Here is a 98,931-nt window from a genome sequence, read left to right on the forward strand (position 1 = left end):
AGATCCTTCACCACGCGGTTGTAGGCGAGGATGCGCATCTGGTCGTGAGGGAAGACCACCGCCAGGAAGCGGCTGTGTCCGCCGCTCTCACCGCGCTGGCTGCGCAACGAATGGACCCGCGAGGCCGCCGCCGAACGGTGATGTCCATCCGCGATGTAGAGCATGGGCACTTCGTGGAACGCCGCCGTGAGCCGCGTGTTGAGGCTCCCGTTCACCCTCCAGAAGGTGTGGCCAATGCCATCCTCGGTGGTGAAGTCATACTGGGGACTGGAGCGCATCCCCTCCTCCATCAGCGCGCCAATGGACGGCACCGCCCGATACGTGAGGAAGACGGGTTCGTCATTGCCCCCGAGCGTGTCGATGTGCCGGGTGCGATCGTCCTCCTTGTCCGGGCGCGTGAGCTCATGCTTCCGGATGAGGCCCTGGTCGTACTCGTCGACCCTGGCCAGGGCGACGACGCCCGTCTGCACGTGCGCGCCCATGCGCTGCCGGTACAGGTAGAAGCACGCCTCGTCGTCCTGTCGCAGCCAGCCCTCGGCGAAGAAGCGCTCCAGGTTGCGGCGGCCCTGCGCATACACGGGCTCGGAGTGCTCGTCCGTGCCCGGCGGTAGACCAATCTCCGGCCGCGAGACATGGAAGAAGCTGCGCGGGTTGCCGTCGGCGTAGGCGCGCGCTTCCGCGGTGCTCACCACGTCGTAGGGGGGCGTGCACAGCGTCTGTCCCAGCGCCTCGGCGGGACGGACCCCACGGAACGGCTGAAGGTCGGCCACGGATGTCGCTCCTGGTTGTAGGCCTGCTTTGTAAGCTGGCAAAGAATACCAGGCAACCCATGGATAACGGTGACATGGGCGTAGCGTTCCGCGCGCGGTGCGTGACGTGTCCCCAGCACCCTCCCACCGCCCGTCCGCTTGCCTCCCCAGCACTCAAATCGCCAGGAAAGACGGGAAGTTGAGGGGCCAGCCGAGCGCGTGGTACGAACTCCCGTTCAGTCTCCCCCTCTCATTTCCAAAGTGCCTGGAGCCGGCTTCCATGAGCGAGAGCAATGACGTCACGCGGCCTTCGTCCTCCGCATCGGTGCCTCCCCCCGGGGCCCCCGAGGCTGGCGCGGCCCAGACACTCGCCCAGAACGTGAGCACCCTCCCCGCTCCCGTTCCCCAGGCCAGCGCCGAGGACGATGCCCGCGAGCGCATCGCGTCCATGGAACGCGAGGCCAAGGCGCTCGCCACCACCGAGCCTCAGACGGCCGCGCTCCTCTTCCATGAGGTCGGCCTGCTCTGGGAAGAGCCGCTCAAGAACCCTCGCAACGCCGCCGTCGCGTTCCAGAACGCGTACAAGCTGGCGCCCCGGTTCCTCGCCAACATCCGCGCCGCTCGCCGCCTCTTCGCCGACGTCGGCAACTGGCAGATGGTCGTGCAGCTCATCGACGCGGAGCTCATCGCCGCCGAGGACCCTCGTCAGCAGGCGGCCCTCCTCTTCGAGAAGGGGCAGATCCTCGAGGAGCGCCTGTCCCGCGACAACGACGCCGCGGATGCCCTGCGCCAGGCCCTGGACCGCAAGCCCACCGACGTCACCCTCCTCACCCAGCTGGAGTCCGTCTACGCCTCGCGCAACGACGCGGGCGCGCTGGTGGAGATCTACCGGCTGCTCGCCACCGCCGTCGTCCCGCCGTCCCTGCGCGCCCACTACCTCACCTCCGCGGGCATGCTCCTGGAGGAGCGCCTCAAGCAGAAGGACGCCGCAGCCGCTGCGTTCCGCGAGGCCTTCGCGCTCGACCGCTCCGACCCGCTGCTCCAGGCCGCCGTGAAGCGCGTCGCCGAGCGCGAGGGCCGCACCGACGAGCTCCTCTCCGCCCTCCTCTCCGAGGCCGAGGGACAGGGCTCCCAGGGCGCTCCCGCGTACCTCCACATCGCCAAGGTGCATGACCGCCTGGGCCGCAAGGACGACGCGCTGTCCGCGCTGCTCGCCGCGCGCCGCGTGAGCCCTCATGAGCCGCTCGTGTTGAACGCGCTCGCCGGCATCTACGAGACCCAAGGCCGCTTCGAGGAGCTGGCCGACGTGCTGCTCGCGTGGGTGGGCTCCATCAACGACGAGAGCGAGCTCGTCGCCATCAACCTGCGCCTCGCCGCGCTGTACGAGGACGACCTCAAGCGCGACCAGGAGGCCGCCGCCCGCTACCAGGCCATCCTCGCCCGCATCCCCAGCCACGCCGCCGCGCTCGCGGGCCTGGGCAAGCTGTCGTACCGGATGAAGAACTGGGAAGGCCTCGTCGCCGTCTTCGACGCGGAGGTCACCGCCGCCGAGGACGCCAAGGGCAAGGCCGCGCGCATGTACAAGGCGGCCGAGATCCTGGAGGAGCGCCTGAGCCGCCAGGAGGACGCCATCGCGCGCTACAACGCGTGCCTCCAGCTCCAGCCGGGCTACCTCCCCGCGCAGAAGGCCCTCACCCGCCTCTACGAGCGCCAGGGCCGCTTCGCGGAGCTGGTCCAGATGTTCGAGCAGGACCTGCTCCAGACGTCCGACCGCGATCAGGTCATCACCACGCTCAACAAGATGGCGGTCATCTACGAGGACCGCCTCGGGGACCTGGACCACGCCATCGAGTGCATGAAGCGCATCCTCGACCTGGCGTCGGATCACCTGCCCACGCTGCGCAACCTGGCCCGTCTCTACGAGCGCGCCGGACGCTTCCGTGAGCTGCTGGAGACCAACGACCTGGAGGCGTCGTTCGCCGGCGACACCAAGCAGGTCCTGTCGCTGCTCCACCGCAACGCGGAGATCCTCGACGAGCACCTGAAGGACCGCGTGGGCGCCATCACCGCGTATGAGCGCGTGCTCGCGCTGTCGCCCTCGTACCTGCCCGCGCTCAAGGCCCTGGGCCGGCTGTACGCGCAGGACACCCGGTGGGAGAAGCTCATCGACATGTACCGCGCGGAGTCGGAGATCTCTCCGTCCACCGACGCGGCCGCCGCGCTCATCTACAAGATCGGCGAGCTGTACGAGCACCGCCTCAAGCAGGAGAACGAGGCGCTGGCGTCGTACCAGGAGGCGCTGATGCTGGCGCCCAGCTACTTCCCGGCGCTGCGCGCGCTCGCCCGCATCCACCGCGCCCACGAGGCGTGGGAGAGCCTGGTGGAGGTGCTGCGAGCGGACGCCGCCAACCGCACGGATCCGCTGGAGCGCGCCAACGCGCTCTATCAGGCCGCCGCCATCTGGGAGGACCAGCTGGGCCGCCCGGAGCTGGCCATCGAGGGCTACCAGGAAGTCCTTCGCCTCACGCCGGGCCACGCCGCCACGCTGCGCGCGCTGGAGCGCCTGTACGTCGCGCAGGACAACGTGAAGGAGCTGGTGTCCATCCTCGACCGCGAGACGCAGGTGGGCCAGACGCCCTCGGCCAAGGTGACGGCGTACCTCAAGCTCGCGCGGCTGTACCTGGACCGCTTCCAGGAGCCGTCCCGCGCCGCGCAGTGCTGCGAGTCCGTGCTGGGCCTGGAGGCCGGCAACCTCACCGCCCTCATGCTGCTGGAGCGCATCCGCGTGTCGGACCGCGTCCGCCGCGCGGAGCTGCGCGCCCGCATCGCCGAGCGCGTCACCGACACGCGCCTGTCCAGCGCCCTGCGCATCCTGGCCGCCGCGGATCAAGAGAAGGGCCCGCCCTCCGAGCGCACCCTGGAGGTCTACCAGCGCGCCTTCGACGCCGACCCCACCGACGCGCGCCTCGCCTTCGGCCTGGAGCGCGTGCTGCGCCAGAGCGGTGACACCGCCGGCCTGTCGCGCATGTACGGCATGCGGCTGGCCGTCACCACCGACGCCACGGAGGCGCTGGAGCTGCTCCTGCGCGCCGCCGAGCTGGCGGAGAAGAACCCCGACCAGGAGCAGGCCGCCGCGCTGTACCTGCAGGCGCTGGAGCTCCAGGCGCAGTGCCTCCCCGCGCTCCAGGGCGCCCGCCGCGTGGCCCTGCGCCGGGGCGACTTCGCCACCGCGCGCACCATGATGGAGACCGAGGCCCGCGCGAGCCGCGACACCAAGAGCGCCATCGAGGGCTTCGTCGCCGCCGCGAAGCTCGCGGCCCAGAAGCTCAATGACCCGGACGGCGCCTCGGCCCTCTACCGCCTGGCGCTGGAGCGCGACCCGCTGCACCCGGGCGCGGCCACCGGCCTGGAGGAGCTGCTCGCGCAGCGCGGCGGTTCCTCCGACCTCGCGGCCCTGCACGAGCGGCGCGCGGAGGCCCGGCTCGCGCAGCGCGACGTGGAGGCCGCCGCGGCGGCGTACGTCACCGCGGCCCGGCTGCACAACGTGGCCCTGGGTGACCGGGCCCGTGCGCTCGAGGTGCTGGAGAAGGCCCTGGCGGCCAAGCCCGGCTTCCCCGACGCACTGGAGACCCGCGGCCTGCTCCTGCTGGAGGCGCAGCAGTACGCGGAGGCCGCGCAGATGCTCGGCCAGCGCGTGCAGCAGGGCGGTGACCCTCGCGTGCTCGCGCAGCACCACCTGACGCTGGGCGCGCTCTACCAGCAGCACCTCAACGACCCGGGCCGCGCGGCGGCGCACCTCCAGACGGCGCTGGCCACCCTGCCCCGCCACCCGGAGGCGCTGGAGCGGCTGGCCACGGTATACGCGCAGGGCCGCAACTTCGGCGGCGCGGTGGACTGCCTGCGGCGGCTGTTGGATCAGGACCTGCCCAACGACGCCCGCGCGCGCTTCACCGTGGAGCTGGCGCGCATCCACGAAGAGGGCCTGGGCGACGTCGCCTCCGCCACCGCGCTCTACAAGAAGGCGCTGGAGCTGACGCCGGGCGAGCCCGCGCTGGTGGACCGGCTGGTGGCCCTCTACGAGCGCCAGCGCAACCTGCCGGAGCTGGCGCAGATGCTGGAGGCCCAGGCCGCCGCCACCGTGTCCACGGACGTCAAGCGCGCGGCGTCCCTGCGCATGCGCGTGGCGAGCTTCTACGCGGGCCCCCTGACCGAGCCGGCTCGCGCCACCGTCATCTACCGGCAGCTCGTGGAGCAGGATCCGCAGAACCTCCAGGCGCGCGCCGCGCTGGCGGATCTGTATGGCCGCGACATGGCCAGCTTCCCGCTCGCCATCGAAGAGCACCGTCAGATCCTGCGGCAGGACCCCGCTCGCGTGGACAGCCTGCATGCGCTGTTCAAGCTGTGGGATGCCCAGAAGCAGCAGGACAAGACGTTCGCCGTCGCCGCGGTGCTGACCTTCATGCGCGCCACCAACGAGGTGGAGCAGGCCTTCTACTCGGAGGCCCGCGCCCGGCAGCCGCAGGAACCGCGTGAAGCGCTGCCCGCCGCGGACGTGGACACCGTCCTCATGCACCCGGCCGCGCGCGGCCCGCTGACGGACCTGCTGCGCGCCATGGGTGAGCACCTGGGCAAGGTGTACCCGCCGCAGTTCGAGATGCTCGGCGTCAACCCGAAGCAGGACAAGCTCAAGCCGGACTCGGCCGTGTTCAAGGCCGTGCGGGCGGTGGCGCAGACCTTCGGCGTGGAGGAGTTCGAGGTCTACCTCGCCCGGCGCGGCATGCTGCAGCCGGAGACGACGGAGCCCCTGTCCCTGTGCGTGGGCCAGGACGTCGTGCGCCGCTTCAACGCCCGTGAGCAGAAGTTCCTCATCGGCAAGGCAGTGCTGGGCCTGCTCAACAAGACGGCCGTCCTCTCCAAGCTGTCCCAGGGCGAGACGGTGGACCTGTTCGGCAACGCCATCCGCGTCCACGCGCAGCAGTTCAACGGCCTGGGCCGGCGCAACGACGAGATGACGAAGCAGCTCAAGAAGGCCTTCAACCGCAAGGCGATGAAGGCGTCGGAAGGCCCCGCGCAGACGCTGTCCGAGCAGTCGAAGATCGACGTCGCGACGGTGGTGGACGCGCTCGGCTTCTCGGCGGACCGCGCGGGCCTGCTCGTCTGCGGCGACCCGTCCGTGGGCCTCACCATGGTGCTGCGCGAGGATCCGAACGTGGTGGCCAACCGCCAGGACGGCACCACCGACGACATCCTCAAGGCGGTGCGCGAGCGCGCGGACCTGAAGGCCCTGCTGTCGTGGCTGCTGACGGACGACTTCTTCCGCCTGCGTCAGCGCATCGGCCTGTCGCTGTAATCGCCGCGCTACTCCCGGCGGACCAGCGAGTCCGCCGGGAACCCCGCGAGCAGCCGGCCCACGGCGTCGTCCACGTGGGCCCGCTCCGGGGCCTCCACCGTCACCTTCACGCGGTAGTCCATGGCCGCGTCGAAGACGGGATAGGAGCCGATGGCCACGTGGGGCATGTCCAGCGCCACGCGGTCCAGCACGGCGGCCAGGGCGCTCTCGCCCAGGTTGAAATACAGGTTGACCAGGTGCACCGGCGTGCCGCTGAGCCGTGAGAGCACCGTCTCCAGCTGCAGCCGGAAGAGCTGTGGCACCCCGGGCAGCAGGAACATGTCCCCCACTGTCAGCACCGGGAACCACATGCCCGGCTGGGCCAGGAGCACCGCGCCCTCGGGAGCATCCGCCAGGCGCAGCGACTCCGGCGTCACGGGCGACGTGCCCGCGCGGGCCTGGATGGCCGACACCATCTCCGGCAGGCGCACCACGGGCCGGCCCAGCGCGAGCGCCACCGCGCGCACGGTGACGTCGTCATGGGTGGGGCCAATGCCGCCGCTGGTGAAGACGTAGCGGGCCTTGCGCCGGGCGCGGGACACCGCGTCCACGATGGCGTCCACGTCGTCCAGGATGGTCTCCACCGAGACGAGCGGGATGCCCAACTCCCGCAGCCGCTGGATGAGGTGGGGGCCATTTTCGTCCTTCACCTTCGCGGTGAGGACCTCGTTGCCAATGATGATCGCCGCCGCGCCGGTCCGCTCCATGGAACCGGGGAGTCTACTCCAACGGACCCCGGGGGTGGACTCACGCGGTGCGCTGTCCCGGACCCGTGCTGTCCTGGAGTCAGCAAGGGGGGACGGACATCCTGCGCGCATGGACTCCACCGAGACCCGGGACGCGATCCGCGCGTCCGTGCGTGCCCTGTGCAACCGCTTCCCTCCGAAGTACTGGCGCACCCTCGACGCGGAGCGTGAATACCCTCACGACTTCGTCAAGGCCCTCACGGAGGCCGGGCTGCTGGCCGCTCTCATCCCCGCGGAGTACGGCGGCGCGGGGCTGGGCCTGCGCGAAGCGGCGGTCGTGCTGGGGGAGATCAACCACTTCGGTGGGAATGCGTCCGCGTGTCATGCGCAGATGTACGTGATGAACGTGCTCTTGCGGCACGGCTCCGCGGAGCAGAAGCAGCGATACCTCCCGGAGCTCGCCGCGGGCCGGCTGCGGCTCCAGGCGTTCGCTGTGACGGAGCCGAACTCGGGCTCGGACACCACCGCCATCGAGACGACGGCGGTCCGGCGCGGCGACCACTACGTCGTGAACGGGCAGAAGATCTTCATCTCGCGCGTGCTCCAGTCCGACCTGATGTTGCTGCTCGCGCGGACGACGCCCCGCGCGGAGGTGCGCAAGAAGACGGACGGGATGAGCGTGTTCCTGCTCGACCTGCGGAAGACGCAGGGGATGGAGGTCCGGCCCATCCGGACCATGCTCAACCATGCGACGAACGCGCTGTTCTTCGAGAACGTCGAAGTGCCCGTCGAGGGATTGATCGGCGAAGAGGGCAAGGGCTTCTCGTACATCCTGGATGGCATGAACGCGGAGCGTGTGCTCGTCGCGTCGGAGGCCATCGGGGATGGCCGCTGGTTCATCGAGAAGGCCGTCACCTATGCGCAGGAGCGCTCCGTGTTCGGCAAGCCCATCGGAGCCAATCAGGGCGTGCAGTTCCCCATCGCGAAGGCGCACACGGCGCTCACGGCCGCGAACCTGCTGACGGAGCAGGCCGCGACGCTCTTCGACGGGCACCAGCCCTGCGGGGCCGAAGCGAACATGGCGAAGTACCTGGCCGCCGAAGCCGCCTGGGAGGCCGCCAACGCCTGCATGGACACCTACGGAGGCTACGGCTTCGCCGAGGAGTACGACGTGGAGCGCAAGTTCCGCGAGGTGCGCCTGTTCATCAACGCCCCCGTGAGCCGGAACATGGCCCTGTCATACATCAGCCAGCACGTCCTCGGGCTGCCCCGCTCGTTCACATAGCGCCGGGCGGCGTGTCCCGTCCCTCGCGGATATGGACCACGACCTTGCCGATGGCGCGTCGCTCCGCGAGGGTGCGCAAGCCGTCGGCGGTCCGATCCAGGGGCAACCGGAGGGTGATGCGCGGGAGGATGCGGCCCTGCGCGTACCAGGCGAAGAGCTGCTCCATGGTTTCGCGGAGCGCCGCCGGGTCGTGGTAGCGGAAGTAGCGCAGCGACGACCCCAGCACCGCGCGGTGCTTCACGAGCAACCGGTGCGCGGGGATGCTCGGGGCCTGTCCCGCGGCGAAGCCCACGAGGACGTAGCGGCCTCCCCACCCCAGCGTCGAGAGCGCCGGGTCGAAGAGCGGGCCACCGACCGGATCGAAGCAGACGCTCACACCGGAGGCCCCCGCGGCGGAGAGGACCTGCTCCTTCCAATCTCCGTCAGCGTGACTGATGACGTGGTCCGCGCCTGCCTCACGCGCGATGGCGAGCTTGTCCGGAGTGCTCGCGACCGCGATGACGGTGGCCCCCAGCGCCTTGCCCAGCTGCACGGCCGCGAGCCCCACGCCCCCACTGGCACCCAGCACGAGGAGCACCTCCGACGGCTTCAGGTGGGCGACGCGGATCAGCGCCAGGGCGGTGCTCACGTAGGCGCTGGTCAGCGCGGCGGCGACGTCGAAGGAGACGCCCGCCGGCAGCAGGAAGGTCTCCTTCACGGAGGCCACTGCCTGCTCGGAATAGCCCCCGTGCCACAGGATGGCCACGACGCGGTCTCCGGGTTGGAAGCCCGAGCCTTCGGGGGCGCTGGCGATGGTGCCCGCAGCCTCCAGGCCTGGGACGAAGGGCAGCGCGGGCCGGGTCTGATAGGTCCCTCCAATCATGAGGAGGTCGGCGAAGTTCACGCTGCAGGCGTGCACGTCGATCATCACTTCGTCGGGCTTCGGAACAGGCGCGGGGACCTCCGCGAGGGTGAGCTGCTCGGGCCCGCCCCACGTCCCGCAGACGATCGCGCGCATGTCATCACTCCTGGATGGAAGGGGCCGAGAGGCTTCGCCAGAGGTCGTCGTTCGCGGGCAGGTCCGACGCTTCGGTCACCAGTTGCTCGAGCTGCTTCGGGCTGCGCGCGCCGACGAGGATCGACGTCACGAAGGGACAGTGCACCAGCCACCAGGTGGCCAGGCCCGACGGTGACAGCGCGTGGGCCGCGGCCTTCGCCTTGAGCTGTTCGACGCGGGCCGCGTTCTCCGGAGTCCAGGCCTTCGAGTAGAGGTCCCTGCGCTGACCGATACGAGTGCCTTCCGGAATGTCACCCGCGATGGCGTACCTACCGCTCAGAAGGCCGCCCGCCAGCGGCGAAAAGGGCGTGTACTGGAGCCCCAGCTTCGCGCAGGACTCCAGTACGCCGTTCTGTGCGTCATCCTGTTCAAGCAGGTTGAAGCGGTTCTGGACCCAGCCGAATCCCACCGGGCCGCCCGAGCGAGGAGCAGCACAGCGCCAGAGGTCACTGGCGGACACGTTAGACAAGCCGAAGCGTCGGACCTTGCCCGACCTCACCAGGGACTGGAAGGTGTCCAGGACGTCGTCCCACGGCGTGGCCGGATCCGGAACATGCGCCAGATAGAAGTCGAGCGTGTCGACGCGGAGCCGCGCGAGCGACCGGTCCACCTCCGCGAACACGTGCTTCCGCCCGAGCCCACCGCGAAGGCCCACCTTGGACGAGATGAGCACCCGGTCCCGCATCGAGGCGCCGCGCGACGCCAGCCACGCGCCGATGATGGCCTCACTGGCTCCGTCCGCATAGGTGCCCGCCGTGTCGATGAGGTTGATCCCCAGCGCCACCGCGCGATCCAGGAGCGTATGTGCTTCGGCTTCGGTCTCCCCCTGGCCCAGCAGCTTCCGGGAGCTCCCGATGCCACCGAAGTTGGCCGCCCCCAGCGCGAAGACCGATACGTCGATGCCGCCCAGCTTGCGGTAGATCACGTCCGCCAAGCCTCCGGAAAGGGCAACGCCAGGTCCCCCTCCCCCGCACCGGAGGAAGCAGGCTGGCCCAGCAACGTGAAGTGCGCCGTGTAGGTCGCTGCGGGTTCGCCCTCGTCGATGAAGACCTGCGACGTCGCCGTGAGCCGCACCTTGCCGCCTTGACGAAGCGTGTCGGCCTCCAGCGTCGGCAACGTGTCACAGCGGGCCCGGTAGTCGCCGGTGATGGGCCGGTGGATGGCGAACTCACAGCGGCGAAGGAGGATCTGCACGGCGAGCCGCTCCGCCCACGCGGCTCGAACGAGCAACAACCAGGGCGCAAGCCCCGCGGAGGTGAACACCCCTGGACCGAAGGCCGTGCCCCGGTGGTTGAGCGAAGGCCCCAGCGGCGCAGCGAGCACGATGCGCCCGGGCTCGAACGCCTCGAAGTGGATCCCGAGGAACTTCGTCATCGGGATCCGTGCATGGAGTTCCATGGCCAGCCGCACCAGGACATCCTCCCGAGCCTCAAGGGGCGGCCTGTTCACGGCCAGTTCCTCCTGAACAGTGTCGTGCCCTGCGCGGGAAGCACTGTCTCCAGATGGAACCACGCCGCCTCCCAGGACTTGATGCATGAGGCGCTTTGCTCCTCGTTCGCGTGGAGGCTCATGTTCCCGGCGCCTGAAGGTCGGGCCCGGCTTCGAGCACGACGTGGTAGTGGGTGCCTCCGCTTCCCGCCGCGTTGACGCCCGCGAAGCGCGCCTCCTTCAACTCTCGCGGCTCCGTGAGGACGCGGAGGTTGTCGGCCGCGCCAACGATCGGGGTCGTCACTCCCAGGGTCGCCGGCATCCGCTTCGCGCCCAACGTGAACAGCGCCTTCATCAAGCTCGCGGCTCCGGCGGCCGCACCGGTGTGACCGATGTTCGGCGTGACTGCGCCCAGGGGCAGCGGTCTGGCTCGCGCGGTACCGAGCGTCCGTCCCAGGGCCGCAAGCTCCGCGCGGTCGCTGGCGGGATGCCCACTGCCGAAGCACTCCACGAACGCGAGCGCGTCCGCCGACACGTCACACCGTGACCAGGCGCGCCGGATGGCCAGGCTCATCGCGGGCTCGGAGACGAGCCCGTGTTCCTCGGGCGTTCCGAACGCACTCCCGACCGCACGGATGATCCCGAGCACCGGCTCCCCCCGCGCCCGCGCGTCCGACAAGCGCCGCAGCAGGCACACCGTGGCGCCTTCTCCAGGCAGATACCCATCGGAGGCCGCATCGAACACGGTCGGTGTGTCCCGTTGGGACAGGAGTCCCATCGCGCCTTCGTCGGCCATGCGCGTGACTCCGAGCCGCATGTCCGCGGTCGCCCAGAACACCGCGTCCGCATCACGCGACGACAACCGGCCGCATGCGACCTCCAGGCCACCCATGGACGCCGCCGCGCCTCCGGCTTCGATGGCGCAGGTCGGTCCGGTCAGGTCGAACGCTCGGGCAATCCTCGCCGCCATGAAGCTGGGAGACAGGTTGAACAGGCTGCCGGCCCACAGTTCCGGCAGGTCGATCGACAGGCGCTTCATCGCCGCGCGCACGGTCCGGGCCACGCCCTTGGGGTCCTTCCCCGTCTCGCGCAACACGCGCTGGAGGTGCTCCTCCAACTCCGGCAGACGTGCAGCGGCGACCTGGAGCAGACCGTACTCGCTGCAGTGCTCCGCGGAGACGACCACCGGGATGTTGCTTCCCCGTTCGATGGAGACCTTCGCAGCCGCGCTTCGCGCCAGGTCCACCAGCAGGTAGTGGAGCGGATCATGCCGGAGGATGTCGGCCGGCCGTTCGTCGTACTGGCTGGCGTTGCCCGTGAAGCGCGACGCGTCCAGGTCCAGCGGCGCCCCGAGCCCGAACGGCAGCCTCCGGAAGGCCCGGCGTCCATGGAGCAGGTTCGTCCACAGCGTGGCGAGGTCGGGAGCATCCGCGAACGCACCAGCCATCCCGACGATGGCGATGGGCTCGTCGCTCCTCGCGAGGCGCCTCCGCGTACCTCGCAGCAACGCCTGGGCTCGCGCAGGGGAAGGCCGGTCCTCCACCACCGCGTGGTAGTTCTGGCCTCCGCTCGCGATGGCGCTGACGCCTCCGATGCGCGGCTGCTCGCCCGCTGGCCACGACCGGGCGGTCTTCTCGACCTCGATGAGCCCTCCCGCTTCGAGCAGGCTCCGGGGCTTGTCCCCATGCACCGGGCCCGGAATGGCGCCGGACTCGAACAGGGCGAGCAGCGCGATCAGGTTCGCCAGCCCTGAAGCCTCCTTCGCATGTCCCAGGTTCCCCTTGATCGACATCACGGGCACCGGAGACGCGGGTTGAGCCGCCTCCCCGTGCGCCTTCAGTGCACGATCAAAGACCTTCGCCTCCACGGCGTCACCGGCCCGCGTCCCCGTGCCGTGCGCGAGGATCACCCCCAACTCCCGAGGCTCCACGCCTGACTGGTCGAGCGCACGCTCCACCGCCAGCCCATGGCCGCGCGGATTCGGCACCAGCATGTACGCCTCGGCAGCGCCGTCGTTCGCCCCACCGACGCCGCGGATCACACCGTGGATGGGGAGCCGTTCCTGCGTCGCCCGTTCCAGGCTCGTGAGCACCAGCAGCACCACGCCGTCGGAGATGACCGTGCCGTTCCCCTTCTGGGCGAACGGGAAGCAGCCCTCGGACGACAGGAGGCGTGAGTTCGAATAGAGGACCTGGTTCACGGTGTCGACGTAGGACAGCGCGCCCGCGATGGCCCACGGCGCCCCCTTCGCGAGCTCCCGCGCCGCCAGTTCAATCGCGGCCAGACCGCCGGTGCAGTTCCCATCCACGAGCAGCACCTTCTCCGTGGTGCCCAGCGCCTCCGCGATGGCGCTCGCGAGCCGATGCGTGGCGCGCTCCCTCGGGTCCTCCACGAAGGCTGGCCCGAACGAGTCCCGGAGCGACTGGCGCACCTTCCGGGTGAGGTCCATCAGCTCCTGATGGGAGAACTCGTTTGGATGCGCGCCGTGCACGAGATACGGCTGGAGCTGACCCGCGACGGCCAGCACCGCGGCGTCGTAGAGCCCGTGGCCGCCACCGCGTGAATGCGCGAGGAACACCGGCACGGGCTGCCCACCCAGCGAGCCAGGCTCCAGCCCCGCCGAGGCCAGGGCCCGGTGCGCCGTCTCCACGACCCACCGCCGCGGAGAGGCGTCCTCTACGACTCCGCCCAGCAGCGTGGAGGTTCTTGCCGCGCCCACGGACGCTGACGGGTCCAGATACAGGGACCGGGGAATGCGCTCCTCCGGCCACTGGCCATACGTCGTCTTCCCCCCGTGAAGCACCTCCGCCAGCTCATCGAGTGTGCGAGCGCCAGGCAACGCAAACGCAAAACCAGAGATCGCCACCGGCGCGATCCCATCCAGTTTTCCTTTCCGCATTGCCAATCAATGTAAGGCCATGATCCGGACGCGTCCACGACCAGCTGAATCACACACATCCCTTCCGACCCAGCGAAACCCTACCCAACGCATGCAAGAGGTTGCGCCAGAGAGACGCTATCGGCCTCCCATGAGCGTCGTTCCGGGCTTCGACAACGGCTGATACACTCTCAAGCTGCGCGCCCCATTTAAAACACCGTCAACGGCAAATTCCAGGACGGGTTGACGCCGGGATTTCGCATCAGTATATCAAGACAGACATCGCGGCCCATTGATCAGCCATTGGCTGCCGCCCCATTCCCCTCATCCCCTGGACAGCCCATGAAAAGACTCGATCCGAGCCGTCTCAAGGATTCGTTCATCAATGTCTCCACCTTCCCGGCGGACCTGGGTGAAGGCCGCTCGGCGGCTCCGGCCGGCGCGCTGCTCGACGCCGTGGTGGAGGCCGTGGAGAAGAAGAACGGGTTCGCGGTGGTGTTCGGCGTGAACAAGCTGCTCGCGGATCGCGGGCTGGACATCCACACCGAGTCCGGCGCCGCGCTGGCCCGCGACTACCTGGAGGGCGTCTTCCGGGCGATCGCGCCGCGCTTCGATCTGACCCGCTACAGCCCCACGCCCATCTCCTACGACCGCGTGGCGAAGATGGACGTGGACGGGTTCAACAAGAACCGGAACTTCACGCCCAACAGCGACCACACGGAGAGCCGCGAGTTCGTCACCACGAAGTGCGTCCACTTCGACTCGGCGACGCCGTTCATCGCGAACCTCTACGGCCCCAACCAGAACATCAGCGGCGGCATGCCGATGATCTGCGACACGCGCCGGTTCTGCCAGGACAAGGGCCTGGATCCGCGCTCGCTCATCGAGAACATCCCCAACAACTACAACGTCGCCGTGAAGGCGGAGTTCTCCGACGAGATCCTGCGCGACTACTCGTTCGCGCTGAAGCTCGACCTGGAGAACGACATCGTGATGATCGTCCTCCACAACGAGGTGGTGGGCGGGCTCGCCCACGCGGCCACCCAGCCGTCCCTCACCGACGCGAGCAAGGCCGCGAAGCGCCCCATCCGCCACGTCGAGTACCAGGTCGCGGGCACCGACGACCTCAGGCGCTGGTACGACTACTACGGCCTGTCGCTGGAGAAGGCGACGAACCACAAGGACGACGCCAACATCACCCGCTTCGTCAGCGGCGAACTCAACCCGTACCCGAACGTCATCGAGGTGCGGGCATGACCTCGCGACAGCACGCGGAGCGCAACGCGGCGGAGATGAAGGACCTGCTCGCGTACCTGGACGCCCGGCCCTGGCCGGACGGCTATGAAGCGGCACGGGTCCACTACGATTCGCTCGGGCTGCCCGTCGCCACGGACATCGGAGTGGAGCCCGTCAGCGTGAACGGCATCCGTGCCCAGTGGCTCACGCCACCAGAGTGCGATCAGGACCGCGCCCTGCTCTTCCTGCACGGCGGCGGCTTCGTCTTCGGCTCGCTCGTGAGCCATGGGCACATGGCCGCGGAGATGGCGCGGCAGGCTCGCTGCCGGGTGCTCCAGCTCGACTACCGCCGGGCACCGGAGCACCCCTACCCGGCCGCGCTGGATGACGCGACCAGCGCGTACCGCTGGCTGCTGGAGCGTGGGTTCAAGCCGGGCCACACCTCCATCGCGGGGGACTCCGCGGGTGGCGGCCTGGTGGTCTCCATGCAGGTCAACGCACGGGCCAAGGGCCTTCCGCTCGCGGGCGCCCTGGTGTGCATCTCCTCCTGGTTCGACCTGGGCATCCACGGCGACAGCTACACGTCGCGCGAGAAGGCGGACGCGCTCGTCCAGCGCAAGGTGGTGGAGGAGGTCGCCCGGCACTACCTCAACGGCCAGGACGCGCGGCAGCCCACGATTTCGCCCATCCACGCGGACCTCACCGGCTTCCCGCCCCTGCTCATCCAGGTGGGCGAGCGGGAGCTGCTCTTCAGCGACTCACAGGCGATGGCGAAGAAGGCCCAGGCCCAGGGCGTGGACGTCACGTTCGAGGAGTGGCCCGACATGGTCCACGTCTGGCACCTGCACTTCCACCGCCTCAGCAGCGGCCGCGAGGCGCTCCAGCGCATCGGCCAGTTCGTGACTGACAAGACAGGAGCGCGGAAGTGACGACGCCCAACGACGCGGTGATGGGTCCGCACCTGCACCGCAACAACCAGAAGATGATCCCCGCGAGCGAGAGCGCCTGGGCCGTGGCCCGGGAGTCGAACATGCTCAACATCCGCGTGGAGGCGGTGGACGGCCAGAACCGCCTGCGCGAGGTGGACACCGGGCACGAGTTCGCCAACCTGTGCTCCTGCTCCTACCTGGGGCTCAACAGCCACCCGGACGTCATCCAGGGCGGCATCGACGCGCTGAAGCGCGAGGGCATCACCGGCCTGTCGATGGCGGAGTTCCGCATCCGGCTGGGCCTGATGGAGAAGCTGGAGGAGCAGCTCGCGGAACTCTTCGGTGGGCCGGTGCTGCCCGCCGTCACCTCCAGCGCGCTCACTGCGGCCATCCTGCCGGTGCTCGGGTCGGGGCACCTGACGGACAGCGAGCCGCTGGTGATGGTGTTCGACAAGTTCGCGCACTTCTCCATGGCGTTCGTGAAGCCCATCGTCGCGGACGAGACGCGGGTGCTGAACTGCCCGCACAACGACATGAACTACCTGGAGGACGTCTGCCGGAAGTATCCGCGCGTGGCGTACGTCTGCGACGGCGTCTACTCCACGGGCGGCGCGACGGACCTCCAGGCGCTGCTCACGCTCCAGGAGAAGTACGGCCTCTTCCTCTACCTCGACGACTCGCACTCGCTCTCCACGCAGGGGAAGAACGGCGAGGGCTACATCCGCTCGCGGCTGCGAGAGATGAACGACCGCACGCTGATCATCGCCTCCATCGCCAAGGCGTTCGGCAGCACGGGCGGCATCGCGATGCTCGGCTCCCGCAAGCACTACGACTTCCTCTACCGGACGGGCCCCATGGGTTGGTCCCAGAGCCTGCGGACGGCGGCCATCGGCACCTCCATGGGAAGCATCCAGGTGCACCGCAGCCCGGAGCTGGCGAAGCGGCAGGAGCAGCTCCGCCGGAACATCGCCCTGTTCGACGAACACATCCAGACCGAGCAGCGCGGCGACGGCCTGCACATCAAGGTCGTGGAGGTGGGCGAGCAGGACAAGGCCGTGAAGCTCTCGCGCGAGCTCTACAAGCGAGGCTTCTACTGCTCCGCGGTCTTCTTCCCCATCGTGCCCGTGGGGAAGGCGGGCATCCGGCTCATGCTGCGCGGCGACCTGCCCACGGAGAAGGTCCAGGCGTTCATCGGCCACCTGAAGGAAGTCCTCGCGACGCTGTAGGCGGGGAGCGCGCGATGGCTGCCTTCCTATCCCACGATGTCGTCACCGCGCACGGGAACCTGCCCCGGCTCGTGCGCGAGCTGGAGGCGGCGCTCACGGAGGGCCTGCATGAGCGCATGCAGGTCCCGCTGCGCGTCGCGGTCCCCTCCTCTTCCCGGCACGCCGCGTTCGTGTCGATGCCGGCCGTGTCGGAGCACCTGGGCCTCTACATCAACAAGGTGGCGACCCTCTTCGAGCGGTCCGCCACGGATCCGCTGCCCACCATGAACGGCGTGGTGGCGGCGTTCTCCGCGCGCACGGGAGAACTGCTCGCGCTGCTCGATGGCGCGGCGGTGACGGAACTCAAGTGCGCCGCCGTGTCCGCGCTCGTCACGGACTTCTGCGCGCGTACGGATGCCCGGACGCTGGCGGTGGCGGGCACCGGGGCGCAGGCCCGGCAACAGGTGCTGGCGGTCCGCGCGGTCCGTCCCATCCAGGAGGTGCGGCTCTGGGCGAGGAACCCGGCCCGGAGTGACGCGTTCGCCGCGGAGTTGCGCGCGTCCCTGGGTGAAGTGGTGCACGTCGCCGCCTGCGCGTCCCTCGACGAGGCCCTCCGGGGTGCGGACGTGATTGGCACCGCGACGTCGTCGAAGACGCCGCTGGGGAGCTTCGAAGGCCTCTCCCCCAGCGTGCACATCAACTGCATGGGCGGTCACACCGTGGAGGCCCGGGAGGTGCCGCTCGAACTGCTGTGCACGTCGACGGTGATCGTCGAGGACCTGGCCACCGCGCTCGCGGAAGCCGGGCCGGTGCACGCCAACGCCATCACCCTGGGGCAGCTCGTGCGGAGGGACAGTGGTCCCCTGCGCTCGAGCCGCACCGTCTTCAGCTCGACGGGACACGCCTTCCTGGACGTCCTCACGGTCGCGCACGTGCTGCGTGAACACGAGCTGAGCCATTGAACCTGGAGGAGCACATGATGAAGGAGTTGCCGCGAATCGATTTGACGTCCGCGACGCCAGGGTCCGAAGCCGAGCGCCGTGCGGCGTTCGAGATCGACCAGGCCTGCAAGCAGGTGGGCTTCTTCACCCTGAGCGGTCACGGCATCGCGCCATCGGTCTTCGAGGATGCCTATGGCCTCTCGCGGGCGTTCTTCCGCCTGCCGCTCGAGGCGAAGAACCAGTGCCGGTTGAAGTCCGGCTTCACCATGGCCGCGGACGACTACACGCCCTACGGCTACAGCGGCATGTTGGAGGAGAACGCCTACGCGTACATGGGCCGCAAGGGGCTCCCCAGCGACTACGTGGAGAAGTTCAGCGTGGGCCGGCTCATCGAGGACGACAGCGCGAACCTGCCGTTCAGCGAGGACGCGGAGGGCCAGAGGTTGCGCGCGGCGCTCAAGGCGTACTTCCGGGAGTGCGAGGCGCTGACGGCCCGGCTCACGGAGCTGTTCAGCATCGCGTTGGACCTGCCCCGGGACTTCTTCGCGAAGAAGACCTCCGCGTCCACCGACTCGCTGCGCTCCCTGCTCTACCCAACGCTCAGCCCGGAGCTGATCAACGACCAGGGCATGGGCGAGCACACGGACGGGACGCTGTTGACGGTCCTGGCGCAGACGGGCCCTGGCATCCAGGTGAAGGAGCGCGGGGGCGCATGGATCACGCCCACGCTGGAGCGGCGGGATCACCTCATCGTCAACATCGGTGACCTGATGGCCCGCTGGTCCAATGACGAATACGTGTCCACGCCACACCGGGTCGTCCTGTCCGGAGGCGAGCGTCAGTCCCTGGCGTTCTTCAAGCTCGCCAACGACGACGCGCTCATCGAGTGCTTCCCGAAGTTCTGCAAGGACACGCCCGCGAAGTACGAGCCCGTCGTCTACAAGGCCTTCTCCCTCCAGAAGATGAACGCGCTGTTCGGTGTCGACGACGCCGGACGCTCCTGAGGCCCACCCATGATCGGTGCATTCAACGAAGCGTTCCTCGACGCCCTGGAGGAAGGATGGTCGCCCGAGCGTGATGCCAGGGCCCACGCGAGCACGATCGCCGCCATCCACGACCTGGACTCGCCCATGTACGAGAAGAGCCAGTTCGCGCACCCGCTCCTCTTCAGCGAAGCGGAGTTCCAGGAGCTGAGCCGTGCGTGCCGTCACCTGCTCTCCGCGCAGCTGAAGCTCATTGGCCACCTCATCGACACGCGCTCGCGGGAAGGCCTGCTGGACCTGCTGCGGATGCCCCGGCGGCTCGTGGACTTCATCCACTGGGACAACCTGCGCCACGGCGACGCGACGATTGGCCGGATGGACGTCGTGCCGACGCGGCAGGGCTACTTCTTCTGCGAGTTCAACATCTTCCCCGGCGTGGGAGGAGGCGAAGCCTACGAAGGCTCCCGCGCGACCACGGAAGCGCTGGGCTTTCCCAAGGCCGGGTTGATGAACAGCCCATTGAGGGACCTTGCCGTGCTGTACGCGGAGGAGTGCCGCAAGCGGGACCTGCGCCGGGTGGTGATCCTCGACTCCACCGGCCACGCGCAGCTGGGGTATCCGCGTCAGGATTACCTGAAGCGGTACTTGGAGGAGCTGAACCCGGGCATACCGGTCCACATCCTCGACGAGGTCCGCTACCCAGAGGCCTGGCTGACGCGTGAGGAGGGCGAGCGCACGCTCATCCACCGCATGTTCACCTACGAAGAGGTGACCGACGGCTTCGCGTTCCTGGAGAAGCTCTGGGCGAGCGGCGCGGTGCTCACCAACGGCTTCGAACCGGAGCTGCGGATGAGCAAGCGGTTCCTCGCACTGCTGTGCGAGCCGGGACACCACCCGCTCTTCAGCGACGAGGAGGTGGCCGCCATCCGGAGGTACCTGCCCCACGCCTTCTCCCTGTCAGAGGAGAACCTGGCGGACGCGCTGCGCGACAAGACGGGGCTGGTGTTCAAGATCGACGACAGCAGCTCCTACGGCGGCAGCGGCGTGCTGATGGGGGTGGACTGGCCCGCGGACGTGCTGGAGCAGAAGCTGCGCGAACCGGGCATCGAGCGGTGGATCTGCCAGCACGTCGTGGAAGCTGAGACCGTCCGGCTGCGCGCGGCCGGTGACTCAGCCCCGGCGGAGTATCGGCTGGTGCTGGGCTTCTACTCCTACGGCGGAAAGCCCAATGGCTTCCTGGTGCGAGGCAGCCGCACTTCGAAGGTGGTGAACATCACCAGTGGAGGCAAGCTGGGGTGGGCGTTCGTCGTCTCCGAGGAAGGACGCCAGGCCTTCATCCGTCACGCGCGAGGTCGCGCGGAGGACGTCACTGCAAGGAGTGCATGAACCATGGCGGCGAACCTCATTCTTCTGGGCGCGAGGCAGTTCATCACGGAGCGGGCGTGGCAGCTGGGCCTGCGGCCGTTGGTCATCCAGCAGCCGGGGCTGTCCGATGATCACGTGAACCGGCAGTCCGACCGGGTCCTCCTCATGAGCTACGACGACCCGGCGCTCATCCCCATGCTGAAGGCCGCGCACGAAGTGACTCCGTTCGTGAGCGCCATCACCGTCGCGGAGGAGGCGCTCATCACCTGCGCGCGCATCAACGAAGCGCTGGGGCTGCCCGGGACGCCGCTGGAGCTGGTGGAGAAGACTCGCGACAAGCCGACCATGCGGAGGGTGCTCGACTCCGGCGGGTTCTCGCCCATGCAGTGGGCCCCGGTGAAGACGCGGGAAGAGGCCGTCGCGTTCGGCGAGCGCCAGGGCTATCCGTTCATCCTGAAGCCCGTGGACGGAGTGGGCAGCATCGATGTGCGGCTCGTGCGCTCCGCCGCGGACCTGGAGGGCGTGCTGAACGGCCGAGCGTCATGGATCGCCGAAGAGTACCTGGACGGCCCCGAGTACTCCGTGGAGTGTTTCTCCTTCGCGGGCCGCCACGTCATCCTGGGCATCAACGAAGAGACGAAGAGCACGGACCCCAACGGCAGCGCGTTCCTGGAGGTCGCGCACCAGGTCCCCGCGCCGATGAGCCCGGAGCGGGACCGCGAGGTGCGCGACTTCATCCGCAGCTTCCTGGACGTGCTCGGACTGAAGGATGGACCCTCGCACACGGAGCTGAAGTACACGGCGCGCGGCCCGCGCATCGTGGAGACGCACACGCGGCTGGGAGGCGACCGCCTGTGGGACCTGGTCCGGCTGACCACGGGGCATGACCTGCTGGACATGACGCTCCAGTGGGCCATGGGGACGCTGAAGCCCCTGGAAGCGGATCCGGTGCCCCGAGGCGGCGCGGCCATCCAGTACTTCACCCCGTCCCCCGGCAAGCTCAAGCGCATCAACGGCGCGCTGGCGCTGAAGCGGCTGCCGGGAGTGGTGGACATCTCGCTCGCGGTGGAGCTGGGAGGCACCATCCGTCAGGCCCTGAAGTCAGAGGACCGCGCGGGCTATGTGCTCGCCTACGCGGACACCGTGCAGCAGGCGCAAGCCGTGTGCAGCGAGGTCACCCAGCGGCTCGTGTTGGAGACCGCGTAGACAAGGTTTTCTCTGGCGCGGCACGGAGTGCCTCAGAGTCGATATCCCGCCGCGTCCGCTCTGTGCCAGCCCATCCCGCCGTGCTTCACGGAACTGCTCTCGCGCACAGTGTCAGGGCGTCCGGAAGGCGCTTTCGCCATCGGGGCGGTAGAGGTTCAAGGCCCCTCCCCCTCCTCCTCCCTGCAGAGCAGCCTGCGGCCTGCTCTGCTCATCCCGGAAGATGAGTTCGGAGAGACGGGCGTCATCGTGTTCTGTGTACCTGAGTTGTATCCGCGGTACGTCGCTCCCCCTGATGACCAGGCCTTGGGAGTCTGTATCAAGATACAAGGCAAGGCCTGGATGCCCCTCGGATTCGTAGAGGACCAGGCCATTGTCGCGGCCGGAGGCCCCCAGGAAGATCCGAGCCTTGCCTGATTCATCGAGGAGAGAAAGTGAAGCACTCTGGTGCGCAGGTGGCGCGCCGGGTGGGGTCGCCATGGCGAGTGAGGCCCAGCGTTGTCCTTGCGGATGATAGAGCGTCAAGGAGGGCTCTTGCGCACCTGGCATGAGCCCCAACTCCCCCCGTACCCGCCCTTGCTCATCCTGGATGATGAGGCGCGACACCCGCAGTTCACTTGGCCTCTCGCCAGGTGCGCCCAACGAACTCTTCCACCGGAGCCACTCACCCACCAGAAACAGAGCGAGCGAACCGACCAGCAAAATGCTCAGCCAGCGAACCTGCAGGCGGAGCCGTTGTTGCTCGGCCTCCATGCGCCTTAGCGCGGTATTGGTGTCGCCCGTGTCCATCCCATCATCCTATTTGAGCTTGAGCGTCGACGCACGCTGCTCGGCGGCCTGGAACTCTTCTTCGGCGGCCTTCAGCCTTTTCAGTGCCTGGCGCGCGACTGTCTTGCCAAGATCCACATAAGAGTTCAGGTGTTCACCCGGGCAGACCTTTGGCTTGCCATCCCGCTTGACCTCAGAATGCTTCAAGATGGAATCAGGGGAAAGGCTATACTTCCATACAAGATGACTGAGGAGCCGTTGCAGGCTGGTGAGTTGTGCCTGCGTGGGTTTATCTGGCGACCACCCATTCTCCATCCTGCTCTCGAAGTCGCCAGTCAGAACAATGCCAATAGCCCCATAGTCAGGATCCTTGGTGATGTCTTTGTTATTCTTGAACTCCCCTGCATGGGCGCCCACGATATTGATCCTGCGTCCCTCGTAGATCTCACCATTCCTGGCGATGACGAAGTGATAGGGCATATCAGCATAGCCCGCTTTTCGCTCCTTGCTCTCCAGGTCCTTGACGGTCTGCCCCAGCGGGTCGGCGGTATGATGGACGACAATGCGGGTGAGCGGCAGGTGTGTGTTTGAAGGATATTCGTCCCATCCTTTGCTTTTGTCCGGCGGAAGGGCCCCCCAGGCTTCACGAGCAATCACTTTCACCTGGAACTTTGCCTGCTCTGATTCGAGGGCGCTCTGCGCGAGCCACAACTGCGTTCCCGCAATCGAGGCGGCAAAGCTCAAGCGTGCGATGGCTTCGGAGACACGTTGATACGGGCCCGGCTTGGAGGAAAGCACGCCCAGGGTCAGGTGCGCGAGTTCACTTGCGCTGCATAACTTCAATAAATCATCAATCTCGGTTCTTTGAAGTTTGCTGAGGTGCTGCGCTGCCGCTGGCCAATCCTTGGCGGCCAGCGATTCCTCGAATCCAGGAGCACTGGGCGAAAGATGCTCGACCAATTCCTGCGAGACATATCCGTCGTAGGCTTTACCACCCTGCATTGCCTGGACATGCAAGTTCGCTCCTTCCTTGCCAATCACCGTCACGCGGGTACCCATCGGGAGGTCGACGACGACATCGTGAATTTGACCTTGGGGATTCCTGTGCGGCTTCTTGTGAATCCGCGCGCTAGAGGGGCGGATCCTGCCAATCCAACGAAGCTGGCGCTGAGGAGGGGCTCGAGTCGACAAAGACTTGCTTGGGTTCTGAAGCATGGGTCTCCCCTGGCGCAATGGTCACCCCGCAGGAAGTTGTGACAGTCCAAGAGCAGCAAAAGCAGGAATAGCACGAAGGCCACTGCGTGAGCGCCAGGGGCGGCAGGATTCGAACCCACCGTGTCGCACTTACGAACACCGCCCCCTTCTTCGCGAAGGTGATGTCAGACCCATGTGCCATCATCCGTGACTATCTGCTATTCCTCGTTTGAGGGCTTGTTCATGGATGCAGCGGAGAACGCCGAAGACCTCTTCCACTCGACCATCCACCTGGCGGACCTGCTCTATCCACATGCGGAGCGACTGGGAGAGGGCACATCCGAGGAGTGGAGCTTCTCGCACCTGGACACCCGGGCACGGGCACTGGGTACGTGGCTGCGGACGCTGAACGCGGCCGGTGAACGGGTGCTGCTGCTGTATCCTCCGGGCCACGAGTACATCGTGGGGTTCATGGGCTGTCTGTACGTGGACGCCATCGCGGTGCCGTGCTCCCCGCCGGATCCTTCCCTGTTGGACCGCGACCTGTCCCAGCTGCTTGCCATCGCTCGGGATTGCGGCGCGCGCTTCGTGCTGACGACGAGCAGCATCCTGGAGATGTCCCCGCGCCTCACGTCGGAGACGCCGGAGCTGGGTGAACTCCATTGGGTGGCCACGGACATGGTGCCGCCGTCCCTCGCGGAGGACTGGACGCCGCCAGCCCGGGCGCAGAAAGCCTTGCCCCCCGTTCCCATGGACGTGCCGCTGCTCGACACGGACGAACGGTACATGCTGCTCCCCGAGTCGAACGGCCCGACGCCGCCGGATGACTCGCGCTGCCTCCCCGCGCAGTTCCGCGCGCAGGTGGCTCGCACGCCGGACGCGGTCGCGGTGGAAGATGAAACGCTCACCTACGCGCAGCTGGATGCGGCCAGCGACGCGCTGGCGTGGCACCTGCGCGAGCACGGCGTCGCTCGGGACGTGCGCGTGGGTCTGTGCGTGGAGCGCCCCACCCGCATGGTGGTGGCGATGCTCGGCATCCTCAAGGCAGGCGGCGCGTTCGTTCCGCTGGATCCGGACTGCCCGCGGGAACAGCTGGCCGCGATGATGGAGGACTCACGGGCTCGGGTGCTCGTCACGGAGTCCCGCCTGGTCCAGTACCTGCCGACGGACGGCGTGTGCACCGTCCTGCTGGACTCGGAGGACGCGTTCGAACTGGACGTGATGGGGCCTCCGCGCGCGGGCACGACGCTGGACGCCCCTGCCTACGTCCTCTACGCATCCGGCGCCTCCGGCAGGCCCCAGGGCGTGAGGGTGACGCACCGGAGCGTGGCGGACTTCTTCAGCGCCATGGACGCACGGGTTGGCGCGGCGCCCGTGGGCACTTGGCTCGCCGTCAGCCGCATCTGCTTCGACAGCTCCGTGCTGGAGCTGTTGTGGACGCTCGTCCGCGGCTTCCGCGTCGCGGGAGCACCCCACCCTCGACAGCCGGGGCTCAGCGCTTGCGCGCGAGCAGCCGCCGCACTTCCTTGAGGCACGCTTCCGTCACGGCCTCCACGGACAGCTCACCGTCGATGTGCACGATGCGCTCGCGCTTCGTGCGCAGCGTGATGGCCTTGAGGTACTGCTTCGCGATCCGCCGTTGGGCCTCGTCCGCTTCGAACAGCTCCGCGGGGCCTCCGCGCACGGCCCGGCGCTTCGCCGCGACCTTCGGATCCACGCCCACGAACAGCGTCAGGTCCGGCGACACCGCGTGCGCGTTCACCGAGTCCACCCACGCCATGGGCAGGCTCGCGCCCTGGTACGCCAGCGAGGACAGCACGTAGCGGTCGCACAACACCACCTTGCCCTCCTCCAGCGCCGGCAGCACTCGCGCGTGCAGGTGATCCGTCCGGTCCGCCGCGAACAGCAGCGCCAGGGTCTCCTGCGCCAATGGCCCGCGGCCCTGCGGCAAGCCCAGGCGGCCCGTGAGCGCCTGGCGCAGCATCGTTCCCACCGGACCGTCGGATGGCTCGCGCGTCGTCACCACCGCGTGCCCGTCCGCCCTCAGCGCGGACGCCAGCCGCTCCGTCTGCGTGGTGGTGCCCGCTCCGTCCAGGCCTTCCAGCACGATGAATCGCCCCGGCAGGGCGACCTTCCTGGCGGCGCTCACCGGGGAAGGAGCGCGGCGGGGTTGTCCAGGTGCAGCTCGCGGCGCAGCGCGAGCAGCGCCTCGTACTGCTGCAGCTCCTCCACCAGCACCGCGCGACCCTTTCGGTAGCTGAGGAAGCCGTACGCCAGCAGCCCCAGCGCCAGCAGCGCGGCACCCCAGGCCAGGAGCGGCGTGCGCAGCGAGTCGTAGAACAGCTTCCCCGCCGCCCCTGAAATCAACATGAAGGCGATGACGGACACACCCGCGTGGGTGAAGTGGGTGGTGCTCTGGCGGGTCGACAGGCTCTCCTGCAACTGGTCGAACCGGGCCCGCTTGTCCTGCTGGATGTCTGCGCTCACGGAGCCGAGCACCCTACATCACGTGCCCCAGCCCGTCGAGTCGGCCACCCGACAGCACCCACCTACACGGACGCGCAGTCCCAGCTTGCGCTCATCCCAGCCATTGAATGGACGCACGCTCGCTCCCCGAGCATGGCTTGCCACCCCACCCCCCTCGCGTTACATGCCGCGAACCATGCCTCTCCACGTCGTCAGCAGGATGAGTTCCCCCGACATGAGCCGTGACTCCGAGTTGAACACCATCGAGGAGGCCATCCGCGACATCCAGGCTGGCAAGTGCGTCATCGTCGCCGACGACGAGGACCGCGAGAACGAAGGCGACCTCATCATGGCCGCCGAGCTCGCCACCCCGGAGATGCTGGCGTTCATGGTCCGCCACACCAGCGGCATCATCTGCCAGCCCATGCTCGCCGAGCGGCTGGACTCGCTCCGCCTGCCCCAGATGGTGGCGGAGAACACCGAGTCCCACCGCACCGCCTTCACCGTCTCCGTGGACTTCCGCCACGGCACCACCACCGGCGTCTCCGCGAGCGACCGTACGAAGACCATCCGCGCGCTCGCCGACCCGAACACCACCGCGGACGACTTCCTGCGCCCCGGCCACATCTTCCCGCTGCGCTACCGCGAAGGCGGCGTGCTGCGCCGCGCGGGCCACACCGAGGCGGCCGTGGACCTGGCGCGGCTCGCCGGCCTGCAGCCGTCCGGCATCCTCTGCGAGCTGGTGAAGGACGACGGCACCATGCAGCGCATGCCGGACCTCAAGCAGTTCGCGCGCGAGCACGACCTCAAGCTCGTCACCATCGCGGACCTCATCGAGTACCGCAGCCGCAAGGACCGCCTGGTCCGCCGTGAGTCCGGCCAGAGCGTCGTGCGCACCCGCCACGGTGAGTTCACCGCCCTCACCTACACGTGGACGCCTGACGGCGCGAAGTCGCTCGTCCTGGTGAAGGGCGACCCGTCGAAGGTCCAGCCCGCCCCGCTGGTGCGCCTGCACGGCGCCTGCGCCCTGGGCGACGTGTTCGGGTCACCGGATTGCAAGTGCAACCTGCTGCTGGACCGCGCGATGGAGAACGTCGCGCGCGAGGGCACGGGCGTCATCGTCTACCTGCCCGGCATGCACGGCAACGACTTCGGCATCCACCACAAGCGCGCGGGCGACGGCAGCAACGCGTCCGTCAGCCGCGCGGCCAACGAGTCGCGCGACGTGGGCATGGGCTGCCAGATCCTCACCGACCTGGGCGTGAGCACCATGCGCGTGATGTCCAACACGGACATGACCTACCGGGGCCTCTCCGGCTTCGGTCTCACCATCGAGTCGCGCCTGTCGCTCGACGTGGAGTAGCGGAACCCCGGAGGCGCGCGAGGCTTCAGCCCAGGTCCTTCAGGGCCTCGCGCACGGCGGACAGGTCCGCGGGCAGTTCCACCGGCGGGTTCGCGTGCGCGGCCTTCACGTCGCTCAGCGTCTCCCGGTGGTAGCCGACCTTGAAGTCCGCGAACTTCAGCCCGTGCGCGGTGGCCACCACCGCGACGCTGGAGCCCTTCGCCATCACGCCTGACGCGACCAGCTTCTCCACCGCCGCCAGCGCGACGCCCGTCTGCGGACAGGCGAAGGTGCCCTCGCGGTCCGCCCGGGCCGCCGCGTTGGACAGCTCCGACTCCGTCGCCTCCTCCACCACGCCGTCGAACGCGCGCAGCATCCGCACCGCGCGGCGGAAGGACACCGGGTTGCCAATCTGGATGGCGGACGCGAGCGTCGCTCCCGCCTGCATGGGCACCAGCTCCTGGAAGCCGCCCCGGAAGGCGCGCGCCAGGGGGTTCGCCCGCTGAGCCTGCGCCACCGCGATGCGCGGCCGGCGGGTGATGAGCCCCAGGGTGAAGAGCAGGTCCAGTCCCCGGCCCAGGGCGCTCGCGTTGCCCAGGTTGCCGCCCGGGATGACGATCCAATCCGGCGGCTCCCAGCCCAGGTCCTGGCACAGCTCGATGGCGATCATCTTCTGGCCCTCGATGCGCAGCGAGTTCATCGAGTTCGCCAGGTACAACCCCGTGTCCGCCGTCACCGCCTGCACCAGCTTCATGCAGCCGTCGAAGTCCGTGTCCAGCGACAGCACGCGCGCCCCGTTGGCGATGGGCTGCACCAGCTGCGCGAGCGACACCTTGTTCTTCGGCAGGAACACCACCGCCGGGATGCCCGCCGCCGCGGCGTACGCGGACAGCGCCGCGGACGTGTCGCCCGTGGACGCGCACGCCACCGCGCGGATGGGCGTGCCGCGCGAGCGCAGGTGCTTCACCGCGGACACCAGGACCGTCATCCCCCAGTCCTTGAAGCTGCCCGTCGGAGAGACGCCGCACTCCTTCAACATCAGCGAACCCAGCCCCAGCTCCGCCGCCATGCGAGGCAGCGGCTTGAGCGGCACCCGCCCCTCGCCCAGCGAGACGATGTCCTCCACCGGCAGCTCGGGCAGCGCCCACTCGCGCTTGCCCCAGACGCCGGAGCCGTCTGGCAACCGCGACGTCGCGAAGCGGGACTCGAAGCGGCGCTTCCACTCCGCCGCGGGGATGGCGCGCAGGGCGGCCTCGTCGTGGGCCACCTCCAGCAGGCCTTCACAGCGCGGGCAGCGGTAGACGACGTCCCACAGCGAGGCCGTGAAGCCGCAACCCTCGCTGCACGCGTAGCCCGCCTTCAGCGCTGGATCCGTCACGCCTCCACCTCCACCTTCGTGCCGCACGCCACGCACGGGCGGCCCGGCCTGGACGGCACGTGGCACGAGGGACAGGGCACGCGCTCGTCCTCGTCCCCGCCGCCGCGCTTCGCCGTCGCGGGAGCCGCCACCCGGACCCGGGGCAGCCGCATGCCGCAGCCATCACACAAGAGGCCTTCCGCCTGGACATTGCGGCAGTAGCGGCACGTCACCGCGCCCACCGGGGCAGCGGTGCGCACGCCGTCGTCCTGCGCGCGGCCCGTGTCCAGGTCCGTCATCTGCGCGACGGGCACGTCGCCCGTGGCGCCCGAACGGGTCAACTCCAGGTCGGGCACGACCATCGCCGGCAGGTCCGGCCCCGAGCGCAGCCGCGTCAGGTCCAGCTCCGGCAGCGCGGGCGCGTCCACCGGCACACGGCCTCCCGCGTGGTGCGTCAGCTCCAGCTCCGCCAACGGGGCCACGACAGGCGCGGGGATGTTCATGAGGCCGGGGAAGCGCTTGCCGCAGCCTTCGCACTCTTCGCCTTCCGACTGCACGTGGTCGCAGACCGGGCAGATGATCATGGGCGGGACGTTACCGGTCCCCTCACCGCTCGGCAACGCGACCCCGGGACGCGAAGGAGTGGGCATGCAGGCGTGCGGCCTGTCGCACCCGCTCAGCTCGGGGCGGAGCCCAGTCCCATCATGGGGACGAAGCGCACCGGCAGCAGGCGCTCCACCCGGGGCAGCATCCCCGGCTGTCTCCGGCGGATGCGCAGCAACTCCTGCGGCTCGTTCACGGAGCCCACGGGGATGACCATCCGCCCCCCGGGCCTCAGCTGGCGCAGGAGCTCCCGGGGGATGTCCTCTGGCGCGGCGGTGGCGATGATGGCGTCGAAGGGCGCGGCCTGGGCCCAACCCTGGGAGCCGTCACCCTCCCGGTAGAACACGTTGGTGAAGCCCAGCCGGTGGAGCAACCGCCGGGCGGGCCGGGCCAGCTCGCGGACGATCTCCACCGTGAAGACCTCGCGGGCCAGCAGTGCCAGCACCGCTGTCTGGTAGCCGGAGCCGGTGCCGATTTCGAGCACGCGCTCACAACCGCGCAGGCGCAGGGCCTCGGTCATCAGGGCCACCACGTAGGGCTGGCTGATGGTCTGCCCGTGGCCGATGGGCAGCGGCACGTCCTGATGGGCCGAGTCCCGCGCGTCCAAGGGCACGAAGTCCGCGCGGCTCAGGTTGGCGATCGCCGCGAGCACCCGTCGATCCCGGATGCCCTGCCGCGCCAGATACTCCGCTCGCCCCCAGTCTCCCATCGCGTACGCCCCCCGTGGTCCTCCAGCCAGGAAAGTAAGCACGACGACAGTCCGGGACAATCCAGGGGGCGGGCGCGGGCCTCCTCGGGCCTACCCCACCCGGGCAAGCGCGAGCCGGCCCTCCCAGCGCTCCTCCAGCGCCTTCACGAGCCCCTGGTGGTCCGGCTTCTGGAGCTGGGGGTCGGCGTCCATGATGCGCCGCGCTTCCGCCTGGGCGAGCGACAAGAGATCGCCGTCGCGCACGAGGTTCGCCACGGCCAGCTCCGGGAGGCCGCTCTGCCGCGTGCCCAGGAACTCGCCGGGGCCGCGGATCTCCAGGTCCTTCTCCGCGATGACGAAGCCGTCGCTGCTGCGCTCCATCACGCCCAGCCGCTCGGTGGACTCCCAGGAGCGCGCGGCGCCCGCGACGAGGAAGCAGTAGCTGGCCGCGGCGCCACGGCCCACGCGTCCGCGCAGCTGGTGCAGCTGCGACAGGCCGAAGCGCTCCGCGGCCTCCACCACCATGACGGATGCGTTGGGCACGTCCACGCCCACCTCCACCACCGTGGTGCAGACGAGCAACTGGATGCGCTTGTCGCGGAAGGCCTCCATCACGGCGTCCTTCTCCTCCGGCTTCATGCGCCCGTGCAGCAGGCCCACGCTGGCGTTGGGGAACACCACCTGGAGCTTCGTCGCGCCCTGGGTGGCGTCCTCCAGGTCCAGCTTCTCCGACTCCTCCACCAGCGGATAGACGACGTAGGCCTGGTGGCCCTTGGCCAGCTCCGAGCCCACCGCTTCGTAGACGCGCGCGCGCTGCTCGTTGTTGAAGACGCGCGTGGTGATGGGCGTGCGGCCCGGCGGCAGCTGGTCGATGATGGACACGTCCAGGTCGCCGTAGAGCGTCATCGCGAGCGTGCGCGGGATGGGCGTGGCGGTCATCACCAGCACGTCCGGCGTGAGCCCCTTGCTCATGAGCGTGTGGCGCTGGAGCACGCCGAAGCGGTGCTGCTCGTCGATGACCACCAGCCCCAGCTTCTGGAAGGACACGCCGCCCTCCAGCAGCGCGTGCGTGCCCACGGCGAGGTGGATGTCCCCCTTCGCCACGGCCTCGCGCACCTCGCGCTTGTGCTTCGCGGTGCCCGCCGCGCTGATGAGCCCCACGCGGTAGCCCAGCGGCTCCAGGATGCGGCGGAAGGTGCGCTCGTGCTGTTCGGCCAGGATTTCGGTGGGGGCCATCACCGCCACCTGGTAGCCGTCCTGGAGCGCCACCATGCCGGCCACCAGCGCCACGGCCGTCTTGCCGCTGCCCACGTCGCCCTGCACCAGCCGGTTCATGGGCTCCGGGCGCGCCATGTCCCGGGCGAGGTCCCCCACCACGCGCGCCTGCGCCCCGGTGAGCTGGAAGGGCAGCGCGGCGCGCGCCTTGTCCAGCCGCGCGGGGGTGACGTCGAACGCGATGCCCTCCTCCGCCTTGATGCCCTGGCGCTTGAGGGCCATGCCCAACTGGAGGAAGAACAGCTCGTCGAACGCGAGCCGGCGGTGCGCGGGGCTCTGGTGCGCGTCCAGCGCCTCCAGGTCCGCGTCGTCGGGCGGGAAGTGGATGAAGCGCAGCGCGTCCGGCAGGCCCATCAGGTGGTAGCGGCGGCGCAGGTCCGCGGGCAGCGGCTCCTCCAGATGGTGCGCGTGCTGTTCGCTGATGCGCGAGGTCAGCTCGCGGAAGGAGCGCTGCTCACCCCGCTCGAAGCCCGGGTAGACAGGGACGATGCGGTGGAAGTGGACGGAGGTCGTGTTCTCCAGGTCCTCGGCGGGCTCCAGCTCCGGGTGGGCCATCTCCCGGCCGTTCATGGAGGCGCGCACCTCGCCGGAGAGCACCAGCTGCTTGCCCACGGAGAAGCGGCTCTTGAGCCACGGTCCGGCGTTGAAATAGGTGGCCGCGATGCTGCCGGAGCGGTCCCCCACGACGGCGCGGAACATGCGCTTTCCACCGCGCCCCGGGACGAAGTCGGCCGTCTTCACGGTGCCCACCGTCACGCCGCGCTCGCCGGGGATGAGCTCCGCGATGGTGCGCAGCTTGCGGCGGTCCTCGTAACAGCGTGGCAACAGGAACAGGATGTCGCCGGTGCGGCGCAGGCCCTTCTTGTCGAGCACCGCGACGAGCCGTGGCCCCAGGCGCTTGCCCAGCGTCTTGAGCGGCGCGGACAACGGGCCGGTGCGCGGCGCGATGGACAGCAGCTTCGCCTCGGAGCGGGACGCCTCCGCGCCAACGGCCTTGGCCTTCTTCTTCCGGGCCTTCTCCGCGGGAGCGCGGTCCGCTGGCGGTGCGCCCTTGCGAGGCTCGGTGCTCGCATTGGGCTTCGCACCCGGAGTACGGGCCGCCGCACCCGCGGGAACGGCTGCGTTCCGGGCCGCGGCCATGCGCGCACCGTAGGGCTGGGCGTCACCTTGCGCGGGGCCCATCGCGGCAGCGCCCCGGGAGGCCGCCATGCGCGCGCCGTAGGGCACCGGCTCGCCCTTCACGGGACCTGCGTTCCCACCTTGGGGACCCGCTCCGGGCGAGAGCGAAGCTGCACGGGCCTGCGGCTGCCGGGATGCGGGCGCGGGCGTTGCCGCCGGAACGCCACCACCCACCTGCGGCACGGGGTCCTGCGAACGCCACGGCGGCACGGTGTTGCCACGCGCCTCCACCGTCCCAGGCGGCGGCGTCAACCGGCGGCGCGGCGGCGCGGGGTTCAGCTCCCCTTCCAGCACGTGCGCACGCTCCGGCGACCGGGGAAAGCCCGCTGCCACGGCGTTGATCTCCCCCGTGACGACCACCCGCTCCAGCTCCTCCGGCAGCACCACGCCGCTGAGCTTCAGCGCGCCCAGCACCTGGCGCAGCGCGGCCTTGCGGTGCTCCGGCGGCGCGGGCGGATCCACGTGCGGCAGCGCCGCCCTCAAGTCCTCCAGGGCCCGCGCGTCCACGCCCCCGGCCGACGCCAGGGTGCGCTCCATCAACGTGCGCAAATCCCGCACGATCCCGAGCTGGGCGAAGTCACGCTGACACGCGTACTTGAGAGGTCCAACGAGGCTGGCGAGCGGGTGGTTCACGCGGGATTTCCAGCCTCCATTCTACGAAGCGCTCTGACGTCGCAGGGAAAACGAAACCGGGGGAGCGAGCCCAGGCCCGCCCCCCCGAAGGACACCCGGCCAGCCGGGCTTCAGCGCTAGCTGGCCGACTCTTCCTGCGGATCCTCGAAGCTGATGGCCGTGACCTCCAGCTCGCGCACGCCGCCGGGGCTCTGCACCGTGGCGACGTCGCCCACCTTCTTGCCGATGAGCGCGCGCGCCACCGGCGAGGTCACCGCGATCCACCGCTTCTTCAGGTCGGCCTCCGTCTCACCCACCAGGCGGTAGCTGATGGTCTTGTCGTTCTCCGTGTCCACCAGCTCCACGGTGGCGCCGAAGATGACCTTGTCGCCGCCCAGCTTCGCCGGATCGATGACCTCCGAGCGGGCGATCCAGTCGCCGAGGGTCAGGATGCGCCCCTCGATGTGCGACTGCTTCTCCTTGGCCGCGTGGTACTCCGCGTTCTCTCGCAGGTCGCCGTGCGCACGCGCGACCTCGATCTCACGCGAAATCTTGCCCCGCTCCACGGACTGGAGGTGCTTCAGCTCGTCCTTGAGCTTCTGCAGACCGTGGGGGGTCATCGGGATGTTGTCGCTCCCGCTCATCGAACCACCGCTCCTTCCATCACCTGGCTGCGCATCGGGGGTCTGGCGTTCCCTCCTGGAACCCGACCCGCGACTCGAAAGGGTCAATGTAGGGAACGAGTGACTGGCCGGTCAACGAAAGCCTTACAACCATCGTCCGGTAGTGGCTGGGCGCCCGACGGCCGACCCGTTAGGCTGCTCCACGTGCTGTCCGTCCAGGAATTGCGCGCACTCGCCTCCGCCCTCCCCGTGGGCGCCTTCCAGCATCAGCTGGGCCCCTTCGCGCTGGTGCAGCGTCCGCCGTCGGAGCTGTCCGCCGCCGCGCTCGCGCCCACCCGCATGGCGGACCCCGGCGACGTCGAGCAGGGCATGCTCGCCCTGCTCTTCGAGTTCGACGATTTGCTCGTCGCCACCCTCCCCACCCTCCGGGATTCGGAGGTGCTCCGCATTGGCCGCAGGCTGGACTGCGAGCTGGTGCTGGACGATGCGTCCGTGTCCAAGCAGCACGCGGAGCTCAAGTGGAGCCGGGCGGCGGGCCGCTGCACCGTGCGCGACCTGGGCTCCACCAACGGCACCTTCGTCAATGCCAGCACCATCGGGCAGCGCGAGGTGCCGCTCCGGGGCGGCGACATCCTCAGCTTCGGCAACGTCCAGTTCTGGTACCTGCTCACGGACGCGCTGCATGAACGGCTGCGCGTGGGCGCGGCCTCCGGCCTGGGCTCCCACTCCGGCTGAAGGCCGCCCGCGCTCACCTCACGGACAGGCGCCGCAGTCCGCCGCGCACGCGTTGTACGAGTTGGACGCTCCGCAGGACTCCGTCACCTGGCAGGTGCCATCACCGCACACAAACAGGTCCGAGTCGCGCACGCGCGTGGTGAGCGGCTGGAAGCTCACGCCGCCCACCGTGCAGCTCGCGAAGGCCGCTCCCGCCTGCGTGCACACGTCCGAGCATCTGCCCACGTAGACGAGCGGCGCGCACGTCATGCGAGGCATCCCGGAGCCATCCACCACGGCGCACGCGCGCGTGGTGCTCTGGGTCGCGTCCAGGGGCGGGTTCTGGCTGCCCGCGTAGAGCCCCTGCCCCTGAAAGAGATTGCCGAAGAAGCACGACTCCGGCCGGGCGAAGGTGGCCAACTCACCCTCGGAGGCGGGGATGGCCACCCCCAGGCCGTCCCGGCCCAACACGGAGATGGGCACGCTCACGCCGAAGGGATTGCTGTGCGCCGCGAGGCACGCGGAGACGATCTGCTGTTCCGCCTCCGTCGCCGGCGCCCCTCCGGCCCAGCCCGGCGCCAGGCCCAGCAGGCCCGTCCACGTGTGCACCGTGTTCGTCTGCGCATCTGTGTACGTGCGTGTCTGCCCTTCCGGAATGGCGCAGCGCACGATGTAGCGCATGACCTCCGCCGCGAGCGCCGGATTCGCGCCGTACCACGACGCGAAGGCCGTGGATGACAAGCCATTGAACGACAGCCCGTTGAAGGACAGGCCATTGAATGACAGCCCATTGAACGACAACCCGTTGTACGAAAGGCTGTTGTAACTGAGGGCCGCCTGCTCCTGCGTGGCCAGCGGATCCGCTGGCTCGGGCTCCCGGCCGCCCGGATCACATCCCGCGCCCAGGACGGCCACGGTCAGTCCCCACGCCCACCATGAGAGCCCCCCCGCGCCACGACGACGCCCGTTCTCCACGTTCCCCATGTGTGCAACCTCCTGCTGCCGCGGGCGCTCCAGCCGGACCCACGAACGTTTGGACAAGGAGGGCGTCAAAGACAAACGGGCGAGCAGCGCCCCCTCACGCACGAAAAGTGCGACCACGTTGTACGTGTGGCAAGGCGCGAGAGGTGCGGGAAACGCGGGAGCGAGGTCAGGGCAGACACTCCGGGCGTCTGGGGTTGAACGCGTGGGCCGGCGTTCATCCAGGAACGTGAAGGCCGTGGCCCTCCGGGGCGAGGATACGTGTCCCCACTCCGGCGCCACGGCCGTCCGTTCCTTCCGCTGAGCGGCTGGGATTAGCGCTGGGCCTGGGTGCCGATCTTCACCTGGGACTTGTTCAGCTTCAGGCTGCCCAGCTCGCGGTTGATGTTGGCCAGGTCCGACTGGGTGAGCTGCTGGCCCTCTTCATGTCCGCCCGGGGGTCCGCCCTTGGGAGGCTTGCCTTCGGGGGCGACGGCGCCGCCACGATCGGGATCCACCAGGGACGTGCCGCCACCGGCCTCCACCGACGACAACGCCTTGAAGCCGGCGGTGGTGCTGGCCGCCTCTCTCTGCGTGAGCTGCTTCACCAGCGTGAGCTTCCCGCTGCCCCGGTCATACCGGTACATGCGGGTGCCCTTGGCGCCTTCATCCACGGCCACGTCCACGGTGCCGCTGGACTTCGCCTTCGCCGGGCTCGCGATGGGCTTCGCCGGGGCGAGCTTCACCTGATTGTTCTGGGCCCTCGCCGGCTGGGCCCCTGCCTGCGCCGCCGACAGGGCGACAACTCCCACGGCCATGCTTCCCACTGCGGACTTCCAACGCGTGATCATGAATCCTCCCGGTGCCCTTACGCGCGGCGGCGCGGATATTCGCCGGGAGTCTATTCGAACGCGACCAGGTCCTGGACCCACCGGGGGCTGCCCTGCTGGAGCCACCGTGCGCGGGTGTCCCGGAGCGCCTGGGCAGGCGGAGTGCCTCGCCGCAGCGAGTCCACCAGCGACTGGAAGAAGGCACCGGCCTCCACGTCCGGCACCTCCGTGGAGGGCGCGACCACGGCCCGCGCGCCCGCTTGAATCAGCGCGGACGGCAGGCTGGACACCGCGTGGTAGCGCCACGCGCCCACGTTCGCGTCGCAAGCGGCCAGCATCACCACCGGGGTGCCCCGGAGCGTGTGCCCTTCCAGCTCCTCCGCGGTGAGCGCGTAGCGGCCGGCCACGTCCGGGGACAACGCCAGGAAGGCCGCGTCGGACACGGTGCCTGAGAGGCCGTGCGTGTGCAGCTCCACCTCCGTGGCGTCCTCCATCTCCGCGAGGACCGCCTCCGGCGTCGCCGCGCGGCCCCGCAGGTGGACATCGCCCTGCCCCGTCATGCCCTTCCACGGCATCAGGCGAGGCAACCCCAGCGTCGCGGGCGGCTCCACGTCCGACACCACCAGCCGCTTTGGCACGGGCGCCGAGGCCGGAGCCTCCACGCGGTGGCCGCCCGGAGCCAGGTAGCTCCACGCACGGTCCCCGGGCAGCAGCCCCGGACGCCCCAGGAGGATGGGCTCGGCGAGCACTCGCACCACGTCGCAGCCGGCGAGCACCTGCAGGAGTTTCTCGGGCACCGCGGGCACCTGTTCGCGCAGGGGCTGCTTGAGGGCGTGGAGGTACAGGCCGTCGCTCGCGCCGGTGGGGCCTCGGGCGACGAAGAGCATCCGTTCATCCTGGCCCGCCAGCGCCAGCAGGCACGACGTGGGCGCGGTGCGGTCCACCTCCTGCGCGAGCAGGTCCACCGCGGGGCCCCACTCCTTCGCCCGGCCCGCGTCCATCACCAGCACGTGGTGGCTGTGGGCCCAGGCCTTGCGCGCCTCGATGTCGGTGGAGCGGTGAAGCACCGAGCCGGTGATGACCCCGCGCAGGAGCTTCTGGCCGTCTTCACGGTCGCGCTCGATGAGGATGCGCCCCTCGATGTGGTCCACGAGCAACCGCTCGCCGGTGGTCAGCGACGGGTCCTCGCGCAGCACGCGGATGCGCTCGCGCACGCGGTCCAACTCGCGGCCCGGCACGGTGCTGCCCTCCAACCGCAGCAGGTCTCCCGCGACGGCGACCTCCAGGAGCGTGGGCGCGGTGGGACAGGTGAGCGAGTCCTGCACCTCGCGCCGGGCCCGCTTCGCGTCCAGGTCCTCCACGAAGAGGAGCGCCCGTGCGTGGTGGTACTCCGACCGGCGTGCGCAGTCCTCCGGCGCGTGCTGGACGAACTCGTCCAGGTAGGCACGGGCGAGCGCCGGGGCGTGGCTCAGCCGCGCGCTCGTCACCAGGTCGGACAGGAGCACCTCCTCCTGGAACCAGCTGTCGGTGCGGAACGCCTCTTCCAGCGCGGAGCGCGCCAGCGACCCGGCCTCGTGGCGGCGATCCATCCGGTTGTAGAGCGCCGCCAGGTGCCGCTGGAGGTCCACGCAACGGTCCTGGAAGCCCGCGCTCCGGCACGCCGCCAGCCCCTTCTTGAGGGACGTCTCCGCCGTCTCCATGTCGCCCCGGGCCTGCGCCGCCTGGGCCCGGCCCCGGGCGAGCGGAGCGTCGTACCAGGCGGGCTCACCGGACTGACGGACCAGCGTCGCCAGCTCGTCGACGAAGCGGTCCTCCTGGTGGAGCAGCAGGATGGCGCCCAACAACAGGTCGCGCTCGCCGGAGCGCCGCAGCCGCGCGAGGAACGCGTCCACCTCCGCGCCCTGCAGCGAACGCGTGCCGGCCAGCAGCTCGTAGTAGGTGTTCGCCAGCGGGCCGCGCTTGCTGAAGTCCGCCGCCGCCACGCGCGCCACGTAGGCGCTCGCGGTCTGGGTGCGGGTGACGTCGTCCAGCAGCGCTGCCAGCGGGGCCAGCGTCTTCACGCGCTCCACGGACGGGGCCGCGCGCAACGCGTGGTAGAGGTACAGCCGCGCCAGGTCCGGGTTGCGCCGCGCCATCGAGCCCGGGTACGGCGTACCTTCCAGCGCCAACTCCATGCCGGCCGCGTTCATGGCCTGCCACGAGTCCCGACGCGCCAGCGCGCCCTTGCGCAGGCCGTCCGCGCGCTCGGTGGCTTCGGTGCTCCAGCCGGGCTCCTTCGCCTGCGCCACGCGGGAGAACTCCGCCGCGGCGGCCAGCTCCAGCGAGAGCGCCTGGAGCGCGAGGCCCCGGTTCCAGTGCAGCCGTGCGTCGTCCGGCGCGGTCTCCAGGCCCCTCTCCAGAAGCGTCAGCGCGCGCTCCGGCTGGGCACGGCCCAGGGCCGCCAGCGACAGGTCGCCCATGACGGCGGGAGACGCGGGCAGCCGCTCCAGGATGCGCTCCGCGCGCTCGAAGTCCCCGGCCGCGAGCCAGGCGGTCGCGACGCCGTGCAGGTCGCCCTTCGCCTCCAGCTCCGACAGGGCCTTGAGATCCAGCTCCGGCCGTCCGTCAGCACCGCCGCGCATCGTGCCCGTGGCCCGGTAGTCCACGAGGCCCGGGTGACTGAGCCGGCCCTCCAGCGGGCGCGCGGAAGCCAGCGCGAAGGGCAGCGCGCGCTCTGTCTCCGAGGAGCGCCACGGACGTCCCACCAGCAGCACCGCGAGCACCACCGCGGCGGCAGCGGCCGCGAAACCCGCCACGCGGCGGCGATCCCATGCCGTACGGGCGCGGGGGCGAGCGGACGGGGCGCGTGTCCCGGCATCGGACGCCGGCTCGGACCGGCTTCCCGTCCCGGGAACGGCACGGAGTCCTGAACCCGCGGAGCCACCTTCCGAACCAGCCGAACCGGGGGACGCCACGGGCCGTGCGTCCGTACCGGGAGGCCTCACGGCTTCCCCGGCGCCGGACACGGCACGCGCGTCAGCGGCGGCCTGCACGAGGAGGCTCGCCTGCACCTGGTCCTCCAGGCCGGCCTGGCACTCCGCGCAGGTCGCGAGGTGGGCCTGGAAGGCCTCGGCCTCTTCTGGCGGAAGCTCCCCGTCCACGAAGGCGGCGAGCTGTTCACAGGAGACGGTCACGCCGTGCCCCCCGCGGTGCCTTCCCGCGCGAGGAGCAGCTCCTTGAGCTTCTTGCGTGCGCGGAACAGACGGGTGCCCACCGTCATGGACGGGATGCCGAGCCGTCGGCCGATCTCCGCGTAGCTCTGTCGCTCCATGTCCTTCATGCGGACCACCTCGCGCAGCTCCGGGGGAAGCTGTTCCACCGCCTTCCACACGTCATCCAACGTGTAGCGCGCCCATGTCTCCGGGGCGGCTTCGGCCTCCGCCAGGGTGTCCCCCATCGCGTCGGTGAATTCCTCCTGGGGGTGGCGCCGGTCGTGCCGGCACCAGTCGAGGAAGCGTCGAACGAGGATGGACGCCAGCCACGCCATGGGAGGCGCGGACCGGTCATACGTATGAAACGCGCGGAAGGCCCGCTCGTAGGTCTCCTGCAACAAGTCCTTCGCATCCGCCGGGTTGCGGCCCCGGCAGAGGATGCGGGCCCGCTCCTCCAACGCCGGAGCGCACCGCGCGATGAGCGCCTGGAACTCCGCCGCGTCCTCACGGGAGGCCGAAGGCACCTCCGGCTTGGATGCGGAGGACTCCCCGGGCGGGACGGCGCGGGGCGATCGCGGGCGGAAGACCACGGGGGCGTTCCTAGCAGGAGCCGCCCCGCCCGCGAAGTCCATCGACACCCTCCCTGGCGCTTCCCACCCGACAGGTGGGAGACCCGGAATGGCAGGCTGGAGGGCTAGCAGGGGCCGTTGCCGATGCGAACGCCCGTGCGCACCCGGGCCTTGAAGACGCCCAGCGCCGCTCCGAAGCCCGTGACGCGAATCTTGCTGTAGCCGGACCCGCCCGTGCCGATGTTGACGCGCAGCCCGCAGAACGCCGGGAAGAAGGGACCCGCCGGGTACCAGGTGCCGGTGGTGCTCACCGAGCCCAGCCCCCACCAGACGCCGTTCGCGTAGCCGAACGCGGCGCCGGTGATCGCCACGCCCTTGCAGGCGCTCTCCGTGACGTTGCTCGACGCCGGGATGACCTCCACGAACGGCTGGGCGTAGTTGCCGTTCAGGCCGGTGATCTCCGTCACGAAGCGGTGCACGCAGGACGGCTGATCATAGGTGCCATCGTTGGAGGCCGCGGAGATGTCCGCGTACGAGCAGTGGGGGAAGACGGCCGCCACCGACGCGCCGTCCGGCTGCGCCAGCACCACGCCCGAACCCACGCAGGACTCGTCGATGCCCTGCTCCTGGCTGGCGACGGACTCGTCCACGACCTCGGCGCCAGGGGTCTCCTCCTCGAGAGGTCCCCCACAGGCGGTGGCGAGCGAGGCGGCGAACACGAACGCGGCGGTAGGGATGAAGCGCATGGGTGACTCCGGAAGAGGGAGCCCATCCGCGGGCTCCTCCCTGTTACGTCCGGTGTCGCGCTTATTCCCCCGCGCCATTTCCACGCCGTTTTTCGGCCGTGCTAAGGCACCGCGCGTGGACATCGACAAGCCCTACCTGCTGTTCCTGGGAGACGTGAGGGATCAGCTCGCGGCCAAGACGGCGCACGGCATCGTGGACTGGCGGCCCGACTGGTGCGTGGGTCAACTGCGCCTCCCGGGCTGCGTGGCGGACTGTGGCCTGCCGGACATGGACATCGCCCAGGCGAAGGCAAAGGGCGCGCGCACGCTGGTGGTGGGCGTGGTGAATCCGGGCGGCGTGCTGGCGGACGCGTGGGTGGACACGCTGGTGCGGGCGATGGAGGCCGGGATGGACGTGGCCACCGGGCTGCACAAGCGTCTGTCTTCGTTCCCCGCCGTGGCGGCCGCGGCGGCGAAGCACGGGCGCAAGCTGCACGACGTGCGCTTCCCGGACAGGGACTTCGCCACGGGAAAGGGCACGAAGCGGCCCGGCCTGCGCGTGCTGACCGTGGGGACCGACTGCGCGGTGGGCAAGAAGTACACGGCGCTGGCGCTGGAGAAAGAGCTGCGTCAGCGCGGGTGGAAGGCGGACTTCCGGGCCACCGGGCAGACGGGCATCCTCATCTCCGGGCGAGGCGTGGCGCTGGATGCCGTGGTGTCCGACTTCGTCTCCGGCGCGGCGGAGTGGCTCACGCCCGCGAACGACGCGGACCACTGGGACGTGGTGGAGGGCCAGGGGTCGCTGTTCCACCCCTCCTTCGCGGGCGTCACGCTGGGCCTGCTGCACGGCTCACAGCCGGACGCGTTCATCGTCTGTCACGAGCCCACGCGCACGAGCATGCGCGGCGTGAAACACCCGCTGCCATCCATCCAGGACGTCATCGACCGCACGGTGCTGGAGGGCCGGCTGACGAACCCGGCCATCCAGTGCACGGGCATCGCCATCAACACGGAGCACCTGGGCGAGGACGAGGCGCTGGCGCTCCTGGAGGCCACCGGCCGGGCGCATGGCCTGCCCTGCGTGGACCCCCTGCGCACGGGCGCGGGCCCCCTGGCGGACGCGCTGGCGAGCCGCTTCCCGCGCGGGTGACACGGGCCCCTTCTGCGAAACCCGCTCCACGGGAGCGGCTCTCGGTATACTGAGGACACCATGGGACGCATTTTCGAGACACGCAAGGCGACGATGTTCGCCCGCTGGAACAAGATGGCGAAGGTCTTCACGCGCATCACGAAGGACATCGTGATCGCGGTGAAGGCGGGCGGGCCGACCATCGAATCGAACCCCGCGCTGCGCCGGGCCGTGCAGAACGCCCGCGCGGCGAACATGCCCAAGACCAACGTGGACGCCGCCATCAAGCGCGCCAGTGGTCAGGACCAGGCCGACTACCAGATCCTCCTGTACGAAGGCTTCGCGCCGCACGGCGTGGGCATCCTGGTGGAGGCGGCCACGGACAACGTCACGCGCACCGTGGCCAACGTCCGCTTCCCCTTCACCAAGCTGGGCGGAAGCATGGGCACGGCGGGCAGCGTCTCCCGCCTCTTCGAGCGCATGGGCGCCATCCGCCTGGACGCCGAAGGGCTGAACGCGGAGGAGCTGGAGCTGGAGCTCATCGACCACGGCCTGGAGGAGATGGGCGAGACCACGGGCGAGAAGGGCGAGAAGCAGCTGCTCCTGCGCTGCAAGTTCGCCGACTTCGGCAAGCTCATGTCCGCGATTGAAGCCAAGGGCATCGCGACCGCGTCCACCCAGTCCGAGTACATCCCCCTGCCCGGCACCCTGAAGGAGCTGCCCGAGGAGCAGGCCACGGAGGTGCTCAAGCTGGTGGACATGCTGGAGCAGGACGACGACGTGCAGCACGTGTTCCACAACCTCGCCTGAAGCAACGGCCTCCGGCCCCCGTGCGCACTCCCCGGGGGCCGCTGCCACGCTCACGCGGCGTCAGAGCTGCTGAAGCTCCGCCGCGTTGATGCCCGGGATGTATCAACGCCGGCGAACGGATTCGTCTCAAACTGAAGGGACGCCAGGCCCGTACTTGAAGATTCCCCGGGCCGGAATGCGCGCTGGAGTACGAGGGGAGTCCATGTCGGACGAAGGTGACGGGCAGGACCTGCGGGACACGGTGAAGCGATTGGAGGCGACGGTCGCGGCCCTGGAGACGCGGCTCGCGAGCCTGGAGTCCCGGGAGGCGCCGCGCCCCGTGACCATGCCCGCGGCCGGCACAGTCGCGGCCCCGGTGGCAGTGCCCGAGCAGCAGCGGGACCTGGAGGCGCATGTCGGCACCTACTGGTTGAGCCGCCTGGGCATCGTGGCGCTCATCATCGGCATCGCGTACCTCATCACGTACCACTTCGGGGAGCTGGGGGTGCTGGCGCGCGTGGGCGCGGGCTACCTGCTCAGCGCGGGGCTGGGCGCGTTCGGGTTGTGGCTGGCGCGGCGGCACCAGTTGTTCGGACGCATCGTCTTCGGCGGCGGCCTGGCGCTCGCGTACTTCGTCACCTACGCGCTGCACTTCATCCCCGCGGTGCGGGTCATCGACAGCGAGGTGCTGGCGCTGGTGCTGCTCGCGGGGTTCGTGGTGGCCATCGTGACCATCGCGCACCGGATGCAGTCGGAGACGGTGGCGGGCATCGCGCTGTTCCTGGGACTGCACACGGGGATGCTCAGCGACATCACCGCGTTCACACTGCTGTCCACGACGATGCTCGCGGCGGGCGCGCTGTTCTTCCTGGTGCGCAACCGTTGGGTCATCGTGCCCCTGTCCAGCCTGGTGGCCGTGTACAGCACGCACGTCGTCTGGGCGGTGCGCACAGGCCACATGGCGCCGGGTGCGCCCGAGGATGACCGGCTCCTGTTGAGCCTGGGCTTCCTCGCGCTCTACTTCCTGCTGTTCTCCGTGGCGCTGCTGGTGCGCCCGCGCGACCTGCCCGTGCGCGCAAGCCTCGCGTTCACGCTGCTCAACTGGGTGGGCCTGACGTCGCTGGGCGCGTACGAAGTTGCTCAGGAGCAGGACTCGCACCTCTTCGGCTTCCTCCTCGTCGTCGCGCTGGCGCATGGCGCGGGGGCCGTCGTGTCCAGGCTCCAGCGTGCGCCCACGGCGCTGACGCACGCGTACCTGGCGCTGACGGCGGTGACGTTCGCGCTGGCCATGCCCGCGCGCTACGACGACGTCGCGCTGGTGGCGGCATGGACGGTGACGGGGCTCGTCGCGGGCCTGGCCGCGCGCGGGGTGGAGTCCCCGGTGCTGCGGGGCGTGGGCGTGCTCATCCTCTACGTGGCGCTGGGCGCGTGTGAATGGGAGACGCCGGGCCGCCTGACGTTGCTCATCGGGTTGGTGGTGGCGTTCGTGCTGGTGGAGCGCGGCGGGACGGTGCGAGTCGCGGGCCTGCCCGAACCCGAGGCCCGGACGGCCTTCACCGCCATTTGCGCTGCGGGAGCAGGACTGGCGCTGGTGGCGCTGGTGGGCGCACGGATGCCCGACGGGCTCGTCACGTTGGGCTGGGTCATCGCCGCCTTCCTCCTCTTCGGCGTGGGCTTCGCGGTGCGCGAGCGCTGGTACCGGCTGGCCGCGTTGGCGGTGCTGGGGCTCGCCTTGGGGCGGCTGGTGCTGGTGGACGTGGCGAAGCTGCCGCCGGATCAGCGCGTGGTCACATTCATCCTGCTGGGCGTCATGCTGCTGCTCGTCTCATACACATACACGCGGCTGCGCGACCGGCGCGGGTGAAGACAGACACCGACTCGCGTTAATCACGCTATTCCGTCATGATGGCGAAATGCGCCGGTCCCAACTCAATGCGTTATTGGCCGCTGTTCACCCGCGAGTGCTGGGCTTGATGGCCTGGGGCGTCATCGCGACCCAGGCGGGCTGCGCGCCCCTCCCCGAGACCGAGCAGGACGACCTGGAGAGCACCACCGCCGCGGTCACCAGCGGCAACATCCTCTTCGTGGGCAACAGCTTCACGCACGGCAATGAAGAGCCCGCCTATTCGTACAACAAGGCCGCCGTCACCGACACGAATGGCTCCGGCCAGGGCGGCATCCCGGGCATCTTCAAGAAGCTGACCGTGCAGGCCGGCTTCACGTTCAACGTGAGCCTGGAGACGGCCAGCGGCCAGACGCTCCGGTGGCACCACACGAACCGGGCCGCCACCATCGGTCAGGCGACGTGGAACACCGTCGTGCTCCAGGAGCAGAGCACGACGCCGCTGCCCACCTCGCGCGGTGGCTCGCCCACGGGCTTCACGGATGCCGTGCGCGACCTGCGCACCCTGGTGCGCGCCGCGAACCCTTCCGCGAACCTGTATCTGTATGAGACGTGGTCGTCGCCCACGTCCGTGGGCGCGCAGGGCTACCCGAGCGGGACCGCGGGGCTCCAGGCGATGCAGACCGACCTGCGCGATGCCTACTTCAAGGCCTATCGGGACCTGGGCTTCACGGGCGTCGCTCGCGTGGGAGATGGCTACATGCGCGCGGTGGACCAGAACCTGGCCGACCCGAATCCCGCGGATGGCATCTCTCCGGGGATGTTCAACCTGTGGAGCGCCCAGGACAGCCGGCACTCCAGCAAGTACGGCAGCTACCTGTCCGCGGCGGTGCTGTTCGCGAAGATCACCCAGGCGGATCCCCGCGGCCTGGCGACGGGCACCGGCAGCGCGGCGGCGGACCTGGGCATCAGCACGGCCGATGCGGCGAACCTCCACCGCATCGCCTATGAAATCACCGCGCTGCCGGATCCGGTCGTCAACGCGCCCACGCGCCTGCGTGTCTCCGGCGCGACCTTCACGGGTTCAGTGGCGGCGGGGACGCCGGCCAACATCACCGGCAACACGCAGCTCGCAGCGCTCACGACGTCGGAGGGCACGTTCACGAACCTCGTGGGCGCGACGGCCAACGGCATCACGAGCACCAACACGCCCAGCGCGCGGGGAACGGTGCCCGCGAACGCCAACGCGGCCTCCACCGGGCTGAGCATCCACGACGGCACGAACAACCTGAACGCCGGCCACTTCCAGTTCGGCGCGGCGTTCACCACGAAGACGCGCTTCTTCATCGTGGACAGCACGCCCACCTCGACGACGCTCGGCGACGAGGCCACCGTCACGCTGATCAACGCGTCCAACCAGGTCGTGGGCAGCTACTCGCTGGCGCTGCTCGCGAGCGACTTCACCAGCTCGGCGGCGGGCAACACGCCCACCGCGCTGGCGACCGTCTCGTACACCAGCGGCGTGGCGAGCCTCACCGGCAACCCGGTGGGCACGGTGCAGTCCAAGCTGGGAGGCGTGTCGTTCTCACTGGCGGACCTGGGCGTGACGGACGTCGCGAGCATCAGCACCGCCACCGGCCTGCGCATCTCCAGCGACACGCTGGACCCGAACGTCGTCGGGCTCTACACGGTCCCCTGACGGCCGCGGCCTTAGATGTCGGTCTGCTGCCGGTCCGTCACCCGGTACTCCTGCCGGTAGGCCTTGCCCCCGCGCTCGAAGGTCTCCACCACGGTGACGCCGTCCTCGGCGAGGAAGAGGCGATAGTTCGTGTCCGCCGTGGGGGTCGTCACTCCGTAGTTTCCGAAGGGAAGCTTGAAGACCACGCGCGGGGGGCGATCCGGACAACAGGCCGTCAACAGCGTGGAGGCCAGGGCACTCGTCAGCATGCCCGCGAGCACGATGCCAAGCCTCCTCATGGCTGCCTCTGGAGGCTGAGGTTCCGGTAGAGCTCTCCCGTGCCTTCCGTCGGCTCGGCTTCGAAGAGCATGGCCCTCGCGAAATCGCCGGTCGCTCCCGCCTCCGGTCGCACGGCCCACATGTTGTAGACGGCGCCAATGGGGCCCGTGCCCTGCGCGGGGATGATGGAGACGCCATCCGCGGTGGCCGACACGAGCCGAACCCGGATGCCGTCGGCTTCATCATTCAGCGGATCACACACCCCACCCTGGAGCTTCGCGCCCGCGAACAGGGGCCAGCCCAGCGCGAGTCCCGCGCAGAAGAGTGCCGTCGAGGCGACCTTGCGATGATGCGAGGAAGAAATTGGCATGGGATGGAGAGCCTGCCCCAACGCTTACGCGAAGCAACAGTGACCCCGGGGACAGGATAGCCTTCGCGCCTCCCTGCTTCAGGAGCCCTCATGAGCCTCGCCTACCTCCGACACAGCACCCTGCACCGGGGCTGCACGCTGAGCTGGTTCGTGGAGGGAGACGGTCCTCCGGTGGTGATGATCCAGGGGGTCGGCGTCGGCGCCACGGGGTGGCGGCCGCAGGTGGAAGGCCTGGCATCCCACTTCCGGTGTCTCTGCCTGGACAACCGGGGCTTCGGATCCAGCCAGCCGCCAGGCGATGCACTCACGGTGGAGATGATGGCCGGCGACGTGCTCGCCTTGATGGACGCGCAGGGCTGGAAGTGCGCGCACGTCATGGGGCACTCGCTGGGCGGGCTGGTGGCGCTGTACCTCGCGCACCACGCACGCGCGCGGGTACGCAGCCTCGCGCTGCTGTGCACGTTCGCGACGGGCGCGGTGCCCACCCGGCTCACGCCGGGCCTGCTGCTCATGGGCCTGCGGACCCAGGTGGGCACGCGGCGCATGCGGCGCCACGCCTTCCTCCGCATGGTGCTGGCGCCCGAGGAACTGGCCCACGCCGACAAGGACGCCCTGGCGGAGCAACTCGCGGAGCTGTTCGACCATGACCTCGCGGACCAGCCTCCCGTGGCGATGCGCCAGTTCCGGGCCATGCGGAGCGCGGACGCCACCCCGTTCCTCCAGGGGCTGGCGGGCCTGCCGACCCTGGTCGTGAGCGCCACGCACGACCCCATCGCGCCCCCCACCGCCGGTCAGGCCCTGGCGGCGGGAATTCCTGGCGCCCGCTTCGTGGAGCTCCCCCATGCCTCGCACGGCGTGCCCCTGCGCTTCCCGGACCGCGTCAACGCGCTCCTGAAGGAGCACCTGGACGCCGCGGAGGGCTCCCGCCAGTCCGCGCGGTGAGGCGTAACGGCGCCGCCTGCCTCCTGGGGGCTCAGGGTGGCACTGCCAGTGCGCATCTGGCCTAAGCTCCCGCCGTCCTCTCCGCCGCACCCCAGCCCCATGAGCCAAGACGCCACGCCCCCTGTCACAGAGAAACACGGTCCGCTCGGACCGCTCGCGCTGTCTCTGTCCGGTGGGGGTTACCGCGCGGCGGCGTTCCACCTGGGGACGCTGCGGTTCCTCGACACCGTGGGACTCCTGTCCGATGTCGTGGGCCTGTCCACGGTGTCCGGTGGCACGCTCACGGGCCTGGCCTGGGTGGTGAGCCAGCTGGACGGCAAGCCGTTCAAGGCGTTTCACGAGGCATTCTCGGCGTACCTGCTTCAGACGAATGTGATTGCGGAGGCCCTGACGGGGCTGACCTCCAACCGCGACCACGGCAGCCATGCCTGGGCCAGCCTCATCCGGTCCGCCGCGGAGGTCTACGCCCGGCCCGACTTCCTGGGCGACCGGCGCTTCGGCGAGGTCCTGGACGCAAGCGGGCTCCAGTTCCAGGAGGCCATCTTCAACACCACCGAGTTCCATACCGGCCTGGACTTCCGCTTCCGGCGCAGCAACAAACCGCTCACCATCCTGGGCAACAACGGCTACCGGATGCCTCGCCCGGTGGCCAGCCACGTCCGGTTGGCGGACATCGCCGCCGCGTCGTCGTGCTTCCCGGGCGGCTTTGAACCGCTGGTGTTCCCGCAGCAGTTCCACTGGCCCCAGGGCTATCCGCTCGCCACCGCGCAGGCGGCGCTGGGCCCGGGCTTCCAGAACGGCCTGCCACTGATGGACGGCGGCATCTACGACAACCAGGGCATCGACAGCCTGTTGCTCGCGTTCAACCGGGCGGATCCGCAGCCCACGCTCGTCATCTCCGACGTCAGCGTCCAGAGCCCGGAGATGTACAACGTTCCGGAGAACCCGACGAAGCGCGGCTGGGTGACGCTGAACGGCGTCTCCTGGTTGGCCTACGGCCTCTTCTTCCTCACCCTGCTCTCCGCCGCCATCCTCGCGTGGCGCGGGTTCGAGACCGCTCAAGCGGGCGACTGGGAGCCTCGGGATTACTTCCTCTACCTCATCCCCGGCGTGCTGACGGCGTCGGTGGCGACGGCGCTGGTCTGGGTGCGTGCGCGGCTGACGGACGTCATCACGCTGGTGAAACGGCAGATGGACCTGGACGTCTGGCCGTCGTTCAAGAAGCTCACCGTGCCGGAGTTCACGCAGATGCTGGTGCTCCGCGCGACGTCGCTGCTGGCGCTGACGACCCAGGTGTTCATGAAGCGGGTACGCGGGCTCGTGTTCGGTCAGGTGTATGGGGACTCGCGGTTCAAGGACCGGCGCATCTCCAACCTCATCTCCGCGCTCACGGTGGACCGGCCCAACCTGTTCGCGAAGCACCCGTGGCTCAAGCCCGGTGCGCACCTGGTGGCCTCGGGCACGCAGGCCTGTCAGATGCCCACCACGCTCTGGTTCAGGGACAAGGCTCAATTCACCGCGGTGGAGAGCGCGGGCGCGGCCACCATCTGCTACGTGCTCCTGCGCCACATCGTGGAGCACCACGCCGGGCAGTACGAAGCGCCGGGCCAGCCGTTGAATGCCCTGTACGAGCGCCTGCGCCAGGAATGGGCAGTGCTCAACCAGGCCGGTGCACCCTCGAAGGAACGACAGGCCATGGCGGCATGACCATGCTCCTTTCCAAGAACGACTTCCTTCCGCGCGCGGAGGCCACGCTCGCCCGACTGGACGGTGCCCTCCGGGATGCGCTCTCCCATCAGGGCACGCCCCTGGTCACGACCCTGGGGAGGGCGTTCCCCAAGGACGCGCCCCTTCAGCCCGCCGCGCTCGCGAAGGCGCTGTGTCCCGGGCCCGTGTCGCATGTCGGCCTGGCCGCAGTGGTGATGCGCGAGTTGCTTGAGCCCGTGGACGCCGTACTGGATGCGTCGCTGTCCAAGGCCACGGTCGTGACGGGCAACGCGAAGGCTCCCGGCTCGCTGCTCGTCACCTGTCCCCTCCTCGTGCTGGGCGACCTGGAGGTCGATGGATTCCTGGACGACTGCGGACCGGATTCCACCATCGTGGTCCTGGGCCGCTGTGTCGCCAAGGGGCTGCGGACGTCGGGGAACTTCCTGGTCCTGGGCGACCTGGTGGTCCGGGACGTCATCCAGGGCGTCTACAACGATGAGAGTCTCATCGTGGCGGGCAACCTGGAGACGCGCTTCCTGGATGAGAATGATCACGAGGTCGCTTGCTACGGAGAACTCCGCACGGAGCATCGCTTCGAGAACGGGCGCTCCGGTGAGGAAGCCGCATCGTGGGCCTCTGCCTTCCTGATGCCCGGCCTCTGGGACATCGACCTCGGCGAAATCGACCACGGCGAAATCTTCGAACGCATCCGGCGGAACGAACCGGTCTTCACCGAAACGAAGAAGCACCCTTGAGGTGAATGGCCTCGGCGGACGCCTCGGGTTTCGCGTGCATCGGTGGATGCCATGAGTAGGATTCTGGCAGCCCCAGCCCGGAGACCCGATGACATCCCCCACCGACACGCAGGACCCGTACGAGCGCATCTACCGCGTCTGCGAACAGGTGCCCTCCGGACAGGTGGCCACCTACGGAGACATCGCCACCATCGTCGGCGGGGCTTGTGATGCGCGCACCGTGGGCCATGCGATGGCGGCGCTGGGGTCGCGAGCGTCGGCCGTGCCGTGGCAGCGCATCATCAACCGCACGGGAGGCATCAGCACCTCCGGCCACCGCCAGCGCGAGCTGCTGGAGGCCGAGGGCGTCGCCTTCGATGACGCGGGCCACGCGCGCATGGACGCGCACCACTGGAAGGGCCCGAGCGAGGCCTGGGCACGCGCCAACGGCTTCAGTGTGCTGCCGCCCAAGGACGCGCCCGCACCCGACGCGCAGCTCAAGCTCTTCTAGGGCTCACGGAGCGTCCGGGCGACCGGATACGAGCGGAAAGCGCTCGCAGGCCCGCCTGCTTTTCAGAGCGGAATAAAGGCGTCAGCCTCAGGTCCTCGCCCACTGCTTGGACCTCCGAAGAATGTCCTCTCCCCTGCTCCGCTGGGGCCTCGCGCTCCTGATTTGTCTGCTGGCACCCGTCGGGTTCGCGAAGGAAGCCAAGGTTCGCAGGGCCAAGGCGAAGGCACCGCGCCTGGTACGGATCCACACCGGCCACCGTCTCCACCGCGACGCGGCGTCCGCCTTCGAGCGCATGGCGGAGGCGGCGCGCACGGCGGGGCAGCCCCTGCTCGTCACGAGCGGGTGGCGTTCGTATCAGCAGCAGCGCTTCCTGTGGCGCCGCTACCGCAAGGGACTGGGGCCCAAGGCCGCGCGGCCGGGCCGCTCCAATCACAACCGCGGGCTCGCGGTGGACCTGGTCGTGGGCAGCGAGGAAGCGTCCCCCACGTATGACTGGCTCGCGGGCAACGCGTGCCGCTTCGGCTTCCGCCGCACCGTGGCGTCGGAGCCGTGGCACTGGGAGTACCGGCCCAAGAGCACCTCGGCGCCCGACGACGGCGAGGACTGCATGGGCCGTCCCCTGGACGTGGAGCCCACGCCCGCCGTGGTCCGCCAGGACGCGAGCTAGGCCGCGTGAGGCGGCAGTTCCACGATGAACTTCGCGCCGTGATCCGGCTCGCTCTCGACGCGGATGCTTCCACCGTGCGCCTCGACGATGCGTCGCGTGATGAAGAGCCCCAAGCCGAGCCCTCCGTAGTTGCGTGAGGAAGCGCGCTCGAAGCGCTCGAAGATGCGTGCCTGGGATTCGAACGGAATGCCCATGCCTTGGTCCTCGACGGTGAGCCGCGCCCTCCCCAAGTGCTTCGCCACCTCCATCCGGATGGGATGACCCGCGCCATACTTCATCGCGTTGGTCAGCAGGTTGAGCATGACCTGCTCCAGCCGCAGCCGATCCCAGCTCCCCCACACCGGCTCCCGGGCCACCAGTTCGAACTCGCAGCCTGCTTTCTGCAGCTGCTCCGCGACGTGGCCTGCCACGTGCCGCGCCACCGCCATCAGGTCCATCTCCTCCAGGTGCAGGTCGATCCGCTTCTCGTTGACGCGGGAGACGTCGAGCAGGTGCTCCGCCAGATGCGACAGCCGCTGGAGCTGGGATTCGAAGACCTCCAGCATCCGCTTCACCCTTTCCGGGGACAGGGGGCGCGCTCCCACGAGCACGGACTCCATCTGCTGCACCCGCAACCGCATGGAGGTCAGCGGGGTCTTCAGCTCATGGGAGGCAATGGACAGGAATTCGTCCCTCGCGCGGATGGACTCCTGCGCCGAGCAATAGAGCTGCGCGTTGTCGATGGAGAAGGCAGCCCGGCGGCCGAGCTCCTCCGTCAAGGCCAGCTCCGCCGGTGAATACGTGCGCCCCGGATCAGGAGAGAGGAGATACAGCACGCCCAGGGTGCGGCCCCGCGCCTGGAGGGGCACGCCGAGCGAAGGCCGGTCGTCGAGCGGCCGCAGGTCCTCCGGCAGCTCGTCGGGATCCCACAGGCCCTGTGACGCTTCGGAGACCTCCGACTCTCCCGTGGCCAGCACCCGGGCTGGACCGTGGAGGGACTCCGGCTCCGGCGGATGGCGTCGCAGGAACTCCCGTACGCTCGCGGCGCGGGCCGGCGAACGGTCCGCCACCGCCACCGGCCGCAGACCCACGCCGTCCGTCCGCACGAAGAAGACACACAGCTCCGCCAGCAGGGGCACGGCCAGCTCGGCGACGCGCTGGAGCGTGGTTTCAGGATCGAGCGAGGCCACCAACTCGCTGCTCGCCTCGGCCAGGAACCGCTGTGACACCTCCATCCGCTTGCGCTCGGTGATGTCGGTGGCGACTCCACAGAGCGCGTAGGCAACCCCATTGGCGTCGAGGAGCGGGAACTTCTGCGTGAGGTGGACGTGGATCCCATCGTCGTGCGGGAGCCGCTCCTCCCGTTGCACGGGGACCCGGCTCTGGAAGATGTCCCGGTTGGCCTGGTGCAGCGTCTCCGCGATGTCCCGGGGAAAGACATCGAAGACCGTCCTGCCGGCGACCTGTTGCCGGGTGCGGTGGAAGAGCCGCTCCCACTCGCGGTTCACGAAGAGGAAGCGCTCCTGCGTATCCAGGAGGAAGAACACGGTCGGCGCGTTGTCCAGGATGGCGCGCAGCCGCTGCTCGCTCTCCTGCAACGCCTCCTCCGTTCGCTTCCGCTCGGTCACGTCGTTCAGCACCGCGAGCGAACGGACCATCTTGCCGGAGGTGTCCCGCTCCACGATGGCGGACAGCAGGACGTCGATGAGCTGCCCGCCCTTCTTCACGAGCTGGTACGGCACGTCCTTGCACACCCCTGTCTTGTAATACTCGGGCAGGACGACCTCGCGGGCGTACCGCCGGGACTCCGGCGTGAGGAACTCCACCGATTCGCGCCCGAGCACCTCCGCGCGCGCGTAGCCCAGCGTGCTCAACCAGTAATCGCTGACGCTGATGAGCCGCCCGCGTGGATCAATGGATTGCATCATCACGGGCGTGGTGTTGTAGAGCGACCGGTACTTCTCTTCGCCCTCGCGCGCCGCGTCCTCGGCCCGCTTGAAGTCGGTGACGTCGCTGATGACGGAGGCGCCACCGCGCACCTGGCCGGCTCCGTCGCGAACCGGACTGGAGCTGACGTGCAGCCAGGTCCCCGCCGGCCTTGAGGCATTGCGCAGGAAGACCTCCGCGCGGCTGACGGTCTCCCCCCGGAGCGCCCGGCTCATGGGCAGGCGCTCGGACGGATAGAGCGTGACCTGGTCCGGCAGGTAGAGCCCGAAATGCGCCGGCCAGCGGCTGACCGGCTCGTCGGTGGGCCCCATGCCCAGGATGTGTTCCCCCTTCGGGTTGATGAACACGAGGTGCTGGTGCTCATCCGCCACCAGCAGCCCCTCGCCCATGCTGGCGAGCACGGCGTCGAGGAGGCTGCTGTACTCCGGTGGCGGGCCACGTGGAGACGGATGCGCTGGGCTGTCGTGCAGGCGGGCCATGGGACGCGTGGAAGGGACGGACTCTTCCCCCTTCAACGATGGGGGCTCGCCCGCCCATGTGCCAGACGCCGCCCGCCCGGCGTTACTGGAGGGCTTCCAGCAGGGCCGCCTGGAGCGCCTTCCGGTTCTCGGGGAAGCGCTGGTTGGGATAGGGCCGCGCTCCGCTCAGGAGGGTTTCATACTGCTTGTACATGGGGTCGGAGCGTGCGGGCTCCTGCTGATAGAAGGCGCGGTTGGCCTGGAGCAGGTAGCGAGGCCGGGTGCCCTGGGGGCCGTCTTCACTGAAGGCGATGAGGCTGCGCGTCTCGGGGTCCTGCATGAACGACGTGAAGGCCCGGGCATCCTCCGCGCACGTCCCCGTGCAGTTCGCGTTGAGCACCAGCGCATCCACGAAGACCGCCGGCGCCGAGCCCGCGCCCAACGGGACCGAGATGACCTCCGGGAGCGGCATGGAGGGCTGTGACTGGAGGATGTAGAACAGGCGCTCGGTGTAGCCCATGAAGCCGTTGGCCTGCTCCTGGGCGAAGGCCACTTCCGCCACCGTGTTGTCCGCGTAGCTGCCATCCAGGCACGGATTGACGCCCGCTTCGAGCGAGCAGCTGTCGACGACGTCCGCGAACGCGTTCAGGGTCGGTGAGTCGAGCGGCAGCGAGATGGCGCTCGCGAGCGCATCCCCCGGATGCGTGTCCGCCCAGGCATCGATGTACGAGGAAGGCAGCGTCCAGCTCCCATCGAGGTTCGTCGCCAACGGGCGCTTGCCGGGCGCCGCCTCGCGAAGGATTCGCACGAGCGAGGCGCTGTCCGTCGCGGACCGGATGTTCGTGGTCCGCGAATAGACGACGTTGGTGCACAGGTAGGTAGGCACGCCGTAGTTCGCACTACCAATGCGGACCGCCTCCTCCGCCGCGGAATGCACGACGCCCGCCTCCAGCGCGACCGGCTGGATCCACTTCTTCTCCGCGAGCGAGCCGAGGATCAGCGTGTCCACCTCCACCACCTGGGCGGCCCCGGTCCCCGTGCCGAGCAACTGGTTCAGCGTCCCGCCTTCATCCAGGTCATAGACATCCAGGTTGGCGTCGAAGACGACGTCCAGGTCGATGTCCGGATGGGCCGCTTCGAAGTCGGACTCCAGCCGCTGCTCCAGGCTGGCGAAGCTGTCCCCCGCGGAGTCGGGGATGTATGGGAACAGGACCGCCTTCAGCGGACGCCTGGGAGTGGGGTCGGGATCGGATGATTCCGAGCAGGCGCTCAGGACCAGGACGGCGGGGCAGACAAAGACTCTCCAACGCATTGCGGGCGACCTCACAGCTGCACGGTGAAGGACGTGTGAAAAACGTCCTTGGGATCGGTGTATTTTTTGATTTTCCGCAGCCATTCGTAATCGGCCTTGGAGTCGTAGTAGAGGCTTTGGACCTGGCTCCGGCTCATGTCGAGTTGCTGGCTGTTCGTGTTCGCGTCTTCGAAAGTGCCCCAGCTCATGCGCACGTCCTCGCCTCCGCTAAACTCCTTCAGCAAGGACTTCATCTCGGCTTGGAGTTTCTCGGCGTCGGCCTCGTGTCCGGACTTGTAGAACACGTCGAAGACGAGCTGTACGAGGGCATCGCGCCGCTGCATGTGCGTCACCTTCTTCTGCCCATTCGCGCTGAATTCGCCGCCGCCGACGACCGTCTGGACCACCACTTTCAGGCCATCGTGCTCGTAGGTCGCGTTGACAAGGTCAACGAAGCGGTCACGGAAAGCGTCCGAAAACGGCTTCATTGTGATGTGGAGCGACTTCTTATACGGCAAGTCGAACTCACGGCCGCTCGCGGGAAGACCAAACACACCGATCTCGCGGACGCCGGTATCGGCGATGGTCGAGAGCCTGGCTGGACCATTGATCGGGCGGGCAATGGGGGCACACGCGGCGCCCTCCTCGATCGCCTCCACAACGGCCTTGATTTCCCCCAGACCCGCCTTGTCTCTACACATGACTTCCACGAGCAGCACGGCTGGTCGCAGTTGGTTGAAGTCGCCTGAAACGACGCTGAGAAAGAGGTCGATTCCCAGCGGCAGCGTGCCTTCCGCCTGTCGCTCCGCCCACCGCTGGAGTTGACCCATCGCGGCGCGGAAGCCATCCCTACCAGACGGGTACAGGTATGTATAAGAGTAACCTTCCGAATTGGGGTACTTGTCGTCGGGCACCAGATCGAAGGTGATCTCCGTCAAGACTCCCCAGCTGCCCGGGCCGCCGCCGAGGACGGCTCTGAACACGTCGCTGTCTGTCGGCGTACCCGTGCCACCTCCGGATTGAGGCCGGGTGAACTCACGCTCTACGTATACGTCGGCTCCGGGCGACCCCGGATCGCGCGTCACCATCTTGAATGAGCGAACCCAATCCAAGGTTGCGCCGAGACTGCGAAGCTGGTGGCCGATACCACCCGTCTGTACGTGCCCCCCGAGCCTTACGAGTGGGCACTCGCCATGAGGTATCGCGACGCCCTTCTCCAGCAGCTTCTTTGACAAGTCTTTCAGCGCCACCCCCGGCCCCACCGTGACCTGGGTCGGCGTGCCCGTGGACGGCAAGAACTCGACATCCACAAAGAGCGTCATGTCCAGGAGCAGGGTGTCTTTGCCGCCCGACGAAAGGCCGCAGTATTGGTGCCCGCCAGACCTGGCCACGACCTTGAGGTTGTTCATCGCGGCGAACGCAACGGCCGTCGTCACATCCATGGCGTTCTCCGCCATTGCGACGAACCGCGGGGTCATGCGCGCGTCCACGACCTGCGACGAGTATGACGAGACAGCGTACTGATGGATTGCCTCAAGATAGCTGGCGCCGTCCGACTTATCGAACACCTCACCTTCAAAGCCAGGAATCTTGTCGCTTCCAGCCCGGTTGCTGGAGACCAGGTCGAAGCCAGGCGTAGATGAGAGCGCAGGCAAGACCTTGACGCCGCGCAGCGCAACCCTGGTGGAGGCGCGCCGAACCAACGCTCGTTTATTGACCGCGGCCGTGGGCGAAACCTTGTCGGCGGGGATGGCCGCGGCCATGCGCCGCCGCGCCTCTTGAGCGACCTTTTTCTCAGCCTTCGCGTCGGAAATCTGCGCGCGGGCGACCACGTCACTGCCCGGCGCGAGCTGAAGCTCGGCCCAAGCTCGGATACCGGGTGCACGCTCGCGACCGGTGCGGGCGCTAACGCCGATAGCGAAGTCCACGGCATCAAGAAATTTTTGCCGGAACCTGGCGAATGGCCGCGGCACGGGGTTGCTGCCAAACCGCCTCAGCGTTTCGTCCTGTGCCGCGGCGTTCGGGCCCGTCGCAACCCAGGCGGCGATGCTGGAGCCAGGACTCGTCACCCGATTGGAATCGAGGACGGTAAGCTTTGCACGACTCAAGGCAGCTTGAACGACCGCTTCGGTTGCCTCGCTGTCGGCGGCGTCGTGCCCCGTGGCGCGGACGACGATGAGACTCATCGAATACGCGGCCGACGTCACGCGGACGCTCAGGTCGACGTGCTCAGGGACAGAGGATTCGCCGCCGAAGAGCGCGTCACACAAAGCCGCGAAGCCCTTTGGCGCATAGGACGTCATCCAGGCCTGCGTCCAGCGGGCGGATTCATCCGTTTTCGAGGCTGCGGCGTCAAAAACAAGCTTCGTGATGACCGCGCGGCGACGGCCGGCCAGAAGATCGCGAAGCGATTTGTTGTGGAACGTCTTGGTGACGCCTGCGCCGGGGCCTTCGGTCGGGATGACCTCGGCCTCCACGACAGCGCCGCGGAGCGGGAGGAGTCCGGCTCCGCTGCGAAGAAACGGTGACGAGTCCATGCTGAGAACGGCCGACACAATGCTCTGTGTCGGGTTGTCATCGAGCGGAAGGAAGAGGTCCTTGTTGATCAGCTTCCTGGCGACATCGCCCGTTGTCGCCGCGGCCCCGACGGTGACCCGCTGTTCACCGACGTCGACGTTTCGGAATGCCTCCATGCTGACGATCGCGGCAGCCTCCTTGCTCTCAGGAGTGCCCACCTTGCTCACATCAGAGGCCGATAGGCTGTGGCCGCTTCGAATGAACACGCGCCGGTTGGCGGCTTGTGCCAGGCGCAGTGCCTTCTCAACGTCGTCAGTCGACTCAGGAACAAGGACCGTGGGCTTGTCGTAGAACTCTGCTTGAGCTTCGTGCGAGGACGTGATGCGTCCTTTGAAGGACGATTGGAGCGCGCGGGCATTCTTCAGGGAAAGTTTCGCCATGGTGGTGCTCTTTCGAGAATCCGGTCACGTTAGGCATCAACACCCGACTCCATGCGTTCCTACCGCGCGAGGAACGCGCGCATCTCGGAGACGACCCCCGCATGTCGCGGAAGCCAGAGGTAGTGCCCCGCGCCCTGGAGCGTCACGAGCTTCCAGTTTGGCAGGCTCTTGAGCAGGGCGTCCTGGGCGGCCTCGTGCTGGCTCAGCTCCGGAAGGAACGCGCGCGCCCGCTCGCGCAGGTCGGCGGGGACGTTCTCCGCCTGGGACAGAAACGCCACCCACCCCGCGAAGGCCTGGCCGTCGGAGAGGGCCAGCACCGGGCCCCGCAGCTTCGCGTAGTCCGGCAAGGCCGCGCCCCGGATGCACTGCTCCGTGGCCTCCGGCAAGCGGTGGTAGCGCAGGTACGCGCCCGTGCCAGCGTCGAACTCATACGCTTGATCAATCTCGTGCGGCGGGAACGGTCCGCCCAGGTCGCGCGCCAGCAGCGCTGTCACCGCCTCACGTGACGGCTGCCCGTCGAGCACGGTGAACGGCAGCGGCGGCAACGGGCCCGGCTTCAGGAACTCGGCGATCTCTCCCTTGTTGTCCGTGGCGTCCAGGAAGATGAGCGCCTCCACGCGCTCTGGATGATTCAGCCCCATCCAGTTCAGCTCATCCCCCGCGAGCGAGTGCCCCACGAGCGTCGCCTTCGCGAGCCCCAGGCCCTCCATCGCGGCCAGCACGTCGTGCCCCAACGTCGCGCTGTCGTAGCCGGTGGCCGGCCAGCTCGACGCGCCGAAGCCGCGCCGGGTGAAGGCATAGACGTGGTGCGTGGCGATGAACTCCGGCGCCAGCACGTCGAAGACATGGGCCGTGCTGCCCAGGCCCGGCAGGAACACCAGCGCCGGACCCTTGCCGCCGTAGTCGAGCACCTCCAGCTCGACCTCCGGGGCCACCCGCACCCGGCTCACCTGGTGCAGTGGATCCGCCGTGCCGCCGGGCGGCGGTGACGGCGTGGTCGCACAGGCGGAAAGCAACAGCACCCACGACAGACGAAGCCAGGACGTTCGCATGGGTGGAAACCTTTGCATGCCCCACCGCGACAACGGAACGGGCTCAAGGTCGCAAATCAGGCCTGGCTAGACTTCAGCGTAATTTTCCAACCCTCGCTGAATCCCCCCTTGGAGACAGATGATTCGCTCGAACTGGATGACGTGGTCCCCTGCCCTGCTCGTGTCCGCGGGCCTGATGCTGGCCGCTTGCGGCGGCCCGGAGCTGGAAGCCCCTGGGATGGACGTGTCTGCCATTGGCACGGTGGAGGGCGAAGCGAACTCGCCCATCTACGACCGGGCGCGCGCGTACGCCGCCGCCAATCCCAAGCGCGACGGTGGTTCGTGGAACCAGTGGTGCGGTTCGCTGATGGTCCGCTTCGGGCAGCTTCCGGACTCCGCCGTGCGCCCCACCGCCATCGAGGCCTACCGCGCTTCGCGCATCGTCTCCACGGACGCGTCCAAGGCGCTGACCGGGGCCTTCCACTGGTGGGACATCGGCTCCGCGGGCCACGTGGGCGCGGACCTGAACGGCGGCGGCGGCACGGTGTTCATGGCCACGTACAACCTCTCCCAGTCGTGGGGGGATGCGATTGGCGTCAACAGCGTCTCCGGCTACTCGTCGAAGACGGGCGCGCGATACCTGGGCTGGTCCATGGACTACGCGGGCGGGAAGATCGCCGGCGGCGGCCAGTCTCCGGGCGGCGGTTCGAGCAGCCTGCCGCAGACGACCACCGAGTTCGACGGCATCCCGGGTGAAATCTATTACAAGCGCATCCAGACGGTGGGCAGGCGCGACTACGGCTACACGGGCCCCATCGACGGCGTAACGGGGCCGAACACGGAGAAGATCCGCGTGCGCATCACCGCGCGCGAACTGAACCGGCGCGGCGGCCCTCGCACCTCCTCCGAGGACGATGGCATCCCCGGCTCCATCTACTGGACCCGCGTGCAGACGGTGGGCCGGTCCTTTGGCTACACCGGCCCCATTGACGGCCTCCCCGGCGCGAACACGTACAAGGCCGAGCACATGATCTGCGCGTACGCCGTGAACCGCGCGTTCTGATGTCGCCCGGTGCCCCACGGCGCGGTGCGTGATCCGCGCCGTGGAAAGCCTTGCCCCCTCTTCTCCCCGGTCGCCATTCGCGGCGGCCTCGGGGTAGCCTGCGGGCCTCTCCACGGAAGAGGGGGCCCATGAGAGTCGTGTCGTCCGTCCTGGAATCCGTCACCGTTCACGCCGAGGGCGCGCTGTGCACGCGCGCATTCGTGCTCTCGCCCGAGGACGGTCGCCTGCCCGGCCAGGTCCGCATCGACGGCCTGCCACTGTCCCTGCGCACGGGTTCGCTGCGCGCCCGGGTGGTGGAGGGGCCGTCGGACCTCCTCGTCCGCGACCTCAAGCCCACGTTCGACGTGCGGATGCCGCCGGAGTCGGCGCTGCCCGCGGAGCAGCACGCGCTCGAAGCGGCGGAGGCCATCCTGGCGGCCGTGCATGGCCGGCTGGAGCGGGTTCGCGCGGAGATCTCGGCGCTGCGCGGGCTGACGCCCACCTGGCCGGCCCCGCGCAAGGGCCACCTCCCACGCGAGGCGCCGCTGTCCTCGATGCTGTCCCTCACCGGCTTCGTGGACTCGGAGCTGGCGGAGTTGCAGGCCCAGGAGCTGGACCTGGCGCGCCAGCACCGCGACGCCACGAACGAGCTGGAGCTGCGCCGCCGCCGCGTCCAGGAGCTGTCCTCCGCGAAGAGCGTGGACCGGACCCGGCTGTTCCGCGCGGCGCTGCTGACGCTGTCCGGCCCCATCGCCGCGAACGCGGACGCGCGGCTGGTGCTGGAGTACGCGGTGGCCGGTGCGCGCTGGGTGCCCACCTACGATCTGCGCCTGCCGCGCACGCTGGAGGAAGGCACGCTGCGCATGCGCGCCGCCGTCGTCCAGCGGACCGGCGAGGACTGGAGCGGTGTGCGGCTAGCGGTCTCCACCGCGAGCCTGGAGCGGCGCGCGGAGGTGCCGGAGCTGAAGTCGCTGCGCATCGGCCGCAGCCAGCCTGCCCCCGCGCGCTCGGGGTGGCGTGAACCCGCGCCGGGCCTGGAGGAGCTGTTCGCGGGCTACGACGCCCTGCACGTCGCCCGCCCGGAGCCGGTCCTTCCCAAGCCTCAGCCTCCGCCCGCGCCGATCATGAGTGAAGGCGCCTACGAGCAGGAGAAGCTCTACAAGGAGTCGGCCTCGTTCGGAGGCGCGCCAGGAGCAGCGCCCAGCATGTCCGCGCCTCCTCCGCCAGCGCCCATGGCGCCGGCACCGAAGTCCTCGGGGGCTTTTCTGGGAGCGGTTCGTCCCTCGGCGTCCCGCCGCAACGTCACCGGCGCCATCCCGGCACAGGAAATGCCCGGGGCCCGCGGCGGTGGCGGCAGCGACCGCATGCGCAGCAAGAAGCGCGCGGTCGAGGAGGACGACCTCGATGGCGCCCCGATGGCGGACATGTCGATGGACGAAGAAGAGGGTGGCGCCGACGATGAGCTCCGGAGCGCGGCCGGCCTGGAGCCGGCGGACCGTCTGTTCGACTACGACTCGCTGACGCTGGCCTCCGCGGCCTCCCAGGCGCAGCGCGGCCGGTTGCGTCCCCGCTCCGCGCTCGTCTCCCAGGCGATGCTGTCCATCACGTCGGTGAACGTGCAGGTGGAGGTGGTGCGCCTGGAGGCCCAGGCCTTCGTCATCGCCGAGTCCGTGAACAGCGTGGCGCCCCCCACCTGGGCCGTGCCGCCGCACGACTCCGCCCGCCACTTCGATGCGCGCTTCGACTCGGACGCCGTCGCGGACGTGCCGTCCGATGGCGCGTGGCACACCGTGCCGATGCTGACGGTGCCCCTGGTGCTCAAGGCCGAATACGTGTGCGTGCCCTCCGTGGAGCCGCGGGTCTTCCGCACGGTGCGCATGGACAACGCCTCGCCGCATCCGCTGCTCGCGGGGCCTGTGGACGTGACGCTCGGCGACGAGTTCCTGATGACGTCGCCCATGCCCACGCTGGGGCCGGGCGAGACGCAGCGGCTGGGCCTGGGCGTGGAGGAAGCGCTCCAGGTGGCGCGCAACACCCGCTTCGACGAGGCCACGGGCGGCATGTTCGGCAACAGCACGGTGCTCACGCACCACGTCTCCGTGGAGGTGGCCAACCACCTCTCGCGCGCCGCGAACATCGCCATCTCCGAGCGGATCAGCGCGGTCCCCGAATCCCAGAAGGACATCAAGGTGGAGGAGGCGGAGGTGGCACCGCCCTGGCAGAAGGCCTCGCCGCTGCCGGGTGAAGAGGCGGTGGAGGGCGAGCGGGTGTGGCGCGTGAGCGTCCCCGCTGGAGAGAAGCGTTCGATGAAGGCGTCGTGGGTCGTGAAGCTGCCCGCCAGCAAGATGCTGAACGGCGGGAACCGGAGGACGTGATGCGCACTTCCATTCTGTTGCCCCTGATCAAGGTGACGGTCCTGGAGGACCGGGCGCTCGTCGAGCGCAGCGGCACGGTGACGCTGCCGCCGGGTCCCTGCCGTCTCGTGGTGGACGGGCTGCCGGCGGTGGCGGTGGACCGCTCGCTCCAGGCGAAGCTCACCGGCGGCATGGTGACCCAGGCCAGCCTGCGCCGTTCCATGCGCGCGGTGCTGCCCGAAGCCCTGCGCGAGCACCACTCGGAGTTGGCCCGCCGCGCCTTCGAACGCGAGCAGGTGCTGGCGCGCGCCCAGGCGGAGGTGCGGCGCCTGGAGGCGAAGCACGGCCTGCTGGAGACCGCGCGCCGGGACATCCTCCGTTCCATCTCCGAGCGCACCGGAGCCGGTGAAGCGGATCCTGCGCGATGGAAGGAACAGCTCGCGACGGTCCGCCAGGAGCAGACCGCGACCGACGATCAACTGCGGCAGGCCCGCCGTGAGCTGGGGCGCCTGGAGCGGCAGCACATCCAGGAGTCCCGCGACGTGCTGTCCCGCACGGAGATGCCGGAGCCCAGGCTGGACGTGCGCGCAGAGCTGGACGTGAGCCACGCAGCGGGCGGTGAAGCGACGTTGACGCTCAGCTACCTGGTGCCGTGCGCCGCGTGGCGGCCGGCCTACCGCGCGGTGTTGGGTCTCGCGGATGAGGCGTCCTCGGTGAAGTTGGAGTGCGAAGCCGTGGTCTGGCAGAACACCGGCGAGGCGTGGAAGGACGTGACGCTGGCCTTCTCCACGGCGCGGCCCACGCTGGGCGCCACGCCGCCCCGGCTCACGGAGGACTGGCTCTTCCTGCGGGAGAAGACGTCGCGCGAGAAGCAGGTGGTGGACGTCTCCATGCGCGAGGAGTCCCTCCAGGAGACGGGCGAAGCGGGAGCGACGAAGGCGGCGGACGCGCTGCCCGGCATGGACGACGGCGGCGAAGCGGTGACGCTGTCCGCGCCGCACAAGGCCACGGTGCCGTCGGACGGCGAGGCGCACCGCGTGGCGCTGTTCGCGTTCACGTCGCCGGCCACGTCGGAGCTGGTGGCCTGCCCGGAGCAGTCACCGCTGGTGCACCGCGTGGCGAAGTTCGACAACACGGGGCCGGCGGTGCTGCTCGCGGGGCCGGTGGACCTGGTGCGCAACAGCGGCTACGTGGGCCGCGCGCAGCTGAAGTTCGCGGGCCGGGGCGAGCGCGTGAAGCTGGGCTTCGGCAGCGAGGACTCGTTGCGGGTGTCGCGGCAGGTGGACGTGGGCGAGGAGGTCGCTCGCATCACCGGCCGGCGCACCCGCACGCAGAAGGTGAAGCTGTTCATCTCCAACATGGGCGCGAAGCCCACGGCGCTCGCGGTGGAGGAGCGCATGCCGGTTTCGGAGGTGGAGGCCGTGGAGGTGGCGCTGCTCAAGGACGCCGCGAAGCCCGCGCCCACGAAGGTGAGTGCCGAGGGCATCGTGCGCTTCGAGCTGAACGTGCCAGCGCGCTCCCGGCAGACGGTGGACTTCGGCTTCACGGTGGCCCGCGCCGCGAAGGTCGCGGGCCTGTAGGGAATCACCACGCCATGCCCTTCGCGACGAAGTCCGGCCGCCGCATCCACTACGAGGTCCAGGGCCACGGCCCTCCCCTGCTGCTCCTGCACGGCCTGCTCCAGTTGGGCTCGCACTGGTCGCTCAAGGGATACATGCCCGCGCTGACGGATGCGTACACGGTGGTGACGTTCGACTCGCTGGGGCATGGCCAGAGCGACACGCCGCACGACCTGGAGGCCTACGCGCTGAAGCATCGCGTGGAGGACGCGCTGTCGGTGCTCGACACGCTCTCCATCGACCGGGCCCACGCGTGGGGCTACTCGATGGGCGGCTGGACGGTGTGTGGCCTGGCGTCCTTCGCGTCGGAGCGGCTGGCGTCCTACGTGGTGGGCGGCTGGGATCCGGTGGTGGGCCTGCCCGTGGCCTACGCGGCCATGGAGAAGCAGCTCAAGCCCGGCACGAGCGTCGACTGGTTCCAGGTGCTCCTGCTGGGAGCACGGCGCGCGCCGGAGCTGGCGGAGGCCATCGACGCGGGAGACCTGGACGCGCTCCGGCTGTGCATGAAGGCCTGTGAGACCTCGGCGGGCCTGGATGAGGCACTGGAGCAATCCGGCAAGCCGGGGCTGCTGTACTGCGGCGTGACGGACCCGTACCACGACTCCATGAAGGCCGTAGCGGAGCGGGCCGGCGCGGCGTTCGCGACCATCGAGCACGCCGACCACGGCGGCGCCTGGGCGAAGGCGCCCAAGGTGCTGCCGCACGTCCTGCCGTTCCTCGCCTCCGTCACACGGCCCTGATCAATTCGCGGACTGGATGGCGATGACGCGGACATCGACGTCCTTGCACCCGGCGTCCTTGCAGATGCCGTTGAGCCACGCTTCGCCCTGGCCGAACATCACGCCGTCGGCGTTGACGAAGAGGTCCGCGTAGCGCTGCCGGGTGATGACGTTGGCGATGGCCGGCGTGACGATGACGTCGTAGTGCCTCACGAACGCCGCGGCGTCGGGCAGCTTCACCTTCCTGCCGCCCACGTTCGCGGTGAAGGGATACGCCACCAGGGCCGCGACCGCCTTCGCGTCGTGCGCGGCCACCGCCTTCTGGAACGCCGCGAAGGCCTGTTCGTACTTCGCGGGTTCTCCGAGGACGCTCTGGATGCGGGCGTTGACGTCTCCGGCCCCTGTATCCGGCGTCCCGGTGACGACATTGGGAGCGGCTGGCGGCGTAGGAGGTCGTGCGTCAGCCACCGGTGTTTCAGCACGTTGACAGGGAGCCGCTGACACAAGAACAAGGGCGGCAAGCCGCGTGGGCTTCGTCTGCATGAGTTCCCCCCGCCAGGGCAGGCTGCTCTCTCTCCTGGCAAAGACAAACTCTATAGAGCCCGATACGTCTCAGCTCACGCCTTGGACCAGCGTCCATAGCTGGCGTCTCGCGGCCGACTGCGGGACTCGCCGGAATAGTGCATCACGGACAAAGCGCGCGGCTCCATTCTCCCACTGGGCCACACGTCCCACCTGATGTGAGCGCACGACCAGCGCGTTGGCACGTTTCACCCGACGGGACTCATACAGACGCAGTGCGCCCTCCACACTGCCCGGCGCCGCGAGACATTCCCCCAGCACCACGCCGTCCTCGATGGCCTGACAGCCGCCCTGCCCCAGGTTCGGAGTCATGGGATGCGCGGCGTCACCCAACAGCGTCACCCTGCCCCGGCTCCAGCGAGACACCGGCGGACGGTCGTGGATGTCCGTGCGCAGGACGCGCTCGGGTGGCGTCGCCGCGAGCAGCTTCGCGATGGGCGCGTGCCATCCGGCGAAGCGCTCCTGGAGGACGGCGAGCGTCTGACCCGGCGCATCCTCCGCCCCCGCGGGCGCGTTCAGCGTGGTGTACCAGTACACCTCGCCATGGCCGATGGGCACGATGCCGAAGCGGGCCCCGGGTCCCCACGTCTCGGTGAACTGCCCCGCCTCCACGAGGTCCGCACCCGGGCAGACACCGCGCCAACTGGTGTAGCCGGAGTAACGCGTGGGCTGCGCGCCCAGCAGGCCGGTCCGCACGGCGGAGCGCAGTCCATCCGCGCCCACCAGGACGTCGCCGGTGACGGTCTCGCCAGTGGACAGCGTCACCGTGACGCGGGCGCCGTCGTCCTGGAAGCCCGTCACGCTGACACCCAGCCGCACGGCCTCCTCCGGGCCCGCGTGGGCGCGAAGGACCGCCTGGAGGCGCGCGCGGTGCATGGCCACCATCGGGATATCCAATTCCTCCTGGAGCGAGCGCACATCGATGGCAGTGATACGAGCGCCCGTCGAATCGAGGATGAGTGTCCGCTCGGCTCGCTCGCCCTCCGCGACCACCGCGTCACACAAGCCGATGCGGCGCAGGGCGACCGCGGCGTTCATCTGCACGATGATGCCCGCACCCACCGGGCGCAGCGCGTCGGCGCGTTCGAACACCGTGGCGCGAAGGCCCGCGCGCTGGAGGGCACAGGCCAGCGTGAGGCCTCCAATGCCTGCTCCGGCGATGAGGACGTGGCGGGTGGATGCGGACGTCATGGCGGCCTCCGGTCATGCCGGCGCCGCGGTCAACCGAACCAGCGGCCGGCGTCAGGAGCAAAGACTCGCACGCGTTCGAGCAGCGACGCCGGCAGACGGGCCTGGAGCGTCGCGTGGACCTGCGCGGGGCTGTAAGCCTGACTGAAGTGCATCAGGACCAGGGCCTCGTTCTGAAAGCGGTCCGCCATGGAGGCGATCTCCTCCAGGTGGATGTGGGCCCGCTCCTGCGCGTCGCGCACGGTGCGCTCCGCGTCGATGAACGTGCATTCGAGGATGAGCACGCGGCTGTCGAACAACGACGGCTGGCGCTCCAGCACGTTGGAGAGGGTATCCGTGCAGTAGGCCAGCTCCAGCCGCTCGACTTCATCGAACAGCGGCTCACCGGCCTGGCGACGGCGGCCAATCTCCGCCGGAGGCAGCTCGCGGAACTCGGGCTTGAGCTTCGCGACGCGGCGCAGGAACTGGTAGCCCAGCGACGGCACGGGATGGTGCGTGCGAAAGGCACGGACCCACACGTCCTGCTGCACCTTCACGGTGTCACCGGGGCGCAGGGGAACGGTGCGGACCTCCGACTTCATCCGGTGCAGGCGCCCCAGGGCGGCGAGCGCCTCCTGCACGGGCGCTTCAATCTCCGCCGGCAGATAGACGAACGGCGGCCCCTTGCCCACGAGCGCGCGGATGCCCAGCAGCGAGCCCAGCGCGCTCGCATGGTCCGCATGCCCGTGGCTGAGGAAGATGCGGTCCGTGGTGGCGAAGGAGCGGATGGGGATGCCCGCGTCGAGCAGCACCCCCAGCTCCGGCACCAGGAGCGACGTGTACACGCCACCCACGGACACGCCGCGCACGGTATAGGGTCCCGCCTGCACCTCGGTCAGCATGCGCGGAAGCCTACGCCGATCAGTTCTTCGCGCGCTCGTACTGGTGCGGCCACATCACATCCGCACGCAGCTCCTTCGCGGCGCGCAGCGGCCAGTACGGATCCCTCAACAGCTCGCGCGCCAGGAAGACGACGTCCGCCTGGCCCGTGGCCAGGATGTGCTCGGCCTGGAACGCGGAGCGGATCATCCCCACCGCGCCCGTGAGCAAGCCTGTCTCCTTGCGCACCTGCTCCGAAAGCTGCGTCTGGTAGCCCGGCCCCACCGGAATCTTCGCGTACGGCACCACGCCGCCGGACGAGCAATCCATCAGGTCCACGCCCTCCTTCGCCACCAGCCGCGCCAGCGCCACGGAGTCCTCCGGCGTCCAGCCGCCCTCCACCCAGTCCGTGGAGGAGATGCGCATGAAGAGCGGCAGCGACTCCGGCCACTTCGACCGCACGGCGCGCGTCACCTCCAGCGCGAAGCGCGTCCGGTTCTCGAACGTGCCGCCGTACTTGTCCGTCCGCTTGTTCGACAGCGGCGACAGGAACTCGTGCAGCAGGTATCCGTGCGCCGCGTGCAGCTCGATGACCTGGAACCCCGCGGCCTTCGCCCGCACCGCCGCGTCCGCGAACGCCTTCACGATGCGCTGGATGCCCGCCTCGTCCAGCGCGGTGGGCACCGGGTAGCCCTCGTCGAACGCCTCCGTCGTGGGGCCCAGCACCTGCCAACCGCCATGCTCCGGATCCACGCGCTTGCCCGCGTCCCACGGACGGGGCGTGGAGGCCTTGCGGCCCGCGTGTGCCAACTGCACGCCGGACGCGGCGCCGTTCTGGTGCATGAAGCGGTTGATGCGCGCCAGTTGCTCCACGTGCGCGTCCTTCCACAGCCCCAGGTCCTGCGGCGAGATGCGGCCCTCCGGCTCCACCGCCGTGGCCTCCGTCACCACCAGCCCCGCGCCCCCCACCGCGCGGCTGCCCAGGTGCACCACGTGCCACTCGTTCGCGAAGCCGTCTTCGCTCGAGTACTGGCACATGGGCGAGACGACCACGCGGTTGCGCAGGGTGATGTCCCGCAGCTTCAAGGGGGAGAACAGCTTGCTGCTCATGTCGGGTCCTTTCGGGGAAGCGAAGGGGTCTGCTCTGGCAGCCCCAGCGCCGTGCGCACCTGGGCCGTGCTCTTGCCCAGCCAGTGCCGTCGCTGGTTCTCCTGCGTCGTGAGGCTGCGCGTCTCCATGCGGTCCACGTAGAGCGTGCCGTCCAGGTGATCCAGCTCGTGTTGGATGATGCGCGCGTACCAGCCGCGCGCGGACACCGACACCGGCCGCCCGTTCTCATCCAGCGCCTCCACCCGCACGCCACGCGCCCGGGCCACCAGCGCCGCGAAGCCGTTCACGCTCAGACAGCCCTCGTGGAACTCCATCGGCGTGGGGTCCTCCACCACGAGCTTGGGGTTGATCAGCACGTGGAAGGCCACCGGCGAGCGCTCCCGCAGCGCCAGGTCCGCGGGCGCCGCGCCAGCCTGGTACTCGGCGCGGTCCTCGATGACCACCAGCCGCAGGCCCACGCCCACCTGGGGTGCCGCGAGCCCCACGCCGGGCGCGTCCCGCATCGTGTCGCGCATCAGCTGGATGAGCTGCCGCGTGGCTTCGCTGCCGATTTCTTCCGGGGTCAGCTCCCGCGCGCGCTGGCGCAGCACCGGTTCCCCCGCCTGGACGATCTTGAGCACCATGGTGGCCCCACCGTAACAACCGCTCTCCCGCCGCGCCGCAACGCCGTGGGGCCGGCATGGGCCCGGCCGCCCGGCTCCTCACGAAGCGGGCGGCCCCTGGCGTGGAGGGGTACCACTGACGGTAGGCTGTGTCGCACCATGGCTCGCCGCAAGAAGGCCGACGAAACCACCGCGCGCGTGCGCAACCTGCTCGCCCTCGACGCCGCCGGCATCATGCGCCGGCTGGCCGCACGCAAGGAGGACATGTTCCTCCTCTTCTCCCGCCTGCGCAGCCGCGACCCGCTGGTGGAGACGGTGGCCTCGCGCTACGCGGACGGCGCCTTCGCCCAGCTCATCCACCTGACCGAACAGGAGCAGGCGGTGGTGGACCACTTCTACGGGCGCCTGGACGAGCTGCGCTGGTACTTCACCTACACCGAGGACATGCCCGGCACCGCGCACCAGACGTTCAACTCGCTGCACCGCCGCCTGGAGGAGAGCTACCGCCTCTTCGTGGACACCCTGGGGCTGCCCGTCCAACCTGACGGTGTACGCGTGGTGAACGCGGAGGCCGTGCGCCAGGAAGCCACGGCCTCGGAGGCCACGCCCGTGGCGCTCGCCCCGCTGCCCCGCCGCCGTCGCGCTCCGCCCGCCTGACGCTCAGGCCGCGGAGGCCTCCGCGCGAGCGTCCGCGGCAGACATCCCGGGCGCCGCGGCCTTCACCAGCCGCTTCATGGACGCCTTGCCCACGACGACGTCCACCATCTTCCGCGCGCGCGTCCAGACGCTCTCCTGCACGTACGGGATGCCGTACTTCTCGCAGAGGGCGCGCACGTGCGGCTGCGCCTCGCGGTACTTCAGCATCGGCAGGTCCGGCCAGAGGTGGTGCTCAATCTGGTAGTTCAGCCACAGGTGCGCGAAGTCGTTGAGGTCGCCGCCCGTGCGGTAGTTCGCGCTGCCCACCACCTGCTGCACCATGCGCTCCGCCTTGTTCGCGGGCGCGGAGTCGAAGCGGTACAGGTCCTCGCCGGTGTGGTTGGGGCCCACCACGAAGAACGTGTGCAGGTTGGTGACGACGTCCGCCAGCACGGAGTTGCAGAACACGCTGAACGCCGCCCACGGCCCCACCACCAGGAACGCCGCCGGATACAGCCCGAAGAAGACGGTCGCGTACGGCAGGTAGCAGCGCGTGAAGAGCTCCCACAGCTCCGCGCGCGTCAGCGCCCCACCCTCGCGGCGGCCCTTGCGGCGCAGCGAGCCCAGCGTCTCCGGCGCGTAGTAGCTCGCGCGCCAGGTGACGGCCAGCAGCGCCAGCTGCACGTAGCGCAGGGCCAGCGGCCGGCCGGTGTCACGCAGCGAGCCCTCCGCGTTGCGCTCCAGGAGATCCGGATCCGCGTCCTCGCCGGTGTGCGAGTGGTGCAGCACGTTGTGCTCGAAGACCCACGCCTCCGGCAGCATCCAGTCCAGCCAGTCCACGAACCGGCGGTTCCCCTTCGCGAAGCCCTTGCTGGTGCGCGACGCGGGCATGCCCGGCACGCGGTCATAGCCCCGGTGCCCCACGTGGTGCATGAGCAGCCAGCGCGTGGAGCGGCCCAGGCCCAGCGCCACCGCGGAGAGTGGATTGGGAGCAATCCACGCCGTGGCCATGCCCAGCACTGAAGCCACCTTCCCCCACCGCTCCATCTTCCGCAGGTGCGCCTTGTCCGCTTCACCCAGGTTCGCGTCCAGCTGGGCGCGCAGCGCCTTCAGCTCCGCGTAGAAGCCCTCCACGTCCACGGAGGCCAGGTCGAAGTCAGGGGGGGCGCGGGACATGCGAAGGGACTCCTCGAGAGCGGGACGGGGACCACGGCCGATGCGGGCCGCACCGTAGCCTCCGCCAGCGCTCACGCAAAGCGTCACGTCCCGCTCACCCGCTCGCCGGGCGACGGGGCAGCACCAGCTTCGCGATGAGCACCTGCAGCACGTCGCCCTTCTGATTGCGCGTCTCGCTGCGCACCGTGGCGATGCCCCGGTCCGGCCGCGTGCGGGAGGGAATGATCTCCAGCACCTCGCTCTCCACCTGGAGGATGTCTCCCGGGCGCGTGGGCCGGGGCCAGCGGATGTCGCCGCCCGCCCCCACGATGCCTCCCTTGAAGGGCAGACCGCTCTGGACGTTGAGCTTCATGGTGAGCGCCGCCGTGTGCCAGCCGCTCGCCGCCAGCCCTTCGAACAGCGTGTCCTTCGCCGCGGCGTCGTCCAGATGGAAGCCCTGCGGGTCGAACTCCCTCGCGAAGGCGATGATCTGCGCCGCGTCCAGCGCGTGCGTGTCACTGAAGAACTTCTGCCCCACGGGCAGGTCGTCCAGGAACAACTCCTGGCGCCCGCCCTCTGCCGTCGATGCCATGCCCGCGTCCCTCCGGGGCGGATGCCCGCCCACATTATGAGCATAATCCGTCCATGACCGGGGCGCTCGTCCGGGTGCCACTGTTCTCCAGGTCGCACGGGTGGCCGCCCCCCGGGTCGCTCCGGATGCCGAACGTTGAACATCGCGCGCCCGCACCGGCGGACACGCGTCGAAACAACCAGCGCCCGCGGCCCGTGGAGTATGAGCAGTGCGTGCCGCTCTCCTGCTTTCGCCGTCACCTGTCCGTCCTCGCCTTGGCCCTGACGGGCCTGGCGGCCCCCGTCGCCCACGCCGACGAGGACACGCCCGTGTCCCCCATCGACCGCTCCCAGGTCGGAGAGGTGACGGTGGAGGGCGCGAACAAGACGACGTCCGGGACGGTGCGCTCGTTCGGACAGGTGGGCGTGGGCGACGAGGTGGACAGCGAGGAACTGGAGAAGGTGGAGCGGCGCCTGTTGGCCACCGGCCTCTTCCAGGAGGTCCGTGTCGGCACCGAGCCGATGCCCGACGGGCGCGTGCGGCTGGTGCTGCGGGTGAAGGACAAGGCGTCGTGGGTGGTGGCCCCCACGGTGGCGCTGTCCTCCGCGAACACCGGCGGCGGGCTGCTCTACGCGGAGAACAACCTGGGCGGCCGCGCGAAGAAGTTCGCCGTCGCGGCGCAGGTGAGCACCGGCGAGAGCGGCCTGTACGTGGGCTTCCTGGATCCGATCCTCTTCGGCCTGCCGCAGCTCAAGTTCAGCCTGGAGGGACAGCTGAAGAGCGACCGCGTGGACGAGTACAGCATGGACGCCAGTGAGGACGACCCGGAGATCCTCCGGCGGACGCGCTTCAACTCCGCGTCCATCAGCTCCGAACTGGGCTTCATCCTCTTCGAGCGCGTGCGCGCGGCGGCGAAGTACCGCCTGGCCAGCATCGACGCGAAGACTCCGGATCCGAAGATGCCGGTGACGGTGCCGCCGTTCTCCACCGGCCCCGCCATGCGAGACACGTCGCTGCGCCTCATGGTGGGCCTGGACTCGCGCCAGACGCTGCACGCGGTGACGGAGGGGCTCAACCTGGAGGCCTCCTACGAGGTGTCCACCCCGGGCGTGTGGAGCGAGTTCGACTACCGCAAGTTCGGCCTCCTCTATCGCCACGGCATCCGCTTCTTCACGGAGAACAACCTGGTGCTGCGCGGGGAGCTGGTGCTGGGCAGGCACCTGCCCTTCCAACAGGAGCTGGTGATGGGCGGCAACACGCTGCGCGGCTTCCAGTACCGGCAGTTCCGCGGCGACAGCCGGCTCACCTTCACGGCCGAGTACCACTTCCCCCTCTTCAAGGTGCAGTCGCTGGCCTTCCGGGGCGTGGCCTTCTCCGACACGGGTGCCATCGCGTGGTGGGATGTGCCCGAGGACGGAAACCTGCGCGACGCCAACGGACGCGTCATCCGCAACTACCTGCGGGAGACGATCACGGGCCAGAACGCCGTCACCGTGGCCCAGGGCGTGGGCGGGGGCCTGCGGCTGTACCTCAACAACGTCGTGCTGCCCCTGTTGGGCGTGGACGTCGCCTACGCCGTCAACTCCGGCCAGGTGCGCTTCTACCTCGTGGCCGGAGTCACGCCCTCCTGATGCGGCTTGCTAGCCGGCGCGGGCAGCGTCCGCGTCCGGCTCAGGCTCCGGAGGCGGCACCACGCCGGGCCATGCCTCCGGCGGCAGGTCCAGGCTGAACGGCGGTGACTCGCCGCGCACCGTCCACCAGAGCGCCTTGTCCGCGCACAGCGCCTGCGCGATGCGGCCGGACGTCGTGCGGACGCGCTCCACGACGGCCTGGTGCTCCTCGGGCGTCTGCGCCTCCAGCATCGCGACGACGTTGTCCCAGACGCGCTGCCGCCAGACGATGAGCATCCGCATCACCGCCCGCTCCACCACGGGGCGGCTGAAGGGCACGCGCAGGAGCAGCCGCGTGGACGCGCACCGGTAGCGCTCCGCGAGCAGGTCCACGCAGTCCGGGATGCACGAGCGGAGGATCTCGTTCACGTGGAAGTAGTCATGCCGGTAGCGCGCCATCCGGCGTGCATCCGCCGGCGGCGACTGGTGGGCGATGTTGTCGTAGACGACCATTCCCAGGTCGTGGTTGATGTGGGCGCTCACGCCCAGCAGCGCGTCCTGGTACGGCTGCGTGAGCCCCTGGGCCGGGTAGTGCGTCGCGAAGCGCCACGCCGCGGTGGGCAGCGGCAGGTTCTTCAGCGAGTCGCGCACCGCGATGAGCGCCTCCTCCGCGAAGCGGCCCGTCAGGTGAGACAGCCACTCGGGTTCGAGGAAGCCGCCCGCGTCATCGCGGCTCAGCAGGTGGACGACCTTCCGCGTGACGATGGCGTAGATGTCCAGGAAGATGGCGCGTGAGTCATCCCGCGCGTTCAGCCGGCCGAGGATCTTCTCCAGACCCTCCAGCGCCTCCTCCGCGTTGACCGGATTCCAGAGCACGTCATCCAACCGGATGGGCCCCTGCGCGTCCGGGGCCTTTGTCTCGTGGAGGTGAAGCGACTGGGAACGCTGCGACCGGTGAGCCGAGGGGGAAGCCGGTGAAACATTCATGAAATGACGCTCCGCGGGGTGGGGGAACGACTTCACATGAAAGCTTATCTGAACCGGTCCCTCGTGTGATGACACCCGCTCAGAAGAAATTCGATGTTTCACGAGGCCCCCCGCGTGTTGACACTCACGCGGGGGCCTTTGTCACATCGATGTCAAACTCAGGGCGCGGTGCCTTCACTCACGGTGCCGCCCGTCTTGCCCAGGACGTACCTGGCGAGCGCGAGGGCGTTGTTCTCGTCGACGAGGGACTCGTAGGTGGGCATCTGCGTGCCGGGCTTGAAGGTCTCCGGGTTGCGGATCCACTTCGCCACTTCCTCCGGAGCCTTGCCCTTGGCGCCCTGGAGCTTGGCCTCGTAGGCCTTGCCGGGGGCGTGGCAGGTCGCGCAGCCCAGCGAGCTGAACATCTTCTCCGGGTCGCTGGAGGGCTCCGCCTTGGGGCGGCCACCGGCGGGCGGCGGCACGACCTTGTCGTTGGGCTTCATGGAGCGCAGGAAGGTGTAGAGGGCGGAGAGCTCCACGGCGTCCGCGTAGCGGTACTTGGGCATGGGCGCGCGCAGGATGTAGCCCCCGGGCGTGATGCCCGTGACCATGGCGTGATTGAACTCGTCCAGCGTCCACTTGCCGATGCCGGCCGTCTCGCTGGGGGTGATGTTGGGCGACAGCAGCTTGCCCTCGCCGCCCAGCGGCACCATGTCGAACTCGAAGCCGCCGCTCAGCAGCGTCTCCGGGTGCTGCATCTTCACCGCGCTGCTCTCCAGGCCGGGCGAGTGGCAGAAGGTGCAGTCGTAGACGCTGGAGGCCAGGTAGCGGCCGTACTCCACGGAGTCCGCCGCCTTCGCGGGCACGGGCACCGGCTCCGTGCGGCCCTTGTCGTTGATGCCCATGGCGAACGCGAACGCCATCCGGCCCGGGGGCGTCAGCTCGGAGCGCGGCGGCTGCTGCTTCTCCGGCGCGAAGTCCGGGTGCCCGGAGCGCATGAAGCCGATGACCGCCGCGATGTCCTTGTCACCCATGTTGGGGAACGGGGGCATGGGGCGGAAGTGGTGGTTCTTGTCGATGCCGTTGATCACCAGGCGGGCGATCTCCTGGTCCGTCCAGGCGCCCACGCCCTTCTCCATGTCGGAGGTGATGTTCGCCGAGTAGAACGTGCCCAGTTCGGCCGGGAAGTCGAACATCCGGCCGCCCACGGGCTTGGTGTTGCCTCCGCCCGCGTGACACTCGCCACACACCGCGCGGAACACCTGCTCACCGCGGGCAATGCCCTCAGGAGAGCTGTCCCGCGTGATGTTGGGCAGCGCGACATAGTCGTACGTCTTGTTGATCTTGTGGGTGGCCACGCCCATGGCGGAACCCGCGCCAATCAGGACCAGGGCGACCAACGCACCAATGGCGATCAGGATCTTCTTCATCATGGGGAACGCTTCTCCGGATGAACGGGGACGGCACACGGCGCTCCGTCTGCTCCACGGGGGAGGAGTGGACAGAGCGCCGGTGTTGGGACGGGTGAGGCGGCTACTGGCCCGGCAGACAGGTGCTGGGCGGGGGAATCGAAGGCGTCGTCGAGGGCGTCTTGCTGTACATCTGGAGGCCAGCGAACGTCACGCTGCCCGGGGCCACGGGGAGATCCAGCGGCTGGAGCACCCACGGGCGCCCTTCCGGGTCGCTGGTGGTGGAGTCCACCGCTTCGTAGTGGACCACCGGCGGCGGCCCCATCGGCGGCAGCGGCAGCGGCGGGTGGACGACAGCGACGACGCCCAGGGAGCTGTTCGGCGCCGGCGGCCCCGGCGGGATGAAGAAGCCGCGCGTGGACTGGAACGGCGCCAGCGGCGGCGGCAGCGCGCCTGGGGGCGCCCACTCGATGTTCAGCACGCGGCCCGCGCTGGCCACCACGGTGGTGTTCGCAGCTGGCACGCGGAAGACGGGGAAGCCCGGCCGGTACAGCCAGAACACCGTCACGCCGCCGAAGCGGGCCGGGTTGAGCAGGTCCGCCACCGTGGTGAGCGTGCCCTCGGTGGTCAGGTACTTCGCGACCGCCTCCAGGATGCCCTTGTCGCTCATCTGCAGGGCCTCCAGGCCCACGCAGGCGCTGTGCGCGGGCACCACCGGCCGCACCGTCAGCGTGGGCACGTAGTTGCCCTCCGGCACGGGAGGCAGCGGCGGCAGCGGCGGCCCCGCAGGGGCATTATTGGCCAGCGTGCCGCTCGGCACCCCTGGCAACGCCGACGACAGCACGAAGAACGGCGCGCCCCGGCGCGTGGGCACCTTGTCCAGCGTCCAGACGCCATGGGCGTCCGATGCAGCGAACACGCCGCTCTCCGCGAGCACCTGGCCCGTGGCGCTGTCCAGCAGGGTGATGGGCGCGTTCTGCACCACCGCGCGCTGCAGGAGCGGGCTGAACTCCGCGTACAGCGGCGGCAGCGGGCACTGCGCGGGCGGCGGCGCGCAGGCCGCCAGGTTGAAGAAGTAGGCCTCCGGGTCCACGGTGAAGCCGTTCAGCCGGGAGGTGAGGCCCTCCGGCTCGCGGTTCTCATACGTGGGGCGCGGCGTGAAGGTCGACGCCGAGGGGTTGTTGGAGGATTCCTGGCAGCCGGCGTTCAGCAGGGCCGCGCCGAGGAGCGTTCCGACGAAGAGAGCTCTTTGCATGGCGGGGTGCTTCCCCTACTTCGCGGGGAGGATGTGGCTGGCGGGAAGCTGATCGCCGCCGTGACAGGTCTGCGCGCAGTTGCCGAACCGGCTGGGCGTGCCGCGCTGGTTGAAGGCGATCTGGAAGAACTCGTCCCCGTGCTGGGAGATGTGGCAGGAGCCGCACAGCGACAGGCTGGGACGCTCCGTGCTCTTGCGCGTCAGGTGGCACACGGTGCAGTCCGCGCGGTTCGCCGGGTACGTGGGCGAGTTCATGTGGATGCGGTGCACCATCTCCTGCGTGCGGCCCACCGTGTCCGTGTCGTAGTGGTGGCAGACCTTGCAGCTCTCGATGTGGTCCACCGACAGGCCGTGGCGCAGGTTGTCCAGCGACAGCACGCCGCGGTGGCAGAGCTGGCAGTTGCCCACGTTGCCCGGGTACGTCGTCGACTCGTCCTGGCCCACCTGGAAGAAGAAGGGGTTCAGCTTCGCGACGCGCTCGCCCATGGCTCCACGGTTGAACTTCACCAGTGCCACGTAGGTGCCCGGCTTCGCGTTCGCGGGCAGCGAGAACGTCTGGCGGGTGGGCCACTTGTAGTCGATGAGGCCCGGCGTCAGCCCCGTGAGCGTGGCGTCATCCAGCGTCGCGAACGGGAACGGCTTGGCGAAGAACTGGGGCTTGTCGCTGGGGTTGCCCAGGACCTGGAGATCCTGGAGGGGGCCCGCGATGGCCACGTTGGAGATGGAGTCGTTCTCCGTGACGGACGCGATGACGCCGGGGACGAACGTCACGAGGCCGTTGGACTGGCCGCTGATGATCTCCCGCGCGCTGGGCAACAGGTCGCGCGAGTGCAGGTGGGCGCCCGCGCTGTCGCGCAGGTCCACGTAGACGCTCACGTCCTCGCCGGGCTTGTAGAAGCTGCCCTCCTTCGGGGGCGAGAACACCAGCCGCGAGTCCAGGCCCGGGTTGCACTGCACCGGGTTGCCGGCGTCGTCGGTGCAGGTGGACGGGCGATCATCCGGGATGACGTACGTGACGGGGAAGAAGAACGGCTTGTCCGGCAGCTGGCTCCAGGTGGCCTTGAGCGCGCCGGGACCGGACAGGCGCGGCACGCGCAGCACCTTGAAGGGGTTGGTGCTGCCCACCCAGTCCACGCGCGCGATGGTGCGGGTGATGGCGCTCTGGTCCAGACCACCCGCGAAGCCCGTCACGGTGCCCGGGTCCTTGTCGCCGGGGAAGCGCGGCGGCTTCAGGTTCTCCGACCGCCAGGAGAAGCGGCTGTGGCCGGCGTAGGGCGAGGAGGCCAGCAGCTCCGAGCGCAGATACGTCTGGCTCGCGCGCGGGGTGCCCGACTCGTCCAGCACCTCCACGGTGATGGTGTCGTCCTTCACCTTCTGCCAGTTCGCGTTGCCGAACTGCACCTCGCGGGTCCAGCAGTCCTCCACCGCGCCCGCGAGGCTGTAGAAGCTCCACTCGTCCGGGCCCTGGTTGACGTTGGTCCAGTCCAGTCCCGAGAAGACGGACTGGTTCTTGATCCACGCCAGCGCGGCCGTCTGGTCGTTGGGATTGTTGTGCTGGTTGACCACGGTCTCCGACACGGAGAACTGGTTCAGGAAGTACTGGGTGTCCGACAGGATCTGCAGCGTCCCCGTGGGAGGCGACTGCGTCAGCGGGTTCTGCGCGAGCGGCGTGACGCACACGTCCGGGTAGGTCACCGGCAGGTCGTTGTGCCTCAACGGCACGCCGTTCTTCGCCACCATCTGCCCGTTGGGCAGGAAGGCGCAGCCGTTGATGTACTGGAGGCTCAGCCGGATCGCGCCGGAGTTGAGGCCCTGGTACGGGTCGAACCGCTTGGCACCGCGGCCCGTGGTGGACCCCTCGTCATCAGTGACCTTGAGGAGGTTGCAGGACAGCAGGGGCACCAGCAGGGCGCACCACGCGCTCTTCAACAGGATTGAGCGATTCATGGAAGACGAGGCCGGAGGGAGTCGGGGGGAGGAAAAGGAGCAGGTGTCCTCACGCGCGGGCCCACGCGACCCACCCTTCCCGACGCCGCCAGCGCTCCGCGACGCGGAGATGGTGAGGCCTGGTAAGGGTTGGGAGGAGAACACCTCATCGGTTCAAACTGACCACATTATGAGAGTCCGCGCAATTCGTGGACTTCAGATCGCACAGAGGGAAGCACGCGCCCGCGCGCCGGATCAGAGGCTCAGGCCCGCGGACAGGAGCAGCGCGAACACCAGCCCGAGCGCGGCAGTCTTCCCCAGGTGTGGGTTGAGCGCGCTGCCGTCCTCGCGCCAGATGGCGCGGATCTGCCGCACCGCGAGCGGCACGGCGACCAGGGTGAGGAGCCAGGCCCAGCGGTGCTCCGGCAGCACCGCCCAGGCAATCACTGGGAGCACGAACGCACCCCCTACCGCCAGCGTGTATTCCCACTGCCCGAAGCGCTGGCCGAAGCGCACCACCAGCGTGCGCTTGCCGGCGATCACGTCCGTCTTGCGGTCGCGCAGGTTGTTCACCGCGAGGATGCCCGCGGAGAAGAGCCCCATGGACAGCCCCGCCACCAGCACGGCCGGTGTGACGTGGTGCGTGAGCACCACATAGCTGCCGCTCACCCCCAGCAGCCCGAAGATGATCAGCACCAGCACGTCCCCCAGGCCCAGGTACCCCAGGGGCACGGGGCCCGCGGAGTAGAAGACCGCGCCCGCCAGGCAGAAGGCGCCGCCCGCGAACACCGGCCAGCCCTCCGCCTGGGTCAGCAGCAGCAGCGCGAGCGAGGATCCGGTGAACGCCAGCGCCGCGGCCGTCGCCACCTCGCGCGCCGTGAGCCAGCCCTTCTGCGTGACGCGCGCGGGCCCCAGACGCGCCTCGGTGTCCGCGCCCCGTTCGAAGTCCGCGTAGTCGTTCACCAGGTTGCTGACGATCTGCATGAGCACGAAGCCCACCAGGAACGTCAGCGCCGGCGCGAGCCGCCAGTGGCCCTCCGCGTTCGCGAACGCCCAGCCCAGCAGCGTGGGGGCGACGGAGGCGGTCAGCGTCTTGGGCCGCAGCGCGAGCCACCAGACGCGGGCCAGAGGGGGTCTTGATTCAAGCGCGACACTCGACGACGGGAGACTCGGAGTGGCCATGGATATCCGGGGGAGGGCAGCAGGCGCACGGTAAAGCTACAGGCCCGCCGACCGCAAGAGGAGCCAATGCTTCACATCGGTTTTCCTCATGTATCACCTGTCTACACTCCGGCGGGCGGCTGCGTGACACAAAGCCAGACGCCAGTCCCCTCTCGGGCAAATTCCGGAACAATCAGAAATACAGGCCATCCGTGGCCGCCGGGTGATAGAAGGCGGCCATGAACTCGACCTCCTTCCCTTCCTCCCCTTCCCTTTCGCGCCGGAGCGCCGTGACGCTGCTGGGCGCGTTCGTGCTCGCGCTCGCCGGGTGTCATCCGGTGCTCTCCATCGAGGACGCGCGCTCGCGCTCCAACGGTTCGGAGGTGGTGGTGGAGGGCGCGGTGACCGTGGCGCCCGGCACGTTCTCCTCCGCCCTGGGCGATGAGGGCTTCGCCATCCAGGACGACACCGGCGGCATCTACGTCAAGCTGGAGGAGAAGCTGTCCTTCGGGCTGGGGGCCCGCGTGCGCGTCTCCGGCACTCTGGACGAGCAGAACATGCTGCGCATCCTCAAGAGCGTGCCCGAGGACGTGGACCTGAAGTCGGGCACGGAGCAGGTGTCGCCCAAGGAAGTGACCACCGGCGGCGTGAACGAGTCCGTGGAGGGCCAGCTCATCCGCGCGAGCGGCGCCATCACGCAGGCTTTCCAGGACGACTCGCCCTACGGCTACAAGCTCTACATCGACGACGGCACCGGCGAGGTGCAGGTGTTCGTCCACGTCTCCGCCGGCTTCGACAAGGCTTCGCTCCAGGCCCTCACCGTGGGACAGCGCATCGCCGTGGTGGGGCTGGCCGCGCAGTATGAGACGACCTACGAGGTGGCGCCCCGCATGCCGGGCGACCTCTCGGTGCAGAACGCCGCGCCCTGACAGCAGTCACGCGCCCCTGGGTATGTAGCACCCCAGACGCCAGACGCAGGGTCCGCGGGCCGTTGGCTTTCGTGCAGGGCTCCACATGTGTGCCTGGGGGCGGATGCACGAAAGCCAACGCGCGCCTGACAAGGGGACAGGCGGGCAGGTTCCAAGCGTACGCGCAGTGCCAATCCATCCGAGTCCCTGGCGGACGAACGAGGGCTGGCATGGACGGACTTCGAGGAACAGCAGCGGTCTTGCTTGCGTGCGCGGGCCTGTGGGCCCCGGGCACCGCGTGGGCACAGGCGCCCGACGAGGACGACTCCGGCGACGTGATGTCGGAGGAGAAGCTGGAGGCCCTGCTCGACACGCCGACGGCGCAGCCCTCGCAGGACGAGGTGACGGCGGAGGCCTTCGGGCCGGAGCGGCTTTCGACCTACTTCGCGGAAGGCCTGCTGGCGAAGGCGAAGGCGGAGTTCGACCGCGGCCGGTACAAGTCCGCGCGGGCGCTGCTCGCGACGGAGTCTCCCCCTTCCCTCCCCGGCCGCTTCCTCCAGGCGCAGAGCGCGTTCCTCGCGCGCGACTTCACGACCGCCGCCGCGGAGTTCACCGCGCTCGCGGAGGACTACGTCCCGCTGCGCGACCACTGCCTGATGAAGGCCGCGCAGTCGCATGAACGGCTGCGCAAGCCGCTGCGCGCGGCGGAGCAGTATGGCCTGGTGAGCCCGGGCTCCCCGCTCTACCCGGAGGCCCGCTTCACCATGGCGCGCGTGCTCAAGCGCCAGCTGAAGATCCCCGAGGCGCTGGCCGCGCTCCAGGAGTTCATCGACAGCCGGCAGGCTCGCGGGCCGGACGCGCTGCGGATGAAGGCGCTGCTCGCGTACTGCGACCTGGCGCGCGCGGCGGGGCAGTACAACGCCGAGCACCGCGCGCTGCTGGAGGTCTGGGCCACCGCACCCCTGTCGCCGGAGGCGGATCGCGCGAAGGCCCTGCTGCGCGACCTGCCCCTGCCCATGAAGTGGCGCGTGCGCCGCGCGGAGGCGCTGGTGGAGCTGCACCAGAACGTCCCGGCCATGAACATGCTGGCCCGCTCGGGGCCTCGCACGGAGCTCCCGGACGAGCTGGCCTGCCGCGCCCAGCTCACCCTGGGCCGCGCCCTGCGCAAGGAGCGTCAGCACCGCCGCGCCATCCAGGTGCTGGAGCCGGTGGCGCGCGAGTGCCAGTCGCCGGAGCAGCGGCCGCAGGCGCTCTACCTGCTCGCCTATTCGCAGTCCGTGGTGCAGCCCGAAGCGGCGGTGGAGACGTACGCCACGCTGGCGCGGGACTACCCGGAGCACGGCTACGCTGACGACGCGCTGTTCTTCGAGGCCTGGACGCAGCAGCGCCTGGGCCGCGCGGACGAGGCGCTGGAGAACTACGAGGCGCTCGCGAAGCGCTACCCCGCCGGCAACTTCGCCGCCGAGGCCCTCTTCCGAGCCTTCTGGCTGCACCAGCGCAAGGGCGAGACGCAGCAGGGCCTGGCCTCGCTGATGTCGGTGGAGCAGCTGCCGGAGGCCGCGCGCACCGACGACGCCCTCTGGCGCGCGCGCTACTGGCAGGCGCGAGTCCAGGAGAACGCTGGCGCGCTGGACCCGGCGCTCGCGCGCTACGAGCTCATCGCCACCGAGCGGCCCACGGCCTGGTACGGGCTGCTGTCCCGCACGCGGCTGGCGCAGCACGCACCGGAGCGGCTGGCGCGGTTGACGGAAACCGCCGCGCAACCGGCCGTGGCGAAGACCTTGAACACCGCCGCGCCGGCCAACGACGAGGTCTGGCCCCTGCCCCCGGGCCCGCTCCAGAAGGATGCGCGCTTCGCGGCGGGCGTGGAGCTCTTGCGCCTGGGACAGCCGGGCGTGGTGGAGGAGCTGCTCGCGGTGGACACGCGCGGCCTGGCGGAAGCGCCCGCGCGGCTGCTCTACCAGACCATGCGCCGCACCGGCCGCGGCCGGGCCACGCGGCAGGTGGCCCGCGTGACGCTGCGCCAGGAGGCGGCCGGGCCGCTCAGCGCCGCGTCCCGTCCGGTGTGGGAGGCGACGTGGCCGCTCGCGTTCCGGCCGCTCATCCAGAGCTATTCGAAGGCCGCTCGCGTGGACCCCGACCTCCTGCAGGGCCTCATCCGCGAGGAGAGCCGGTTCAACCCGCGCGCGCGTTCGTCCACCGGCGCGCTGGGGCTCGCGCAGCTCATGCCCACGACGGCGCAGGCGGTGGCGGACTCGCTCAAGCTGGCGTCGTTCGAGATGTCGTCGCTGCTCCAGCCCGCGCCGAACATCCGGCTGGGGGCGGCGTACCTGGGCTCGCTGCTCAAGCACTTCGACGGCAACCCCGCCTACGCGGTGGCCGCCTACAACGCAGGCCCCAATGCGGTGGAGCGCTGGCGCAAGGCCCTGCCCCAGGCGGAGCTGGACGAGTGGGTGGAGCACATCGCCTTCGACGAGACCCGCGACTACGTGAAGCGCGTGCTCAGCAGCTACAGCGCCTACAAGCTGCTCTATGCCAACGAAGTCCCCGCCTCCTTCGCGCCGGCCCGCAAGGCGCCGCTGGAGGCCGCGCGCACGCCCACGGTGAGCCCTGCGTCGGGTGTGGGCGGCAGCGGCCGGAATGCGGCGACGCCCACCTCCTCCGTCTCCGGGAGACGCTAGGCGGCACGCCGGACGGGGCCGTGTTCCCGTCCGGCGCTTGGACCGCGGGTTCGCGCTACTTCACGCCCGTGGGCTGGGTGATGGACTCGGAGCGGATGGTGTACTCGCCGGCGATGGCGTTCGTGTCGATGCCCGTGAAGTGACGGTACGGGTACGCGCCATCCGCGACGGTCTCGATGAACTCCACCGAGTCACCGGTGACGGACTTGCCGTTGATGTCCACGGTGAAGGTGTTCTTCTCCGAGTCCAGGCGCCACACGCACGCGCCCACGTTCGTCTCCGCGGAGCCGGTGGACAGCCCGTCGATGTCGAAGTCGTTCAGGAAGTGGTGGTTCATCTCCGCCCAGCGGAGGAAGTCCCGCCAGTTGGTGAAGGTGATCATCAGCCCGGCCGGCTGGGGGCTGGAGCCCTGGAGCACGCCGCCCCGGTAGATGTTCATCCGGTACGCGGAGCCGCCCGGCGAGCCCGTGAACGTGGGCAGGATGTTGACCGTGTTCGCCTCGCGGCCCGGCGTCACCTTCAGCGTGCTGACGACCTGATCGCCATCGCGCGCGGACAGCTGGTAGCCACCCTGCGCCCCCAGACGCGTCGCCACGCGCTGCTCCCACTTCACGGCCTGCGTGAAGCTGCTGGAGACGCCGTCCTTCTGGGTCGTGAGGTTGGACACCGCCAGCCCGTCAGCGACGGCATCCACCTTCGCGCGGCCCAGCGCGCAGCTGGTGATGCCTTCGAACTTCTTCACGCACTGGGACGCCGCGGCTTCCTGCGCGTTCAGGGAACCGGAGGCCTGGCCGTCATCGGCACCGCCCGCGCAACCCGTGATGCTCAGCAGCATGGAAGCCAGCAGGGAACCCGTGATCTTCAGATGCATCCGTTACCTCATGGTGTGGGGTGTACTGCCCGCTGCCCCACTGCACCCCTCACGCCAACACCTGGAGCCCGTCTGTTTCACTCGTGTCATTCATTGATTGAGAAAACGGAGTAGCGGCGGATGTCACATGAAACACGCGATTTGTAGCAGGTCCGGTCTCACCCGGAGCGTCAGGACCCCTTACTCGCGGGCGGGGTCCTGAAACGGGGATTCAAGGGATGAGCCGGACGCGGGCGGAACTTTGCCGTGGCGCACAACTCCCCAGGGGGTTCGGCGGATAATCTGGGGAGCGCTGTTCCTCCCCCGGACTCCCCACCATGGCCTCGAAGATCAACGACAGCTCGCGTCCCCTCACCTCCGTCTCGCGGCTGTCCTCGCAGGACGCCCGGACGACGGATGCGAAGTCCCGGAACCGCCCTCTCGCATTCAAGGACAGCTTCGAGTCCTCCGGCAGCACGCGCCCCGCGCCCGGCCAGCTGCCGCGGCTGCCCGCGCCGCCTCCGATCCTGGGGCTGCCCGCGCCCACCACCCCGACGCCCGCGCCGACGACGCCGGTGCCTCCGGAGGCGCCCACCGAGCCGCCCGTTTCGGTCGACTCGGATCCGATGACGCACCTCGAGTACCTGGCCTCGGACGCGCTGCAGGGACGTGACAGCCCCTCCGCGGGCCTGGATGCCGCTTCCGTCTACGTGCAGGCCCACGCGGAGAAGTACGGGCTCGTGGGGCCCAACATCAACAACCCGGAGAACCCCTTCCAGCAGAAGTTCAACGTCTACTCGTGGCTGGGCGCGGAAAAGGCGGGCGAGGCGGCGGGCGCGGCGCACGCAGGGCATGCCGAGCACAAGCAGTTCGGCCACACGATGTTCCAGGAGGGCTTCTACCTGGACGAGAAGATGCCCAAGGACACGCTGAAGAAGCTCAACCAGCAGTACGAGCAGACGATGAAGGCGGCGGGCCAGTCGGTGGTGCCGGCGCGCGCGGGCAAGCAGCGCAGCGTGGAGGAGCTCAAGCAGGTGGCCGCCGCCACGGGCCAGGCGGTGAACACCATGGCCATGCTGCCCGGCACCGGCCCCCACAAGGACGAGGTCATCGTGGTGATGGCCCACCTGGACCACGTGGGCGTGGACCGCAAGGGCAACCCGTACAACGGCGCGGACGACAACGCGTCCGGCAGCGCGGTGCTGATGGCGGCGGTGCCGGAGCTGGCGGAGGCCGCGAAGAACGGCAAGCTGGACCGCTCCGTGCTCTTCATCTGGACGGGCGCGGAGGAGAAGGGCCTGGTGGGCTCGCAGTACTTCGTGGACCACCCCATCCCCGGCCTGGAGCTGAAGAACATCGCCGGCGTCATCAACACGGACATGGTGGGCCGCTGGGATGATCAGCGCCTGTCCGTGGTGGACACCAACACCAAGGGCCAGCCCAACTACTTCCGTGACGTGGTGGACCAGGCGAACCAGCAGCTGGCGGATCCGTTCGACCGCATCAACCGCGACATCAACGTCTACCGCGACCGGCAGGACGGCGCGTCCTTCGGGCGCAAGGGCGAGGACGTGCTCTTCCTCTTCGAGGGCCTGTCCAACCCCGAGGGCGGCGGCGACCTCATCCCCGAGTACCACCGGCAGGATGACGACATCGACAAGATCATCGAGGACAACGGCGGCAACAAGCCCCGCCGCGTGAAGGACCTGCTCCTCAACGTCATCAACATCGCGGCGAACCGCACGACGGAGCCGCAGCAGCAGCCGAAGTAGCTGACCGCGGCACCCTCCGCCGGAAGGAGCACTTCCGGCGGGAGCATCCAGCGGGGACAGCGGGACCGCTAGGCGGCCAGCTTCTCCCCGCTGCCTTCCACGGGCCTGCCGGAGAGCGCGGCGACCTCGTGCTCGCTCAGCACGAGCTTCTCTTCAGAGCCGCTCCAGACGAACGGGATGCCCGGCTGGCGGTACAGGTTCGCGGGGATCTCCTGCGCCAGCTGCGCGTGCAGCTCCGGCAGCTTGGACCAGTGCAGACCGTGCCGCGTGTGATGCGCGGTGTGGTAGCCCAGGTTGCCCGTCATCAGGTTGTAGCCCTTGTGGAGGATGTTGTACGAGGCCTCCGAGTGGTTGGCCGTCTCCAGGCCCACGTGGTGGAAGTACGTGGCCCAGGTCGTCACGTAGAGCGACGCCATCATGGGCAAGAGGAACACGAAGAGCGCGTTGTAGGGGTTCACCCAGAACAGGCCCGCCAGCAGCACCACCTGGAGCGCGGCCATCCACACGAACACGCGCAGCGCCTTGGGGTGATGCTTCTTCCCCACGTGGAACGCGCGCGAGTACGCGGTCAGCGCCGTGCTCAGCGAGTACTCCACCTCCCCCATCGTCGAGCCGTCATCCCGCTTCCAGCGCGACTCGTCCTGCGTCTGGTCCAGGTAGTTCTTGTGGTGGCCCAGCACGTGGTGGAGGAACCACGCCTGCGACGTCACGCCCGTCTGGAAGCCGAAGACGATCTCCAACAGGCGGTTGGGCAGCGCGTGCTTGAAGAAGGACAGGTGCTGGTGGTGGTGATTCCACGAGCAGATCCATCCCTTGGGGATGATGCCCAGCCCGAACCACAGCACCGGCACCCACCAACTGCGCGCCGTGAGGAACACCGTCAGGTCGAGCGCGAACACGCCAAGGAACATCAGGACCGGGATGCGATCTTCAGGGTGCCGGAACAGGGTCATGGGCTTCCGAGACAAGTGGGCCGGGGAAAAAATGCCGCTTTTCCAACTGTAGGCTGCATTCCCCACCCCGAACAGCCCGCCCTTGTCCGCCTGCACGTTCCACACTGGCGGTAAACCACGTAGTCACGTTGAACTTGTATTTCCACATTTCCGAGAATCACAGTCCTGCTTTGTGATAAACGCCGACCCAGCCCTTTTGGACCACCCTGGAGGCGGCAATGCGGAACCAGACCATCGAGGCGGCACTGGCGAAGAATCCCCACCGTGAACAGCTGATCAAGCACCGGTTCTTCGAGGTGGTGGACGAGAAGGCCTTCAGCCGCGACCAGGCGGAGCTGGTGCTGGGTCAGTGGTGGCACCCCCTGCACTATTTCCCCACCTTCCTGGGCAAGCTGATCGCCGTCTGCCCGCAGATGGAGATGAAGACGGCGGTGACGCACATCCTCAACCAGGAGGTGGGCGAGGGAGACCCGGCGCGCGCGCACGAGCGCTTCTTCATCCAGACGATGACGGACGCGGGCTTCACCCAGGCGGGCGTGTCCGAGGCGGACATGACGCCCGCGACGCGCCGGCTCATCGACGGGTACCAGCGCTCCACGGACAGCCACCTCACCGGCCTGGGCTTCCTCTACGGCACGGAGGTGGCGGACCTCACCATGGTGGCCAAGCTGGGCAAGCTGGTGCGCCGCACCACGGGCCTCAAGTCCCTGCCCTGGGTGGACATCCACGTGAAGCAGGAGCCGGACCACGTGGAGACGGCCGGCCACACGATGGGGCTCGCGTACACGGACGAGGAGCTGGCCACCATCACCCGCGGTGCCGAGGAGATGTGGCAACTGTGGGTGGGATTCTTCGAGGAGCTGCGCAACCGCGTCGTCTGAGCGGCCGCCTGCGTCAAGCGCCAACCCCTTGGAATCCGTGCGTTTTCACACGGAACACTGGCGAATCTCTCCAGGTAGGGTAGTCACTCCCGCGTCACGGGAGTGTCACCCCCTAGAGGCGCCACCACCCTCCCGCGGCTGACAGCTCCTGTCCCTCCAGGCGCCGAGGGAGATCCCCATGCTCGAAAAGCTGATGCCGAAGTCGGACGAGTTCTTCGACGACTTCGACGCGCAATGCGCCAGAACTGTCGAGGGAGCAAAGCTCCTACACGAGCTCCTGAGCGACTTCCGGGACGTGCCCACGCGCGTCCAGGCCCTCAAGGACGTGGAGCACAAGGGCGACGAGGTCACCCACACGGCCTTCAACCGCCTCCACCAGCAGTTCATCACCCCGTTCGACCGGGGGCAGATCCACACGCTGCTGTCGCGCATCGACGACGTGCTGGACCTGACCAACGCGGCGGCGGCGCGCCTGCTGTACTACGAGATCGAATCCACCCGGGCGGATGCCACGGAGCTGGCGCGGCTGCTGGTGCTCTCCACGCTGAAGGTGCAGGAGGTCGTCGCGGCGCTGCGGCTCATCAAGAAGCCGGAGCAGATCCTCGCGGGCTGCAAGGAGATCAAGCACCTGGAGTCCCAGGCGGACGAGGCGCTGCGCGCGGGCATGGGCCGGCTGTTCAAGAGCGGCGTGGATACCCTGACCATCATCAAGTGGAAGGAGATCTACGACCTCATCGAGACGGCCACGGACAAGTGCCAGGGCGTGGCCAACGTCATCGAGGGCGTCGTGCTGGAGCACAGCTGAGATGCTGCTCGCAGCGGTCGTCGCCATCGTCATCGTCGCGCTCATCTTCGACTTCATCAACGGCTTCCACGACGCGGCGAACTCCATTGCCACCGTGGTGTCCACGCGCGTGCTGTCGCCGAACCTGGCTGTCGCATGGGCCGCGTTCTTCAACTTCATCGCGGCCTTCGCGGGCGGCGTGCACGTGGCCAACACCATGGGCAAGGGCATCATCAACTTCGAGATGCTCCGCGCCGCCGGCCCCGCCGCGGTGCTGATGGTCATCTTCTCGTCGCTGATGGGCGCCATCGTCTGGAACCTGCTCACCTGGTGGTGGGGGCTGCCCTCGTCCTCCTCGCACGCGCTGGCGGGCGGGATGATTGGCGCCACCCTGCCCGTGCTGGGCTTCGAGGGCCTGGTGGGCAGCGGCATCGCGCGCATCGCGGCCTTCATCGTGCTGTCGCCGCTCATCGGCATGACGCTGGGCATCGGGATGATGCTGGCCAGCACCTGGGCGGTGCACCGTCAGACGCCGCTGCGCGTGGACACCTGGTTCCGCCGGCTGCAGCTGGTGTCGTCCGCCATCTTCTCCTTCAGCCACGGCACCAACGACGCGCAGAAGGTCATGGGCATCATCGCGGTGGTGCTCTTCGGCACCATCTGGCGCGACCGCCCGTTCCACATCGACTGGTGGATGATCATCTCCTGCCACGCCGCCATCGCGATGGGCACGTTCTTCGGCGGCTGGCGCATCATCCGCACCATGGGCCACAGCCTCACGAAGCTGGCGCCCATTGGCGGCTTCAGCGCGGAGACGGGCGGCGGCGTCACCATCATCGCGCTGGCGGAGCTGGGCATCCCCGTCTCCACCACGCACACCATCACCGGCGCCATCGTCGGCGTGGGGTCCACGCGCGGCTGGCGGGCCGTGAAGTGGGGCACCGCCGGCCGCATCATCTGGGCGTGGGTGTTCACCATCCCCGCGGCCGCGCTGGTGTCCGTCATCGTCTACGGAATCACGCTGGCCGTGGTTCGGCTGGTGGGCTGAAGAAAGCCCGGGCGCGGGGGAGCAGTCCCCCGCGCCACCTGCTGCTGCCCTGCCCTACTGCACGACCCGGACGTTGAGGGAAGACGACGGTCCACCCACGGCCGGCGGCACCCAGGGCACCACCTTCTTGTTCTGCCACTGGACCAGCTTCAGCGACGGGTCCTCCAGCGGCACATCGAAGGTGTAGGAGATGCGCGTGGGTCCCTCCGCGTCCGCCTCCTCGATGCGCACCATCATGCCCTTCATGTCGAACTCGTCGCCCTTGTGCACCGGGTGGCGCGCGGCGCGGTGGATGCGCTCCTCCACGGAGTCCAGGAAGTGGCCGCCCTTGGTGAGCTCCAGCTCCACCGAGTTCGGGCCGGTGCGCGTCACCTTCTGCTCGTAGAGCGAATAGGACAGCACCCACCAGGCCTTCGGCAGCGGATTGCCCGAGGACCACCAGCGCACGGAGCCGTAGATGCCGATGATGCCGTTGGGGGCGTTGAGCACCACCACGCGCTGATTGGAGAGCTTCGTCTGATCGAACGCCTCCTCGTAGCGCGCCTGCACGCGGCCCATGAGCGCGTCCGCCTGGGAGTACTGCTCCATGGTCTGCCACCAGAGGTACGGCGAGCCCACGACATGGATGAAGGCCATCACCGCCGCGCCGGCCAGCACCGCGCCCGCGCGGAACGTCTTCGCCCGCCCCTTCCACGCGTGGCGCAGCACCACGGCCAGGCCCACCGCCATGCCCAGGCTGGGCACGATGAGCGTGCGCGAGCCGGCGAAGGCGGAGTTGGACATCCACGTGGCCACGAACGCGCCCGTCAGCATCCAGCCCACCGTGCGGCGCTCCGCGGCCTCCAGCCGGGGCCACACACCCCACACCAGCAGCGCGAACAGCGTGAAACCCACCGCGCCCAGGAGGGTGAAGAGGGGCACCAGGGACTGGTCGAAGATGAAGTCCGGAGGCGCGTTCAGCGTCAGGCCCGCGATGGCGGCCGGGACGCGCCCGAGCATCGCCTGGAACCACGCCACGGGCGTGCCCAGGGCGTCCAGGTACATGTCCGAGCCGCCCGCGCCGTAGCCCATGGCCCGGTACGCCGCGAAGTAGATGGCCATCAGCACGCCGAAGGGGATGAGCCCCTTGAGCTTGTCCTTCGCCTGCCCCGGGCCGGAGAAGGCCTCGTAGGCCAGCACGTACGGGCTGAGGATGACCATCGTCTCGCCGCACAGGAGCGCCAGCGCGAAGGACACCAGCGCGCCCACCAGGGTGCTCGTGCGCTTCTCCTCCCGCCACTTCACGTGGAGGAAGATGCCGAGGACGCCGAAGAGCAGCGACATCACCACGCTGCGGTAGGACAGCCAGCCCAGCACCGCCGCGTGCGAGCCCCAGATGGCGAAGAGGAACATCGCCACACCCGCCACCGCCGTGGGCAGCACGCGCTTGAGCAGCACGCCCGCCAGCACCACCAGGCCCACGTACCAGAGCAACGAGTGGAACTGGTAGGCCACCGCCACGCGGTTGTAGAGCACGTGGTCCAGTCCGTAGAGCAGGCTGCCCAGGGGCCGGAAGAACGCGACGCGCACGGTGGGCTCCACCCACCACGGGAAGACGCCCACCTGCGCCAGGTGCAGCGTGTGCTCCGGGATGCCCGTGGCCGTGCGGTACACGTCCAGGGGCGTGTTCCCCAGCGGCGCGGGCGGCGGAATGTTGTCCCAGACGCCCAGCCAGATGAAGTCATCCGGCATGAATCCCGAGCGCAACGCGAGCGAGCCCAGCGCCACCGCGAACACGATGGAAATCCAGAAGTAACGCTTAAACGGCCAACCCGGGGCGGCTGGCGAAGGAGAAGTATCCATGTTTCAAAGATCTATCAGCACGGCCCCCACACGAGATAGGTCCTCCTGGGTCGTCCGCTGCCACCGGAAACACGCGGAGTGCGGCGCGTGCGATGGAGATCCTTTGCCACCGTCCGGACTCCGGGTGATCCTCCGCCGACGAAGGGGGACGCGGTCCGGCAGGTGAAAACACGAATGCGAGCGCGCCTCGTTTCGTCCGCGCCGCCGCCGGGCCCGCACGCATGCGCATCGCCATCATCGCCACGTACACCCATCCGACCCGGCTGCGAATCAAGGAACCCTCCATCATGCAGTCCTCCGTGCCGGAGCTCATCGCGGGCCTGTGCCCGGAGCACGCGGAGGTGGAGATCTTCAACGAGAAGGAGGCGGAGCTGCCGTTGGACCGGCACTGGGACCTCGTCTTCTTCTCGTACCTGCACTCGTACTACGAGCACACCAAGGTCCTCTCCACCCTCTTCCGTCAGCGCGGCATGACGACGGTGGCGGGAGGCCGGCACGCGGGCCACTTCCCCGACGACGCGGCGAAGTACTTCGACGCGGTCATCACCGGGGAGCCGGAGTCCAACGTGCCCGCGCTCATCGCGGACTTCGAGAAGGGCGAGCTGAAGCCCCGCTACAGCCTGCCGTCCCAGGGCGCCGCCGCCATCCGGCCGTACCGCTACGAACTCATCGACTTCACGCACAACAAGGTGCGCCTGCCGGGCATCGAGGCGTCCCGCGGCTGCCCCTTCACCTGCAACTTCTGCGTGCTCACCGGCCACGAGCGCTACCGCTTCCGGCCCATCCCGGAGGTCATCGACGAAATCCAGACGCGCATGCGCTGGAACCCGAACTTCCTGGGGCTGATGGGGGACGCGTTCGTCTTCCTGGACAACAACCTGGGCGGCTCGCCCAAGTACCTGCGCGCGCTGTGTGAAGCGCTCATCCCCCTGAAGAAGACGTGGGGCTGCGCGCTCACCTTCAACGTGCTGAAGGACGACTCGCTGGTGAAGTTGATGGCGAAGGCGGGCTGCCGCTACGTCTACACCGGCCTGGAGTCGCTCAACCCGGAGTCGCTCAAGGCGATGAACAAGGGGCAGAACAAGCTGTCGGAGGTGGATGCCGTCATCCGCCGCGTCTTCTCCGCCGGCATCCTGTTGTCCTTCGGGCTCATCGTCGGCTCGGACGGCGACACCAACGAGTACCTGCACCGGCTGCCGGACTACCTGGCGGACCTGAAGTACTTCTCCGTCACGTTCCTGGGCATCGTGTGCCCGTATCCGGAGACGCCCTTCTTCCGCGAGCTCAAGGCCGAGGACCGGCTGCTGCCCGGCACCACCAGCCGTGACTACGACGGCTACACGCTGTGCCACCGGCCCAAGCAGATGCACGCGTCGGAGGTGGTGGAGCACTTCCAGCGGCTGTGCCACACGCTGGGCAGCCTGCCCAACATCGCGCGGCACTACGCGTCCAAGCTGATGATGAGCGACCTGCCCCGATACAAGCAGACCATCCTCTTCTCCGGGCCGGAGATCGTCAGCATCCGCAACCCGGTGAAGAACAAGGAGCGCCGCTACATCGCGGGGCTGGACGCCATCGAGGCGTGGGACGCGGAGCGGATGCCCGCGCTGGGCCTCACGCCGCAGGTCCTGACCTGATCCGGGACGGCAGGCGCACGTCCCACGCCAGCCCCAGGGCCTGGAGCGCCCGGATGAAGAGCCAACCCGGGTCCCACTGCCACCACACCCAACCGTGCCGCGCGGACGCGGGGAAGGCGTGGTGGTTGTTGTGCCAGCCCTCGCCCAGCGCGAGCACGCTCACCCACCACACGTTGCGGCTGTGGTCGCGCGTGTCGTGGACGCGCTTGCCGAACGCCGCGTGGCACACGGAGTTCACCGCGTAGGTGCTCTGCATCCAGCACACCACGGGCAGGAAGAAGTACGCGGGCACCGTGCGCCAGCCGAACGTCAGCCCCACGAAGAGCACGCCCAGCACCTGCGGCGCGATGCGGTAGCGCAAGAGCCAGTGGTAGTAGCCGTCGTCCGCCATGTCGCGGCACCAGGTGCGCCAGCCGTCCTCTTCCGTGGAGGACTCGTTGAGGATCCACCCCATGTGCGCGTACCAGAAGCCGCGCAGCGGCGAGTGCACGTCCCCGTCCACGTCCGCCTTCGCGTGGTGCAGCCGGTGGTTCGCGGCCCACAGGAGCGGACTGCCCTGCGCGGTGAGCATGGCCACCGACACCAGCGCGTACTCCACCCAGCGGGGGCACGCGAAGGCGCGGTGGCACAGGAGCCGGTGCAGCCCCACCGTCGTGCCCAGACCAATGGACACGTACACGGCCAGCGCCACCGGCAGCGCGTACGGCGGCCAGGGCAGGAAGAACGCCAGCGCGGCCAGCCCGTGGACCACGAGCATGTAGATGACGATGACGGGACTGAGCTGGAAGCGGAGCGGCGCGGTGATCATGGCCCGGTGCGTGAGGTCGAAGGAGAAGCACGCAGTCTAGGGGCCCCGCCTGACGGGACAAGGAATGCGTCAGGCGCGTCACATCACGCGAGCGTCACGGGACCTTGAGGCCTGGGGAGCAACAAGCGCCTCCACCGGCGGGGCCTGGAGGGTGGCCTGGAAGCGAGCGGTCCATGCGGCGCAGCTCCGCGCGGGCCTCCACCTCCGTGAAGATGGCGCGCGCTCGGGCGAGGAACTCCTCGCGCCGGTTCGGCAGCGCCACCGCCGCGTCGAAGTAGGCCACGCCCGTCTCCCAGCGGTTGGGGCTCTTCTCCAGGACGGCGATGGCCTCCAGGAACACGGGCTCCGCGGCCTTGGGTCCCTTGCGCAGGGCCAGCGAGCGCGCTGTCACGCGCAGCGCCGGGCCCTTCAGGTACGGATAGAGCCTCGCGATGACGCGCGCCTTGAGGCAGGACAGCCGCACGACCTTCAGCAGCTTCTTGCGCGGCACCACCGTGGCGCCCTCCTCCAGCGCGAAGAGGGCCGCCTCCGCCGCGTCCACCAGCCCCACCTGGAGGAAGGGCACCAGCACCTGATAGCTCCAGATGCTCTCGAAGCAGCGCACCGCGACGAGCGCCGCCTCCTCCACCTGGTGCTCGCGCACCGTGACGTTGGCCAGGTGGTTGAGGCTGGCGCACTGGTTGGCCAGGTCCGCCACCTCTTCGCTGATGCGCAGGCCCTGCTCCAGCTCCGCGCACAATTCGCCCACGTCACCTTCGCCCAACAGGTAGCGGCACATGGGCGCCCACGAGTGCGCCCAGCCCTGGTGCATCAGCGCGTTGAGCTCCACGCCAATGGTCCCCATCTGCTCGTAGAGCGCCACCGCCGTGCGGAAGCGCGAGTGGAGGAACTCGCCCGTGGCCTGCATCATCAGCGACGTCTGGCGCTCCCAGCGCTCGCCCACCTGGCGCAGCGTGGAGACGGCCTCCTCCTGGAATTCGCGCGCGCGCTCCAGCTCGTTGGCGAAGAAGGCCTGGATGCCCAGGCGGCTGAGCGCGAGCCCCTCCGCCACCGGATCCTTGGAGCGGCGCGCGTACTCCAGCGCCTTCTCACAGTGGTAGCGCGAGCGCTTGAGCAGCCCCGCTCCGAACAAGAGCGTGCCGTAGTAACCGCGCGCCATGCTCATGGCGTAGTCGTTGCGCGAGCGCTCCGCCATGTTGGTGGACACCAGCGTCGCCCAGGTGAGCTTGGTGATGTCCGCGAAGTAGTAGATGCGGATGAGAGAGTTGAGCGTGGACAGCTGCTGCAGGTAGTTGCCCAGCCTCGCCGCCGGCAGCGGACGCAAGATGAAGGGCAGCAGCGTCGCGAGCCCCCGGAGCACCAGGTTCGCCAGCGTGCGCAGGCCCAGCGCGGCCAGGCTCCCGGGGAGGCTGCGGCCCCTCAGCACCAGCGACTTCTCCAGGTGCTGCGTGGCGAGCGCGGACTCGCCCTTCTCCTGGTGCGCGCGGCCCAGGCCCAGGTGCAGCTCCGCCTGGCGAGGGGGCTCCTCCTCGTCCACCAGGCACTGCTCGAACATCAGGATGGCGTTGGCGTAGTGGCCTGCCTGGAGCAGCGTCTCCGCCAGCTCCTGCATCACCCGGCGCGTCTGGAGCAGCGTCACCTCCGGGTCCACCGGAACGACGGTGCCGAGCAGCTCCAGGCCCCGGTTGTAGTGGTAGAGCGCGTCGTCGTTCGCGTACTGCGCCCGCGCGCTGCGGGCCGCCATCAGCGTGTACGCCAGGCCCTTGTCCTCCACGTTGCCCGCGAGGAAGTGGAACGCGAGCAGACCCGCGGAGGCCGCGAGGTTGTCGTTGGCGCGGGCCTCCAGGTAGCGCGCGAGCCGGCGGTGCAGGTCCTCACGCGCGGACACCAGCAGCGTGTTGTAGGCCACGTCGCGGATGACGATGTGCTTGAAGAGGCAGGTGTACGGCTCCTCCGTCTCCAGCAGGATGAGGCCCAGGCGCTGGAGCGTGTCCATGGCCTCGCGCAGCACGCCGTGGCCCAGGGTGGGCACCAGCGCCGCCACCGCGTCCAGCGTGAAGATGCGCCCGATGACGGACGCCACCTTCACCACCAGCTTCTCCGTCTCGCTGAGCAGGTCGATGCGCGACAGCACCACGTCCTGGATGGAGTCCGGCAGCAGCAGGTCCTGGAGGCCGCGCTTCAGCTCCATCCGCTGCGATCCGGGCTCCACCGGTCCCAGGTAGCCCTGCTCCGCCAGGCCCTCCACGATGGATTCGATGAAGAACGGGTTGCCCTGCACCTTCGCGAGCAGCCGGTCCTCCAGCGCGACGTCCGGCGGCGACAGGCGCAGGTGCAAGCGCAGGAGCGCCCGCGTGTCCTCTTCGTCCAGGCTCGTCAGGTCCACCGGGACGAACTCCGGCAGGTCGCGCAGCCCGCGGAGCTGGTCGCCCGGGCGCATCGTCGCCAGCACCATGATGCGGTGCGAGCCCACGCGCACCGCCAGGTACTGGAGCAGATCCAACGAGATGTAGTCCGCCCAGTGCAGGTCCTCGAAGAAGAGCAGCAGCGGCTGCGCGCGGCTGAGCTTCTCCAGGAGCTGGAAGACGATCTGGAACACCTTCTGCTGCTTGCGCCGCGCGTCCATCCCCGCCGTGGCGGACGTCTCCTCCAGCGACATGCCGAGGATGCCCGCGACCACGGGAATCCACTCCGGCCCCACGTCCTCCAGGCCGTCCAGCCCCTGCCGCAGGCGCGTGAGCTGCGCCTCGGTGTCGTCCGAGTCGTGCAGACCGAAGGCCTGGAGCAGCACCTCCTTCCAGGGGAAGAAGGGGGTGAAGGCCTCGTAGGAGTAGCAGACGCCGTACAGCGCCCGGGCGCCGCCCTCCTCCGCGTCCTCCAGCACGCGCGCGCCCAGCCGCGACTTGCCGATGCCCGCCTCGCCGGACACCACGCTCACGCGGCCCTGGCCGGCGAAGGCCGCGTTGAGCGACGCGTGCAGCACGTTGAGCTCGCGGCTGCGGCCGATGATGTCGCCCCGGCCCTTGATGAAGAGGCTGCGGCGCGTCTCCCCCAAGAGCCGGTACACCGGCACCGAACGCGAGACGCCCTTGAGCTTCGCGTCCTCCACGAACTCCGTGGCGAAGCCGCCCTGCTGCGAGCGCGCCTGGGTGTTGGCGCACAGGTGCACGCCGTCCTGGTGTCCGCCGTGCGTCATCAGGCGCGCGGCCATGTTCACGACCTCGCCCAGCGCCGAGTAGCCCTTGCGCGTGGGCGAGCCCATGTCCCCGCAGTAGGCGTGGCCGGTGGCGATGCCGATCTGCAGCTCATCCAGGAAGGGGAACTGCGCCCGGGCCTTGAGCAGCTTGCAGGCCAGCCGGCACGCCAGCACCTCCTTGTTCTGCTGGGCGGTGGGCGCGCCGAACAGGACGTAGAGCACGTTGCCCTTGTCCGTGAAGTCCGTCATCAGCAACACGCCGCCGTGGTGGGCGGACTCGCGCTGGACGTATTCGTAGTAGGCGTTGAGGTCGTGGGTGAACGCGTCCGGATCCGTGTCCGCCCGCGCGTGGGTGAAGCGCACGAAGAAGCAGGTGACGTCGCGGAAGTCGCCCGCGAACTCCTGGTGCGCGGTGGTGATCTTCGTGAAGAGCACCGGGTGCAGGAGCAGCGCGCACCGGCCCACCAGCTCCGCCCCACCCGTGGGCGCGGGCAGCGGGCGCTTCACCGACTCCACCGGCGCGTCGAGCGCCAGCCGGTGGTTGCCGCCCTCGCGTGGATCGCCCCTGCGCGCGGACTCCGGCAGCGCCGCCCAGGCGCGCGGGCTGAGGACGACCTCCGACACCGTGGCCTGCTTCTCCGCGCCCACCGCCTGCGCCAGCGGCTCTCCCACGAGCGCCGGGTGCATCCACAGGCCGGTGGTGCCCATCACGATGCGGGTGGCCTCACCAAAGCCGATGCCGATGCGCGACGACACGCCGAAGCGCTGGCCCAACAGCTCCAGCCGGGCGAAGCGCGCGAGCCTGCGCTGCACGCCCAGCGCGCACACCGCCGCTCGCTGCACGACGTCCGCGTCCGCTTCCTCGGGCGCGGACTCGAAGCACGCGAGGATGGAGTCGCCGGCGAACTGGTAGATGTCCCCGCCGTGGTCGCGGACGACGTCGATCATCTCCGTGTAGTAGTTCGTCAGCAGGCGCTGGAGCGCGTCGATGCCGCGAGGGCCCGCGCCGCTCAGCCCCACCACGATGGGCGTGAAGCCCGCGATGTCCAGCAGCAGGATGGCGCCCCGCACGCCCTCCACCCGGGGCAGCGCGTCCGCATCCTGGCTCCCAAGCCGCGCGAGGATGGCCGCCGGCATGTACGGGGCCAGCATCGCGACAGCGGGATCAATGGGCTGCGTGGAGGGCATCCTTAAGGGGCTTTCCGCTCAGGACAGGTTGGCGAAGCGCAGGTACAGGGCGCCCAGGCACATGGCGCCGTAGAGGGGGATTTCCGCCGTCTCCGGCCAGGGCTGCTGCTTGCGCACCGCGCCCCAGACGTGCACCGCCGTCATCAGTCCACCGATGAGGCCGATGAGCTCGAAGATGACCAGGTGGCTCTTGGGGTCCGGGATGAACTGCACCACCGCGATGATGACGGACAGCGCCAGGCCGCCCAGGCAACGCGCGAAGTAGACCGTCAAGTCGTTGTTGCCCGTGGGCAGCTCCCACCCGAACCAACGCGCCCAACGCAGCGGGATGAACAGCAACGGCAATGCGTAGACGACCAGGAAGACCGAGGTGGAGACCGCGAGGAACCAGCTGGCCAACGGATAGTCGGGGTTGATCATGATGGCGGACGTGATGGGTGACGGACGTGCACGCGCGGTGCACACCCCTCCCCACGACGTCCATCCTAGAATCTTTTGCCACCCCGTGGGGCGGCTTCCCCTTCACCAAGGCCCTGCTTGAGCCCGCCTGCCGCCTAGCGGGTGGCGGCCAGGAGGAACTCGGCCACCCGCTCCAGGGAGGTGGTGCGCTCGGCCTCCACCGGGAAGCGCCGGAACAGCTCCGGTGGCCCGTGCAGGATGAGCGGCTTGCCATAGCGCAAGGCCAGGACTGCCTCCGCCGCGGTGCCGGCGCCCCCGGGCAGCGCGACCAGGGCATGCGGCGTCAGCACGTTGATGTGGTTGCGGCTCATGGGGTCCGTGCCCTGCTCCCCGCTGAGCGGCAGGTGGGTGTAGATGGGGATTTCGATGTCCGTGTTCGGGTAGCCGGCCCGGGGCTGGTAACGGCCGTCCGCGCCCACGGTGCCGGGGATGATGCCGAT

Annotated in this window: 78 protein-coding genes and 1 pseudogene (1 of these 79 cut by a window edge); 34 read left to right on the forward strand and 45 right to left on the reverse strand. The window is 69.3% G+C overall.

Features of this window, described 5'->3' with window-relative positions:
• Nucleotides 1-770 carry the 5' portion of a DUF1015 domain-containing protein gene (locus D7Y15_RS00755; RefSeq protein ID WP_121751393.1) on the reverse strand. It extends 448 nt beyond the left edge of the window, so the window shows 770 of its 1,218 coding nt (coding positions 1-770); the start codon lies at nt 768-770; the stop codon falls past the left edge of the window.
• Nucleotides 771-1,029: 259 nt separating this feature from the next.
• On the opposite strand from D7Y15_RS00755, the gene D7Y15_RS00760 reads away from it, so the two are divergent.
• Nucleotides 1,030-6,099: a tetratricopeptide repeat protein gene (locus D7Y15_RS00760; RefSeq protein WP_121751394.1), complete on the forward strand. Its 5,070-nt coding sequence runs from the start codon at nt 1,030-1,032 to the stop codon at nt 6,097-6,099.
• An 8-nt stretch (nt 6,100-6,107) separates the two neighbouring features.
• Here the strand turns inward: D7Y15_RS00760 and D7Y15_RS00765 are convergent, their stop codons facing one another.
• Nucleotides 6,108-6,845: a molybdopterin-binding protein gene (locus D7Y15_RS00765; RefSeq protein WP_120574216.1), complete on the reverse strand. Its 738-nt coding sequence runs from the start codon at nt 6,843-6,845 to the stop codon at nt 6,108-6,110.
• A 109-nt stretch (nt 6,846-6,954) separates the two neighbouring features.
• Here D7Y15_RS00765 and D7Y15_RS00770 point away from each other — a divergent pair, with 109 nt between their 5' ends.
• Nucleotides 6,955-8,109, forward strand: coding sequence for an acyl-CoA dehydrogenase family protein (locus tag D7Y15_RS00770; protein WP_120593571.1), 1,155 nt, complete (start codon nt 6,955-6,957; stop codon nt 8,107-8,109).
• Here D7Y15_RS00770 and D7Y15_RS00775 read toward each other — a convergent pair.
• The 4 genes from D7Y15_RS00775 to D7Y15_RS00790 form a co-directional block, all read right to left on the reverse strand.
• On the reverse strand, nt 8,102-9,106 hold the full coding sequence (locus tag D7Y15_RS00775) for an NADPH:quinone oxidoreductase family protein (protein WP_121751395.1): 1,005 nt from the start codon (nt 9,104-9,106) through the stop codon (nt 8,102-8,104). The two genes, D7Y15_RS00770 and D7Y15_RS00775, sit on opposite strands and share 8 nt — an antisense overlap.
• Before the next feature lie 4 nt (nt 9,107-9,110).
• Nucleotides 9,111-10,070 carry an aldo/keto reductase gene (locus tag D7Y15_RS00780; RefSeq protein WP_233604797.1) on the reverse strand — a complete coding sequence of 320 codons (960 nt, stop codon included), beginning with the start codon at nt 10,068-10,070 and terminating at the stop codon, nt 9,111-9,113.
• A complete protein-coding gene (locus D7Y15_RS00785; protein ID WP_158628976.1) occupies nt 10,067-10,594 on the reverse strand; it encodes a YiiD C-terminal domain-containing protein in 528 nt (175 codons plus the stop codon). Before D7Y15_RS00785 ends, D7Y15_RS00780 begins: the two co-directional genes overlap by 4 nt.
• 118 nt (nt 10,595-10,712) lie before the next feature.
• On the reverse strand, nt 10,713-13,472 hold the full coding sequence (locus D7Y15_RS00790; RefSeq protein ID WP_121751398.1) for a polyketide synthase: 2,760 nt from the start codon (nt 13,470-13,472) through the stop codon (nt 10,713-10,715).
• A 321-nt stretch (nt 13,473-13,793) separates the two neighbouring features.
• On the opposite strand from D7Y15_RS00790, the gene D7Y15_RS00795 reads away from it, so the two are divergent.
• Genes D7Y15_RS00795 through D7Y15_RS00825 form a run of 7 tightly spaced genes read left to right on the forward strand, consistent with a single transcriptional unit; the run spans nt 13,794 to nt 21,316 of the window.
• Nucleotides 13,794-14,708 (forward strand): hypothetical protein, encoded by a 915-nt coding sequence (locus D7Y15_RS00795; protein WP_120574222.1) that lies wholly within the window; start codon nt 13,794-13,796, stop codon nt 14,706-14,708.
• Nucleotides 14,705-15,616, forward strand: a complete 912-nt coding sequence (locus tag D7Y15_RS00800; protein WP_121751399.1) for an alpha/beta hydrolase — start codon at nt 14,705-14,707, stop codon at nt 15,614-15,616. Before D7Y15_RS00795 ends, D7Y15_RS00800 begins: the two co-directional genes overlap by 4 nt.
• The gene (locus tag D7Y15_RS00805) at nt 15,613-16,842 is read left to right on the forward strand and encodes an aminotransferase class I/II-fold pyridoxal phosphate-dependent enzyme (protein WP_199745866.1); all 1,230 of its coding nucleotides are present in this window, start codon (nt 15,613-15,615) and stop codon (nt 16,840-16,842) included. The genes D7Y15_RS00800 and D7Y15_RS00805 overlap by 4 nt, the downstream gene beginning before the upstream one ends.
• A 14-nt stretch (nt 16,843-16,856) precedes the next feature.
• Nucleotides 16,857-17,783, forward strand: coding sequence for an ornithine cyclodeaminase family protein (locus D7Y15_RS00810; protein ID WP_121751400.1), 927 nt, complete (start codon nt 16,857-16,859; stop codon nt 17,781-17,783).
• A 14-nt stretch (nt 17,784-17,797) separates the two neighbouring features.
• Entirely contained in the window at nt 17,798-18,766 is a 969-nt protein-coding gene (locus D7Y15_RS00815) for an isopenicillin N synthase family oxygenase (protein WP_121751436.1), read from the forward strand.
• Between the two features lie 9 nt (nt 18,767-18,775).
• The gene (locus tag D7Y15_RS00820; protein WP_121751401.1) at nt 18,776-20,131 is read left to right on the forward strand and encodes a hypothetical protein; all 1,356 of its coding nucleotides are present in this window, start codon (nt 18,776-18,778) and stop codon (nt 20,129-20,131) included.
• Between the two features lie 3 nt (nt 20,132-20,134).
• Complete coding sequence (locus D7Y15_RS00825) at nt 20,135-21,316, forward strand: ATP-grasp domain-containing protein (RefSeq protein ID WP_121751402.1); 1,182 nt, start codon at nt 20,135-20,137, stop codon at nt 21,314-21,316.
• 111 nt (nt 21,317-21,427) lie between these two features.
• On the opposite strand, the gene D7Y15_RS00830 is transcribed toward D7Y15_RS00825, so the two are convergent.
• Nucleotides 21,428-22,102 carry a hypothetical protein gene (locus D7Y15_RS00830; RefSeq protein ID WP_121751403.1) on the reverse strand — a complete coding sequence of 225 codons (675 nt, stop codon included), beginning with the start codon at nt 22,100-22,102 and terminating at the stop codon, nt 21,428-21,430.
• 9 nt (nt 22,103-22,111) lie between these two features.
• Nucleotides 22,112-23,128: a peptidoglycan recognition family protein gene (locus D7Y15_RS00835; protein ID WP_158628978.1), complete on the reverse strand. Its 1,017-nt coding sequence runs from the start codon at nt 23,126-23,128 to the stop codon at nt 22,112-22,114.
• A 390-nt stretch (nt 23,129-23,518) separates the two neighbouring features.
• Between D7Y15_RS00835 and D7Y15_RS00840 the strand changes: the two genes are divergently transcribed.
• The gene (locus tag D7Y15_RS00840) at nt 23,519-24,805 is read left to right on the forward strand and encodes an AMP-binding protein (RefSeq protein WP_148712667.1); all 1,287 of its coding nucleotides are present in this window, start codon (nt 23,519-23,521) and stop codon (nt 24,803-24,805) included.
• Here the strand turns inward: D7Y15_RS00840 and tmk are convergent.
• The gene (tmk, locus tag D7Y15_RS00845; protein ID WP_120574229.1) at nt 24,768-25,424 is read right to left on the reverse strand and encodes a dTMP kinase; all 657 of its coding nucleotides are present in this window, start codon (nt 25,422-25,424) and stop codon (nt 24,768-24,770) included. The genes D7Y15_RS00840 and tmk overlap by 38 nt on opposite strands.
• Nucleotides 25,421-25,762, reverse strand: a complete 342-nt coding sequence (locus tag D7Y15_RS00850; protein ID WP_233596525.1) for a hypothetical protein — start codon at nt 25,760-25,762, stop codon at nt 25,421-25,423. Before D7Y15_RS00850 ends, tmk begins: the two co-directional genes overlap by 4 nt.
• Before the next feature lie 214 nt (nt 25,763-25,976).
• Between D7Y15_RS00850 and ribB the strand changes: the two genes are divergently transcribed.
• Entirely contained in the window at nt 25,977-27,104 is a 1,128-nt protein-coding gene (ribB, locus tag D7Y15_RS00855) for a 3,4-dihydroxy-2-butanone-4-phosphate synthase (protein WP_120574231.1), read from the forward strand.
• A gap of 25 nt (nt 27,105-27,129) precedes the next feature.
• Here ribB and thrC read toward each other — a convergent pair whose 3' ends face one another.
• The 5 genes from thrC to greA all read right to left on the reverse strand — a co-directional run bounded on the left by thrC (nt 27,130) and on the right by greA (nt 33,441).
• Nucleotides 27,130-28,461, reverse strand: coding sequence for a threonine synthase (gene thrC, locus D7Y15_RS00860; RefSeq protein ID WP_121751406.1), 1,332 nt, complete (start codon nt 28,459-28,461; stop codon nt 27,130-27,132).
• Nucleotides 28,458-29,024, reverse strand: coding sequence for a hypothetical protein (locus tag D7Y15_RS00865; protein WP_120574233.1), 567 nt, complete (start codon nt 29,022-29,024; stop codon nt 28,458-28,460). Before D7Y15_RS00865 ends, thrC begins: the two co-directional genes overlap by 4 nt.
• Before the next feature lie 92 nt (nt 29,025-29,116).
• The gene (locus D7Y15_RS00870; protein WP_120574234.1) at nt 29,117-29,752 is read right to left on the reverse strand and encodes a protein-L-isoaspartate(D-aspartate) O-methyltransferase; all 636 of its coding nucleotides are present in this window, start codon (nt 29,750-29,752) and stop codon (nt 29,117-29,119) included.
• Nucleotides 29,753-29,842: 90 nt separating this feature from the next.
• Nucleotides 29,843-32,818, reverse strand: coding sequence for an ATP-dependent DNA helicase RecG (gene recG, locus D7Y15_RS00875; protein ID WP_121751407.1), 2,976 nt, complete (start codon nt 32,816-32,818; stop codon nt 29,843-29,845).
• Nucleotides 32,819-32,934: 116 nt separating this feature from the next.
• Nucleotides 32,935-33,441 (reverse strand): transcription elongation factor GreA, encoded by a 507-nt coding sequence (gene greA / locus D7Y15_RS00880; protein WP_120574236.1) that lies wholly within the window; start codon nt 33,439-33,441, stop codon nt 32,935-32,937.
• 183 nt (nt 33,442-33,624) lie between these two features.
• Here greA and D7Y15_RS00885 point away from each other — a divergent pair, with 183 nt between their 5' ends.
• The gene (locus D7Y15_RS00885; RefSeq protein WP_120574237.1) at nt 33,625-34,155 is read left to right on the forward strand and encodes an FHA domain-containing protein; all 531 of its coding nucleotides are present in this window, start codon (nt 33,625-33,627) and stop codon (nt 34,153-34,155) included.
• 18 nt (nt 34,156-34,173) lie between these two features.
• Here D7Y15_RS00885 and D7Y15_RS00890 read toward each other — a convergent pair whose 3' ends face one another.
• The 5 genes from D7Y15_RS00890 to D7Y15_RS00910 form a co-directional block, all read right to left on the reverse strand.
• Nucleotides 34,174-35,118, reverse strand: coding sequence for a hypothetical protein (locus tag D7Y15_RS00890; RefSeq protein ID WP_121751408.1), 945 nt, complete (start codon nt 35,116-35,118; stop codon nt 34,174-34,176).
• Between the two features lie 311 nt (nt 35,119-35,429).
• Nucleotides 35,430-35,945 (reverse strand): hypothetical protein, encoded by a 516-nt coding sequence (locus D7Y15_RS00895; protein WP_120574239.1) that lies wholly within the window; start codon nt 35,943-35,945, stop codon nt 35,430-35,432.
• A gap of 50 nt (nt 35,946-35,995) precedes the next feature.
• Nucleotides 35,996-39,097, reverse strand: a complete 3,102-nt coding sequence (locus D7Y15_RS00900) for a CHAT domain-containing protein (RefSeq protein ID WP_121751409.1) — start codon at nt 39,095-39,097, stop codon at nt 35,996-35,998.
• Nucleotides 39,094-39,705, reverse strand: coding sequence for an RNA polymerase sigma factor (locus D7Y15_RS00905; protein WP_121751410.1), 612 nt, complete (start codon nt 39,703-39,705; stop codon nt 39,094-39,096). The genes D7Y15_RS00900 and D7Y15_RS00905 overlap by 4 nt, the downstream gene beginning before the upstream one ends.
• A gap of 104 nt (nt 39,706-39,809) precedes the next feature.
• Nucleotides 39,810-40,430, reverse strand: a complete 621-nt coding sequence (locus D7Y15_RS00910) for a hypothetical protein (protein WP_121751411.1) — start codon at nt 40,428-40,430, stop codon at nt 39,810-39,812.
• A gap of 115 nt (nt 40,431-40,545) precedes the next feature.
• Between D7Y15_RS00910 and dgcN the strand changes: the two genes are divergently transcribed.
• The 4 genes from dgcN (at nt 40,546) to D7Y15_RS00930 (ending at nt 45,869) form a co-directional block, all read left to right on the forward strand.
• Nucleotides 40,546-41,559, forward strand: coding sequence for an N-acetyltransferase DgcN (gene dgcN, locus D7Y15_RS00915; RefSeq protein ID WP_120574243.1), 1,014 nt, complete (start codon nt 40,546-40,548; stop codon nt 41,557-41,559).
• Between the two features lie 60 nt (nt 41,560-41,619).
• Nucleotides 41,620-42,348 (forward strand): YebC/PmpR family DNA-binding transcriptional regulator, encoded by a 729-nt coding sequence (locus tag D7Y15_RS00920; protein WP_120574244.1) that lies wholly within the window; start codon nt 41,620-41,622, stop codon nt 42,346-42,348.
• 202 nt (nt 42,349-42,550) lie between these two features.
• On the forward strand, nt 42,551-44,191 hold the full coding sequence (locus tag D7Y15_RS00925; RefSeq protein ID WP_121751412.1) for a DUF2339 domain-containing protein: 1,641 nt from the start codon (nt 42,551-42,553) through the stop codon (nt 44,189-44,191).
• A 49-nt stretch (nt 44,192-44,240) separates the two neighbouring features.
• On the forward strand, nt 44,241-45,869 hold the full coding sequence (locus D7Y15_RS00930; protein WP_121751413.1) for a cell division protein FtsK: 1,629 nt from the start codon (nt 44,241-44,243) through the stop codon (nt 45,867-45,869).
• Nucleotides 45,870-45,880: 11 nt separating this feature from the next.
• Here D7Y15_RS00930 and D7Y15_RS00935 read toward each other — a convergent pair whose 3' ends face one another.
• On the reverse strand, nt 45,881-46,147 hold the full coding sequence (locus D7Y15_RS00935; protein WP_148712668.1) for a hypothetical protein: 267 nt from the start codon (nt 46,145-46,147) through the stop codon (nt 45,881-45,883).
• Nucleotides 46,144-46,497 (reverse strand): hypothetical protein, encoded by a 354-nt coding sequence (locus D7Y15_RS00940; protein ID WP_121751415.1) that lies wholly within the window; start codon nt 46,495-46,497, stop codon nt 46,144-46,146. Before D7Y15_RS00940 ends, D7Y15_RS00935 begins: the two co-directional genes overlap by 4 nt.
• Nucleotides 46,498-46,587: 90 nt before the next feature.
• On the opposite strand from D7Y15_RS00940, the gene D7Y15_RS00945 reads away from it, so the two are divergent.
• The 5 genes from D7Y15_RS00945 (at nt 46,588) to D7Y15_RS00965 (ending at nt 51,058) form a co-directional block, all read left to right on the forward strand.
• Nucleotides 46,588-47,439, forward strand: coding sequence for an alpha/beta fold hydrolase (locus D7Y15_RS00945; RefSeq protein WP_121751416.1), 852 nt, complete (start codon nt 46,588-46,590; stop codon nt 47,437-47,439).
• Nucleotides 47,440-47,538: 99 nt separating this feature from the next.
• Nucleotides 47,539-49,146, forward strand: coding sequence for a patatin-like phospholipase family protein (locus tag D7Y15_RS00950; RefSeq protein WP_233604793.1), 1,608 nt, complete (start codon nt 47,539-47,541; stop codon nt 49,144-49,146).
• On the forward strand, nt 49,143-49,901 hold the full coding sequence (locus tag D7Y15_RS00955; RefSeq protein ID WP_126934283.1) for a hypothetical protein: 759 nt from the start codon (nt 49,143-49,145) through the stop codon (nt 49,899-49,901). Before D7Y15_RS00950 ends, D7Y15_RS00955 begins: the two co-directional genes overlap by 4 nt.
• 88 nt (nt 49,902-49,989) lie before the next feature.
• Nucleotides 49,990-50,391 carry an MGMT family protein gene (locus D7Y15_RS00960; protein ID WP_121751418.1) on the forward strand — a complete coding sequence of 134 codons (402 nt, stop codon included), beginning with the start codon at nt 49,990-49,992 and terminating at the stop codon, nt 50,389-50,391.
• Between the two features lie 121 nt (nt 50,392-50,512).
• Nucleotides 50,513-51,058, forward strand: a complete 546-nt coding sequence (locus D7Y15_RS00965; RefSeq protein ID WP_120574252.1) for a D-alanyl-D-alanine carboxypeptidase family protein — start codon at nt 50,513-50,515, stop codon at nt 51,056-51,058.
• Here the strand turns inward: D7Y15_RS00965 and D7Y15_RS00970 are convergent.
• The 4 genes from D7Y15_RS00970 to D7Y15_RS00985 form a co-directional block, all read right to left on the reverse strand.
• On the reverse strand, nt 51,055-53,463 hold the full coding sequence (locus D7Y15_RS00970) for a PAS domain S-box protein (protein ID WP_121751419.1): 2,409 nt from the start codon (nt 53,461-53,463) through the stop codon (nt 51,055-51,057). The genes D7Y15_RS00965 and D7Y15_RS00970 overlap by 4 nt on opposite strands.
• Before the next feature lie 82 nt (nt 53,464-53,545).
• Complete coding sequence (locus D7Y15_RS00975) at nt 53,546-54,754, reverse strand: extracellular solute-binding protein (RefSeq protein ID WP_121751420.1); 1,209 nt, start codon at nt 54,752-54,754, stop codon at nt 53,546-53,548.
• Between the two features lie 11 nt (nt 54,755-54,765).
• Entirely contained in the window at nt 54,766-57,690 is a 2,925-nt protein-coding gene (locus D7Y15_RS00980; RefSeq protein WP_121751421.1) for an FAD-binding protein, read from the reverse strand.
• A gap of 59 nt (nt 57,691-57,749) precedes the next feature.
• Nucleotides 57,750-58,742 carry an alpha/beta fold hydrolase gene (locus D7Y15_RS00985; RefSeq protein ID WP_121751422.1) on the reverse strand — a complete coding sequence of 331 codons (993 nt, stop codon included), beginning with the start codon at nt 58,740-58,742 and terminating at the stop codon, nt 57,750-57,752.
• 118 nt (nt 58,743-58,860) lie between these two features.
• Between D7Y15_RS00985 and D7Y15_RS00990 the strand changes: the two genes are divergently transcribed.
• The 4 genes from D7Y15_RS00990 (at nt 58,861) to D7Y15_RS01005 (ending at nt 64,476) form a co-directional block, all read left to right on the forward strand.
• Nucleotides 58,861-59,784, forward strand: coding sequence for a hypothetical protein (locus D7Y15_RS00990; RefSeq protein WP_233604794.1), 924 nt, complete (start codon nt 58,861-58,863; stop codon nt 59,782-59,784).
• A gap of 128 nt (nt 59,785-59,912) precedes the next feature.
• The gene (locus tag D7Y15_RS00995; RefSeq protein ID WP_121751423.1) at nt 59,913-62,138 is read left to right on the forward strand and encodes a DUF4139 domain-containing protein; all 2,226 of its coding nucleotides are present in this window, start codon (nt 59,913-59,915) and stop codon (nt 62,136-62,138) included.
• Complete coding sequence (locus D7Y15_RS01000; protein WP_121751424.1) at nt 62,138-63,697, forward strand: mucoidy inhibitor MuiA family protein; 1,560 nt, start codon at nt 62,138-62,140, stop codon at nt 63,695-63,697. The genes D7Y15_RS00995 and D7Y15_RS01000 overlap by 1 nt, the downstream gene beginning before the upstream one ends.
• A gap of 14 nt (nt 63,698-63,711) precedes the next feature.
• On the forward strand, nt 63,712-64,476 hold the full coding sequence (locus tag D7Y15_RS01005; protein ID WP_120574259.1) for an alpha/beta fold hydrolase: 765 nt from the start codon (nt 63,712-63,714) through the stop codon (nt 64,474-64,476).
• Here the strand turns inward: D7Y15_RS01005 and D7Y15_RS01010 are convergent, their stop codons facing one another.
• From D7Y15_RS01010 to def, 5 genes are all read right to left on the reverse strand, one after another.
• Nucleotides 64,477-64,923: a hypothetical protein gene (locus tag D7Y15_RS01010; RefSeq protein WP_120574260.1), complete on the reverse strand. Its 447-nt coding sequence runs from the start codon at nt 64,921-64,923 to the stop codon at nt 64,477-64,479.
• A gap of 144 nt (nt 64,924-65,067) precedes the next feature.
• Nucleotides 65,068-66,228: an FAD-dependent monooxygenase gene (locus D7Y15_RS01015; RefSeq protein WP_120574261.1), complete on the reverse strand. Its 1,161-nt coding sequence runs from the start codon at nt 66,226-66,228 to the stop codon at nt 65,068-65,070.
• Nucleotides 66,229-66,257: 29 nt separating this feature from the next.
• A complete protein-coding gene (locus D7Y15_RS01020; protein ID WP_120574262.1) occupies nt 66,258-67,106 on the reverse strand; it encodes an MBL fold metallo-hydrolase in 849 nt (282 codons plus the stop codon).
• 19 nt (nt 67,107-67,125) lie between these two features.
• A complete protein-coding gene (locus tag D7Y15_RS01025) occupies nt 67,126-68,193 on the reverse strand; it encodes an NADH:flavin oxidoreductase/NADH oxidase (protein ID WP_121751425.1) in 1,068 nt (355 codons plus the stop codon).
• Nucleotides 68,190-68,816, reverse strand: coding sequence for a peptide deformylase (gene def, locus D7Y15_RS01030; protein ID WP_120574264.1), 627 nt, complete (start codon nt 68,814-68,816; stop codon nt 68,190-68,192). Before def ends, D7Y15_RS01025 begins: the two co-directional genes overlap by 4 nt.
• A gap of 138 nt (nt 68,817-68,954) precedes the next feature.
• Between def and D7Y15_RS01035 the strand changes: the two genes are divergently transcribed.
• Nucleotides 68,955-69,452, forward strand: coding sequence for a hypothetical protein (locus D7Y15_RS01035; protein ID WP_120574265.1), 498 nt, complete (start codon nt 68,955-68,957; stop codon nt 69,450-69,452).
• Between the two features lie 3 nt (nt 69,453-69,455).
• Here D7Y15_RS01035 and D7Y15_RS01040 read toward each other — a convergent pair whose 3' ends face one another.
• A complete protein-coding gene (locus tag D7Y15_RS01040; protein WP_121751426.1) occupies nt 69,456-70,607 on the reverse strand; it encodes a fatty acid desaturase in 1,152 nt (383 codons plus the stop codon).
• Between the two features lie 94 nt (nt 70,608-70,701).
• Nucleotides 70,702-71,178, reverse strand: a complete 477-nt coding sequence (locus D7Y15_RS01045; RefSeq protein WP_121751427.1) for a MaoC family dehydratase — start codon at nt 71,176-71,178, stop codon at nt 70,702-70,704.
• Between the two features lie 212 nt (nt 71,179-71,390).
• Between D7Y15_RS01045 and D7Y15_RS01050 the strand changes: the two genes are divergently transcribed.
• Entirely contained in the window at nt 71,391-72,788 is a 1,398-nt protein-coding gene (locus D7Y15_RS01050) for a BamA/TamA family outer membrane protein (RefSeq protein ID WP_233604795.1), read from the forward strand.
• Between the two features lie 9 nt (nt 72,789-72,797).
• On the opposite strand, the gene D7Y15_RS01055 is transcribed toward D7Y15_RS01050, so the two are convergent.
• The 5 genes from D7Y15_RS01055 to menA form a co-directional block, all read right to left on the reverse strand.
• Complete coding sequence (locus D7Y15_RS01055; RefSeq protein WP_139915101.1) at nt 72,798-73,643, reverse strand: DUF5995 family protein; 846 nt, start codon at nt 73,641-73,643, stop codon at nt 72,798-72,800.
• 269 nt (nt 73,644-73,912) lie between these two features.
• Entirely contained in the window at nt 73,913-75,166 is a 1,254-nt protein-coding gene (locus D7Y15_RS01060) for a cytochrome c (RefSeq protein ID WP_120574270.1), read from the reverse strand.
• 100 nt (nt 75,167-75,266) lie between these two features.
• Nucleotides 75,267-76,397 carry a hypothetical protein gene (locus D7Y15_RS01065; RefSeq protein ID WP_120574271.1) on the reverse strand — a complete coding sequence of 377 codons (1,131 nt, stop codon included), beginning with the start codon at nt 76,395-76,397 and terminating at the stop codon, nt 75,267-75,269.
• A 15-nt stretch (nt 76,398-76,412) separates the two neighbouring features.
• Nucleotides 76,413-78,344 carry a hypothetical protein gene (locus tag D7Y15_RS01070; protein ID WP_120574272.1) on the reverse strand — a complete coding sequence of 644 codons (1,932 nt, stop codon included), beginning with the start codon at nt 78,342-78,344 and terminating at the stop codon, nt 76,413-76,415.
• Nucleotides 78,345-78,578: 234 nt separating this feature from the next.
• Nucleotides 78,579-79,505: a 1,4-dihydroxy-2-naphthoate octaprenyltransferase gene (menA, locus tag D7Y15_RS01075; protein WP_120574273.1), complete on the reverse strand. Its 927-nt coding sequence runs from the start codon at nt 79,503-79,505 to the stop codon at nt 78,579-78,581.
• Between the two features lie 218 nt (nt 79,506-79,723).
• On the opposite strand from menA, the gene D7Y15_RS01080 reads away from it, so the two are divergent.
• Together D7Y15_RS01080 and D7Y15_RS01085 are read left to right on the forward strand one after the other, a co-directional pair.
• Nucleotides 79,724-80,413: a DNA-binding protein gene (locus D7Y15_RS01080; protein ID WP_121751429.1), complete on the forward strand. Its 690-nt coding sequence runs from the start codon at nt 79,724-79,726 to the stop codon at nt 80,411-80,413.
• 209 nt (nt 80,414-80,622) lie between these two features.
• Nucleotides 80,623-83,073 carry a transglycosylase SLT domain-containing protein gene (locus tag D7Y15_RS01085; protein WP_121751430.1) on the forward strand — a complete coding sequence of 817 codons (2,451 nt, stop codon included), beginning with the start codon at nt 80,623-80,625 and terminating at the stop codon, nt 83,071-83,073.
• Between the two features lie 55 nt (nt 83,074-83,128).
• Here D7Y15_RS01085 and D7Y15_RS01090 read toward each other — a convergent pair whose 3' ends face one another.
• Nucleotides 83,129-83,944, reverse strand: coding sequence for a hypothetical protein (locus D7Y15_RS01090; protein ID WP_120581583.1), 816 nt, complete (start codon nt 83,942-83,944; stop codon nt 83,129-83,131).
• 317 nt (nt 83,945-84,261) lie between these two features.
• On the opposite strand from D7Y15_RS01090, the gene D7Y15_RS01095 reads away from it, so the two are divergent.
• Nucleotides 84,262-85,695: a M28 family metallopeptidase gene (locus tag D7Y15_RS01095; protein ID WP_121751431.1), complete on the forward strand. Its 1,434-nt coding sequence runs from the start codon at nt 84,262-84,264 to the stop codon at nt 85,693-85,695.
• 68 nt (nt 85,696-85,763) lie between these two features.
• Here D7Y15_RS01095 and D7Y15_RS01100 read toward each other — a convergent pair whose 3' ends face one another.
• Nucleotides 85,764-86,648, reverse strand: coding sequence for a fatty acid desaturase (locus D7Y15_RS01100; RefSeq protein ID WP_121751432.1), 885 nt, complete (start codon nt 86,646-86,648; stop codon nt 85,764-85,766).
• 218 nt (nt 86,649-86,866) lie between these two features.
• Here D7Y15_RS01100 and D7Y15_RS01105 point away from each other — a divergent pair, with 218 nt between their 5' ends.
• From D7Y15_RS01105 to D7Y15_RS01115, 3 genes are all read left to right on the forward strand, one after another.
• On the forward strand, nt 86,867-87,529 hold the full coding sequence (locus D7Y15_RS01105; protein WP_120580636.1) for a TenA family transcriptional regulator: 663 nt from the start codon (nt 86,867-86,869) through the stop codon (nt 87,527-87,529).
• A gap of 178 nt (nt 87,530-87,707) precedes the next feature.
• On the forward strand, nt 87,708-88,334 hold the full coding sequence (locus D7Y15_RS01110; RefSeq protein ID WP_120580635.1) for a DUF47 domain-containing protein: 627 nt from the start codon (nt 87,708-87,710) through the stop codon (nt 88,332-88,334).
• A gap of 1 nt (nt 88,335) precedes the next feature.
• A complete protein-coding gene (locus tag D7Y15_RS01115) occupies nt 88,336-89,361 on the forward strand; it encodes an inorganic phosphate transporter (RefSeq protein ID WP_121751433.1) in 1,026 nt (341 codons plus the stop codon).
• Between the two features lie 54 nt (nt 89,362-89,415).
• Here the strand turns inward: D7Y15_RS01115 and D7Y15_RS01120 are convergent, their stop codons facing one another.
• Nucleotides 89,416-91,203, reverse strand: a complete 1,788-nt coding sequence (locus tag D7Y15_RS01120; RefSeq protein WP_148712669.1) for a hypothetical protein — start codon at nt 91,201-91,203, stop codon at nt 89,416-89,418.
• 221 nt (nt 91,204-91,424) lie between these two features.
• On the opposite strand from D7Y15_RS01120, the gene D7Y15_RS01125 reads away from it, so the two are divergent.
• Nucleotides 91,425-92,840 (forward strand): radical SAM protein, encoded by a 1,416-nt coding sequence (locus D7Y15_RS01125; protein ID WP_120580638.1) that lies wholly within the window; start codon nt 91,425-91,427, stop codon nt 92,838-92,840.
• On the opposite strand, the gene D7Y15_RS01130 is transcribed toward D7Y15_RS01125, so the two are convergent.
• The 4 genes and pseudogenes from D7Y15_RS01130 to D7Y15_RS01145 all read right to left on the reverse strand — a co-directional run.
• Nucleotides 92,818-93,648 carry an acyl-CoA desaturase gene (locus D7Y15_RS01130; RefSeq protein WP_120580632.1) on the reverse strand — a complete coding sequence of 277 codons (831 nt, stop codon included), beginning with the start codon at nt 93,646-93,648 and terminating at the stop codon, nt 92,818-92,820. The genes D7Y15_RS01125 and D7Y15_RS01130 overlap by 23 nt on opposite strands.
• A 94-nt stretch (nt 93,649-93,742) precedes the next feature.
• A complete protein-coding gene (locus tag D7Y15_RS01135; RefSeq protein ID WP_121751434.1) occupies nt 93,743-98,032 on the reverse strand; it encodes an AAA family ATPase in 4,290 nt (1,429 codons plus the stop codon).
• 18 nt (nt 98,033-98,050) lie between these two features.
• Nucleotides 98,051-98,452: a hypothetical protein gene (locus D7Y15_RS01140; protein WP_120580637.1), complete on the reverse strand. Its 402-nt coding sequence runs from the start codon at nt 98,450-98,452 to the stop codon at nt 98,051-98,053.
• A gap of 134 nt (nt 98,453-98,586) precedes the next feature.
• Nucleotides 98,587-98,931: pseudogene (locus D7Y15_RS01145) on the reverse strand (molybdenum cofactor carrier protein); the annotation flags it as partial.

It is taken from the genome of Corallococcus sp. AB030 (assembly GCF_003668965.1).
In the GTDB taxonomy this organism is placed as follows: Bacteria; Myxococcota; Myxococcia; order Myxococcales; family Myxococcaceae; genus Corallococcus; species Corallococcus exiguus.

Bases quoted from the DNA above. Each gene is read 5' to 3' on its own strand.
- D7Y15_RS00760 (WP_121751394.1), top strand. From the start codon at position 1,030: ATGAGCGAGAGCAATGACGTCACGCGGCCTTCGTCCTCCGCATCGGTG.
- D7Y15_RS00765 (WP_120574216.1), bottom strand. From the start codon at position 6,845: ATGGAGCGGACCGGCGCGGCGGCGATCATCATTGGCAACGAGGTCCTC.
- D7Y15_RS00770 (WP_120593571.1), top strand. From the start codon at position 6,955: ATGGACTCCACCGAGACCCGGGACGCGATCCGCGCGTCCGTGCGTGCC.
- D7Y15_RS00775 (WP_121751395.1), bottom strand. From the start codon at position 9,106: ATGCGCGCGATCGTCTGCGGGACGTGGGGCGGGCCCGAGCAGCTCACC.
- D7Y15_RS00790 (WP_121751398.1), bottom strand. From the start codon at position 13,472: ATGCGGAAAGGAAAACTGGATGGGATCGCGCCGGTGGCGATCTCTGGT.
- D7Y15_RS00795 (WP_120574222.1), top strand. From the start codon at position 13,794: ATGAAAAGACTCGATCCGAGCCGTCTCAAGGATTCGTTCATCAATGTC.
- D7Y15_RS00800 (WP_121751399.1), top strand. From the start codon at position 14,705: ATGACCTCGCGACAGCACGCGGAGCGCAACGCGGCGGAGATGAAGGAC.
- D7Y15_RS00810 (WP_121751400.1), top strand. From the start codon at position 16,857: ATGGCTGCCTTCCTATCCCACGATGTCGTCACCGCGCACGGGAACCTG.
- D7Y15_RS00815 (WP_121751436.1), top strand. From the start codon at position 17,798: ATGATGAAGGAGTTGCCGCGAATCGATTTGACGTCCGCGACGCCAGGG.
- D7Y15_RS00820 (WP_121751401.1), top strand. From the start codon at position 18,776: ATGATCGGTGCATTCAACGAAGCGTTCCTCGACGCCCTGGAGGAAGGA.
- D7Y15_RS00825 (WP_121751402.1), top strand. From the start codon at position 20,135: ATGGCGGCGAACCTCATTCTTCTGGGCGCGAGGCAGTTCATCACGGAG.
- D7Y15_RS00830 (WP_121751403.1), bottom strand. From the start codon at position 22,102: ATGGACACGGGCGACACCAATACCGCGCTAAGGCGCATGGAGGCCGAG.
- D7Y15_RS00840 (WP_148712667.1), top strand. From the start codon at position 23,519: ATGGATGCAGCGGAGAACGCCGAAGACCTCTTCCACTCGACCATCCAC.
- ribB (WP_120574231.1), top strand. From the start codon at position 25,977: ATGAGCCGTGACTCCGAGTTGAACACCATCGAGGAGGCCATCCGCGAC.
- D7Y15_RS00865 (WP_120574233.1), bottom strand. From the start codon at position 29,024: ATGATCATCTGCCCGGTCTGCGACCACGTGCAGTCGGAAGGCGAAGAG.
- D7Y15_RS00870 (WP_120574234.1), bottom strand. From the start codon at position 29,752: ATGGGAGACTGGGGGCGAGCGGAGTATCTGGCGCGGCAGGGCATCCGG.
- greA (WP_120574236.1), bottom strand. From the start codon at position 33,441: ATGAGCGGGAGCGACAACATCCCGATGACCCCCCACGGTCTGCAGAAG.
- D7Y15_RS00890 (WP_121751408.1), bottom strand. From the start codon at position 35,118: ATGGGGAACGTGGAGAACGGGCGTCGTCGTGGCGCGGGGGGGCTCTCA.
- D7Y15_RS00895 (WP_120574239.1), bottom strand. From the start codon at position 35,945: ATGATCACGCGTTGGAAGTCCGCAGTGGGAAGCATGGCCGTGGGAGTT.
- D7Y15_RS00910 (WP_121751411.1), bottom strand. From the start codon at position 40,430: ATGCGCTTCATCCCTACCGCCGCGTTCGTGTTCGCCGCCTCGCTCGCC.
- D7Y15_RS00920 (WP_120574244.1), top strand. From the start codon at position 41,620: ATGGGACGCATTTTCGAGACACGCAAGGCGACGATGTTCGCCCGCTGG.
- D7Y15_RS00925 (WP_121751412.1), top strand. From the start codon at position 42,551: ATGTCGGACGAAGGTGACGGGCAGGACCTGCGGGACACGGTGAAGCGA.
- D7Y15_RS00930 (WP_121751413.1), top strand. From the start codon at position 44,241: ATGCGCCGGTCCCAACTCAATGCGTTATTGGCCGCTGTTCACCCGCGA.
- D7Y15_RS00935 (WP_148712668.1), bottom strand. From the start codon at position 46,147: ATGAGGAGGCTTGGCATCGTGCTCGCGGGCATGCTGACGAGTGCCCTG.
- D7Y15_RS00940 (WP_121751415.1), bottom strand. From the start codon at position 46,497: ATGCCAATTTCTTCCTCGCATCATCGCAAGGTCGCCTCGACGGCACTC.
- D7Y15_RS00945 (WP_121751416.1), top strand. From the start codon at position 46,588: ATGAGCCTCGCCTACCTCCGACACAGCACCCTGCACCGGGGCTGCACG.
- D7Y15_RS00950 (WP_233604793.1), top strand. From the start codon at position 47,539: ATGAGCCAAGACGCCACGCCCCCTGTCACAGAGAAACACGGTCCGCTC.
- D7Y15_RS00955 (WP_126934283.1), top strand. From the start codon at position 49,143: ATGACCATGCTCCTTTCCAAGAACGACTTCCTTCCGCGCGCGGAGGCC.
- D7Y15_RS00960 (WP_121751418.1), top strand. From the start codon at position 49,990: ATGACATCCCCCACCGACACGCAGGACCCGTACGAGCGCATCTACCGC.
- D7Y15_RS00965 (WP_120574252.1), top strand. From the start codon at position 50,513: ATGTCCTCTCCCCTGCTCCGCTGGGGCCTCGCGCTCCTGATTTGTCTG.
- D7Y15_RS00970 (WP_121751419.1), bottom strand. From the start codon at position 53,463: ATGGCCCGCCTGCACGACAGCCCAGCGCATCCGTCTCCACGTGGCCCG.
- D7Y15_RS00975 (WP_121751420.1), bottom strand. From the start codon at position 54,754: ATGCGTTGGAGAGTCTTTGTCTGCCCCGCCGTCCTGGTCCTGAGCGCC.
- D7Y15_RS00980 (WP_121751421.1), bottom strand. From the start codon at position 57,690: ATGGCGAAACTTTCCCTGAAGAATGCCCGCGCGCTCCAATCGTCCTTC.
- D7Y15_RS00985 (WP_121751422.1), bottom strand. From the start codon at position 58,742: ATGCGAACGTCCTGGCTTCGTCTGTCGTGGGTGCTGTTGCTTTCCGCC.
- D7Y15_RS00990 (WP_233604794.1), top strand. From the start codon at position 58,861: ATGATTCGCTCGAACTGGATGACGTGGTCCCCTGCCCTGCTCGTGTCC.
- D7Y15_RS00995 (WP_121751423.1), top strand. From the start codon at position 59,913: ATGAGAGTCGTGTCGTCCGTCCTGGAATCCGTCACCGTTCACGCCGAG.
- D7Y15_RS01000 (WP_121751424.1), top strand. From the start codon at position 62,138: ATGCGCACTTCCATTCTGTTGCCCCTGATCAAGGTGACGGTCCTGGAG.
- D7Y15_RS01005 (WP_120574259.1), top strand. From the start codon at position 63,712: ATGCCCTTCGCGACGAAGTCCGGCCGCCGCATCCACTACGAGGTCCAG.
- D7Y15_RS01015 (WP_120574261.1), bottom strand. From the start codon at position 66,228: ATGACGTCCGCATCCACCCGCCACGTCCTCATCGCCGGAGCAGGCATT.
- D7Y15_RS01020 (WP_120574262.1), bottom strand. From the start codon at position 67,106: ATGCTGACCGAGGTGCAGGCGGGACCCTATACCGTGCGCGGCGTGTCC.
- D7Y15_RS01025 (WP_121751425.1), bottom strand. From the start codon at position 68,193: ATGAGCAGCAAGCTGTTCTCCCCCTTGAAGCTGCGGGACATCACCCTG.
- def (WP_120574264.1), bottom strand. From the start codon at position 68,816: ATGGTGCTCAAGATCGTCCAGGCGGGGGAACCGGTGCTGCGCCAGCGC.
- D7Y15_RS01035 (WP_120574265.1), top strand. From the start codon at position 68,955: ATGGCTCGCCGCAAGAAGGCCGACGAAACCACCGCGCGCGTGCGCAAC.
- D7Y15_RS01040 (WP_121751426.1), bottom strand. From the start codon at position 70,607: ATGTCCCGCGCCCCCCCTGACTTCGACCTGGCCTCCGTGGACGTGGAG.
- D7Y15_RS01045 (WP_121751427.1), bottom strand. From the start codon at position 71,178: ATGGCATCGACGGCAGAGGGCGGGCGCCAGGAGTTGTTCCTGGACGAC.
- D7Y15_RS01060 (WP_120574270.1), bottom strand. From the start codon at position 75,166: ATGATGAAGAAGATCCTGATCGCCATTGGTGCGTTGGTCGCCCTGGTC.
- D7Y15_RS01065 (WP_120574271.1), bottom strand. From the start codon at position 76,397: ATGCAAAGAGCTCTCTTCGTCGGAACGCTCCTCGGCGCGGCCCTGCTG.
- D7Y15_RS01070 (WP_120574272.1), bottom strand. From the start codon at position 78,344: ATGAATCGCTCAATCCTGTTGAAGAGCGCGTGGTGCGCCCTGCTGGTG.
- menA (WP_120574273.1), bottom strand. From the start codon at position 79,505: ATGGCCACTCCGAGTCTCCCGTCGTCGAGTGTCGCGCTTGAATCAAGA.
- D7Y15_RS01080 (WP_121751429.1), top strand. From the start codon at position 79,724: ATGAACTCGACCTCCTTCCCTTCCTCCCCTTCCCTTTCGCGCCGGAGC.
- D7Y15_RS01085 (WP_121751430.1), top strand. From the start codon at position 80,623: ATGGACGGACTTCGAGGAACAGCAGCGGTCTTGCTTGCGTGCGCGGGC.
- D7Y15_RS01090 (WP_120581583.1), bottom strand. From the start codon at position 83,944: ATGCATCTGAAGATCACGGGTTCCCTGCTGGCTTCCATGCTGCTGAGC.
- D7Y15_RS01095 (WP_121751431.1), top strand. From the start codon at position 84,262: ATGGCCTCGAAGATCAACGACAGCTCGCGTCCCCTCACCTCCGTCTCG.
- D7Y15_RS01100 (WP_121751432.1), bottom strand. From the start codon at position 86,648: ATGACCCTGTTCCGGCACCCTGAAGATCGCATCCCGGTCCTGATGTTC.
- D7Y15_RS01105 (WP_120580636.1), top strand. From the start codon at position 86,867: ATGCGGAACCAGACCATCGAGGCGGCACTGGCGAAGAATCCCCACCGT.
- D7Y15_RS01110 (WP_120580635.1), top strand. From the start codon at position 87,708: ATGCTCGAAAAGCTGATGCCGAAGTCGGACGAGTTCTTCGACGACTTC.
- D7Y15_RS01115 (WP_121751433.1), top strand. From the start codon at position 88,336: ATGCTGCTCGCAGCGGTCGTCGCCATCGTCATCGTCGCGCTCATCTTC.
- D7Y15_RS01120 (WP_148712669.1), bottom strand. From the start codon at position 91,203: ATGGATACTTCTCCTTCGCCAGCCGCCCCGGGTTGGCCGTTTAAGCGT.
- D7Y15_RS01125 (WP_120580638.1), top strand. From the start codon at position 91,425: ATGCGCATCGCCATCATCGCCACGTACACCCATCCGACCCGGCTGCGA.
- D7Y15_RS01130 (WP_120580632.1), bottom strand. From the start codon at position 93,648: ATGATCACCGCGCCGCTCCGCTTCCAGCTCAGTCCCGTCATCGTCATC.
- D7Y15_RS01135 (WP_121751434.1), bottom strand. From the start codon at position 98,032: ATGCCCTCCACGCAGCCCATTGATCCCGCTGTCGCGATGCTGGCCCCG.
- D7Y15_RS01140 (WP_120580637.1), bottom strand. From the start codon at position 98,452: ATGATCAACCCCGACTATCCGTTGGCCAGCTGGTTCCTCGCGGTCTCC.